The organism is Colidextribacter sp. OB.20 (genome assembly GCF_009911595.1).
Taxonomy (GTDB): Bacteria; Bacillota; Clostridia; order Oscillospirales; family Oscillospiraceae; genus Lawsonibacter.
On sequence record NZ_QWKG01000008.1, the window covers coordinates 1 to 94,673 of the forward strand.

Below are 94,673 nucleotides of genomic sequence, written 5' to 3' on the forward strand. Positions count from 1 at the left end.
GACGACCCGGCGCGCCGTTTGAAACATATTTGGGACTGCGGCGCGCCGAGGTCGTCGCGCCCTACACATAAAATCAATCCTTCCTCGGGGCCGGTATCTGCCGGGAAATGCTCAGGATAACGCCCATCTCCGCCAGATGGATCATCAGGGCGGTGCCGCCGTAGCTGAAGAAGGGCAGGGGGATGCCGGTGTTGGGGATCAGGCCGGTGACCACGCCCACGTTGAAGAATACCTGGGCGGCCAGCAGGGTGATGATGCCCACCACGGTGAGCATCCCGAACTTATCCCGGGCGTGGAGAGCAATCCAGTACCCCCGGAGGATCAGCAGAGCGAAGAGCAGCAGGATCATGAAGGCCCCGATGAGCCCCAGCTCCTCCACCACGATGGAGAAAATCATGTCGTTCTCCGGCTCGGGAACGAAACCGTATTTCTGGTTGCTCTCCCCCAGCCCCCGGCCCAGCAGGCCCCCCGAGGCGATAGAGTAGATGCCCTGGCGAAACTGGTAGCCGCCGTCCTGGGGGTCCACCGACCAGGGGTCCAGCCAGATGGTGATTTTCCGGTTTACATAGCCCACCGTGTGATACAGAACAAACAGCAGGCCGGCGGCCGCGCCGCCCAGTCCGGTGAACCACCACAGGCTGATGCCCGAGACCAGCAGAACCGCCGCGGCTCCCACCGCCACCAGCATGGCGCCCGACACATGGGGCTCAAAGACAATCAGGCCCAGCACCACCACCAGCACCATGCCGTAGGGCACCAGCTCCAAAAAGCCGATCTTCTCCAGCCAGTTCAGTGCCCGCCCTGTGCCGGTGCGCCGGGTGAAGCGCAGCTGCTTCTCCGTGTCCCGCTTGCACAGCCGGGCGGCGAAGAAGAGCACCACCGCCACCTTGGCAATCTCCGAGGGCTGGTAGGTAGGCCCGGCCACCAGCAGAACCTTCAGCCAGCGGCGCACGTCGTTGATGGGGGCGTTCAGGCCGGGGATATAGCAGATCATCAGCAGGACGATGGATACCGCCAGGGCCAGAGGGGCCATCCAGCGGAAGCGCTGGTAGTTGATGCGGGAGACGACATACATCCCCGCCAGTCCGGCCCCGGCGAAGAGGGCCTGGCGGGTAATGTAGAAGTATGGGTTGTTGTTCACCGGGGGCTTGGAGTCCCGGAAGGCGGTATAGTAGGAGGCGGAGAAGAGCATCACCAGCCCGATGCCCAGCAGCAGCAGCACCAGCATCAGAAAGGGCAGGTCCAGCGGTCCCCGGGCCAGCTGCTCCTCCATGGTCAGATCTCGTTTCGCTTTGCGGGCCAAGGGCTTTTCCTCCTTTCTCGTCGTCGCAAAGTCCGCTTCACTCGGAACGCCCTATCGGGCATTCCTCATTTCGCTCCCTTGCTCCTCCTCTCCAAACGCGACCCGCTTTGCTGGGCTCGCGTTTGGGGGGCGGCCTTCGGCCGCCTCTTTTCCCTTACATGGGATACCTGTACATGACCCCCAAAAAGCCCAGGCAGCACAGGGCCAGGGTAACGCCGGAGAAGATGCAGAACAGCTTGGTCTCGCTCCAGCCGCCCATCTCCAGGTGGTGGTGAAGGGGGGCCATGCGGAAAAACCGCTTGCCGTGGGTTTTCTTGAAATAGACCACCTGGATAATATCGGACAGCACCTCGGCCACATAGACCAGGCCGATAATGGGAATCACCAGGGGGACGTCCAGGGCAAAGGCCAGGCCGCACACCATCCCCCCCAAAAATAAGGAGCCGGTGTCGCCCATAAAGACCTTCGCGGGGTGGAAGTTGTAAATCAGAAAGGCGGCCAGACCCCCGGTGAGGGCGGCAGACAGGATAGCCAGGTCGTTCTTGCCGAACCAGGCGGACACCGCCATGTAGAACAGGGCCACCGGGATGGTGACACCGGCGGCCAGGCCGTCGATGCCGTCGGTGAGGTTGACGGCGTTCACTGTGCCCACCATGACGAAGGCGGCGAATACCATATACGCCACCCAGGGGATGCCCACAATCTCAATCCCCAGGAACGGGATGTAGAGGTTGGGGGTCAGGTAGCCCTGCTCCCGCATCAGCACCGTGAAGGCGATGGCCGCCGCCAGCTGAAGCAGAAACTTCTGCGCGGCGGTGAGGCCCTCGTTGGCGTGGTGGCGCAGCTTTTGAAAGTCGTCTATAAAGCCGATCACGCCGAATACCAGGGCGAAGAGAAAGACATACAGATGGTTGTAATTTCCGCTCCGCAGCTCCTCCCAGCCCGCCACCAGACAGGCCGCGCCAATGGCCAGGATAAACATGATGCCGCCCATGGTGGGGGTGCCCTGCTTGGACATGTGCCAGGTCGGGCCGTCCTTTCGGATGGACTGGCCCGCCTTCAGCCGCCGGAGCAGCGGGATGAGCAGCTGTCCCACAATAGCGGCCACCCCAAAGGACACAATGAAGCTGAGGATATATGTCATGTCGAAACCCCTCCTGGTCTTTCTCTTTTGAGCATACCAACCGCATGACTGCGGCCTGTAGGGCACGACGCTCCCGGCGCGCCGCCGATACCAAGCCCGCAGCCCGAACAGCGGGCCGCCGGGGCCGTCGGCCCCTACACGCCCGTTGATTCAATGTGGTCTGTGCACACAGACATAGTATCATACCACATCCGCGGGAACTTTTCCAGTCATTTTTTGCCGGCTGTCCGCCCTGGCAAACCAATCAGCCACAATCTCCCGCTCATCCATGTGGTACTGGACGCCGCCGACCTCCTGATAGGTCTCATGTCCCTTGCCCGCCAGGACAATCACATCCCCCGGCTTTCCCTGGGCCAGGGCCCAGCCGATGGCCGCCCGGCGGTCGGGCTCCACGTGGAGCTCCGCCTCCCCCATGCCCGCAAGAATATCGTCAATGATGGCCTGAGGGTCCTCAGTGCGGGGGTTGTCGGAGGTGACCACCGACAGATCGGCCAGCTCGGCGGCCACGGCCCCCATGACGGGCCGTTTGGTTTTATCCCGGTCGCCGCCGCAGCCAAAGACGCAGACAAGGCGGCCGGCGGTAAAGTCCCGGGCGGTGGTGAGAATATTCTCCAGGGCGTTGGGGCTGTGGGCGTAGTCGATGATGACGGTATAGGCCCGTGGAACGGGGACCACCTCCACCCTGCCCTTCACCCCGTGGACGGCGGGCATGACCCGGGCCATGTCCTCCAGGTCCAGCCCCAGGCACAGCCCGGCGGCCAGAGCGGCCAGGGCGTTGTAGATGGAAAATCCCCCGGGGATCGGCAGGTGGACCCGGGAAATTCTGCCCAGGGTCAGGGCCTCGAACTCCACACAGCCGGGAAACAGCCGGATATTCCGGGCGGTGAGGCCGGCACAGGCCCGGTTTTCCGAGTAGGTAAAGGCGGGGCAGGAGATTTTGTCCAGATACCAGCGGCCCGCCTCGTCGTCCAGGTTGAGCACCGCCCGGCGGCACTGGCCAAAGAGCAGCCCCTTGGCATCCCGGTACTCCTCCATGGTGTGGTGGTAGTCCAGGTGGTCCTGCGTCAGGTTGGTGAACACCCCTGCGTCGAAGGTCAGCCCCGCCGTCCGGTGCTGGACCAGGGCGTGGGAGGAGGCCTCCAGCACCACATGGGTGCAGCCGGCGTCCGCCATCCGGCGCAGCAGAGACTGCAGCTCATAGCTCTCCGGGGTCGTGCGGTGGGCGGGCAGCTCCTCGCCGCCGATCATGTTCCGGTTGGTGCCGATGAGGCCCACCTTGGCCCCCGCCGCCCGCTCCAGCAGCTCCTTGAGCAGGCTGGTGGTGGTGGTCTTGCCGTTGGTGCCGGTGACGGCAACCAGCGTCATGGAATCCCCCGGCCGGCCAAACCAGTTGGCCGAGACCAGGGCCAGGGCCAGCCGGCTGTCCGCCGCCGTCAGCCAGGGGCCGGGGCTCTCCGGGGCGCGCTCACACAGGACGGCGGCGGCCCCCCTGTCCAGGGCGGCCTCGATATACCGATGGCCATCGTTCTTCTCCCCGGACAGGGCTACAAAGAGAGCGCCGGGAGCCAGGGTCCGGGTGTCGTAGGATATGGAAGATATTTCCATATCTAAATCGGCATTCCCCCCCGTGAGGGAGACGCCTTCCAAAATCTTTCGCAGCTTCATGGTGTCACCCCTCACAGGGCGGAGTTTTATTCTATATAAGCTTCGCTATCCCGCATAGCCGTCCTCCACCTGGTTGAAGAAGCGGACGTCGATGACGGTGCCGATGGCAGCGGTGTCGCCGCCGTTGACGCTCTGGCGGTCTGCGGTGGTGGTGTTGCTGTAGTAGGTGGACACTCCCGAGGCCCGCATGAAGAAGCCCGCCTTTTCCAGGGCCTTTTTAGCCTCCTCATAGGTCTTTCCAATCACATCGGGCACCGTACCGCTCTCCTCCGGAACGGCGTCCCCCAAGTATAGGATGACAGTGGAGCCGCCGGGGATCTTGGTGCCGCTGGCGGGGACCTGCCGGGAGACGGTGTCCCCCGAGCCCAGGGTGCGGTATTTCAGATTTTTCTCCTTCAGCGCCTTCTCCGCGTCGGCCAGGGTCATGCCAGTCACCTTGGGCATGGACACGTCGGCCACGGCGGACTCGTCGCTGTTGTACACCCGCTCCACTCCCATATAGTCCAGGATCTGGGCGATGAGGGGGCCGGCCTTTCGGGCGGCCATATTGCCGCCGCTGATGTAGCGGCCGGTGGTGGACTCGTTGCTCCCCGGCGCCTTGGGCTGGGGCTTGTCATAGGCGATGAGGACGATCACCTGGGGGTCGTCGGCGGGGGCGTAGCCCATAAAGGAGACGATGGTCCGGTCCTCCTCTGTCTTTACCTCGGAGGAGCCCGTCTTTCCCCCGATGCGGTAGCCCGCCACATAGGCGTTCTTGCCGGTGCCCTTGGACACCACCTGCTCCAGGATGTCGGCCGCCCGCTGGCTGGTCTGCTTGCTGACCACCTGGCGGACCACCTCCGTCTCGGTGTTCCGGATGACGGTGCCGTCCTGGGTGCTCACCGTCTGGACCACGTAGGGCTTCACCAGGTTGCCCCCGTTGATGACGGCGGAGAAGCCGCAGATCATCTGCAGGGGGGTGACCTCGAAGCGCTGGCCGAAGGAGGCCACCGCCAGGTCCACGTTGGTCATCTTGTCCCGGCTCCACATGCCGCCCACCAGGCTGGCCTCGCCGGGCAGGTCCACGCCGGTGCTTTCCAGCATCCCGAAGGCCTCGAAGTAGTCGTAAAATCTGTCTTTGCCCAGCCGGCTGCCGATCTCCATAAAGGCGGGGTTGCAGGAGTTGCCCACCGCCTCGGCCAGGGTCTGGCTGCCGTGGCCTGTCTTTTTGGAGCAGGTGATGGGCTTGGGGTAGCCCGGAATGGTAACTGAGCCGCTGCAATAGAAGGTGTCGCTCTCGCTGACCAGGCCCTCCTCCAGGGCGGCAGCCAGCACCATGGCCTTGAAGGTGGAACCCGGCTCATACCGGGAGTCGATGGCCCGGCTGCGCCACTGGGTGGTTCGGGCGTCCGCCCTGGCCTGGCTCTCCGCCTTGGCCATCAGCTCGCTGTCGGTGAGGTTGTCGGTGTTGTTCTCCTTCAGCGCGGCGTAGATGGAGGCAGTGTTGGCCTCCAGCTGGTCGTTGAGCAGGTCGTTGGTGATGAGGGAGTAGTTGTTGGGGTCGAAGTCCGGGGAGCTGGCAATGCCCAGCAGGGCCCCGGTCTTGGGGTCCATGGCGATGGCGAAGGCGCCGTTGCGCACGTCGAATTCCTGGATCCCCTCCTCCAGGGCCTTCTCCAGATAGGACTGGATGGTGGTGTCGATGGTGAGGGTCAGGTTGTAGCCGTCCTGGGCGTCCACGTAGTTGGCGTAGCTGTTATACCGCTCGGTGCCGCCGGCGGTGCGGGTGGTGTACACCCGGCCGGCGGTGCCCTCCAGCAGGTCGTTGTACATCGCCTCAATGCCGTAGGCCCCGCCGTTGGCGTTGACAAAGCCCAGGGCCTGGGCGGCCAGCCCGGCATAGGGGTAGTAGCGCTTGGTGCTGGTGATCAGGTAGAGGTAGGAGGCGGTCTTGTGTTCGGTGATGTACTCCTGAAAAACCTGCTTATCCTCCTCCTCGATGTCCACCTTCACCTCCCAGTAGGCGGATTTGGTGTTGTGGACCTGCTTGGTCACCTTTTCCCGGTCCAGGTCAGGGAGCAGGGTCATCAGGTCCTCCACCATCTGGCTCTGGGCGGCGGCCACGTTGGCCTGGTAGACCTCGTCCGGCAGCTTTTTGCCGTCCTCCCCCTTGTTGGAAACGCTCTTTACCAGGTCCCGGGGGGACAAAATCAGCTTGTATACCGTGGCCGACATGGCCATCACGTTGTTGTTCCGGTCGTAGATATTGCCCCGGCTGGCGGAGATGGTGAAGTCCAGGGTCTGCTGGTCGCTGGCCTTCTGCTGATACTCCTCGTGGTGGACAATGGCGATGTCCCAGAGCTTCCAGCACAGGGGAACAAACATCAGCCCCCCGCAGACCACCATTAAAAACAGCGTCCGGTGGAGGATGGCCCGCTTGGAATGGCTGCCCCGGGTGGCGCTGGTGGTCACGCTGCCCCGACCCATGCTCCTCTCGTATTTGTTTGCCTTTCTCATGGAAAACCCTCCCTTGCGGGTGTCACATCTCACAAATAGAGCGCAAGAATTCCTCATTCTTGCGCCCGTAGTCTCTATATACCGGGTGAGTTTGCGCGCTCTGACCCAACCGGCCCTGCCTCACAATCACTATATGGCAGGGTCAGCGGAAATATTCTATAATGCCGCCGAACAGGCCGCCGATTCCCTTCATCAGATCCTCCATTCCGGACAGGGGGGAGCTCCCCTGATAGACGGTGACGGTGTCCGGAGCGGACAGGTCGATGTATACCACCTGGTCGCTGGTGGGCCGGACCATGGTGTCCCCCACCGCCTCCTGGATAGTAGCCAGGTCGAAAACCTTCTCATACTGGGCAGACAGGGTGGTGTTCTCCACCTTCAGGTCGGACAGCTGCCGGCGCAGGGAGACCATCTCGTCATTGGCCACCATCAGCTGGGCGTAGCTGGTAATCAGCATCGCCGCGAAGACAGCCACCGCCAGAAAGCCCACCACCGCGAAGGGGGCCACCGCCCCGGCCTGCCGGACCTCTACTCTGGCCCGCTTGTGGGGTTGGACCGGCTTCTTGGGCTGGGGGGCCGGTCCGCGCTCCTCCTCCCGGCGTGGGACTCGGACCGCGTTTCCGTCGTAGGTGGGCGCATAGGCCACGCTGCCGTAGGTGCTGTATGCGGTTGTATTACGGCGGCGGTTTGTTGCCATGGGGTTCACTCCTGTCATTTGTATTCCGTAGAACAGGGACGGCGCAGAGGCCGCCCCCTACAATTTTTCAGCAATTCTTAATTTGGCGCTGCGGGCCCGGGGGTTCTCCTCAATCTCCCCCTCGCTGGGCAGGATGGGCTTTTTGTTGACCAGCCTGATGTCCGGCGTCTTTCCGCAGACGCATACGGGAAAGTCCGGGGGACAGGTACACCCCCGGGCAAAGCCAGCCAGGCCTGTTTTCACAATGCGGTCCTCCAGTGAGTGGAAGGTGATTACCGCCAGCCGTCCGCCCCTGTTCAGCCGGGGCACCGCCCGCTGGAGCATCCGCTCCACCGAGGCCAGCTCGTCGTTGACGGCGATGCGGATGGCCTGGAAGGTGCGCTTGGCGGGGTGCTGCTTCTCCCGCAGGGCCTTGGAGGGCATGGCGCTCTTAATGACCTCCACCAGCTCCAGGGTGGTGGTGACAGGCCTGTCCTCCCGGCGGCGGACGATGGCCCCGGCAATCTGGGGAGCATAGCGCTCCTCGCCGTACTGTGATATGATTCTCCTCAGCTCCTCCTGGGAGCAGGTGTTGACCACATCGGCGGCGGTGCGCCCCGTCCCCTGATCCATACGCATGTCCAGGGGGGCGTCGTGCATGTAGGAGAAGCCCCGGCTGCCGTCGTCCAGCTGGGGGGAGGAGACGCCCAAATCGAAGAGCATCCCGTCCACGCCGGGCAGAGACAGCCCGTCCAAAATCTCGTCAATCTGATCGAAGTTGCTGTGGACCAGGGTCACCCGGTCCAGCCAGGGGGCCAGCCGCTCCCGGGCGGCGTCCAGGGCCGCCTGGTCCCGGTCCACGCAAATGAGGCGGCCGGAGGTCAGCTGCTTCACAATCTCCCGGCTGTGGCCCGCCCGGCCCAGGGTGCCGTCCAGATAGACCCCCGACCGGCGGATATTCAGCGCCTCAATACACTCCTCCAGCAGGACGGAGCGGTGGGTAAGCTCACCCATATTAGAACCCCAGCTCGGCCATGCAGGCCGCCATCTTCTCCGGAGTCATTTCTTCCTCCTCCTGGGCGTTCCAGGCCTCGGCAGACCAGATCTCCGCCCGGTCGTGGACTCCGATGATAACCGCCTCCTTGTCCAGCCCGGCATACTGCCGCAGCTTCTGGGGGATGACAATCCGCCCCTGGCTGTCAGGCTCGCACTTGGCCGCGTTGGCAAACAGAGGGCGCATAGCCTTGGACTGGCTCATGGGCAGGGAGGCAAATTTCTCGGTGAAGCGGTCCCAGGTGGACTGGGGATAGATGGCCAGGCAGGCGTCCACGCCCATGGCCAGGTAGAAGGCGGTGCCCAGCTCCTCCCGGAGCTTGGCGGGGATGAACAGCCGGCCCTTGGCATCGATATTGTGCTCGTATGTGCCGGTCACGTCCCCTCACCTCTTCCCCCACCAGGGTGTCTATTTGAGGGATTTTCCCCCATTTCGCTCCACTGCGTTTTCCAGTATAATGCCTGTTAACATAAAAATCAAGTGTTTTTTTCTGCCCGTTTTGTATTAAACATCGGGTTTTCGCCCAAAAAATTGCATTTTTATCCGTATAAAACATACGTTTCAGCCTGATGGGATGTCTCTATTATCCCCCCTTTCATACAAGATATGCGGTATGTCCGCCGCACACCGTCCCATATTTAGTGCCCGCACCCTCACCTTTCCACAGGCGCTTCTGTGAGAAATTGGGATAAAAGTGCGAAAATATTTTTTTCGCACCTCTTTCTTGTGAAAAACCATAAAAATCCTTTTCACCGGCTCTCTCCTGTGGTATACTAAAGAGCGCAAAACCGTCGAAATCTGGTATTTTGGGAGGTATCTCTATGCTCTACACAAATTGGGAAGAACTGGAACAGGCCTGCCTATCCTGTCAGAAGTGCGCCCTGGCGGACACCCGGCACAACGTGGTTTTCGGCACCGGGCCTCGGGACGCGGAGGTCATGTGCATTGGCGAGGGTCCCGGCGAAAACGAGGACCTCCAGGGTCTGCCCTTCGTGGGCCGGGGAGGCAAGCTGCTGGACGACATGCTGGAGATGGTGGACCTGAGCCGGGAGAGGAATGTCTACATCGCCAACATGGTCAAGTGCCGCCCGCCCCAGAACCGGGACCCCCTGAACACCGAGCAGGAGGCCTGCATCGACTATCTGCGCAGCCAGACCGCCCTCCTCCGGCCCAAGATCATCATCTGCCTGGGCCGCATCGCCGCCTGCAAGCTGATTAAGGAGGACTTCAAAATCACCAAAGAGCACGGCCAGTGGTTTGAGAAAAACGGCGTGTGGATGACCGCCCTGTTCCACCCCGCCGCCATTCTCCGTGACCCCCGCCGCCGGCCCGAGACCTTCGAGGACCTGAAGGTAATCCAGGCCAAAATCCGGGAAATCTGTAATCATACTTATTAAAAAATGGGGCATACTGTCACTGAGGTGATAGTATGAACGTCAACACAAACGCGGCGGTGACCTTCGGGCAGCTGCTGCAGCACAACCCCAAGGCCTCCGCCTTCTACGACAGCTGCACCCCCAAGCAGCGGGAGGCCATCCTGCTCCAGCTGGGCCAGATGAACAGCCAGTCCCAGCTGAAGGCCTTTGTGGACAACCTGCCCAGCGCATCCCTGTAAACGCGGACCGCCCGCCCCATTCGGGGCGGGCGGCGCTGTTTTCTATCCCCAGCCGCCGGTAAACTCCGGCTGGCAGTCCGTGTCCTGAACCACAAAAATCTCGTAGAGATGGGACAGCATATCCCAGGTGGCGGTGTCCATGCAGCCGGTCTGGGGCAGGCCGGCCGCCCTTTGCAGCCAGCGGATGTTGTCCGCCGAGACGGGACCGTTGCAGCCGTCCGCCTCACAGCGGGTGATCCCCTCGAACTTGCCGGCTAAAATATTGAACATGGTCTGGGGAACAATGAGATACTCCCTGGTCTGCCCCTCCTGGACCTGGACACCCTCGGAGGGAAAGATCCGCGCGGCCCGGGAATAGCCGGTTCTGCCCCGCTGGGCCAGCCAGCAGTTCCGGATGGCCTCCCAGGTGGCCCGGTCCACCGTCCCGGTGACGGGCAGGCCCGCCTCCCGCTGGAAGCTCATCACCGCCTCCAGGGTACGCTCGCCATAGACGCCGTCCACCACCAGCTCGGGCAGAAACTGATAGGTTCTGGACAGCTGCCGCAGCATATACTGCAGGCTCATAACCGGGTTGGACACCATCTCCCGCTCCAGCAGCTCCCGGTCTAAATCGACGTTCATACCTTCACTCCTCCCTGTCTGTCCTTCGGGCCGTCCGCCTGACCCGGCTCCATGGGACGGCCCTGGTACTGGCCCAGCCGGGGGGTGTTGTCCCAGCGGTCCGGCCCCTCCGGCCGGCTGTCCGCCCGGGCCATGACGGGCGCCGCGTTCTCCCGCAGGGATTGGGCCCGCACCGTGTCCCGGCGGAGCTGATAGTCCGCCGTCACAAAGCTGTCATAGATGGAGTTCCAGGTGCGCTCATCCACCACGCCGTCGGGGGTGAGGCCCGCCCACACCTGATAGGTGCGCACCGCCCGGTCGGTGACGGGGCCAAAGTCGCCGTCCATGGCCGGGGCCCTCAGCGCATCGGAGAACTGGGCCAGCATGGAGAGCATATATTGCAGCACCTCCACCTCCGGGCCGGAGTCCCCCTGGACCAGCGTCCCGGGGAACTGGAACTGAAAGGCGTAGAAGGTCTGTCCCTGGCTCACCAGCTCGGCCAGCTGCACCACCCCCACATAGAGATACACCAGCTTATACCAGGTGGCCTTGCCCACAATGCCGTCCGGAGTCAGATTGAAGATGCGCTGAAAGGCCTGCACCGCATCCTCGGTGGCCTCGTCGAAGGCCCCGGTAATGGGCACCTTGGGGATGGCGGGGTAGTTTTGGGAGATGCGGTTGAGCATGGACTGCACCACCGACACATCGGGTCCCGCCGAGCCGCGGCGCAGGGGGGTCCCGGGGTAGGAGGTGATGAGGTCCTGAATGGGGGCGTCCACCACCAGCTCGATGTTGTCCCCATAGTAATGGCGGAGAATCTCCATGGAATTGGCCCCCTCCTGGGCCAGCGCCTGACTCCCCCACTGGGACAGGCCGTCGCACTTGGAGGTGGTGCCGTTGCAGAATTTGGCGGCCAGGGGCTCCACAAAGCCCTGGCGGCGGATATAGTCGTTGAAAATCTCGTCCACAAGCTGGCTGATATTCTCAAAGATATTCCGCCCCCGAATGAACTTCTGGTCGTACTGGGTGGTGGAGGTGATCTGGAAGTCGTAGCCGCGGCTGGGGTAAAACTCGGTATACACCCGGTTCAGGGCAAAAGAGATGATGGCCAGCACATTGGCCCGGATGGCGGAGGGCTCCCAGGTGGGATAAATCTCGCTGGAGGCCACGTTCTTTACATAGTCCGGGAAGCTCACGGTCACGTTCTCCGCCCACTGGTCGGGCAGTCCCATGTGTACCGTGATGGTGCTGGGGACATATGGAATGATGACGGGCATATGTCACCTCACAGACTCTGGACCGGGATGTCCCGCTCATCCCGCTGCTGAAGGCTGCACAGCCCCTGGGGCAGGGGGGTGAGCTCCATGTTCTGTACCGTCTCCACACCGGGGAATATCTGAACATTCTCCAGCTGGAGCATGGCGTAGCCCGGCTGCTCCGCCCACAGGGAGCACAGGGCGCAGGGAGCGCCCTCTCCGGGCAGCCCGTCGGGGGAGGTGCTCTCCCCTAACGCCGGCGTTTCAATCTGAACCGGCTGAATTTTTCCGCTGCTGTCGGTGTTCTGTATGGAGAGCAGCCGCCACTTGCCCCCCTCCCCCGGCTCGGCCACCACCACTGTGGCCCTCTCCAGGGGAATCTGCGCCTGGGAGGTGTACACCCGGACGGATAGTGTTCCTGTTGCTTGCATTGTTATACCTCCTGAAGCGGCGAACAGGCTCCGCCGCTTATCCTATCCTATGCCAGCCAGGGGCGGGGCGTCCCAGAGGGACAGTTGAACCTCCCGGGCGACAGCCCGCAGAAAAACAGGGGTGCTGTAGCCCTCCGGGAAGGTCTCGCAGTACCACTGCGGGTCCTTGCGGTGTATCTGCCGTGCCAGCCCCCCGAGCCGCTGCATCAAAATCCTCTTTTCTACCCCATACCGCTCCGCCACATCACGCAGCAGCTTGGACATGAGCATGTCCTCAAAGTCGGTCAGATATATTTCCACCAGGTCCACCATGCACAGAGGCGCAACGCTCATTTTGACTACCCCGTGCCCCCGCAGAACGGAGATAATTTGTTCCCGCAGCTCCATAAACAGTCCCTCCCAGATCATACATAGTCATTTATATTTCATTATTATGATTATAATTTAATAATTAGTAATTTTCAAGGTCTGCCTAAAACATAAAAAATTAAATACACTATTATGCGGGGGTGAACCTATGAATCCCGCATATCATGAGGTTTATAAAACGCTCGGTCTCAACATTATGTATTACCGCAACCGAGCAGATTTAAGTCAGCGTCAGCTTGGCGACCTGTTGGACAAGGACCAAAGCCATGTCAGCAGAATTGAGCGGGCTGGCGTAGGCGTCAGCTTGGATTTGCTTTGCCGAATTGCCGAGATACTAGAGGTGGAACCCTATCTTCTGCTGAAACCGAAGGACTAAATCCCAACGTCCCGCCGCAGCGAAAAAGGCCCCTTTGGAAAGGGGCTCCGCCCGGAGGGCGGTGGGGATTGCGTTTCGCGAAGCGAAACATACGAAGTAAACCGAAGTTTGCAAAATCTCGTTTATTGCATACATTTCGCCTTCGGCGAAATACAATCCTCCGCCCCAGTGTGCGCACTGGGGCACCTCCTTTCAAAAGGAGGCTTACTCAGCGGAGGGACGGGAGGCTTGCCCTGCGGGGGGCGGGATGGCTTCGATGGGATACTGTATTTTGTGCGGTCATTCTGTTTAAGACCGCACAGAGTTGTGTCTCTTGATTTGCCACCATATGGTAGCATGTCAAGGTGGAAAAAGCAACAAAATAGTAGCATCTTTTTTAGGAGGAGATGCTACCATGCAGTATCAACGGCTGGAAGACTTGAGAATTGACGCTGATAAAAGCCAAGCGGAAATCGCTGAGGTCCTGATGTGCAAGCGGGAGGTATACCGCCGCTATGAAAAGGGGGTTCGGGAAATCCCTGTCTGGGCGCTGGTCAAGCTGGCGGCGTACTATGGAACAAGCACCGATTATATCCTCGGGCTGACAAACAAACAGGAGCCCTATCCAAAAAAGTGATCGGTATAGGCTCTCTTATGCTGTACCTTTCCTGTAATCTGTGGTACAATAGAGAAAAGGAGGGATTGTTATGTCTTTGCCCCAGGAAAAGAAATACTCCTATGCTGACCTGCTGGCCTGGGAGGACGACCCAACACACTATGAGTTATATGATGGCCAGCTGCGGGCACTGTCCTCGCCAACTGATGTTCATCAACTGATTCTCACAGAGCTTCTCACTCAAATCCACACACATCTGCGAGGAACATGCCGCAAAATCTACCCCGCCCCCCTTGACGTCCGCCTGTTTGAAAACAATGGCGACAACCCTAAAAACGTGAAAACAGTAGTACAGCCGGACCTCTCCGTTGCATGTAAGAAAAACGGAAAGGTGGACACCCGTGGAATCCATGGCGCACCTGATTTAATCATTGAAATTCTCTCCCCCTCCACCAAGCAATACGACTGCCTCATAAAATACAAGCTGTACCAGCAGGCGGGGGTCAAGGAGTATTGGATTGTAGACCCGGACAAACAGCTGGTGCTGGTCTACATGCTGGAGGACGGCCAGTACTATGTCCCGGAGGTATACACCGCCAAGGACATCGTGCCTGTGGGGGTGCTTGAGGACTGCTCCGTGGACCTGACCAAGGTATTTCCGGAGGAATAGAGCGGGGGCTTTCGCTCCCGCTTTTTATCTTGCATTGCCGCCCTGTTTATAGTAGAATAACATGATATTGGTAAAAAGGGGGCATATCTGTGAGCATGACGGCCGTGAAATCGGTGGACCGGCCCAGTCCCGCCCACCGGGCGGGGGTCCGGGCCGGGGACACCCTCACCCACATCAACGGCCACCCCATCATTGACGTGCTGGACTACAAGTTCTACAGCTACGACCCCCGGCTGGAGCTGACCCTGAAAAGCCCGGAGGGGACGGTGCGCACCCTGCGGGTCCGCAAGGGCGAGGGGGAGGACCTGGGGCTGGAATTTGAGACCTACCTGATGGACCGGGCCCGGTCCTGCGCCAACCACTGCATCTTCTGCTTTGTGGACCAGATGCCCCCGGGGATGCGTCCCTCCCTCTACTTCAAGGATGACGACGCCCGGCTGTCCTTCCTGCTGGGCAACTACCTCACCCTCACCAACCTCTCCCCCCGGGAGGTGCAGCGGATTATCGACCTGCGCATCTCCCCCATCAACGTTTCCGTCCACACCACCGACCGGGCCCTGCGCACAGAGATGCTGAAAAATCCCCGGGCCGGGGAGGGCATCGACATCATGGAGCGGTTTGCCCAGGAAAACATCACCATGAACTGCCAGATCGTCTCCTGCCCCGGCATCAACGACGGTCCCGCCCTGGACAGGACGCTGCAAGACCTGGCGGCCATGTTCCCGGCGGTGAACAGCGTGTCGGTGGTGCCGGTGGGGGTGACCAAATACCGGGAGGGGCTCTATCCCCTGAAAACCTACACCAAGGACACCGCCGCCGCCCTGGTGGACCAGGTGGAGGCCTTCGCTGCGAAACATCTGAAGGAGAACGGCACAAGGCTGGTGTGGTGCTCCGACGAGTTCTACCTGCTGGCCGGGCGGGAACTGCCCCCCGAGGACTACTTTGAGGACTTCACCCAGCTGGATAACGGGGTGGGGATGCTCACCCTCCTCAGCCGGGAGTTTGGCCGGGCCCTGGACCTGATGGAGCCTGAGGAGCTGGAGGGTGCTGTCCCCTTCTCCATCGCCACCGGGGTGTCCGCCGCCCCGTTTTTGGCAAAATTGGTGGGACAGGCCCGGGAAAAATGTGGTACAATAGAGGGAAGGGTCTACCCCATCGTCAACCGCTTTTTCGGCGAGACCATCACCGTGGCCGGGCTGGTCACCGGGGGCGACCTTATCGAGCAGCTCCGGGGGAAGGAGCTGGGAAAACGCCTGCTCATCCCCGCCAACATGCTCCGGTCCGGGGAGAACGTCTTTCTGGACGACGTGACCACCGCCGACGTGGAGCGGGAGCTGGGGGTACCCGTGGTCCCCGTCCCCCAGGACGGCTACGAGCTGCTGGACGCCATCTGCGGCATCCAGCTCACCCCCGAAACCCAGAAAGCCGCCTGGGAAAATGAGGAATTTTATCGGTATAATCCGTAGGAGCGCAAAAAGCCTCCCTTCGCGAAGGGAGGTGGCATCCGCGAAGCGGATGACGGAGGGTTTTCCCCTATCGAAACGTATCTATCTCTGTCAAGAAGAAAACCCCCACCCGGCTTCGCCGGGAGCCCCCTTTGCGAAGGGGGCCTGGAGAGGAGGAACACTATGAAACCCTTAGTTGCCATTGTGGGCCGGCCCAACGTGGGCAAGTCCATGCTGTTTAACAAGCTGTGCGGACAGCGGCTGTCTATCGTGGAGGACACCCCCGGGGTCACCCGGGACCGGCTGTACGCCCAGTGCGAGTGGCGAAACCGCGTATTCGACATCGTGGACACCGGCGGCATCGAGCCGGGCACCGACGACCAGATTTTGTCCTTCATGCGGGAGCAGGCGGAGATCGCCATCGGCACCGCCACGGTGATTGTCTTTGTCTGCGACATCAAAACCGGCATGACCGCCTCTGACCAGGAGGTAGCCAACATGCTGCTGCGCTCGGGCAAGCCGGTGGTGCTGGCGGTGAACAAGGCCGACCAGACCGGCCGGGAGAACCCGGACATCTATGAGTTCTACAACCTGGGCCTGGGCGACCCCATCGCCGTCTCCGCCGTCCACGGCCACGGCACCGGCGACCTGCTGGACGCCTGCTTCGAGCACTTCCCCCCCGAAGAGGAGGAGGCGGACGAGGACGACGTGGTCAAGGTGGCGGTCATCGGCAAGCCCAACGTGGGAAAATCCTCCCTGGTCAACCGTATCCTGGGGGAGGAGCGGGTCATCGTCTCCAACGTGGCCGGCACCACCCGGGACGCGGTGGACAGCTACTTTGAGAACGAACAGGGGAAATTCCTGTTCATCGACACCGCCGGGATGCGGAAGAAGTCCAAGGTGGACGACCGCATTGAAAAATTCTCCGTCCTCCGGGCGACCATGGCCATTGAGCGCAGCGACGTGTGCCTCATCATGATTGACGCCCAGGAGGGGGTCACCGAGCAGGACACCAAGGTGGCGGGTCTGGCTCACGAAGCGGGTAAGGCCTGCATCATCGTGGTCAACAAGTGGGACGCCATCGAGAAGGACGGCAAGACCATGGACAAAATGCGCCAGGACGTGATGCGGGACCTGAGCTATATGACCTATGCCCCCATTGTCTTTATCTCCGCCCTCACTGGCCAGCGGGTGGACCGGCTCTTCGAGCTCATCAACTACGTGAATAATCAGGCGGCTATGCGCATCACGACAGGAATGCTCAACTCCCTGCTGGCCGACGCCACCGCCCGGGTCCAGCCCCCCACCGACAAGGGCCGCAGGCTCAAGGTCTACTATATGACCCAGGTGGGAGTGAAACCCCCACACTTCGTCTGCTTCTGCAACGACGCAAGGCTCTTCCACTTCTCCTACCAGCGGTATCTGGAGAATCAGATCCGCTCCACCTTCGGCCTGGAGGGCACCCCGGTGCGCCTCACCGTCCGGGAGCGGAGCGAGAAGGAGGGGTAAGGAATGCTTGATTATCTGCCTGCCAATGCCCCCTTTTTCTTTGCTGCCATTGCGCTTTGCGCCTACTTCTGCGGTTGCTTTAACGGGGCGGTCATTGTATCCAAGTATATCCTACGTGACGATATCCGTACTCATGGCAGCGGCAATGCTGGACTGACCAACTTCTACCGCTCCTTTGGCGGCTTTCTGACGTTGGTGGTCATCCTGTGCGACGTGCTGAAAGCGGTTCTTGCCATATGGATCGCCGCTGATATCGTCAATACACCGGCTGAGGCAGTCATTTTGGCGAAATACTGGGCGGGGCTTTGGTGCCTGCTGGGCCACATGTTCCCCTGCATGTTCCACTTCAAGGGGGGCAAGGGTATCCTGTCCGGCGGAACCATCGCCATTATGCTGGACTGGCGCATCGCCCTCGTCGTCTGGGGCGGGTTTATCGTGCTGGTCCTGCTCACCCGGTATGTCTCCCTGGGCTCCTGCTGGGCCGGGGCGTCCTTCCCCTTCGTTACCTGGTTCGTCTATCAGAACGTGATTCTACTGGTTTTGTCCATCGTCATCGGCGGGCTCATTTTGTACATGCACCGGGCCAATATCCACCGGCTGCTCACTGGAACGGAGAACAAGTTCAGCCTGCACCACAAGAAAGCGTAAAAAAGCCTCCCTTCGTGAAGGGAGGTGGCATCCGCGAAGCGGATGACGGAGGGTTTTCCAAAAGAAACCCCCACCCGGCTTTGCCGGGAGCCCCCTTTGCGAAGGGGGCCTTATGAAAACTGGGAGGTATTGCTATGAAAATCACAGTTCTTGGCAGCGGCGCCTGGGGGACGGCCCTGGCGCTCTTACTGCTGGAAAACGGCAACGACGTGACCCTGTGGTCCTACCTGGAGGAGGAGTCCGCCGTCCTCCGGGAGACCCGGGAGAACCCCATGCTCAAGGGGGTCCCCCTGCCTGAGGAGCTGAAGCTCACCACCGACATGGCGGCCGTGAAGGGCTGTGGGCTGGTGGTGGTGGCCACCCCCTCCTTCGCCGTGCGGTCCACCGCGAAGCAGCTCAGGGAGCTGGCCGACCCGGGCACCATCCTGGTCTCCGTGTCCAAGGGCATCGAGAAGGACAGCTCCCTGCGCCTGAGCCAGGTGATTGAGGAGGAGGTCCAGGGCAAATGCCCGGTGGTGGTGCTGTCCGGGCCCTCCCACGCTGAGGAGGTGGGCCGGAAAATCCCCACCGGGGTGGTGGTGGCCTCCGAGGACCTGAAAATCGCCGAACAGGTCCAGGACCTGTTCATGAATCAGCGCTTCCGGGTGTACACCAGCGACGACAAGGTGGGCACTGAGATCTGCGCCGCCCTGAAAAACATCATCGCCCTGTGCGCCGGCTGCTGCGACGGCATGGGCTGCGGCGACAACACCAAGGCCCTGCTCATGACCCGGGGGCTGGCTGAGATGGCCCGGCTGGGCGTGGCCCTGGGGGGCAGGAAGGACACCTTCACCGGCCTGGCCGGCGTCGGCGACCTGATCGTCACCTGCTGCTCCATGCACTCCCGGAACCGCCGGTGCGGCATCCTCATCGGCCAGGGCGTGCCGGTGGACGAGGCCCGGAAGCAGATCGGCGCAGTGGTGGAGGGCTACTACGCCGCCGCCAACGCCCGGGCCCTGGCCCGGAAGGCCGGGGTGGAGATGCCCATCGCCCAGGCTGCCTATGAGGTCCTCTACGAGGGCCGGGATGTCCACGCCGTGGTGGAGGACCTGATGCGGCGGGCCAAACGGTCCGAGCGGGACGAGAGCTATCTCTGATAAACTGTAGGGGGCGACGACCCGGCGCTCCGCGTCTTACGTCCATCATAAGACGGCGGGCCGGGGGCGTCCCGCCCTGAAATATTGATGTAACGGGGCGGCACAGAGGCCGCCCCCTACAAAATGATGGTGATACAATGACCGAAAAATTATTCGAACAGGACGCCTTTCTCATCAAATTTGAGGCCCAGGTCCTCTCCTGCGAAAAGGGGAAGAGGGGCTTCGACATCGTGCTGGACCGCACCGCCTTCTTCCCCGAGGGGGGCGGCCAGCCCTGGGACACCGGGCGGCTGGAGGCCGCCGGGAGGCGGGTCAAGGTGCTGGAAACCCACAACCGTGGGGAGGAAATCGTCCACACCTGCAGCCACCCTCTGGAGCCGGGGGACCCCGTCACCGGGGTCATCGACTGGGACCGGCGGTTCGACCTGATGCAGCAGCACTCGGGGGAGCACATCGTCTCCGGGCTGGCCCACTATCTCTGGGGCTGTGAGAACATGGGCTTCCACCTGGGGGCGGAGGTGGTCACCATCGATCTGTCCCTCCCCCTCACCGAGGAGCAGTTCGCCACGCTGGAGGAGACCGCCAACTGGCACCTCTGGCAGGTCAATGAGCCGGTAAAAATTACATACCCCTCCCCCGCCGAGCTGGAGCACATCCACTACCGGAGCAAGAAGGAGATCGACGGTCAGGTGCGGATTGTGGAGTTTCCCGGGGCGGACTGCTGCGCCTGCTGCGGCACCCACGTAAATTATCCCGCCCAGGTGGGGCTGATTAAGCTGCTGTCCATGCAAAAGTTCCGGGAGGGGGTGCGCATCGAGCTTGTCTGCGGAGGCCGGGCCTTCCGCTATCTCAGCCGCTGCATGGAGCAGAACGCCCGGGTGTCCCATTTCCTGTCCGCCAAGCCCTTTGAAACGGCGGGGGCGGTGGCGAAGCTGCTGGCAAAAAATGAGGAGCTCAAGGCCCGCCTTACCGTGCTGGAGGAGGACCGCTTTGCCCAGCTGGCCGGGCAGTACGCCGGGGCCGGGGACGTGCTCCTCTTCGAGCCCGGCCTGTCTCCCGACTCCCTGCGCCGGCTGTGTGACGCCGTCCTGCACACCTGCGGCGGCCGGTGCGCCTGCTTCTCCGGAGACAATTCCTCCGGGTATAAATATGCCATCGGCCAGGCGGGCGGCGATCTGCGGAGCTTCGTGAAGGAGCTGAACCAGGCCCTCCGTGGCCGAGGGGGCGGCAAGCCCGACTTCGTCCAAGGGGGCGTGCAGGCCGGCCGGACAGAGATAGAGGCCTATTTCAACACCTAAGGCTTGTTTGAAAAATGTCAATACGCCCAAGGGGCGGGTCTTTTTCTGCCATACTGTCCCAATTTTTCTTGAAATACATCCAGTATTCATGCGAAAAATTGTGTTTGTCTGGCAGAAAAATCCCTCACCACTGTGCATATTTCCATTTTTCAAACAGCGCCCAGCAAAACGAAGTTTTGCGAAAAAGTTTCTTTTCGGTTCCTTTTCTTTTCTAAAGAAAAGGAACAAAAGAAGGAGGCAACCCCCATGAACGGTCTGTTTTTCGCCCTGGAGGGCATCGACGGCAGCGGCAAGTCCACCCAGCTGAAGCTGCTGGCCAAGCGGCTGGAGGAGGCCGGCTTCCCCTGTCTGACCACCTGCGAGCCCACAGAGCGGCCCATCGGCAGACTGCTGCGCCAGGTGCTCACCGGACAGGTGAGGTGCGACAGCAGGGTGGTGGCAACCCTCTTCGCCGCCGACCGGCTGGACCATCTGCTCAACGAGGAAAACGGTCTGTGCAGGGCTTTGGCCAGCGGGGTGACGGTGCTCTGTGACCGCTACTATTTCTCCTCCTACGCCTACCAGAGTGTGGATCTGCCCCTGGACTGGGTCATTCAAGCCAACCAGCCCTGCGCCGACCTGCTGCGGCCCACCGCCACCATATTTATCGACGTCGATCCGGAGCTGGCTCTGGAGCGCATCGTCCAAAGCCGGGAGAATACCGAGCTGTTTGAGACGAGAGACCGGCTCATCCGCACCCGGGAGCAGTATTTCAAGGTTTTTGACATGCACCGGGACCTGGAAAAGGTCATCTTCATCCGGGGAGGCCGGGATATTGACACGGTGGCACAGGATATCTGGGAGCGGGTGCGCCCTTTTTTTCAGGGGCTGTAGGCCGAACCTCCGCCCTGTCCGGCGCATAGGATACCACGGACTTCGATCCAACAGGAGGTGACTTTCATGGTGACTATGCTGGCCACTGTCGTCCAGTCCTGGAATACCACCCAGGTTCTGGTCACCGACAACAGCAACGGGCAGGAGGTGCTGGTCAATACCAGCTTCAACACCGGCAATCTGTCCGCTGGCGATCAGGTGCGCATCGTCTATGACGGCATTATGACCGCCAGCATTCCCCCCCAGATCAGCGCCCAATCCATCTGCGTACAGAGGTTGTATTAAACCAAAAAGCGCGTCCAGTACTCCTTATAGTTATCCTGGAGCAGGCGGGGGGTATCCAGGCCGTAGGGGCACTTGGCGGCGCACTGGCCGCAGCGCAGGCAGCTCTCGATAAGCTTCATCTTCTCCTGCCACTCCTCCGACAGCCACCCGGCGGTCGGGGCCCGGCGGAGCATCAGAGACATGCGGGCGCACTGGTTGATCTCGATGCCCACCGGGCAGGGCATACAGTAGCCGCAGCCCCGGCAGAAATCACCGGACAGCTCCGCCCGGTCCCGGTCAATGACCGTCTGGTACTCCGCCGTCAGGGCGGGGGTCTGCTTCACACAGGCCAGGAACTGGTCCAGCTCCCACTCGTGCTGCACCCCCCAGATGGGGACAACCCCCTCCTGACCGGCCATCCAGGCCGCGGCGGCCATGCCGTCCCGGATCAGGCCGCCGGCCATCCCCTTCATGGCTACAAAGCCCATCCCCCTGGCCCGGCACTTGTCCACCAGCTCCTGCTCCTGAGGGCCGGCAAGGTAGCTGTAGGGGAACTGAAGCAGGGCGTACAGCCCGGAGTCGACGGCCTCATGGGCCACCGCCAGCCGGTGGTTGGTGATGGCAATGTGGCGGATCTTGCCCTGCCGTTTGGCCTCCAGGGCGGCATCGTAGAGGCCGTCCTCCCCTCCGGGTCTGGGGCAGAAGGCGGGGTTGTGGAACTGGTAGACATCAATGCAGTCGGTGCCCAGCATTTTCAGGCTGGTCTCCAGGTCCTTCCACATCCCTTCCGCCGTCTGGGCCGTGGTCTTGGTGGCAATGACCACCCTGTCCCGGACGCCGGCAAAGGCATAGCCCAGCTTCTCCTCGCTGTCAGAGTAGGCCCGGGCGGTGTCGAAGTAGTTCATTCCGCCATCCAGCGCCTTACGCAGCAGGTGGGCCGCGTCCTCTTTGGAAATCCGCTGGATGGGCAGGCAGCCAAAGCCGTTTTTCTCGATCTCAATGCCGGTGGAACCTAATTGGACCTTTGTCATGGGGGACCTCCTTTTCCGTAGGGGGCGGCCTCCGCGCCGCCCCGCTGTCTCTTCTCGGGGAAACGAGCCGGGACAGAGCTTGGCCCATTCTTCGCTGTAGGGCGCGACGACCCCGGCGCGCCCTGTTTCTCTTTCGGGGATGGCGGCGGGTCGAATCGTCCCGCTGTTTTGTCGCGGGAAACGGGCCGGGACAGAGCCCGGCCCCTACACAGAATATGGGAGAGGGGACCATCCGTATGTACGGGCGGCTGATAGCCGCCCCTGCAAATTACATCCCCTTCAGCTGCGCCTCCAGCTTGGCTACCAGCTCGGTGAGCTGGACAGAGCGCTCCCTCTCCGCCTCCACCACCTGGGCGGGGGCCTTGTTCACAAAGCCAGGGTTGTTCAGCTTGGTGTTCAGCTTGTCCAGCTCGGCGGACTGCTTCTTCAACTCCTTTTCCACCCGGGCCCTCTCCTTCTCCAGGTCCACCAGCTCGCCCAGAGGGATGGACAGCTGGGCGGCGTGGGTGACGATGGACACCTGGCCGGCCTGGACGGCGGCGTCGTCGGCCTTAGCGTCAGCGAAGGGGACGATCTCCACCTGGCTGGCGTAGGCCAGCTTTTTCAGGAAGGGCACGCCCAGAGTGAAGGTCTCCCTCTCCATGGTCGCCACGGTGAGGTGGGCCTTTTTGGAGGGGGGCACGTTCATCTCGCTGCGGCGGCCGCGGATAGCCCGGATGGCGTCCATAATCAGCTCCATGGCCTTCTCCTCCGCCGGGAAGTCCATGGCGTCAGAGGCCACAGGCCAATTTTGCATCATCAGGAAGTCCCCCTCATGGGGCAGGGCCTGCCAAATTTCCTCCGTGATGAAGGGCATAAAGGGGTGGAGAAGCTTGAGCATCTCCGTCAGCACCCAGCACAGCACCTGCTGCGCCCGGACCTTGCTGTCCTCGTCCTCCCCCTGGAGGCGGGTCTTGGTCAGCTCGATATACCAGTCGCAGTAGTCGTCCCAGATGAAGTCGTAAATCTTCTGGGCGGCAACGCCCAGCTCATAGCGGTCCATGTTCTCGGTGATCTCGGCCACAGCCCGGTTCAGCTTGGACAGAATCCACTTGTCCTCCAGCTCCAGCCGTTCCGGCAGCTCGCACCTGTCGATGGTCAGATTCATCATCAGGAAGCGGCTGGCGTTCCAGATTTTGTTGGCGAAGTTGCGCATAGCCTCACACCGCTCGGTGAAGAAGCGCATATCGTTGCCCGGGGAGTTGCCCGTTACCAGGTTGAAGCGCAGGGCGTCGGCGCCGTATTTGTCGGCGATCTCCAGGGGGTCGATGCCGTTGCCCAGGGACTTGGACATCTTCCGGCCCTTGTCGTCCCGGATCAGGCCGTGGATGAAGACGGTGTGGAAGGGGGGCTTTCCTGTGTGCTCACAGGCGGAGAAGATCATCCGGGCCACCCAGAAGAAGATAATGTCGTAGCCGGTGACCAGCACGTCGGTGGGGTAGAAATACTTGAAATCCTCGCTGTTTTCGTCCGGCCAGCCCAGGGTGGAGAATGGCCACAGGGCGGAGGAGAACCAAGTATCCAGCACGTCGGGGTCCCGCTCAATGTGCTTAGAGCCGCACTTCTCACAGCAGTCGGGATCGGTCTCAGAGACGGTCACATGTCCGCAGTCAGCGCAGTACCAGGCGGGAATCTGATGGCCCCACCACAGCTGGCGGGAGATGCACCAGTCGTGGACGTTCTCCATCCAGTTGGTGTAGGTCTTGGCGAAGCGGTCTGGGACAAACTTCGTCTCCCCCTCGTTGACCACCCGCAGGGCCTCCTTGGCCAGGGGCTCCATGCGGACGAACCACTGGGCGGAGATGAGGGGCTCCACGTCGCTGTGGCAGCGGTAGCAGGTGCCCACATTGTGGGAATAGGGCTCGATCTTCTCCATCAGCCCCAGGGCCTCCAGGTCGGCGACCACCGCCTTCCGGGCCTCGTAGCGGTCCATGCCCTCATATTTGCCGCCGTTGGCGTTGACCACGCCGCTGTCGTCCAGCACCCGGATGGTCTCCAGGTTGTGGCGCAGGCCCACCTCGAAGTCGTTGGGGTCGTGGGCGGGGGTCATCTTTACACAGCCCGTGCCGAAGTCCATCTCCACATACTCGTCGGCCACAATGGGAATCTCCCGGTCCATCAGGGGCAGGATGCAGGTCTTGCCCACCAGGTGCTTGTACCGCTCGTCGTTGGGGTTGACGGCCACGCCGGTATCGCCCATCATGGTCTCGGGCCGGGTGGTGGCCACCACCAGATAGCCGGAGCCGTCGGCCAGGGGGTAGCGCATGTGCCACAGGTAGCCGGGCTTGTCCTGATACTCCACCTCCGCGTCGCTCAGCGCGGTGACGCAGTGGGGGCACCAGTTGATGATCCGGGAGCCCTTGTAGATCAGGTCCTTCTTATAGAGGGAGACGAACACGTGCCGCACCGCCCGGGACAGCCCCTCGTCCATGGTGAAGCGGGAGCGCTCCCAGTCGGCGGAGATGCCCAGCTTCTTCTGCTGGGCCACAATCCGGGCGCCGTATTTGGCCTTCCAGTCCCACACCCGCTCCAGGAACTTCTCCCGGCCCAGGTCGTAGCGGCTCAGGCCCTCATTGTTGCGCAGCTCCTCCTCCACCTTCACCTGGGTGGCGATGCCCGCGTGGTCGGTGCCCGGGAGGTACAGGGCGGCATAGCCCTGCATCCGCTTGTAGCGGATGAGCATGTCCTGGAGGGAGTCGTCCATGGCGTGGCCCATGTGCAGCTGGCCGGTGACGTTGGGGGGCGGCATGACAATGGTGAAGGGCTTCTTTTTGGGGTCCCGGTGGCCCTTGAAGCAGCCCGCCTTCTCCCAGGTATCATAGACGCGGGCCTCAACCTCCTGGGGCTCATAAACCTTTGGCAGTTCTTTTTTCATGAAAATGTCTCCTTTTATTGTAAATGTTCCAGGTTTCTACCCTAACGCCTCCCTTTCGTGAAAGGAGGGGGACCGCCGCCGCAGGCGGTGGTGGAGGGTTTTCCCTACCTGATAAATGCACCATTCCCTTTGGGAAAACCCCCACCCGGCTTCGCCGGGAGCCCCCTTTTGCAAGGGGGCCTTTGGGTGCGGAACTTAGGTCCGCTCCTCTGAGCGGCCCAGCAGATAGTCCGCTGAAACGCTGTAAAAATCCGCTATTTGGACCAGCACAGAGGCGGTTGGCTCCCGCTCGCCGGATTCATACCGACAGTAAGATTTCAAAGAGATTTCCACCGCATTTGCCGCCTCTGTCTGGGTCAGTCCGCGTTCTTTCCGGAGACTGCGGAGCCGTTCTGATAATTTTAACATTTTCTGCGTTCCCCTCTTGACAAGACCGAATGGTCTAATTATAATAGAAACAAATTAGACCGAACGGTCTATTTTAGGAGGTATCACAATGAATGATTTGACAAAGTGCCTATATGACTTTGCGTGCAAAAACCGCATGGGGAGCATCTATGACGACCAGGAGTACGAGGAGACGTCCCACAGTGTGGAATTGCAGACCGAAAAAGTTCAGCGAGGCATGAACGAGGAGCAGCTGCTGGAGCTGCGGCTCCTTTTGGAAAGCATATCCGCTCAGTACAGCATTGAAAACGAGCACCTGTTCCAGGCGGCACTGCGGCTGGCGGGAGAGCTAAACGCTCTGGTTCGGGCGTGACTTCCCCATCCACTCGGCTTTTTTGCCGCTCTTCTCCTCCAGCCAGGCCCGGAGCTGGTCCACGGTGCCGCCCTTCAGGTTCTCCTTGTCCAGAATCAGGCCCTGGCCGTCCTCCATGATGAAATACAGGTTCCCCTCCGTCTCAAACAGGCGCAGGCAGGTGTCATAGCGGTACTGCACCCCGTCCTTGGCGCTGGTGACCAGCAGATAGTTCTTCTCCAAAAAGTAATCGCAGCTGGCCGCCCTGGGGTCCATGGCCCGGATGGTGGCGATGGTGGAAAAGTGGTAGTAAAGGATGCTCCACGTCAGAAAATACAGGGCGATTCCCCCCAGCAGGATGATAAAAATCCAGTGCTTCTCAAACATCGCTACCGCCCCGGCCACCACCAGGGCAAACAGCCCCAGGAGCAGGTTGGCCGTCCGCTGGCGCACCACCCGCTTGCGGGTCAGCGCCCTTCCAATCACTCGCTTGAGCTCCAGCAGGCGGTCATAGTCATACTCCGTATGAGTCCTCATTCGCTGCTGCGCCATAATCTCTTCCTCTCTTTTCTTTTTATGCCTCTTTTATTTCGCTTTTGCTGCCCTTTGGTTGAGAAATTTTATAGTTTAATGACAGGCTTCCCGGATTTCTCGTCCATAAACCGGCGGAAGGCCCCCGGCTCCCCCCGGACAAAGCAGGCCTTGGGAAGAAACAGAAGCTGCCTGCCCTCCATCCGGAGGAAGAAGGCCGCTCTGCCCTCATAGACGTCCTGCACCGCCTGATAGGGGTAATCCGTATAGGCGGAGTCCTTAAACCGGGTGATGTGGTTGGGGTAGAAGCTGCTGGCCTCCTGGTCCCAGCGCCCCTTCAGCAGCCGGACCAGGGCGGTGGGCAGGCGGCAGATCCCGCACCAGCTCATCCCCCACAGCAGAAGCGCCGGGGTCAGGGGGACCATGACCACCATCCCCAGCGCCTCGCGCTCGGTCAGGGGCTCCCCGATGGTGGCAATCATGCCCACCGTGAAAACAACTCCCATAAACAGCACATAAGCGCCCGGGAAAAGCAGGAGCTTCCCCAAAGCTGTTTTTCTCCGGCTCCGGCCCAGCGCCCGGCCATACTCCCAGGCCAGCCCCAGGGAAAGAGGACCCCTCCGCTCCACAGAGAACAGCATCTTCGCGCCTCCCCTCTGTCACTTGACCTTTCGGATTTTCAGCCCGGTTTTGCGCTGGATAAACTCCCGGAACTCCTCGGGGCTTCCCCAGTCGAAGCCCTCCTTGGTGTAAATCTGACCGTGGCCCTTGTCCAGCACAAGGGCAAAATACTCCTTGCTCTCTCCAATGGCCCTGATTTGCCGGTAGTTCCACCAGGTCTCCGCCGCCCGGGTGCGGTGGACATAGTGGTCCTCCTGAAAGGCGGCGTTCACCTCCCGGCTGTCCGGAAGAATCTGCCGCAGGCCCAAAATGCCATTGACTGTGTCCTCCCCCAAAATACAGGCCAGCATGATGGCGGCCATCAGCACATAGGTCAGCCAGCCATCCGCCCCCGCACGGAAAAACAGGACCGCCAGCAGCAGCTCCACCGTCACCGCGAACCAGGCGAACCGGCGCACCGGCCTGCTGCGTCCGCTGTGCGCCACCTTCCGGCTGATCCGTGCCAGGGCAATCATGGATTTTTTGTCTATTGTCGTCTGATTAATCAGCATTCTGTCACCTCATTTCACACAGGCTCTTTCTCTCCGTTGACCCAGTCCACCGGCCTGCCCATCTGTTCCGCCAAAAAGGCGGCAAACCGGGCCGGGTCCCCCTTGGTAAACTGAGATTTGTTCAAAATATGCCAGACCCTCTCGTCCAGGGTGAAGTAAAAATGCCCCTCGTCCTCCCAGACCTGCCTGACCGCGCTGTAGTCATAGCGGTGGTCGCTGGTGCGGTTATGCAGCTCCACCCCCTCCGGCGTGAAGCGATAGGACCAGCGCAGCTCCGGGGCCTGGGCGGACCATTTTTTCCACGCCCTCCTTGCCCAGCGGGGATAAACCGGATCGCCGCCCGGCCGCCACTGGATCAGGGTCACCACCCCCAGCGCAAGGAAGGCCAGGGCCATAAAGACCATGGAGAGGGGGACCGGCTGAAGCTCCAGGGGGTTGAACCAGCACACCGCCAGCAGAGAGGCTCCTCCAAGCAGGAACGCCCAGCCACCCCTCCACATCCCCCGGTCTGAGAGGCGGCGGACATCCTTTTTCCCGGGCTGCTTTTCCCGGAAGCCGTGCCAAAAGGCGGCAAAGTCCTCCACCGTGTAATCGGGCTGAATTTCAAACTCCATGACATCCTCCCCATTGAAAAACGCCCCGAGTCCAACGGACTCAGGGCGATTATACAACCGCGGTACCACCTGAATTCCCCCGGAGGGGGCGCTCTCGCCTCGGTAACGGGAGGGTCCGCCGTCCCCTACTGCCTGGTTCAGGGGCGGAGCGCAGAAGCCACCTTCCCCCGGTCCGGCGTGGGACTCGCACCTGCCGTCCCCTCTCTGAACGCCGTCTCCCGGACTACTCCTCTTCCGCATCGCTGTTTCGGGTCAATTATATGGGAAACCGGCGGCCTTGTCAACCTATTTCTTCCGGTTCTTTTGATAGATGATGTTCAGCCCCTTGAGCAGCAGGTCCCGCTCCAGCCGTATCTCCCGGCGGCACAGGGGGATCACAAACTGGGCCATCCCGCCGGTGGCCACCACGGTGGTCCGGCAGCCCAGCTCCTCCTCCACCCGGTCCAGCATTCCGTCCAGCATGGCGGCGGTGCCGTACATGATGCCGCTGCGCATACAGTCCACCGTGTTCTTGCCGATGACCCGCTTGGGGCAGTCCAGGCTGATGCCGGGCAGCTGGGCAGTGCGGGTGGTGAGGGCCTCCAGGGAGATGCGCATCCCCGGGATGATGCAGCCGCCCAGATAGCTGCCGCCCACCCCTACCACCTCAATGGTGGTGGCAGTGCCCAGGTCCAGCAGGGTCAGCGGGGGCTCATACTCCGCCAGGGCGGCCACGGCGATGACAATCCGGTCGCTGCCCACCTGGGAGGGGGTGTCCATCTGGATGTTCAGCCCGGTTTTCAGCCCGGGCCCCACCACCAGCGGGGATTTTCCAATCACCTTTCGCACCCCGGTGCGCACCGAGTTGAATACCGGCGGCACCACCGAGGAGATGATGCAGTCCTGGATATCCTCGGGCCCGACGTCGAACAGGCCCAGCATACTCTTGATCTCCGCGCCGTACTGGTCGGAGGTCTTGATCCGGTCAGTGGCGATGCGTGCCTCGAAGGCAATGGTGCCGTCCTGGATGCCGCCGATGACAATATTGGTATTGCCGATGTCTATGGCAAGGAGCATAACAGTTCACCTCTAGCCGCCTATTATACAGGACAGGGCTGGGAGATGCAAGATAAACTTTACAGGACGGACGGGAGAAGGTATAATGAGGAAAAGGCTTCCTCCCTCAGGGGGAAGGCTTTAGACGTAAGGAGGAAACCGCCATGTTAAAGGGAAAAACCGTTCTGCTTGGGGTCACCGGGGGGATTGCCGCCTACAAGGCGGCGGCGCTGGCCTCGGCACTGGTCAAGCAGCACGCCAGTGTGGAGGTCATCATGACCGCCCACGCCACAGAGTTTATTGCCCCCCTCACCTTCGAGCAGCTCACAGGGAACCGCTGCATGGTGGACACCTTCGACCGCAATTTCAGCCACCAGGTGGAGCACATCGCCCTGGCCGACCGCACTGACCTGGTTATGGTCGCACCGGCTACCGCCAATGTGTGCGGAAAACTGGCTCACGGCCTGGCCGACGACATGCTCACCACCACCACCCTGGCATGCACCTGCCCCAAGCTCATTGCCCCGGCCATGAACACCAAAATGTTTGAAAACCCCGTCACCCAGGACAACCTGGACCTTCTCCGCCGCTACGGCTGGGAGGTGATCGCCCCCGCCTCCGGCCGGCTGGCCTGCGGGGCCGTGGGGGCGGGCAAGCTGCCTGAGCCGGAGGTCCTCCTCCAGCACATCCTCCGGAAAATCGCCCTGCCCCACGACCTGGAGGGCAGGCGCGTCCTGATCACCGCCGGCCCCACCCAGGAGGCCCTGGACCCGGTGCGATACCTTACAAACCACTCCACCGGCAAGATGGGCTACGCCCTCGCCCGGATGGCCATGCTCCGGGGGGCTGAGGTAGTCCTCATTTCCGGCCCCGCCGCCATAGCCCCGCCCCCCTTTGTGGAGGTGGTGGGCGTCACCTCCGCCCAGGACATGTTTGAGGCGGTGGCCGAGCGGCAGGACTGGGCCGACTTCATCTTCAAGGCCGCCGCCGTTGCCGACTACACCCCTGCCCAGTACGCCGACGACAAGCTGAAAAAGAAGGACGCGGACCTGTCCATCCCCCTGAAGCGCACCCGGGACATTCTAAAGCACCTGGGCGAGCACCGCCGGCCGGGGCAGGTGCTGTGCGGCTTCTCTATGGAGACCCAGAACATGGTGGAAAACAGCCGGGCCAAGCTGGAAAAGAAGAACGTGGATATGATCTGCGCCAACAACCTGAAGGTGGCCGGAGCGGGCTTCGGCACCGACACCAACGTGATGACTGTCATCACCCGGGCGGGCATGGAGGAGCTGCCTCTCATGTCCAAGGAGGAGGCGGCCTCCCGCATCCTTGACATCGCAGCCGGGCTGGCAAAAAAACAGGTTTAAAGCACTTGACAAATGTCCGAAATCAGACTACAATGGTGCAAGTCTGATTTCGGACATATATTATTGGGGGACCATTATGGAGGAGCTTACCTTTCAGCAGTTCAACGAGGACTACAGCCGGCTGTATAAGCTGGAGGATGACCTGTACCGGCGGCTGGCGAAGCACTTCGGCCTGTCCGAGTCCGCCTTTTGGGTGCTGTATGTGCTGGAGATGACCCGGCGGCCCATCACCCAGGCGGAGATCAGCAGCTACCTGTCCCTCAGCAAGCAGACCATCAACTCCGGCCTGAAGCAACTGGAGCAGGGGGGACAGATCACCCTGTCCGGCGGGCCAGGGCGGCGGAAGTACCTCCAGCTCACCGGCCGGGGCCAAAATCTGGCGGAGCGCACCGTCCGAAAGGTGCTGGAGCTGGAGGAGCGGGCCTTCCGCAGCATGTCTCCGGAGGAGCAGGCCCACATACTGGCTCTGATGCGCCTCCATCTGGACCTGATGCTCCAGGGGTCCTCACAAATCTTTGATACTTCCCAGGAGGATTCACTTTCATATGGCGATCAAATTATCTGACCACTTCACATATGGCAAATTACTGCGCTTCACCCTGCCCTCCATCACCATGATGATCTTCACCTCGCTATACAGCATGGTGGACGGGCTCTTCGTCTCCAACCTCATCGGCGAGAACGCCCTGTCGGCGGTGAACATCATGTTCCCGGTGTCCATGATTATCGGGGCGGTGGGCTTCATGCTGGGCTCCGGGGGCAGCGCCATTGTGGCCCGCACCATGGGGGAGGGCCGGCAGGAGCTGGCTAACCGCTACTTCTCCATGATTATCCTGTGCGTGCTGGTGCTGGGCACGGCCCTGTCCGTCCTGGCCCTTCTCTGTGTAGAGCCCATCGCCCGGCTGGTGGGGGCCAGCGAGCTGCTCATGGACGACTGCCTGGCCTACGGGACGGTCATCTTCGGGGGCAGCGTGGTCTTTATGCTTCAAATGTCCTTCCAGACCTTCTTTGTCACAGCGGAGCTGCCCAAAATCGGACTGTTTTTCTCTCTGATCTCCGGAACCGCCAATATCATCCTGGACTACCTGTTCATGGGCCCCATGCATATGGGCATCGCCGGGGCGGCCTGGGGCACCGTGCTGAGCTACGCCGTGGGCGGTATTCTGCCCCTGTTCTTTTTCCTCAGGCCCCCTATGGGCGCCCTGCGGCTCTGCCCCACAAGGCTCTACTGGCACGAGCTGAAAAACGCCTGCGTCAACGGCTCCTCCGAGCTGATGAGCAACCTGTCCGCCTCCCTCATCGGCATCCTGTACAACCTCCAGCTGATGAAGCTCATCGGGGAGCTGGGCGTGGCCGCCTATTCAGTGATGATGTACGTGGACTTTGCCTTTGCTGCCATCTTTCTGGGCTTCTCCATGGGCAGCGGGCCCATTATCAGCTTCCACTACGGGGCGGGCAACACCAGCGAGCTGAAATCCATCTTCCGCAAGAGCGTCACTATCATCGCTATCGCCTCTGTCTCCATGATGGTCCTGGCCCAGCTCCTGGGCCGTCCGCTGGCTATGGCCTATGTGGGCTACAACCCCGAGCTGCTGGAGATGACCGTCCACGGCTTCCGACTCTTCGCTGTCAGCTACCTGTTCTGCGGCATAGGGGTGTATGGCTCCGGGTTTTTCACCGCCCTGTGCAACGGGGCCGTCTCCGCCCTGATCTCCTTCCTGCGGCTGTTCCTCTTCCGGGGCGGCATGGTTCTCCTCCTGCCTCTGTTTCTCAAGCTGGACGGTATCTGGCTGGCCGTCACCGTGGCCGACGGCCTGGGCGCTCTGGTCTCGGCCCTGCTGATCTGGAAATACCGGAAGCGATATCATTATCTTTAAGGCTCCCTCTCTCAGGGAGCCTTTTTGCACCTTACCCCCCGAAAAACGCATCCAAGGGGCACATCCCTTGCTTTTTCCCGCCATTTTTGATACCCTTATGCTGTCCATAAACAGGAGGTGCGCCCATGAAAATCACTGTGGAACACGCCGATGTGGCAGAAAACCAGGTCATCCTGCGCTGTCCCGCCCTGGACGAGGAGATGCTGGGGGTGCTGTCTCTGCTGCGCTCCGGCCTTCAGCGGCTGTGCGTCTGGGACGACCGCCGGCAGACCACCCTCCTCTCCCCCGGCGAGGTGGTCTACTGCGAGACAGTGGACGACCGGGTCTTTGTCTACACCGGGCAGGCCATGTATCAGACCGCCCTGAGCCTGGGAGAGCTGGAGAACCGCTATGGCCCGCTGGGCTTTTTCCGGGCGGGCAAGTCTGCGGTAGTCAACCTCCACCACATCCGGAGCCTGGCCAGCCGGGAGGCCGGGCGCATCCAGGCCACCCTGGAGACCGGAGAAAAGCTGATGGTGTCCCGGCGGTACGCCCCTCTGCTGCGGGAGCGGCTGGGGCTGTGAGAAAGGAGTAGGCATATGGAACGATTCAACCGATTTTACCTCTGGGGAGTCAACACCAAATACCGCATGGGCCTGTATTTTTCCGCCGCCGTCTTTGTGAAAGGGCTGATTAACGCCCTGCTGGGACGCTGGGAGATAGAAACCCTGATCCTGCTGGAAATGCTGCTGTCCTGCTTCGCCTTTGCCTGTATGGAGACCGCTCTCTTCCCCTATGGAAAAAATCTGCTGGCCGAGAAAAAACGGGTGGCCGCCTGGGCGGTGCTGGCAAATGTCATCTTCATCGGCTGCGGCTGGGGGATGAACTGGTTCCCCGGCCTTCCGCTCTGGGGCAGGCCGCTGCTGGTCCTCTTTCTGGAGCTGGCTCTGGCCGCCATGTGGTATGCCCTCTGGCTGAGGGAGAAGCGGGACACCGCCGCCCTGAATCAGGGCCTGCGGCGCTTTCAGAGCAGGAGCTAGAAAATATTTCCCATTCCACATTGACAAGGCGCCCTTCTGTTGATATAATACTCCCGTACCTAATGCGAATAATTCTTATTTATAAGGAGGATTCTATCATGCCTGAACTGAAGGGGAGCAAAACCGAACAGAACCTGTGGACCGCCTTTGCCGGGGAGAGCCAGGCCCGGAACAAATACACCTATTTCGCCTCCAAGGCCAAGAAGGATGGCTATGTCCAGATCGCTCAGCTCTTTGAGGAGACCGCCGCCAACGAGAAGGAGCACGCCAAGATCTGGTTTAAGCTGCTGGGGGGCATCGGCACCACCGCCGAAAACCTGAGGGCCGCCGCCGAGGGCGAGAATTACGAGTGGACCGACATGTACGCTCAGATGGCTAAGGAGGCCCGTGAGGAGGGCTTTGACGACATCGCCGTCCTGTTTGAGGGGGTCGCCAAGATCGAGAAGGAACACGAGGAGCGCTACCGCAGGCTGCTGGCCAACGTGGAGGGCGGCCTGGTGTTCTCCCGGGAGGGGGACATGATCTGGCAGTGCGCCAACTGCGGACACATCCATGTGGGCCCCAAGGCCCCTGAGGTCTGCCCCGTCTGCGCCCATCCTCAGGCCTATTTCCAGATCAAGGCAGAAAATTATTAAGGTAAATAAGACAAAAACGGGCCCCGTCCAATGGATGAGGCCCGTTTTGCTGAAAATAGGGCTTGTCCTCGCCGATACTCCTGTGGTATAGTGTACTCTGCAAGAGGGGAACGGCTTGACCTCCGCAAGGAGGTGACAAGATGTCAGTGTTGGAAGTCTTGGCACTACTTAACCTGCTCGCCGTTGTTATTTTCGGCGTTATCAATACAAAGAAATAACCGGCCCCCCTAGCATAGGAAACCGGCATTTCTCCAGATTATAAATCTTTCGAGGAAGAGCCGTGTGACCTGTGCTACCAGGTCAGCCCCTCTTGCGCTTATTATAACAAAGGAGATTTGGTTTGTCAATGGAGAAACGAGAGACATTTTCCTCCCGCCTGGGCTTTGTGCTCATCTCGGCGGGCTGCGCCATCGGTTTAGGCAACGTTTGGCGGTTCCCCTACATTACGGGGAAATACGGAGGAGCGGCTTTTGTGCTGCTGTATCTGCTGTTCCTGGTGATTCTGGGCCTGCCCGTCATGGTGATGGAGCTTGCGGTGGGCCGGGCCAGCCAGCGGAGCATCGCCCTGTCCTTCCAGCGGCTGGAGCCCAAGGGCACCCGCTGGCACTGGTACAGCTATGTGGGCTTCGCCGGCAACTACCTGCTCATGATGTTCTACACCGTTATTGCCGGCTGGCTGCTGTACTACTTCGTCAAAACCCTCCGGGGGGACTTCGCGGGCCTGGACGCCGATGGGGTATCCGGCCAGTTCGTTGACCTGATGGGCGCACCCGGCACAATGACGCTGTATATGATTATCGTGGTGTGCATCGGCATGATCGTCTGCGCCCAGGGCCTGCGCAACGGCGTGGAGCGGGTCAACAAGCTTATGATGCTCTGCCTGCTGGCCCTGATGCTGGTGCTGGCGGTGAACTCCGTCCTGCTCCCCGGAGCGGGCGAGGGCCTGCGGTTTTATCTCCAGCCCAACTTCAGCAACCTGGTTTACGACGCCGATGGGAACTGGATTCTGGGCGAGGCGGTGTTCGCCGCCATGGGTCAGGCCTTCTTCACCCTCTCCCTGGGCATCGGGGCCATCGCCATCTTCGGCAGCTATATTGGCAAGGAGCACCGCCTGGCCGGAGAGGCCCTGCGCATCGGCGTGCTGGACACCTGTGTGGCCTTTGTGGCGGGTCTGATTATCTTCCCCGCCTGCTCCGCCTTCGGCGTATCCACCGGGGAGGGGCCTGCCCTGGTCTTTATGACCCTGCCCAACATCTTCAACCACATGGCTATGGGCCGGCTGTGGGGCGGGCTGTTTTTCCTGTTCCTGTCCTTCGCCGCCCTGTCCACCGTGATTGCCGTCTTTGAGAACATCATTTCCTTCACCATGGATCGGTGGTGGCTGTCCCGGAAAAAGGCAGTGCTCATCAACTTCGTGGGTGTGCTGCTGCTGTCCATGCCCTGCATTCTGGGGTGTAATCTCTGGTCCGGCTTCACCGTATTCGGGATGGACATCTCCGGCATTGAGGACTTCCTGGTCTCTCAGAACATCCTGCCCCTGGGCTCGCTGGTCTATGTGCTGTTCTGCACCAGCAAAAGGGGCTGGGGCTGGAGCCGCTTCCTGGATGAGGCCAACGCGGGAGAGGGCCTGTCCTTCCCCAAGGGGGTCCGGTTCTACGTCACCTATGTTCTGCCCCTGATTGTACTGTTTATCTTCGGCATGGGCTACTGGAACCAGTTCGGAGAATATATTTTGCAGCTCTTCCAATAAAGAGCGGAGGGAGATTATATGGACAAAAAACACAAAAAGGGACAGTTCAGCAGCAGCTGGGGTTTTGTCCTGTCCGCAGTGGGTTCGGCAGTGGGGATGGCTAACGTCTGGGGCTTCCCGTCCAAGATGGGGAGCAACGGCGGCGGCGCTTTTCTGGTGGCCTATCTGATTTTCGTTGTGCTGTTCAGCACAGTGGGCTTGTCGGCGGAGTACGCCGTGGGCCGCCGGGCCCGCACAGGCACTCTGGGCGCCTATGAGATGGCCTGGGCCAGCCGGAAGAAGCTGGGCCGTGCGGGAGGCCTGCTGGGCTGGCTGCCTCTGGCCGGGTCCATGTGCATCGCCCTGGGCTACGCCGTCATCATCTCCTATGTGCTGAAGGCCTTTTCCAACTCCCTCACCGGCGCTCTGATGACGGCAGACACCGCCGTCTGGTTCGAGTCCTTCTCCCTCACGGACTACTCGGTCGTCCCCTTCCACGCCGTGGTAGTGGTGGGCACCCTGCTGACCCTGCTGCTGGGGGCCAAGAGCATCGAGAAGAGCAACAAGGTGATGATGCCCCTGTTTTTCCTCATCTTTGTAATCCTGGCCGTGCGGGTGGCCTTTCTCCCCGGGGCGGCGGAGGGGTATCGGTATATGTTCTCCTTCCGCTGGCACGAGCTGCTCAACCCCATGGTGTGGATCTGGGCCATGGGACAGGCCTTCTTCTCCCTGTCCATCACCGGAAGCGGCATGATTGTCTACGGCGCCTACCTGGACCGGGAGGAGGACGTGGCCGCCCTGGCCCGACAGACTGCCCTATTCGATACCATCGCAGCCCTGGTGGCCGCCCTGGTCATCATCCCGGCCTGCTTCGCCTACGGGCTGGACGTGGGGGCAGGGCCCTCCCTGCTCTTTGTCACCCTGCCCCGGATTTTACAGGATATCCCCCTGGGACAGCTCTTTGCCATTATCCTCTACACCGCCATGGTCTTTGCCGGGGTGAGCTCCCTGCAAAACATGTTTGAGGCGGTGGGCGAATCCCTCCTCCACCGCTTCCCCAGGCTGGCCCGGAGCGCTATGCTGGTCATCCTGTGCGTGGTGTGTCTGGGCATCGGCGTGCACATGGAGCCCATCTTCAAGTGGGGCCCCTGGATGGACATCGTGTCCATCTATATCATCCCCATCGGGGCCACTCTGGGGGCTGTCTCCTGGTTCTGGGTCATGCGGCGGGAGGACCTGATGGACGAGGTCGCCCGGGGAGCGAAGCAGGCGCCCGGTGCCCTGTGGTACCGTGTGGGCCGCTATGTCTACGTCCCCTGTGCCGTTGTGCTGTGCTGTGTCGCTCTGTTCATGAAGGTGGCCTTCTGAGCGGGCGGAGTGCTCAATCCAAAAAACAGCTGCCCTGTTCTGTACAGGGCAGCTGTTTTTCTGTCAGCGGAAATAGACCAGCGGGTCCTCAGGGGGGGCGGCCTTCTCCACGCTCCGGGCGTAGAGCACCACGCCCTCGTCCTCGTAGACGTCGGCGTGCTCCCATTTGATCTCGGCGGTGACGGTGATCCACTCCCCCTTCTTCAGGGAGCGCGCCTTTTCGTATTTGCACAGGAAGCCGAAAAAGCGGATGTCCTCCACGCAGCAGGTCATGGCGTTGCGCCCAGGGACAAAGGACCCCTTGGGCAGCTTCATCCCCGTCATGGCCTGGGCCTTGTAGGTGATGGTCTTGCCCACATAACGCTCCGGGTGCTCCTGGATGTCCAGATACCAGATGCCGTAGTCGGCGTCCTCCAGAACGATGTGGTCCTCCTCCAGGGAGTAGGGCAGGATGTCCTCCACCTCCAGCTCCTCGCCGTTGATGTCCTCAAAGACCACCTCACACATCCGGTTCACCGCCCGGACGGACCGCTTCCAGCCCGACAGGGGCATGTCGGCGGTACAGCGGTTGAAAAGCACCATGTCCGCTCCGGTGACCAGGTCGATGAACATGGACTGCATGTTGGCCAGATACATCTCAAACGTGGAGCCGTCCACCACGTGGATGGCCTGATACAGGCCCCAGCTCCGGGGCAGCCTCAGCTCCGCCAGCAGCTGGCTGGGCCACATGCCGTTGTACTCCATCAGCACCCGCTCGGGCTGGTAACGGCGGTCGACCTCCTTCAAAAACTCGGTGGTCAGCTGGCTCTGGTCCTCAACGGGAATCAGACGGCAGTTGCGTTTAGAGAGAAACTGGGGGTCATACTCCTCCTCCCCATCCTCGCACAGCAGCAGAACGGTGCGCTGGCCGTCGTTGAAGTAGTCCATGTTCAGGGTGTCAGTGAGCAGGGTGGTCTTGCCGGCATCCAGAAAGCCGGTGATTAAATAGAGGGGAATCCGGGAATCAGGCATTGTTGTTCACCTCACAGGGTTGTTGATTGCTCGGCCCCCTTCGCAAAGGGGGCTGTCAGCGAAGCTGACTGGGGGGTTCTTTCAGGGCGTGACCACTGGGCACGCCGAAAAATGGAGACGGCGCGCCGGGTCGTCGCGCCCTACAGCGGGGCTGGCGAATGTAGGGGCGCACCTAGGATCATACCAGCAAAAACAGCTTCTCCAGCTGGTCCTCCTTCAGCTCGGAGCCGATGACGCACAGCCGGCCGGTGTAGTCGGCGGCGCCCTCCCGAATCTCGAACTCCTCGGGGGTCAGGTCGAAGTGGAGCCAGGCGGTCCCGTCCTCGCAGGGGACCATCCCCTTGGCCCGGAGGATATAGCCGTAGTCCTGGGTCATAGCCAGGGCGGACAGGGTCTCCTGGAGCTCCTCCCGGCTGTACCTCCGGGGTGTCTCCCGGCCCCAGGAGGTGAACACCTCGTCGGCGTCGTGGTCGTGGTGATGGTGGTCGTGGCCGCAGCAGCAGTCACAGGTCTCGCTGTCGTGATGGTGCTCATGGTCGTGGTCATGGTGGTGGTCGTGCTCGTGACCGTGCTCATGCTCATGATGATGTTCATGGTCGTGGTGGTGATGGTGGTGGTCCTCGTGCCCGATCTCCTCCATCAGCTCGTGGGCCAGGTCCCGGCCCCCCTCCATGGCGGAGAGAATCTGCGCCCCGGTGAGCTGGTCCCAGGGGGTGGTGAGGATGGCGGCCTTGGGGTTCTTCTCCCGCAGGAGGGCCACGGCGGTGTCCAGCTTCTTCTGGTCGATTTTCTGGGTGCGGGACAGGATGATGGCGCAGGCGTGCTCCACCTGGTCGTTGAAGAACTCGCCAAAATTCTTCATATAGATCTTGGCCTTGCCGGCGTCCACCACGGTGACAAAGCTGTTCAGGTGCAGGTCGGGGGCCTCGGCCTGGACCCGCTCCACGGCGGCCACCACATCGGACAGCTTGCCTACCCCGGAGGGCTCGATGACAATGCGCCCGGGGGCGTAGTCGGCCAGCACCTGCTTCAGGGCCGCGCCGAAGTCCCCCACCAGGGAGCAGCAGATACAGCCGGAGTTCATCTCGGTAATCTCCACCCCGGCGTCCTTCAAAAAGCCGCCGTCGATGCCGATCTCGCCGAACTCGTTCTCAATGAGGACAATCTTCTCCCCCTTGAAGCTCTCGTCCAGCAGCTTCTTGATGAGGGTGGTCTTGCCGGCCCCTAAAAAGCCGGAGATAATGTCGATCTTGGTCAATTTTGTCCATTCCTTTCCGTCTGTTTGTTCCTTTTTTCTTTGAAAAGAAAAAGGAACCGAAAAAAGAAACTTTTGCGCAAAACTTCGTTTTGCTTCTCACTTTACAAGAGAAGCAGGGGTTTCAGGAAAATCAGAGAAAAAACGCAGTTTTTTCGCAATGTTTTTCCTTTGGTTCTTTCCTTTTTTCAAAAAGGAAAGAACATCAGCCCCAAATCAGGCAGATACGCTCCATCAGCCGGCACAGCATTCCGGCGGCCATCTCCCGGGTGCTGGAGTCGACGGGGTCCGCGTCCTCCAGGAGTACTCCCAGCTTGTCCAGGTTGCGGGCGGAGGTCTGCGCCCAGTCGTCGTAGGCGGCATACTCCTCCAGCTCCTCCTCGGTCACAGCCTGGAGACCGAACTCATAGCCGTCCATGCTGGCCCAGATTGCCGTCCGGGACAGGATGGATATCATCTCCTGGAAGCTGACCGCCTCCTCGGGGCCGAAGAGACCGTCGCTGCCGCCCGAGACAAAGTCCATGTCCGCCATGGCGTTCACCGCCCCGGCGTACCACGCACTGTCAGGCACGTCGGCAAATTTCCCCGGCCTTCCGGCGGGCAGGTCCAGCGCTGAGGCCACCAGGGAGCAGAACTGGGCCCGGGTGATGGTCTCAACCGGGTGGAAGTCCCCATCCTCGCAGCCGTTGATGATCTCATAGACCGCCAGGGTGTCAATCTCCCGGGCATAGGGGCTGTCAACGGCGTCGGAGAAGGTGCGGGGGGTGAAGGGCAGGCCCAGCTCCTCCGCCAGGGCGGCGGGGGATACGGGCTGGCACTCCTCCCAGCTCTGTCCGGTGCTGTACAGCAGCCGGGCGGAGGGGGGCAGGGCCTCCAGCAGCTCGGTGAAGGCGGAGACATTCTCCTCCTCCAGAGCCTCGCCCACGTTGACACAGAATCTCTGCCCCGCCAGCTCCAGCTGGAGGTGGTTCTCCGGGGAGGGGGACCAGGCGCAGGACAGCAGCATGGCCGCCCGCTCGGTGTTCTCCGGGGAGATGAGCAGGGTGGGCAGCACGCCGGTGATATAGTTGGTGGCCCCGTCGGGGGCGAAGAAGCGGTAGGCAGTGACCTTCAGGGCCTCGCCGTTCTCCATATAGGGGCAGTTGGTCCCGTTCAGGACCAGCTGGGCGGTGCCCTTGCCGAAGGTGCGCTGCCCCAGGGAGATGCCCGCCCCGTAGGCCCGGATGTCGCCAGCAAAGAGCTCGGCGCCGCTGGCGGAGTGCTCGCTGGTGAGGATAATCACCGGCATATCCGTCAGGTCGGGGTAGTCGGGCAGGGTATAGGTGTAGTTATACCGGCCGGAGCTGTTCCGGAAATAGAGCATGACTCCCCCGCCGGTGAAGAGGCTGGCGGTGGCGGCGGTGGCGCCGCTGTCCCCTCCGGGGTTGGCCCGCAGGTCTACGATCCACACCTCGGCGCTGTCCTCCATGGCCTTGATGGCCGCTCCAAAGGTCTCCGCAGTGGTCTCGCCGAAGCTGATACAGTTGATGTAGCCGGCGCCGTCCCGCTCCTCATAGGTGACGATGGGGATCACCACCGCCCGGCGGGTGAGGGTAAAGTCCAGCCGCTTCCCCTCCCGGACCACCGTGACGGTGAGGTCGGTGCCCTCCTCTCCCACAATCCAGGCCCGGGGGTCGGTATCGGCGGTGAGCTCCCGGCCGTCCACCGCCACCAGGACGTCACCGGCCCTCAGGCCGGCCTCCAGGGCGGGGGAGTCGGGCAGGACGGACATGACCCGGTAGCCATCCGTGTAGGCGGCCTCCACCGTGGCGCCGATCCCCACCACCATCTGGCCGTTCACCATCTGGTTGAAGGTCTCGTACTGCTCAGGGGTCATGTAGATGGTGTAGGGGTCGCCCAGGGCCTCCAGAATGGCCTCCAGAGAGTCCAGCTCCAGAATCTCCTGGGAAATCTCGTCTACATAGTGGTCCGCCAGCAGCTCCTTCGCCTGCTCCAGGGTCAGAGCGGAGGCAGGCGCAGCCGCCAGGGACAGGGTCAGGCACAGGGCCAGCAGCGAGGATAGCAGTTTTTTCATGGTGTTCTCCTTTTGGTATTGTAGGGGGCGGCCCCTGTGCCGTCCCGCAGAATGGGAGGCGGACACACACGGGGCGGTACAGAGACCGCCCCCTACACAGTCCTTATATCTTCGGGTTCCGGCAGGTCATCTCCTCCCGCTTGGGGCCGGTGGAGACCATGGTGATAGGCGCGCCGATTTGGGCCTCCAGGAAATCCACATAGGCCCGGGCATTGGCGGGCAGGGCGTCATAGTCGGTGCAGCCCCGGACGTCGCACCTCCAGCCGGGGAGGGTCTCAAACACCGGCCTCGCCCGGAGCAGGCCGGGGGTGGTCGGAAAGGCCCTGGTAATCTGCCCGTCAATCTCATAGCCGGTGCACACGGGAATCTCATCCAAATAGCCCAGCACGTCCAGGCAGGTGAGGGCCACCTGGGTGGCCCCCTGGACCATGCAGCCGTATTTGGTGGCTACCGCATCGAACCAGCCCACCCGGCGGGGCCGGCCGGTGGTGGCGCCGAACTCGCCCTTGTCGCCTCCCCGGCGGCGCAGCTCATCCCCTGCCTCCCCGGTAACCTCGCTGACAAAGGGCTCGGTGCTGGAGCCCACGCAGGAGGAATAGGCCTTGGTGACGCAGATCACGTCCTCGATGGCGGTTGGGGGCACCGAGGCCCCCACGCAGCCGTAGCCGGCCAGGGTGTGGGAGGAGGTGGTCATGGGGAAGATCCCCAGGTCCGGGTCCTTCATGGAGCCCAGCTGGCCCTCCAGCAGGACGGTCCTGCCCTGGGCCAGCGCCCGGTGGACAAAGGACACCGTATCCCCCACATAGGGCCGGATGCGCTCCCGCAGCTCCAGCAGCTGGCCCATCAGCTCGTCCACGCTCAGCCCGGGCTGGTGGTACAGGTGCTCAAAGAGGACGTTTTTCACCTCCACCGCAGCGGTGAGCCGCTCCCGCAGCCGCCCCTCGTGGAAGAGGTCGCAGACCTGGATGCCCGTCTTGGCATACTTGTCGGAGTAAAAGGGGGCAATGCCGCTTTTGGTGGAACCGAAGGCCCTGCCCCCCAGCCGGGCCTCCTCATAGGTGTCCTGGAGGATGTGGTAGGGCATGAGCAGCTGGGCCCGGTCGGAGACGATCAGCCTGGGCTCGGGCACCCCCTGGGCCTCCACCTGCGCCAGCTCGCCCACCAGCTTTGCGATGTCCAGGGCCACGCCGTTGCCGATGACGTTGGTGACATGGGGGTAGAACACCCCCGAGGGCAGGGTGTGCAGGGCAAACCGGCCGTAGTTGTTGATGATGGTGTGGCCGGCGTTGGCGCCCCCCTGAAAGCGGATGACCACGTCGGACCGTTCGGCCAGCATGTCGGTAATCTTGCCCTTGCCCTCGTCGCCCCAGTTGGCGCCTACAATCGCTTTTACCATATTTGTTACCTCCGGGGACCGGGATTCGCAGCCGCATAAGGGTTTGCCTTTTCCGCCCCCGTAACGGGAACATTATACCCCTTTTCCGGGGCCCTTGCAATATTTTTCCTCTTACAAAAATTCCCTCTTGACAGGACGTATTTTTGCGGTATAATCATAGTACATTAGTTCTATCGAACATTGTTTTTAGGAGGCGCCCTATGGAGCTGCTGGACAAGCTGAATATCCTGGCCGACGCCGCCAAGTACGACGCCGCCTGCACCTCCAGCGGCCTGGACCGCTCCGCCCGTCCGGGGACCATCGGCAGCACCATGCTGGCCGGCTGCTGCCACTCCTTCTCCGCTGACGGCCGGTGCGTCACCCTGCTGAAGGTGCTCCAGACCAACGTGTGCGTCTACGACTGCCAGTACTGCGTCAACCGAAAATCCAACGACACCCCCCGGGCGGCCTTCACCCCGGAGGAGCTGTGCGAGCTGACCATGGGCTTCTACCGCCGGAACTACATTGAGGGGCTGTTCCTCTCCTCGGCGGTGATCCGGAGCCCGGACTACACCACCGAGCTGATGATCCGCACCCTGCGCATCCTTCGGGAGGAGCACCGCTTCGGGGGCTATATCCACGCCAAGGCCATCCCCGGGGCCGACCCTCTCCTCACCCACCGGCTGGGCCTGCTGGCCGACCGGATGAGTGTGAACATTGAGCTGCCCTCCTCTCCCAGCCTGGCCCTTCTCGCCCCGGACAAGAAAAAGGAGGCCATCCTCACCCCTATGGCCCAGATCCGGGACGGCATCACCGCCTCCAGGCAGGAGCTTGCCGTCTACCGCCACGCCCCCCGGTTCGCCCCGGCGGGCCAGTCCACCCAGATGATCGTGGGGGCCACCCCGGAGAGTGACCGGCAGATCCTCACCCTCACCCAGGCCCTATACGACCGCTACCAGCTCAAGCGGGTGTTCTACTCCGCCTATATGCCCGTCTCCTCCAGTCCCCTTCTGCCGGTGGCGGAGGACTTCAAGCCGCCCCTTCTCCGGGAACACCGGCTGTATCAGGCCGACTGGCTGCTGCGGTACTACCACTTCCGGGCGGAGGAGCTTCTGGACGAGTCCCGGCCCGACCTGGACCCGCGCCTGGACCCTAAGTGCTGCTGGGCCCTGCGGCATTTGGAGTTCTTTCCGGTGGAGGTCAACCGGGCGGACTACGAGGCTCTCCTCCGGGTGCCCGGGCTGGGGGTGCGGTCGGCCAAACGCATCCTCCGAGCCCGGCGGGTGGGTCCACTGAATTTCGAGGGGCTGAAGCGGCTGGGGGTGGTCCTTAAGCGAGCTCAGTATTTTCTCACCTGCTCCGGCCGGATGATGGAGGGCCTGCGGGTCAGCCAGGACGGTCTGCTCCGCCGGCTGGTTGCCCTGGAGGCCCCCGCCCTGGCCGGCCCGGAGCCGGAGCAGCTGTCGCTGTTTGACAGCGCCGTGTAGGGGCGGATATTATCCGCCCGTTCTGCCGGCATACACCGCATCATCCTGCGGGCGGATGATATCCGCCCCTACAGGGTGTCATGTATTCTGATGATTGCTTTCGGTTTAGCAGGCGCTTTGCAGGGCGCGACGACCCGGCGCGCCGTCTTTTAGGTTTAGCAGCCGCTTTAGACGGCGGGCCGAGGTCGTCCCGCCCTACATCCGGTTTTATGGAGGGAGGTGCACCCCATGTCCTGGACCCAGGTCTGTTACCAATACGACGGCAGCTACCCCGGCTTTCTCACCTGCGTGTTCGACAGCTGGACCAGCCGGGAGGAGCCGGTGGAGTTCCGCACCCCGGAGGACATGTGCTGCTCCCTCTACCCCCTGCGGACGGTGGAGACCGACCAGGCCCGCGCCCTGCGGGTATACCGCTCCTTCGCCAAATTCGGGACGGAGGGCCAGCGGCTGGCGGTGCGGACCTTTCTCACCTGCCTGCCGGACAGGGAGCTTTGGCTGTGGCGCTATCTCCGCCTGGCCTACGCTCAGGGGCCCGCAATCGTCCGGAACCTCACCGACCCCACGGTGGACAAGGTGCGCAAGGCGGTGTGGCACCTGGAGCACGAGGCCCACATGTACAAGGGCTTCACCCGGTTCTCCGACCTGGAGGGAGTGCTGGCGGGGGAGATCGAGCCCAAAAACCGGGTCCTCCCCCTGCTCCGGCCCCACTTCTGCGGCCGCTACCCCCAGGAGCGCTTCGTTCTCCACGACCGGACCCACAGGGAGGCGCTCTTTCACCAGCCCGGCCCCCGGGGGAGCGCCATTCTGCCGGTGGAGGACTTCTCCCTGGGCCCCGCCGGAACGGAGGAGCTGGCCTATCGGAAGCTGTGGCGGGCCTTCTACGACACCATCGCCATCCAGGGCCGGTACAACCCCAAATGCCGCATGACCAACATGCCCAAGCGGTACTGGGCCATGATGACCGAGTTTCAGGAGGATTACGGCACCGCCCTGCCAGAGGTAAGGTAGGGGGCGGCCTCCGCGCCGCCCCGCTGGCAATCGTATTTTTTCGGGGCGCCCGGAGGCCGCCCCTGCTTGTACTTCCAGGCGAAACGGGGTATAATTCCCCCATGTAAACCGCCGGTTGACAAAAAACAAGCCCCCGGTTGGTGGCGGACGGGCGGTTTCTGGTGGTATGTTGGAGGCGAAAGGAGGGCGAATATCATGACAATCGGACAACGCATCGCCCAAAAGCGCAAGGAGCTGGGCCTGTCCCAGGAGGGGCTGGGGGAGCAGCTGGGGGTATCCCGGCAGGCCATCTACAAATGGGAGTCTGACGCCTCCCTGCCCGAGATCGACAAGCTCATCACCCTGAGCAGGATTTTCTCTGTCCCGGTGGGCTGGCTGCTGGGGGTGGAAGAGACTACGCCTGAAACGGTCAGCCCGGACCAGGAGAAGCTGGTGGAGGACATCCTGTCCCGCTACCAGGCCGCCCAGCCCGAGCCCCGGAAGTCGGTGTGGGACCAGTGGTCGGTGCGCTTTCTCTTCGCCATGTGCGGCATTATGATCGCTCTGCTTGTCGGCACCAGCAGCAAGATCAGGGAGATGGAGCAGCAGTACAACGGCCTGCACGACTCCATATACAACGTACAGAGCTCTGTGGACCGGCAGATCAGCTCCATCACCGGCCGGGTGGAGAACATCCTGAAAAGCCAGAACAATCTGACGGCGGAGTGGTCCGCCGATCCAGTCTCCACCGACCTCCGGGCCAACACCGTCACCTTTCAGATTCGGGTGGTGCCCCGGACCTATGTGGAGGGGATGACAGCCCTGTTCGTGGCCTGCAGCGGGGAGGACACCGTGGAGCTGCCGGTGGATCCGGGGGCGGACCACGCCTTTACTGGGCAGATCACCTGCCCCCTCTCCGACCAGATCGACTTGTCGGCAGTGCTCATCACCGGAGACAAGCGGGAGACTCAATGGCTGGACGACTTCTATGACCTGTACAGCAGCACCTTACCTGATCTCTTTGTGAGCAGCACACTCTGGCTTGAGGGAAGGGACGGCGTTTTGGCCCACCAGATATCCACGGAAGGCGACGTCAGGCAGGGGCTCAAGGTTCTGGACAATCGCGACCAGTATCGCGGAGCTCTGAGCTGGTATCCCCAGCCCCCCGCCGAGCTTCAGGTGGGTCTGTTTCAGGACCGGAAGCTGCTCCTGTGGTATCAGGGCGGCATAGAGACCACAAGCCGGAACGGAACGCCCACGGAGGAGTATATCTGGCGGCGGCCCCAGGACGTCACCCTGGAGCCCGGTCACCAGTACTGTGAGGCGGCCGTCTATACCGACGAGTATGGCCGGCAGCGGGTTTATCCCGGCGAGGTGCGGGTCTATGACGAAGCGAGCGGGAACTAGCTGCCCTCCACGCCCTGGGTCGACGGTCTGACAGACTGGGAATTTTAAGAAATTCTCCTCTGAAAATTGTCAAAGGGACTTGTACGCGCCCCATATCCTGTGGTATAATGGTATTAGAATTACCCCCGAGCACAACAGGAGGTATGCGCCATGAAATGTCCTTACTGCGGTTATCTGGAGAGCAAGGTGGTGGATTCCCGTCCCGCCGACGAGGGGTCAAGCATCCGCCGCCGCCGGGAGTGCCTGTCCTGCCACAAGCGCTTTACCACCTATGAGACGGTGGAGAGCCTGCCCCTGATGGTGGTCAAAAAGGACGGCAGCCGCCAGAGCTTCGACCGGAACAAGGTGCTGGGCGGCCTGATCCGCGCCTGTGAGAAACGACCGGTGTCCTATCAGACCCTGGAAAATACCGTAATGGAGATTGAGCAGGCCCTGCAGAACCAGATGGACCGGGAGGTCAGCTCCGCCCAGATCGGCGAGCTGGTGATGGAGCGTCTGAAAAAGCTGGACGAGGTGGCCTATGTCCGCTTCGCCTCGGTCTACCGCCAGTTCAAGGACATCAACACCTTCATGACCGAGCTCAACAAGCTCCTGGAGGATAAATGAGCAAAGCGCCCCGCGTCAGCGGGGCGCTTCTATGTTCTCCTTGGGCAGCTTTTCCCAGGAAAAGAGGGGCAGCAGCTCTTGGGGGGTGGCCGCCTCAGGGCGGTCGGTGAGGCGGGCGGCGTGAGCCAGCAGACCCACCAGCTGGGGGGCGGTGTACTCCTCCTGAAGCCGGCCCAGCTCCAGGTCCCGGTCCCGCTTGGCCAGCCGCCGGCCGTCGGGGGCCAGGAGAAGGGGCAGGTGGCCGTATTCCGGGTGAGGCAGGCCCAGCCGGTCCTGGAGCCACAGCTGCCGGGGGGTGGAGGACAGCAGGTCCCTCCCCCGCACCACCTGATTGACCCCCATGATGGCGTCGTCCACCACCACGGCCAGCTGGTAGGCAAACACCCCGTCGGACCGGCGGAGGATGAAGTCCCCGCACTCCCGTTTTAAGTCCTCCCTGTAATTCTTCTGGAGCAAATCACAAAAAGTAATCGTCTTTTCCGGAACCCGGACCCGCCAGGCGGGGCGGCGGGACTTGGACAGCTCCGCCCGCTCCTCCGCCGTCAGCCGGGCGCACCGGCCGTTATAGACAGCCGTCCCGTCGGACTGGTGGGGGGCGGAGGCGGCCAGCCGCTCCGCCCGGGTACAGAAGCAGGGGTAAATGAGCCCCTGCCCCTCCAGCTCCCGGAAGGCCGCCGCATAGCTTGCGGTCCGTTCAGACTGGTATACCGGCTGTCCGTCCCAGTCCAGGCCCAGCCACTCCAGGTCCCGCATAATCTGGTCGCAGTACTCCCGGCGGCACCTGTCTGGGTCCAGGTCCTCCAGCCGGAGGACTATCTCCCCGCCGGCGCTCCGGGCGGCCAGCCAGGCCAGCAGGCAGGACCACAGGTTGCCCAGGTGCATCCGCCCGCTGGGGCTGGGGGCGAAGCGCCCCCGGACAGCCTCCGCCATTTTTACAGAGCCATGCGGTAGATGGCCGCCATGTCTGCCTCATACAGAACCTTGATGGCGCCCTTGCTGCCGCCGGTGGCCTGGGCGCAGGACTTGGCCATCTGGAGAATCTGCTCCTCGGTGGGGGCGATTCCCAGCTCCCGCAGGTTGGTGGGCATGGCGATGCTGCGGTAGAAGTCCTCCATGGCGGCGATGCCCTTCAGGGCGGTCTCCTCGTCGCTGGCCCCGGGGGTCACACCCATGACGTTGACGGCATACTTTACAAACCTGGGCAGATTGTCCTTGTAGACATACCGGGCCCAGCTGGACCAGACAGCCGCCAGACCGGCACCGTGGGTGACGTCAAACATGCCGCCCAGCTCGTGCTCCAGCATGTGGGTAGTCCAGTCGCCCCCCTCGGTGCCGCAGCCGGTCAGGCCGTTGTGCGCCAGGGAGCCGGCCCACATGACCTCCGCCCGGGCCTCGTAGTTCTTCGGGTCCTGGTGGAGAACCTGGGCGTACTTCATCACGGTGCGCATCAGGGCCTCAGCCAGGCCGTCGGTCAGCTCCATGGGATGGTCCACGCCGGTGAAATACCGCTCCATGGTGTGCATGATGATGTCGGCGCAGCCCGACTGAGTCTGGTAATCCGGCAGGGTCATGGTGAGCTCCGGGTCCATGACGGTGAATTTGGGCCGGCTGATGTCGTCGTTGTAGGCCCGCTTCTCCCCGGTATCCTGGTTGGTGATTACGCAGCTGTTGCTCATCTCGCTGCCCGCGGCGGCGATAGTCAGAATGGAGGCAACCGGCAGGCAGGCCCTGGCCTCCCGGACGTGCTGGAACAGCTCCCACACGTCCTTGTCCGGCTCGCCCAGGCCGTAGGCGATGGCCTTGGCGGAGTCGATGACTGAGCCTCCTCCCACTGCCAGGATAAAGTCCACCCCGGCCTCCCTGCACAGGGCGATGCCCTCCCGCACCTTGTCCAGGTGGGGGTTGGGCACCACGCCGCCCAGCTCCACGTGGGCCACGCCGGCCCTGTCCAGGGCGGCCTTGGTCCGGTCAATGAGCCCGGACTTCACCGCGCTCTGGCCGCCGTAATGGATGAGCACCTTGGTGGCTCCTGCCTGCTTGACCAGCTCCCCGGCCTGGTCCGCGCCGCCCCGGCCAAAGACTACCTCTGTGGGGGTGTAGTAGATAAAGTTTTCCATGATTAAAGACTTCCTTTCTCAATATAGAATGATCGGTGAGATCGAATCTCCGCAATTTTGTTCCTTTTTCTTGAAAGAAAAAGGAACCGAAAAAGAACTTTAGCGGAAAACTGCGTTTTGCTTACTCGTCCTCATATTCCGCCAGCGCATCCCGGAGAAACTCCAGGTCCTTGTCGTCCAGAGCGTGGAGCCCGGCGGTTTCCTCCAGGTGGTGGGTGAACTCGTGGGCCACGGTGGCGAAGATTTCGTCCCTCCAGCCCTCCTCGTCCTCATCTCTGAGCAGGGCGGCGAAGGAGCCGTAGTACAGCACAATATAACGGCCCAGATTGCTGTGGACGTACTCCCCCATGATATACATCTCGCCCGGGGGGAAGGCCGGGTCTGGGTTGGCTTTTTCCTCCAGCTGGATGCCCCCGTCCAGGTCCTCGAAAAAGGCCTCCGGAAACTCCTGGGCAATCGCCTCCAGCCAGTCGCCCATTTGGTCGTAGGTGGGGGTCATATCTTCACTCCTCATGTGGGGCCCGCCGCCCTCGGCGGGCCAACAGTCTATTCAGGATGACCCGCCCAGGGGGGCGGGTCCCACGTTGTTTCTTTGTAGGGGCGGACATTGTCCGCCCGCCGTATTCCGGACCTGTTTCATGCGGGCGCACAATGTGCGCCCCTACACCGGCGACAGGTCCGCCTTCCGCCGCAGCAGGGACAGGGGCGGGACCTGCCGGGGCAGCCTCATGCGGAAAACCATCTGGGGGGTGCGGACCTCCTCCAGGGGGAGGCCTTCCCCGTCCCACAGCCCCTCCACGGTAAGGGCCTGGGGCCGGACGTCGGGGCCCACCAGCTCCAGGGCGTCGCCCACCCGGAACTTATTATTCAGGGTCAGGACAGCGTTCCCCTCCCCGTCGCAGGACTGCACCTTGGCCACGATCTGCCAGTCCCGGACATACCGGGCGTTCTCGGTGAACTGCCCCGGCTGGCCGTAGAAGAAGCCGGTGGAGTAGTGCCGGTGGCTGATGTGCTCCACCTCGTCCCGCCATACCGGGTCCAGGGGGACCCCTGCTGCTGCGGCGTCAATGGCGTGGCGGTAGGCCCCGGTGACGACGGCGGCATAGTAGGCCGACTTGGCCCGCCCCTCCAGCTTCACCGAATCCACCCCGGCCTCCGCCAGCTCTCCCATATGGTCAATCATACACATATCCCGGGAGTTCATGATGTAGGTCTCCCCGTTCTCCTCATAAACGGGAAAATACTCCCCCGGCCGCTTCTCCTCCATGAGGGCGTACTGATAGCGGCAGGGCTGGGCGCAGGAGCCCCGGTTGGAGTCCCGGCCGGTCATATAGTTGGACAGCAGGCACCGCCCGGAGTAGCTGACGCACATGGCTCCATGGGCAAAGACCTCCAGCTCCAGCTCAGGGGGCGTCCTGGCCCGGATTTCCCTGATCTCCTCCAGAGACATCTCCCGGGCCAAAATTACCCGGCCGGCCCCCAGCTCGTGCCATGCCCGGGCGGACTGGTAGTTCACTACGCTGGCCTGGGTGGAAATGTGGACCTGGACGTGGGGGGCGTACCGCTTCGTCAGGGCCAGAACGCCCACATCAGCTAAAATGACGGCGTCCACCCCCAGCTCCTCCAGATACTCCAGCCACTCCGGCAGGCGGCAGACTTCGCCGTTCCGGGGCATGGTGTTGCAGGTGACATGGACCCGCACCTCCCGGGCACGACAGAGTGCCACCGCCCGTTTCAGCTCCTCGGGAGAAAAGTTTCCGGCAAAGGCCCGCATTCCAAAGGTGTTCCCCGCCAGATAGACGGCGTCTGCCCCGTAGGCCACCGCCATCTCCAGCCGTTCCATGTCCCCCGCCGGGGCGAGGAGCTCAAGGCTCTTCATGACAAATCTCTCCTTAAAAAAGGCCCCCTTCGCAAAGGGGGCTCCCGCAAAGCGGGCGGGGGTTTTCTCCTAACGAGACAGATGCGTTTCGATAGGGGAAAACCCTCCGTCATTTGCTCCGCAAATGCCACCTCCCTTTTCAAAGGGAGGCTTTTCCTTCCACACTAGCCCTTGTACCGCTCCTGGCTGGCGATGAACTTTTGCAGCTGGTCGTAGGTCTTGAAGAAGTGGTGGGTCTTGTCGTCGCCCAGAGCATAGTAATAATTGTCGCTGTCCGCCGGGTTCATGGCGGCCACAATGGACTCCATGCCCGGGTTCGCGATAGGTCCGGGGGGCAGGCCCTTATACTTGTAGGTGTTGTAAGGGGAGTCGATCTCCCGGTCGGCGGCGGTGGGCTCCTTGCCGCCGTTGATATACACCAGGGTGGCGTCGATCTGAAGGTAGCCCTGGGTGCCGGCGTCGGGGTGCTTCAGCCGGTTGTGGATGACGGCGGAAATCTCCGTGCGGTCCGAGCCGGTGGTCTCCCGCTCGATGAGGGAGGCGATGGTGAGAATCTCCCGAAGGCTGTATTCAGAGGCGGCGATCTTCTCCCGCATGTCGTCGGTGACCTGACTGTCAAAAAAGACCATCAGCTTGTTCAGCGCCAGGACCGGGTCGTGGGGAGTATAGAAGTCGTAGGTCGAGGGCATGAGATAGCCCTCCAGCCGGTGGTAGTCTCCCAGGGGGATATCCTGAAGGAAGGAGAAGGCGTAGTCGTGATTGGCGGCAGTCTCACGCAGCTCCTCCACTGAGGAGGCGGCCCCCTTCTCCACCAGCAGGGCGAAAATCTGGTCGATGTTATAGCCCTCCGGGATGCTCACCCGGACCTGGGAGCGGTTGGCGGAGTTGGCCCGGATACCGGCCAGCAGGGCACGGTAGTCCATGTCGGTGTTCAGGGTGTAGGTCCCCGGGGAAAAGCTGTCCTTTTTGTGGGTGATGGACGCGAAGATGTTGAAGAGCAGCTTATACTCGATCAGCTCCTCCTTCTCCATCCGGTTCACTACATCCTCAAAGTCGTCCTCCGGGGTGATGGTGAAGGTGACCTCCTTAAAGTCCTTCTTCAGCGCCAGCACGTCCTCCGCCATCCGCCAGCCCACGCAGGCCAGCAGAACCGACAGGCCGATGACCGCCGTCACATACAGCAGCACCAGGGCGGCAGTGCGGCCCGCAGAGCGGCGTTTTTTCTTTCTGGGCCGGCGGGAGTGCTCCCCCTGAGGGCGGTCAGAGCGGCCGCTCCCCCCCTGCTCCCCGTGGGAGGAGGGGGCCCGGTGCTCGCCGCGCCGCTGGCCGGACTGGTGGTAATAGTTCTCCTGAGACATTCAGGTCAGCTCCTAACAATTTTCCCCTGAGGGCTGTCACCAGGGACAAACAGGGGCCATAGAATAGTACAGAACGCGGGGACAGCGTCCCGGCGGAATCAAGTGAGGTGAAATGTTATGTTCTGTGGGAACAACGGTTGGGGCGGCAACAGCGCGCTGTGGATCATCATCCTGATTATCATCCTCTTCGGCTGGGGCGGCAACGGCTGCGGCAACAACTGCGGCTGCAACAACGGCTGTGGCTGCAACAACGGCTGCGGCTGCAACAATGACTGTGGCTGCGGCTGCGACAACGACTGCGGCTGCTGACTACACAGCGAAAGGGGCGGGAGCGGGTCTCCCGCTTCTTTCCCTGTCCTCAGAAGGACAGGCTCTCCTCCTCGGTGACCAGCAGGTCTGCCCGGGCATCGTGCGCCTCTACCGGCACCCGGTCCTGGAGGACCACCCCCCGGCACAGGCCGATTTTCACTCCGGAAAAGCCCTCCAGCCAGCGGTCGTAATACCCGCCGCCAAAGCCCAGGCGATACCCCCGCCTGTCATAGCACAGGGCGGGGACCAGCGCAAGGCCGATCTCCTCCCGGGGCAGCAGGGGACAGTCCTCCCCCGGCTCCAGGATGCCGAAGGAGGCCTTCACCAGGGGCCTGTCCGGAGCATAGCGGCGCACCTCCATCCGGCGCTCTGGCAGCATCCGGGGCAGGCCCACCGTCTTGCCCCGGCGGACCAGCTCGCCGATGAGGCGGGCGGTGTCCGGCTCTCTAGCGGGAATCCCCTGGAAGGCAAAGACGGTTTTGGCCTCCTTCACCTGGGGCAGAGCCAGAAAGCGGGTGAAGAGGGCATCGTCGCTGCGGACAAGCTCCTCTGGGGTCAGGGCGGCCAGCCGCTCCCGCACCCGGCGGCGCAGCTCCCCCTTCTCCAGGTCAATAGTAGATGGCACTGCGCACTTGCTGAGCCGCACCCTTGCCCTCCAGAGCCTCGATGAGGGCCAGTCCGAAGTCGAAGGCGGCCCCGGCGGCCCGGCCGGTGATGATCTTGCCGTCTCTTATCTCGCCTGGCGCCGTCTGCACCAGGGCTCCGGTGAGCTGATCCTCCATGCCGGGGTAGCAGATAGCCTTTTTGCCCTCCAGCAGGCCCCAGCGGCCCAGGAGGGTAGGGGCGGCACAGATGGCGGCTACCCAGATGTCCCGCTTGACCGCCTCCCGGACCAGCGCCTCCACCCGGGGGTCCTTCCCCAGGTTCTTATACCCCGGCCCGCCCCCGGGCAGGACCACCATGTCCATTTTGGACAGGTCTACCTCGTCCAGGGTCACGTCGGCGGTGACGGTGATGCCGTGGCTGCCCGGGACGGGCTCTCCGGTGACGGACACCAGCGCCGTCTCGATCCCCGCCCGGCGCAGCAGGTCGGCGGGGGCCAGGGCCTCGATCTCCTCAAAGCCGGGGGCTAACAGAATGTATACCATCCTTTTGTCCTCCTAAAATCAAAATGATATTGGGGCACATCTCTGTAGGGGCGGACACTGTCCGCCCGCTCCAACATGCGCCGGGCAAACGGCGCGCCGGGTCGTCGCGCCCTACGCCTTCTTGAACCGCTCCCCCGCCGCCTTCACCAGCACCAGGGGGAGCTTGGCCATCCGGCCGGCCCGCTGGGGCTCCTTTTTCAGCCGGTAGGCCCACTCCAGGCCCAGCCTCTGCCAGGACTCGGGGGCCCGCTCCACCCTCCCGGCGAAGACGTCCAGCGCCCCCCCCAGGCCGATGGCCAGCCGCGCGCCGGTGTGCCTGCCCCACCGGGCCATCCACTTCTCCTGCTTGGGTGCCCCCAGGCAGACGAAGAGCAGGTCGGGCCGGGCGGCGGCCACCTTCAGCAAGGCGGCCTCCTCATCCTGAAAATAGCCGTCCTGGGTGCCGCACAGGGTGATGTTGGGGTGCCGCTCCAGAATGCGCTGCCCCGCCTCCTCGGCCACGCCGGGCTTGGCCCCCAGGAGATAGAGCCGCCCGCCCGTCCTGTTCAGACAGGCCAGCATGTCCGCGGCGAACTCGATGCCGGGCACCCGGCCTTTCAGAGGGGTGCCCTGGAGCTTGGCGGAGTAGACCACCCCGATGCCGTCGGCCAGGACCAGATCGGCCTCGTTGAGGACCTGGCGGAAGGCGGCGTCCTTCTCCGCCGCCAGGATAAACTCCGGATTGGGAGTGACTACATAGTGAAATTTGTCCTCCGCCAGCAGGGCGGAGCCCGCCTGGGCGGCCTCCTCACGGGTCAGGTCGTCAAAGCGGATGCCTAATACTTCTCTTTTCAAATGAACCTCCACGCGCCTGTCAGCGCCCTCGTCTGTCCCTGTTTTGTCCGACAGTTCAATGCTTCCCAGCCGGACAGCCGCTCAAACAGGGACAGGCATACTTTTCCTTATACGCTCTGCCATTCTATCATGGAAGGCCAAAAAAGTCTATGAAAATTCTATGAAGTTTTTTGTAACTACTCTGTAACTTGACTCTCATCTACTTCAAGTGTAGTATAATAATCAACTACATTTGAAGTGGATGTGATCCTATGAAACGGCTTCCCGACACTGAGCTCGAGGTCATGAAGGCCCTGTGGGCCACCGGGCCGGACACCCCCCGGGCCACCCTGGAGGACCGGCTGGCCCCCTTCGGCTGGGCCGCCAACACCATCAACACCTACCTCTCCCGCCTGGTGGACAAGGGTTTCGCCGCCGTCCGCCGGGAGGGCAAAAGCAATCTGTACACCCCCCTGGTAGACCAGGAGACCTATCAGGCCTTCGACAGCCGGGCGGTGCTGGACCGGCTCTACGGCTCCCCCCGGAACTTCGTGGCCGCCCTGGCCCGGGAGGGCTTCGCTCAGGGCGAGCTGGAGGACCTGCGTGCCCTGCTGGACCAGCTGGGCGGAGGGCGTACGGAATGAATCAGATTTTTCTCACCCTGGGGGCTCTCACGTTGGGGGGCTCCGCCGCTGTAATTCTGCTGGCCCTGGCAGGGAAAACCACCTGGGGCCGCTACGGGGCCAGGTGGCGGTGCTGGGCCTGGCTGCTGCTGTGCCTGCGGCTGGCCGTCCCCCTCCCCCTGCTCCCCCACGTGGAGACCAGGGCCCCCATCCAGGTGGACATCCCCAACCCGCCCCCGGCGGTCCAGCCTATGCCGCCCGCCGCTTCCGGCTCGGGGGAGGCGCTCGCGCCCGGAGCGCCGAAAGAACCGCACCAGCCCGGCCACGCCTGGAGCGGCTCCGGCAATATCAAGCATGAGTCTCCCTCCAGGAACCCCATCGACCCCGCCAAGATCCTGCTGGGCGTGTGGCTGGCCGGGGCGGCGGCCATGCTGCTGTGGAACGTCTGGGCCCATCTGCGGTTTTTGTCCTACCTGCGCCGGTGGTCCGCCCCCGTCACCGACGGGGCCGCTATCGCCGCCTTTAACCAGCTGGGGGACCGGCTGGGCCTCCACAAGCGGCCCCGTCTGCTCATGTGCCAGGGGCTGAAGGTGCCCATGCTGGCTGGAATGCTCCGCCCCGCCATCCTCCTGCCCCAGGAGGGGGTGTCCGGCGAGGCCCTGGGCTTCTCCCTGCTCCACGAGCTCACCCACTACCGCCGCCGGGATATCTGGCTCAAGGGTCTGGCCATGTGGGTCAACGCCCTGCACTGGTTTAACCCGTTGGCGTGGTATATGGTCCGGCTGGTGGAGCGGGATATCGAGCTGGCCTGCGACGAGGACGCCCTGCGCTCCCTCCCAAAATCCGACTTCTCCGCCTACGGCCAGACCATCCTGGACGCGGTGGCGAGATTGCAGAGGAAGGCCGATTAAACGCGCAAAAAGGCCCCCGCAAGGGGGAGGCGATGTGTGTAGGGCGCGACGACCCCGGCGCGCCGTTGGAATCAGGCGGTTGTGTAGGGGAGCACATTGTGCGCCCGCCATTAACAGGCCGGGTCCGAAAAAGCGGGCGGACAATGTCCGCCCCTACAGAGGGCTCAAAGCCCTTGTATGCTGCGCATATTTCGGCTTCGCCGAAATACAATCCTCCGTCTGGCCTGCGGCCAGACACCTCCTTTCAAAAAAGGAGGCTTACTACGAAAGGAGTTCTCCCATGAAAGACAAAATGCCCCACACGCCCTTCTCCACCCCTCTTTCCGGGTCGGCCAAAACCACCCAGCTGCGGATTAAAAATATCCTCTCCGGGCCCAAAAAGCAGCCCCCGGTCCTGTTTCTGGCGCTGGTGTTCTCTGTCTGCCTGCTGTGCGGCAATCTGGTGTCCTGCCAGGTGGCTGAGGCGGAGACCGATCCGCCCGATACCTCCCGGACAGAGGACGTCTCCCAGCCGAAAAACCTCTCTCAACCGGAACCGAAAGAGCCTGAGTACCTGCCCGCCTCAGAGCTGAGCTTCGACCTGAACCACAACGGTATTCCGGAGGAGGTGCGTCTGGTGGTGGAGCACCGGCCCAGCGGTTACATCGACGAGGAGGTACAGTTCTGGGAGGGGGAGACGCTCATCGACCGGGAGCAGCCGGGGGTCTGCGTCTACAGCTACACCGGCGGGCAGGACTATATCCTGCGCTGTTATGATGATAACGACTATCCGGGAGTCTACTTCTACAGCTACCATATCGGCAACCTTTCCGGGGAGTTTGAGGAGGTCATCCAGTCCAACAGCGTCCAATTTGACCTGAACTTCAACGCCCCCTTCCACAACGGCTTCGACCCGGCGGCCATCGCCACCTATGTGGAGGAGCTCAACGGCACCACCGAATGCCCCAGCCTTGGGCTGTTCAGCCACGCCTGGCGGCTGGTGGTGCGGGACGGGGAGTTGGTGGCGGAGGAGCCGGAGCTGCCCCTGCCCTGGCTGGACGCTTACCCGGACATCTTTACTCGAAACCCGGACAAATCTTTGGAGGAGAATCTGCGGGACTTCCAGGCGGCCATGACCGCCGCCTATCCCGCGCCGGAGCCTGTGGGGGCGGTGGATACCCTGCCCTTTGATCAGCCCCTCAGTATGATTTTCCTCAGCGGGGCGGGGGCGTGGTGCACCGGGCTGGACCTGAACCCGGACGGCACCTTTACCGGGGACTACCACGACTCCGACGGCTCCATCCAGTATGTCTGCCAGTTCCACGGAAAGCTGGGAGACTTTGTCCAGCTCACCAAGCACTCCTGGTCCCTCACTTTGGAGGAGCTGGTGCTGGACACCAAATACCCCGTGGGCAAGGAGTGGGACGAAGACGGCTTCCACAAAATCTCCAGCGGTCCCAACGGCTTCACCGACGGAGACGGAAACGCCCTCCGGCCCGGCGCGTGGTTTATCCTCTACTCCCCCGAGGCCAGGGGCAACCAGCCGGGCACCGAGCTGTATGGGGCACAGAGCCTCTGGGAGTGGTGCCTATCCCGGCCCGATATCGCCGACGGCGAGCCCCTGGGCTGCTGGGACCTGTACAACCTGACCAGCGGAATCGGATTCTTCTCCGATGATTGACAGAAAGGAAATGGACATGAAAGAGAAAATGCCCCGCACGCCCTTCTCCACCCCTCTGTCCGGGTCGGCCAGGGTGACCGAGCTGCGCATCAAAAATATTATCTCCGGGCCCAAAAAGCGGCCTCCGGCCCTGTTTCTGGCGCTGATATTCGCCGTGTGCATTTTCTGCGGCAATCTGGTGTCCTGCCAGGTGGCCGAGGCGGAAAAAACCTCCCAGCCGGGGAACGTGTCCATTCCGGAGCACCCGCCCGAACTCCGGCAGTCCGCCCTGGCCGCCGACTACCAGCCCCGGAACGATGTGGAGTACGGGCTGCTCCAGGCCCTGTTCCAGTCCGCCGACACACTGCGGCCCTTCCAGGACCCCACCGCCCGGCTGCTGGACTCCATCTGGGGGGAGGACTACATCCTGGGGGCCGCCCTGGTGGAGGACCACCTGGAGAACACCCTGATCCTGGGGGTGATGGACCGGGAGACCCAGGAGCTGGCCTGGTCCACGTTCCACCGCTCGCTGAAGAACGGCGCGGCTAACGTGGTCACCTTCCAGAACTACGACGGCAAGCCCTGCCTGCTGTACACCTTCAACGGCCAGGAGAACGGCCAGTACACCGGCCAGGCGGGGGTGCTCCGCTTTGACGACAGCGAGTATCTGAACTGGATCTGGCCGGTGGAGGGGGACGCGCGCCTTGTGAATGACCCTCCTGAGGGCCCCCGGGGGGCCTTTGAAGAATATGAGGCCTACTGGGACAGCCGGCTTGCCCTGCTGGCCCCTGGCGGGGTGGATGTCTACACCGTCAACCCGGAGTTTGAATGGGGGAAGGACGAGCCCGCCTCCATGTGGCAGCTGGAGACCGACGAGCTGTTCTACTACGACCGGAGCAGCGCCGCAGAGCTGCCCATGCCAGTCTACTTCCAGGCTCTGCAATGGCTGAACGGATACACCCGCGACTCCGGCGGCTGGCGGGTCACCGGCCTGGTCTCCAGCCCGAACAGGTCCCCGTCGGGGCTGGGGGAGGAGTGCTTCACCCTCTGGGCCCAGACCGACGACGGCTCCCAGACCCTCACGGCCGACCTGTTCTTCCCCTTTGAGCCGGTGGGCAGCTCCGCCCGCAGCTATGACAATCTGAGCCGTGTCCAGGTCTGCACGGAGGAAATTTGGCAGCCCGTCCGGCTGGACATCGGCATCACCCCGGAGTGCCTGCTGGACGAGCCCTTCGAGCTGCTCACTGAGGAGGAGACCTCCGCGATAAAAAACCTGGACCCCAGAGACCTGCCCCGGGAAGCGGTGGAGAACCTGTACAACGTCTCCCGCCAGGACTGCTGGCAGGACCTCCTCCTGCCCCTGGCCTATGATGAAGCCTACGACGTCACCCTCTACGGCGTGGTGGGCAAGACGTCCGACGGGGACGACGCCTGGCTGGGGAGCGGGTATCTTCCCTGTTACGGCATTGTCCTGCGGTATCAGAACAGGGCGGAGTATTTTCCCCTGTTCTGGGGCGGCAACGGCAAATATAGCAAAAGCCCCCTCCTGCTGGTGGACGACTTCGACTCCGACGGCAGGCCCGAAGCGGCGGCGGCCCTGTTCTGGGGCTGGGGCACCGGGGCCTGGAGCGAGGCGCTGTACCTCTTTGACCTGGACACCATGACCTATACCCTCCCCGATTACAGCCAGGTCCCCCTGGAGATCACCGTCAGCCCCGACGGGCGCATCGCCCGCCTTGCCAGCGGGGACCAGGAGTTTCTTATGGACATCACCGAGCTGACCGGCTATTTTGACGGCGAGATGGGGGTGGGCAATGTCATCCGCTTCCGCCAGGAGGAGGGAAAACTCTTCTGTGAGCTGGGGGTGGATTTTACCAACAACACCCTGGGCTATATGGCTGAGGCCAGCTTCCCCGTGGTCTATGAGAACGGGGCCTACCGGCTGGGCCCGGCGGTCGCCCTGACCAACAGCTTCCCCGGCTGAGCTGTACCGGCCTCATCCGTCACCACCTTCCCCTAAAGGGGAAGGCTTACCATGAAAGGAGTCCCCCATGAACAAAAACATCCCCCGCACCCCCTTCTCCACCCCTCTGTCCGGGTCGGCCAGGGTGACCGAGCTGCGGATTAAAAATATCCTCACCGGGCCCAAAAAGCGGCCCCCGACCCTCTTCCTGGCGGCAATGTTCGCCGTGTGCCTCCTCTGCGGCAATCTGGTGTCCTGCCAGGTGAAGGAGGCGGACAGCGCAGAGCCGGAGGGGCCGGGCGTGGAGGAGTGGATCAACTACCTCCACAATCCCGAGGACATACCCTGGGACGACAGCATCGAGACCGAGCTGCCCGAGTACCCCGGCGTGACCTTCCGCTGGATGCCGGGGACCCTCTGCGCCGTCATCACCAGCATTGATGAGGTTTCCCCCTTTCAGCTGTTCACCGGGATGCCCATTATGAGTGTGTTCCTCTGCGACATCACCGGGGACGGCCTGCGGGAGCTGTGCGCCGTGACGGCCTACGGGTCCGGGATGATAGACCAGCGGGTGGTGGCATACGACTACGCTGCCCAGGAGGCATATCTGCTCCGCAACCGTGGGATGTTTGACTATGAGCTGTCCCTGGAGGACGGACAGCTCCAGGTCATCAAATACCGATACCTGGCAGGCCCGGAAATGGGACAGCCGCTGGCGGTGGGGCGTCTGGCCATCCAGGAGGGCGCCATCCTGCTGGAGGGTGAGAGGGAATACAAGGCCCTGCGGGTGGCGGAGGAGGTCCCAATCCTCACCGATCATCCCGATCTGGCCTTTCTGCTCATGCGGGAGCACGAGAGCTACCCCTATGAGGCCGACTCCCGTATGTACGCCTGGCTCCTCCTGACTGAGGAGGGAGAGGGCTGCACCCTGGGGCTGGCCAAGGTGGACGGCGGCCCCCACCCGGCGGGGCTGGGCAATCTGATGCTGGGCCTGTGGGACAGGACGGCCCGGGACTGGCGGGGCCCCGTCTATGAGGTGGGGGGCGACGACGGCCTGTTCTCCTCCTGGACAGGGGCGGACGGCTCCCTCCATATCCTGTGCGCCAACACGGTCACCTACCAGGGGGAGGAGAGCTTCTGCGGCGCGGCCCACTTCCGCTTTGACGGCAAGAGGCTGGAGGAGCTGGAGCGCTGGAAGGCCGACAGCCTGGAGGAAAATATCAAGATGGTCCCCGCCCAGGGCGGGATGGATATCTATGCGGAAAATCCCCAGTTTTTCTTACAGCACTACAACCCGGAGTACAACGGTGTCGAACTGCCCGACCAGTGGGTGTATGACCGCTTCGAGCCCGTAGAAAGCTGATTGGACCGCGCCCAAGGCCCCCTTCGCAAAGGGCCGACTCCCCCTATCAGGGGGAGATGGCCGAAGGCCAGAGGGGGTAGGGATGCTCCCGGCGAAGCCGGGTGGGGGTTTTCCTCAATGAATGTCGGGTAATAAGAGAAAACCCTCCGTCATTTGCTTCGCAAATGCCACCTCCCTTTGCGAAGGGAGGCTTAACACGAAAGGAAGTTAACCAATGAACAACATAATCCCCCGCACCCCCTTCTCCACCCCTCTGTCGGGCTCGGCAAGGGTGACCGAGCTGCGGATTAAAAATATCCTCACCGGGCCCAAGAAGCGGCCTCCGGCCCTGTTTCTGGCGGCAATGTTCGCCGTGTGCCTTTTCTGCGGCAATCTGGTGTCCTGCCAGGCGGCGGAGGCGGAACCGCCCCACCCCGACATCCCGGTGGACTGGGAGAATCTGACCGAGCCCGACCTGACCCTGGCCCCGGTGGACTGGGACAGCCTGCCCACCCCCTTCGAGCCGGACGCCCTCTACACCCTGGAGGAAAACGGAAACGTCCTGATTACCAATCTGGGGGACGCCATTGTGGAGTGGAACCGTTCCTCCACCGGAAACTTCCTCTATTTCGCCCAGGACCCAGCCTTCTGCTGTCCCAGCCTGGCGGGCAGGGCGGTGGAGGGCTCCGCCCTGTGGCAGAGCGGAGCCGTCTCAGTGTCTATCAGCGTCAACGACGACCGGCTGGAGGATGGAACCATTGGCGGCTACCACCTCCAATTTGTGGCAGCCTGCAGTGACTGGACCGTCCTGGAGTCGGAGTTCACCTCCGACGTGGGGGACGGGACCCTGGAGCTGTCCAAAAAAGAGATGGTCTATGCCGCCCAGGTCCTGGCCGACCTGATGCGGGAGGCGGAGTGGACCGCCACCGCCGATGTCACCGTCCTGCCCCAACAGCCCGACCTGAACCGCAACGGCGTCCCGGAGGAGCTGCGGCTGTTTGAGCATGAGGGCGCCCAGCGGCTGGATGTCCTGGAAAACGGGACGTCCATCTACTCCGAGGAGGGGGTATTCGCCCACGCAGGCTATAACGCCGTCTTCCTGTGCGTCCTGGAGGGGGAGGACTACCTCCTGTCCTACTCCCCTATCATATATCAATGGGACTGCGGCTACAGCTACCAGCTGTTCACCCTGGAGAACGGGCTCCGGACGGTGGTGCGGGAAAACGGGCTCTCCTTTGACATCAACTTCCAGTGGCCGTCACACCGGGATTTCGACCCGGAGGCCATCGACGCCTTTATAGTGGAGATCAACGAGCTGCTCTCCCACAGCGTCCAGCTGCTGAACACTGACGACGACCTGACGAGAACCTTTGAGAAGGAGGGCCGGCTGGAGGACACCCTGTGGTGGCTGGACGGCTGGGAGCCCATCTTCGTCCGGGACCCGGACAAGACTCTCCTGGAAAACCTGCGGGACTTCCAGAGGTCCATGGAGCGGGCGGCCGGTCAGCCCTGACAGCTCCTCCAAAAATTTCCCCGCTCCCTCTTGCCTTTCGGGCGAAATTCGGTTATACTGGTAGGCAAGAGAGCGGGGCCGGACCCTCCGGCCAATCCCGCCGGGGAATTCCGGCAATACTAAATTTTAGGAGGAACACCATTATGAAAGTAGCAATTTTCGGCGCCGGCACCATGGGCAGCGGCATTGCCCAGGTCTTTGCGGCCAAGGGCCACACCGCCCTGATGTACGCCAGCAGCGTGGCTTCCGCCCAGCGGCACAAGGACAATCTGGACAAGTCTCTCCAGAAGCGGGTGGACAAGGGCAAGATGGACCAGGCCGCCAAGGACGCCCTGATGGCCAACGTGCTGGTGGAGGAGAAGTCCGCGGCTGCCGACGCCGACCTGATCATCGAGTGCGTGAAGGAGGATATGGCTACCAAGAAGGAGCTTCTGGGTGAGCTGGACGCCATGTGCAAGGAGGGCACCATCTTCGCCTCCAACACCTCCTCCCTGTCCATCACCGAGATGGCCCTGGGCCTGAAGCACCCCGTCATCGGCATGCACTTCTTCAACCCCGTGCCCAACATGAAGCTGGTTGAGGTCATCCGTGGGGCCAATACCGACCAGGAGACCTTCGACTTCATCTTCAACCTGTCCAAGGAGATCGGCAAGGAGCCCGTTGAGGTGGCCGAGGCCCCTGGGTTTGTGGTCAACAAGATCCTGATCCCCATGATTAACGAGGCCGCCGATCTGCTGTACACCGGCGTGGCCTCCGCCGAGGGCATCGACACCGCCATGAAGCTGGGCGCCAACCACCCCATGGGCCCCCTGGCTCTGGGCGACCTGGTGGGTCTGGACGTGTGCCAGGCCATCATGGACACCCTGTACAACGAGACCGGCGATCCCAAGTACCGCTGCTCCCTGCTCATCCGCAAGATGGTCCGGGGCGGCCTGCTGGGCCGCAAGACCGGCAAGGGCTTCTACGACTACAGCAAGTAACCAACAGACGAAACCACGGCAGCCTCTCGGCTGCCGCGGTTTTTTATACGCTCTCTTGCAAGATGACCAGGCTGATGACTCCGAAGCAGAGCAGAACGGTCAGCGCGGCCCCCGCAAGACCCCACTTCATCTCCTTCCGGCTCAGGAGAGGCTCCTCTCCGGTGGTGGTGTCCAGATAGACCTCACCCCTCCGCTGCCAGCAGAAGAAATAGTGCTCCAGCTGTTCGCTGACCTCGTCGCCAAAGCGCCAGGTCCCCGCGAAAAAAATCAAAAGCGCCGTGCGGGTGGCCCCCTTGAAAAAGTCTCCAAACATGCCGTACACCGCCACAATATAGGCCGCCATCAGGAGGGTTATCAGGAGCGTGCGCCGGGCCGCCTGGCCCAGGCTGAGAAAGCGGCCGTCCTCCCCCACCAGCTGAATGCACATCAGCTTTTTCCCCAGGGTGGTCCCGGTGCGGTGGAGCAGCAGCGTCTCGGACAGAAGCATCGGGACCAGGGGGACGACGCTCATCCGATACACAGCACCTGCCGACTGGAAGAGCCCCAGGCGGCCCCCGAACACAACAAACAGGTTCCCCAGCGTGAGCCAGACCAGGTAGTCCAGCATCCGCCCGCCGTACCGCCGGAGGGAGAGCCACCGCTTGGGGTCCTGGTCCTCCTCCAGCGCCGCAGCCCCCTCCCCCTGGCCCAGCCGGTCCAGCCAGCGCCCGGCGTCCAGGGTGGCAAAGTCCGCTCCGTCCTCCCGCAGCGCCCGGCACAGCCGGGCGGCCCGGTCCAGCTCCCGCTGTTCCCGGTCCAGTCCCTCCTCCCGCCGGAGCAAGGCGGCCTCCAGGGTCTGGTCCCCACGCTGGAGCTCCCGGATGTCCTCCAGGGAGAAGCCCAGCTGACGCAGCAGCTTCACCTTCAGCAGGATCTCCACATCCCGCCCGGAGTAGTCCCGGTAGCCGTTCTCCCCCCGGGCGGGGGAGAAGAAGCCCTGGTCCTCATAGTAGCGGATGTTGGCCCGGGCCAGCCCGGTGCGGCCCTCCGCCTCTTTGATGGTCATAGCGATCTCCTTTCTGCAATAGACGCGTCAGACAATGTAGGGGCGGATATCATCCGCCCGAATTTTACCGGACCTGTTACCAGCGGGCGGATAATATCCGCCCCTACACCCTCACCCTACACTATCAAGGGGCTTTACAGTCAAGGAAAATTTTTAAAAGGCGGCCCGATTTCTTCGGGCCGCCTTCCTGACGGTTACAGATTGGCTTTCAGGGCGTCTACCCGGTCTGTTTTCTCCCAGGGCAGGTCCAGGTCGTCCCGGCCGAAGTGGCCGTAGGCGGCCAGCTGGCGGTAGATGGGCCTTCTCAGGTCCAGGTCGCGGATGATGGCGGCGGGGCGCAGGTCAAAGACCTTGTCCACCGCCTCCTCCAGCTTGACGTCGGAGACGGTGCCGGTGCCGAAGGTGTCCACCCGGACGGAGACAGGCCGGGCCACGCCGATGGCGTAGGCCAGCTGCACCTGGCAGCGGGAGGCCAGGCCGGCGGCCACGATGTTCTTAGCCACCCAGCGGGCGGCGTAGGCGGCGGAGCGGTCCACCTTGGTGGGGTCCTTGCCGGAGAAGCAGCCGCCGCCGTGGGGGGCGGAGCCGCCATAGGTGTCCACGATGATCTTCCGTCCGGTGAGGCCGGAGTCCCCCTGGGGTCCGCCAATGACGAACCGGCCGGTGGGATTGACATAGATCTTGGTATCCCCGTCCAGCAGGTCGGCGGGGATGATGGGCTTGATGACCAGCTCGATCATGTCCTTCCGGATCTGCTCCAGCTCCACCTCGGGGCCGTGCTGGGTGGACACCACCACCGCCTCGATCCGCTTGGGCTTGTTGTTCTCGTCGTACTCCACAGTGACCTGACTCTTACCGTCGGGCCGCAGATAGCTCACCTTGCCCTCCTTGCGCACCCGGGTAAGCTGCATGGCCAGCTTCTGGGCCAGGGAGATGGGCAGGGGCATCAGCTCGGGGGTCTCGTCGCAGGCGTAGCCGAACATCATGCCCTGGTCGCCGGCGCCGTTGTCCAGGCCGTCGTCCTGACTGCCCTCCTTGGCCTCCAGGCACTTGTCCACACCCAGGGCGATGTCGGCGGACTGCTCGTCGATGGAGACAGCCACCGCGCAGGTGTTGCCGTCGAAGCCGAACTTGGCCCGGTCATAGCCGATGTCGTTCACCACCTGGCGGGCAAGCTTGGGGATGTCCACATAGCAGGAGGTGGTAATCTCTCCCATGACGTGGATCATGCCGGTGCAGGCCGTGGTCTCGCAGGCCACCCGGGCCTGGGGGTCCTTGGCCAGGATGGCGTCCAGCACCGCGTCGGAGATCTGGTCGCAGATTTTGTCGGGATGTCCCTCCGTAACCGATTCGGATGTAAAGAGCCGCTTTGCCATAGTTTTTTCTCCTTTCTTTTTTCGGGAGCGCAAAAAACGCCCCGCCGGTTCAGGCGGAGCGTTTCTATCTGGTTGCACCCTCATCTTTCGATACACTACCGCCGGATTTAGCACCTTGCGCCTTCCGCGCAGGTTGCCGGGCTTCATCGGGCCGTTCCCTCCACCGCTCTTGATAAGGCTATTCAATTGTCGCAGTCTTAATTATAGCAGGGCCGCGCCGTTTGTCAAGGGGTTTCGCTCTGATTTTTCCCGGCCGGGGCCAGGAGTTATTCTGCCCCCTTCGCCACCGCCTCGGCCACCCGGATGCCGTCCACAGCGGCGGAGACAATGCCCCCGGCATACCCCGCCCCCTCGCCGCAGGGGTAGAGGCCCCGGAGGGGGGACTGGAGGCTGTTGTCCCGGAGGACGCGCACCGGAGAGGAGGACCGGGTCTCCACCCCGGTGAGGACGGCGTCCGGAGCGGCAAAGCCCCGGAGCTTCCGGTCCAGCAGGGGCAGAGCCTGGGCCAGGGTGTCCGTCACATAGCCGGGCAGACAGGGCCGCAGGTCCGTCCAGGTGATGCCGGGGCGGTAGGTGGGCGCAACAGCCCCCGCCCCCTCCGAGGGCCGGTTCCGGAGGAAATCCTCCACCCGCTGGGCCGGGGCTTGAAACCCGCCGCCCCCCAGGCGGAAGGCGGAACGCTCCCACTGCTCCTGAAAGCGGACCCCGGCCAGGGGATCATCCCCCGGAAAGTCCTCCGGGCCCACCCCCACCAGCAGACCTCCGTTGATGTTCTCCCCGTCCCGGGCCCGGCGGCTCATGCCGTTGGTGACCAGGCCTCCCCGCTCCGAGGCCGCCGCCACCACCTGCCCTCCCGGGCAGACGCAGAAGGTGAAGGCCGACCGGCCGTCAGGCAGATGACAGGCCAGCTTGTAGTCGGAGGGGGGCAGCTTCTCCCAGAGGGGGCCGTACTGCTGTAGGCTGATACCCCGCTGCCGGTGCTCCAGGCGGACGCCGACGGCAAATTTTTTCTGCTCCATGGGCACCCCCGCCTCCCGGAGCATGGCGAAGGTGTCCCGGGCGGAGTGGCCGGGGGCCAGAATGAGGGCGTCCGCAGCCAGGGAGTACCGCCCCTGGGGGCCCTCCGCCTCAATCCCGGTGAGCGCGCCCCCGGACACCGTCAGGCCGGTGAGCCTGTGGCCGAAGCGCACGTCGCAGCCCAGGGAAATCAGCTCCTGCCGGATGGTCCTTACTACCTCCCGGAGGACGTCGGTGCCGATATGGGGCCGGTGTGAGTACCTCACGTCGGCGGGAGCCCCCGCCTCCACCAGGGCGTCCAGCACGGCGGAGATGCGCCTGTCGTGGGTGCCGGTGGTGAGCTTGCCATCGGAGAAGGTGCCCGCGCCCCCCTCGCCGAACTGGACGTTGGAGCTCTCATCCAAAGCCCCGGTCTCCCAGAAGCGGCCCACATCCAGGGTGCGCCGGTCCACGTCCTGCCCCCGCTCCAGCACCACGCAGGGCAAACCGTTCCGGGCCAGGAACAGGGCGGCGAACAGCCCCGCCGGGCCCATCCCCACCACCACCGGAGGCAGGGAGGAGCGCCGGGAGACCGCCGGAAAGTCGTAGGGCACCCGCTGGGTCAGGGTAATTCCCCGGCCGGGAGCTCTTTTGACCAGGGCCTCCTCGTTGGGCATGGACAGCTCCACCGTATAGACATAGCGGACGCTGCCCTTATCCCGGGCATCGATGGACTGCCGGACGATCTCCAGCTCCCCCAGCGCCCCGGGACGCACCCCCAGGGCCCGGGCCGCCCGTCCGCGCAGCAGGTCGAAGTCCCCGTCCACAGGCAGGGACAGATTTCCGATGCGTATCATAAAAAGCCGCTCCTCATCGTTTTTTCCTATCTTATCACAAAAGCTGAGACGTGAAAAGGCCGAAAACCTCTCCCCGTTTTCGACCTGATTCATGAAAAATTTCACTGATTCGACAAAATATTCTTGTTAAATTTTGCCACTCACCATATCTTGTAGGTAAGACGGGCCAGGCCCCCAAGACCGGGGGACACGTCTTACCGCAAAAATGCGGCAGAGAAAAGATATGGAGGTAAAAGCTATGGCAAGAAAGACAGTGGAGCGCAACATTTCCTATGATGACATCCGGAAAATCTACTATGTCAGCATGGACCTGGGCAAGGACAAGGAGGGCAAGCGGGTCAAGCGCTATCAGACCTACCGCACCCTATACGCCGCCCGGGCCGGCCTGCGGAACTTCCTGCTCCACCGGGAGCAGGAGCTCAACACCCCCAAGCACAGCCTGACTTTGGCCGACTGGCTGGAGAGCTGGATGGACACCATTGTCCGCCCCACCCGGGCGGAGACCACGGTCTACGGCTATCAGAAGATCATCGACAACCACATTCTTCCCGGCCTGGGCCACATCCCCCTGCTGGCCCTGTCCCCCATGGACATCCAGCAGTACTATATCCAGGTCCAGCAGAGCGCCAACCTGTCCTCCAACACCCTGCGCCGCCACCATGACCTGCTCACCTCTGCCCTCCGGTCGGCGGTGCGGCAGGACAAGCTCCTCCACTCCCCCATGGACCGGGTGGAGCCCCCCCGGGCCAAGCAGAAGGAGGCCTCCTACCTGCGGCCCGAGGAGCTCAAGCAGCTGTATACCCTGCTGGAGGGCCACCCTCTGGAGCTGTGCGCTAAGCTGGCGGGCAGCCTGGGAATGCGCCGGGAGGAAATCTGCGGGCTGAAGTGGGACTGCGTGGACTATGAGCGCAGGGTGCTGTGCATCCGGGAGGCCCGCACCGCCTACGGCGCCACCGTGGTCCAGAAGGAGACCAAAACCCGCTCCTCGGTGCGCACCCTGTACATCCCGGATGACGTGGCCCGGCTGCTACAGGATGAGCAGGAGCGCCAGGCCTGGCGGCTGGAGGAGCCCAGCGAGTTCGTGGTGCTGGACCGGAAAAACCTCCCTTACTCCCCCAACGCCCTGTCCCTGGCCTTCACCCGGTTCGTCCGCCAGCACGACCTGCCCCGGGTCACCCTCCATGGCCTGCGCCACTCCTTCGCCACCGTGGCCTCCTTCCAGGGGGTGCCCCTCTTCGATATCGGCAAGGCCCTGGGCCACGCCACCCCCGCCACCACCGGAAAAATCTATACCCACCTGGTGGACCACACCCATGAGGATACTCTGATGAAGGTGTCCGACGCGCTGAAATAAAAGACCCGTATCTCAGGACAATGCTGTCAAGATAAGGCTTCCTCCCCGCCGCCTGTATCCGTGGGCAGCTTGTTGCGTTCCTGCATCCCGCGACAGGGCGGTAAGGCCGGGCGGCTTTTGATAACCGACAGCATGTGACCTAAGAAAAAACACCCACCACCTTTATCTTGAAAAGGTGGCGGGCTTTTTTAGGTGTGGAAAATCCTTAGTTTATTGATATCAGGCCGGGGATTTTTCATGTCTTTCAGTCGCGCCGGCTGCCCAGAAAACGCAGCAGATACAGAAACAGGTTGATGAAGTCCAGATACAGCTGGAGGGCGGCGTTGATGGAGGCCTTGGCCAGCATATCGGGGGAGGCGGAATAATAGAGGTAATAGCGCTTAATCATCTGGGTATCATAGGCGGTGTAGCCCAGGAAGGTGGCGATGCCGATGAGGCAGACCACCCGGTCAAACATCTGCAAGCCGGGGATCAGCATGGACACCAGCCCAAAGACGATCAGGAAGATCAGCCCGGAGAAGAGGATGGGCCGGATGCCGGACAGGTCCCGCTTGGTGAGGAAGCCGTAGGCGGCCAGGGCGCCGAAGTAGACGGCGGTGAGCAGGAAGATAAAAATGAAGCTGGTCATCCGGAACACGTACATATACACCGACAGGGTGATGCCGAACAGGGCGGAAAACACCATAAACAGGGCAACGGAGGCGCCAACCGACATCTTCTCAATGCGGTGGACCATGGTCATCACGATGAGCAGCGTGGCCGCCAGCAGAATCCACTGAAGCGCCGGGATATCCCGGTACAGCACCCAGGTCAGATCGGTGATATAGCCGAAGAAGGCCACCCCGAAGGTAACCAGCAGGCCCAGCATCATCCACAAAAAGGTCTTGGCGGTGTACTGCCCCAGGGTCTCGCCCTGGCTCGCAGAATAGCTGCGGTCAAACTCATAGGGATCAAAGCTCATATAAGACACTCCTTTCACTCCGAACGGTTTCAGGATACCCGTCTCAGATTAACTTTATGATAGCACTAACTTGTGAACAAATCAACTGTTTCCGAACACCGCGCCATAAAAATTGTTCTCCACAATCATCGCTGTGCTGTTCAGCTTGTAGCTCACCAGCTTTTTCATGGTGGACACATAGCTCTCCTGCTCCTCGGCGGTCATGGTGACCCCAGGATTGGGGGTAAATTCCTTGGTAAAGCGGTTGTAGAAGCCCCGGTCAGTCATCCAGCTGGCGGAGGTGAAAACCACCAGGCCCTCGCTGTCAGAGAGGATGTCGCTGCCCGCCAGCATCCGGGAGTCGTACTCCAGCCCCAGCAGGTTGGAGACGGTGGGCAGAATGTCCACCTGGCAGCAGGGCTTATCCACCACCACCGGCCCCTCCATAGAGGCCGACCAGAGGATCAGGGAATTTTTGTAGACGTCGAAGTCGATGTTGGACTCGTTCAGGCTCTCCATGTCCTTGGAGCTGCCGAACTTTTTGCCGGACAGCTCCTCCAGGGTGTCCACATTGAAGTAGGGGATATGGTCGCCGGTGGCCACAATGAGGGTCTTATCCAGCTTCCCCGCCGCCTCCAGCTTTTGCAGCAGCAGCTCCAGGGCCCGGTCCACCTCCATGCAGGTGGCCACATAGTTCTGGGTGGTCTCGCTGTAGGGCAGGGCCCGGATCACGTCCCGGTAGGGGGCCACCGCCCGGTTGTCCGAGTAGGGCATGTGGCCGCTGATGGTCAGATAGTAGACATGGAAGGGGGTGTCGGAGTTGATATAGTCGTCAACGCTGGCACTGATCATTACCGTATCCTTCTGGGGCCAGAGGAGCTTGCCGGCGTCACTCACGTCCAGACCCTCAAACTCGCTGAGCTTGCCCCGGGAGGAGCTCTTGAGGTCTCCTACCTGGAACTGGTGCCAGTCGTAGCCCAGATTGGAGTGGGACATGGCCCGACCGTACATATCCCCGTTGGGGTGGTAGCCTACCACGTTGTAGCCCGCCCGCTTCAGCTGCTGGGGCAGGGTGAGGTAGGCGTTAAAGCCCACGGTCTGGCCGTTCTCCTTGAATGTCACCTCGCCGGTGCGCTTCATGGTGATAGGACTGCCGTTTTTGGGGTAGAGGCCCAGGAGCGTCTGGCACTCGCCGTTGGAGGTGCTGGTAAAGTGCAGGGCGGTGTAGTAGTTGTTGAAGATGAAGCCCTCGTGGGTCAGCTTATACAGGGTGGGGGTCAGCTCCGGGTCGATGGCGTAGCCCGAGAAGCCCTCCAGCACCAGTTCGATGACGTTGTAGCCCTCAAACATGCCGGTGTACTCGTTCTTTTTGGTGGGGGCCACGCTGTTGAAATACTCCGCCAGCCACTTGATGTCGTCATTTTTCCCGTTTTCCGCCAGGGCGGCCAGGTCCACCTCCATCACGTTGGGGGAGGTATCCACCACCGGCTGGGGGTCTGCCGTCTGGGAGGAGTCCGGCTCCCCGCTGCCGCTGGAGCCGGCGGAGGAGGCGCCCGGAGGCGTCAGGGTGCCGATGCCGGAAAAATCGTTCCCCATTGTATTCTTTACCGGGAATACCATGTGCTTGGCGTCCAGCCGGAGCATGGTCAGCAGACCCAGCTGCTCCACCTGGTCGTCGATGTTGGTGTCCAGCCTGTACAGCATGGCGGGGGTAATGTCCCCCTTCCAGGGCAGGCGGAGAACCCCCAGGCCCAGAACATGGAACACCACGCAGGCCCCCAGCACCAGTCCGGCGAAGCGGATGTCCAGCCGCTCAAAGCCCAGCAGCCGGCTGCCGAAGAGGCACAGCAGGATGGCGGGCAGCAGGAACAGCAGCAGGATGGGGATGGACTTGATTACCGTGGAGACAATCACGCTGGCGTAGTCGGTGAGCTTGTTGTTGGCCGCCGTCTCCAGGGCGCTGGGGCCGTAGTAGGACTGGAGAATGGTCTTGGCGATATACTCCGCCCCGAACAGAACGGACAGCAGCACCGCCAGCACCTTGGCCGTCAAGCTGTTGCCCGCCCTGCGCCAGGGCAGGGCCAGGGCCGACAGGAACAAACCAGCCGCGACGCTGAACACCACATACACCGGGACGTAGGCCAGAGAATTTCCCTTGCTGATGTGGAGCACCAGCTCCAGATAGATCAGCAGCACCGGGAACAGCAGCACCCGGGTCATGGTCTGGATCAGCACCCCGTCGCCATTCCGGCGGTATGCGGTCCGCCCGCCGCTCATCCGTCTGCCATTATACGCCATTGGAATCGACCTCCAAATCAACCCATTTTTACTCCTCTTACTTTACTCACTTGTTCCCCGTCAGTCAAGGGATATTTCTTTAATATTTCATAAATTCTGCGGGCATATGGTTTGCTTTGTAACCATATAGACGGATCAGTCTGTCCTTTATAAAGACGCATAATGCTCAAACATCTCTCGCACATTCTTCGCCTGTTCCAGCCGTTCCTGTGCCAAAGCCTTGGCCTGCGGACTGTCCATCCCCGCCAGCGCCGCCGCTTCCGCCTCCAACCTGAGTTGATAATCCCGGGAACTCTCTATAGTAGTATGGAGAATATGGCCGGGAATCGGAAACAATACCGCTTTTTCTTCCATTATAAAACCTCCTGTTGATTTTCAGCGGGAGGTGTGGCATAATAAGATTTACCAGACCTCCGGGTGTGGTGAATGGACAATCGGGTTGTGCTGGTTGGGCTGGCCCGGTTGTCTTATTTTTTGTCCAACTCCTCTTTTACCTTCTGAATCCCCAAGCGTATTACATCGCTTTTTGTCAGTCCCAGCTTTTGCGAACAAAGCTTTAGATCTTCTATCGTTGGCTGGTCAGCAAGGAATTTCACCTGGATATTCTTCGGGTGCTCCGAAGGTGGACGCCCTGTACGAGGGCTCACTCTATTCCCCCCTTTCATATACTTATAACTATAATATACATGTACATAAAAGTCAAGTATAAATATAACCGCCATCACAAAAGCGTGGCAACAATCATATTTACAAACCCTTCACATCACTTTTGTATCAAGCTTCGACAAAAACAGCAAGAGAAAGACCGGGCGGTTGTCCAACTACGGACAGCCGCCCGGCTGATTTTTATCCAAACATGGAAAACAAATCCATCTGGCTGGTCTCGGGCAGGTCGCCGAAGGCGCCGGCCTCCTTGAGCAGTTGGATATGGGTCTTGGACACCTTGGGGCAGGCGGCGGACACCTCCTCAATGGAAATAAACTGCTTTCCCTGCCGCTGCTCAGCCAGGGAGACGGCAGCCGTCTCCCCCAGCCCGGCCACAGAGACGAAGGGGGGCCGCAGGGTGCCCCGCTCCTCGTCCACGGTGAAGCGGACAGCCTCAGACCTGTACAGATCCATCCGGTCGAACTGGAAGCCTCGGAGATAGAACTCGTAGCACACCTCCAGGGTGGTGAGCATGTCCTGCTCCACGGCGGTGGCCTCCTTGTCCTTGGCCACAATCTCCCGCATTTTTTTCTGGCACACATCCATCCCCCGGCACATGAAGGCCTCGTCAAAGGCCTTAGCCCGGATGGAGAAGTAGGCGGCGTAGAAGGCCAGGGGCCGGTGGACCTTGAACCAGGCGATGCGGAAGGCCATCATCACATAAGCCACGGCGTGGGCCTTGGGGAAGAGGTAGGCGATCTTCTTGCAGGAGCCGATGTACCAGTCGGGCACCCCGGCGGCCTTCATCTCCTCCTCCGCCCCGTCGGGCAGACCCCGGCCCTTTCGGACCGCCTCCATAATCTTAAAGGATCGCTTGGGGGGCATCCCCTTGGAGATCAAAAAGAGCATAATGTCGTCCCGGCAGCCGATGGCCTGGCCGACAGGTATCCCCTGCTGAATAATCAGGTCCCGGGCGTTGCCCAGCCACACGTCGGTGCCGTGGGAGAAGCCGGACAGCCGCACCAGAATGTCGAACTGGTTGGGCTGGGTCTCCTCCAGCATCCCCCGGACGAAGGAGGTGCCGAACTCGGGAATGGCAGTGCCGCCGGTGGGCCCCAGGATTTTGTCGTCCTCATAGCCCAGGGCCCTGGAGGAGGAGAACAGGGACATGGTGTCCGGGTCGTCCAGGGGAATCTCCCGGGCGTTGACGCCGGTGAGGACCTCCAGCATCCGGATCATGGTGGGGTCATCGTGGCCCAGCATGTCCAGCTTGAGGAGGTTGGACTCCATGGAGTGGTATTCAAAGTGGGTGGTGATGATATCGCTGTTGGGGTCGTCGGCGGGGTGCTGGACGGGGCAGAAGTCGTAGATTTCCTTGTCCTGGGGTATCACTACCATGCCGCCGGGGTGCTGGCCGGTGGTCCGCTTCACGCCGGTGCACCCGATAGCCAGCCGATTCTCCTCCGCCTTGGAGGCAACCTTCCCCTTCTCCTCCAGATACTTCTTCACATAGCCGAAGGCGGTCTTTTCCGCCACCGTGCCGATGGTCCCCGCCCGGAATACATGGGTCTGGCCGAAGAGCTCGAAGGTGTACTTGTGGGCGCTGGACTGGTACTCCCCGGAAAAATTCAGGTCGATATCGGGCACCTTGTCCCCCCCGAAGCCCAAAAAGGTCTCGAAGGGGATGTTGAAGCCGTCCTTGACGTACTTCGCCCCGCAGACGGGACAAAAAGCGTCTGGCATGTCCGCCCCGCAGCCGTAGGGATGCTCCGGGTCCTGGGCGTACTCGAAGTCGGTGTGCTTGCACTGGGGACAGCGGTAGTGGGCGGGGAGGGAGTTCACCTCGGTGATGCCCGACATGAAGGCCACCAGGGACGAGCCCACCGACCCCCGGGAGCCCACCAGATAGCCGTGCTCCAGGGAGTTCTGCACCAGCTTCTGGGCGGACATATAGATCACGTCGTACTTGCACCGGATGATGTCCCCCAGCTCGGCCTCAATGCGGTCCACCACGATCTGGGGCGGGTTTTCGCCGTACAGCTCGTGGGCCTTGCCCCAGACCAGCCGCTTCAGCTCTCCGTCGGAGTCCTCCAGCTTGGGGGCGAAGAGGCCCTTGGGCAGGGGCTCGATGGGGTCGCACCAGCTGGCGATCAGGTTGGTGTTGGTGACCACCACCTCGCGGGCCTTCTCCTCCCCCAGATAGGCAAACTCCCTGAGCATCTCGTCGGTGGTCTTGAAGTAGATGGGCAGGTCCTCGTCGGCGTCCTCAAAGCCCTTGGAGGCCAGCAGGATATGCCGGTAAATCTCGTCCTCCGGGTCCAGGAAGTGGACGTCCCCGGTGGCGCACACCGGCTTGCCCAGCTCCTCTCCCAGGCGGACGATGTCCCGGTTGAAGTCCCGCAGCTCCTCCTCCGACCGGACCATCCCCTTGCGGAGCATGAACATGTTGTTGCAGATAGGCTGAATCTCCAGATAGTCATACCAGGCGGCAATGCGCTTCAGCTCCGCCCAGTCCCGGCCGTCGGCCAGAGCCCGGAACAGCTCCCCCGCCTCGCAGGCCGAGCCGATGATGAGCCCCTCCCGGTTGGCGTTGATGAGGGATTTGGGCATGATGGGGTAGCGTCTGAAGTGCTCCAGGTGAGCCAGGGAGACCAGCTTGTAGAGATTGCGCAGGCCGGTCTGGTTTTTGGCCAGCACAATCAGGTGCTTGGGCTGGCGCTTGGCCTTCCCCTTCCCCCGGAGGGTGGTCATATAGGGGTTGATCTCAGCCAGGCCGCGCAGCCCGGCCTCCTCCATCTTCTTAAAGAAGTGGGGCAGCATATAGGCCACCGTGGCCGCGTCGTCGCTGGCCCGGTGGTGGTTGAAGGCGGGCAGATGCAGATGCTCCGCCACAATGTCCAGCTTGTACTTGCCCAGCTCAGGCAGCAGATTCTGGGCCAGAATCAGGCTGTCAATGGAGGGATTTGGAAAGGGAATCCCATACTTTTGGCAGCCGGCGGCCACAAAGCCCATGTCGAAGTCGGCGTTGTGGGCGGCCAGAGGCCGGTCCCCGGCAAAGGCCAGAAAGGCCCGCAGGGCCTCCTCCTGGGAGGGGGCTCCCTCCAGCATCTCGTCGGTGATGCCGGTGAGGCGGATAATCTCCGGAGACAAAATCCGCCCCGGGGAGACGAAGGTGTTGAAGCGGTCGGCAACCTCCCCGTTTTTCAGCACCACCGCCCCGATTTCGATGATGACCTCGTGCTTTTTGTTCAGGCCGGTGGTCTCCAGGTCGAAGCAGACAATCTCCTGGTCAAAGGGGCCCTCCGCCCCCCCGTGGACGGCCACCCGGTCGTCCACGTCGTTGATGAAATAGGCCTCCACCCCGTACAGAATCTTGATTTTTTTCGCCGAGTGCCAGGCGTCTGGGAAGGACTGGGCCACCCCGTGATCGGTGATGGCGATGGCCGGATGGCCCCAGCTCTCCGCCCGCTTGACCACGTTCCTGTCCGGGCCCAGCTTGGGTCCCACACAGGTGAGGGCGTCCATGGTGGACATGGTGGTGTGCAGGTGGAGCTCCACCCGCTTCTCGGGGGCGGTGTCCTGCTTCAGCTTCTTCTCCGCCGTGGTGACAGCCACCGGCTCCAGCACCATGTCGCCGTAGAAGCGGTCCATATTGAGCCGCCCCTGGACCTTGAGGTGCATCCCCTTTTTGATGCCGTCCACCAGGGGCTTTCCCTCCTCGCCGGGAAAGAACTTGTTCACCCGAATAGAGCCGGTGTAGTCGGTCATGTCGAAGGCCACCACCCAGGCCCCCCGTTTTTTCAGCTCCCGGTTGTCGATGGCGAACACGTCCCCCTCCACCACCACCATGCCCATGTCCAGCTCCAGCTCCCCGATGGGGGTGGGGGCCTTGGAGATGGCCTTGCCGAAGATGGCCTTGCCCTGGGGCTTTTTGTCCCCCTTCTGGGGCGCGGCGGCGGGACGGGCGGCGTTTTTCAGAGCGGCCCGGCGCAGGGCCTCGGTGCGGGCAAAGGGGTCGGAATCATCTAATACGGCGGGGGACAGAGCCCCCGCCCTACGGGATTGTTCTCCTGTCTCCTCGCCGTAGGGGGCGGCCTCTGTGCCGCCCCGATCCTCTGCCGGAGCGGCTTTCGTTTCCACAGGGGCGGCCAGCGCCTCAATTTTCACACTGTTCAGCCCGTAGGCCCGGCACAGGGTGTCCTCCGCCTGGGCGATCAGGTTCGGTCCTGCTCCGGCGGCCCCCTCCACCACGATTTTGGCGCTGCGGCTCCGCTTGTCGATAGCGGCGGACACAATAAGCCAGCCCTCCGCCGCTGTGGACAGCTCGGTCCACTGGCGCAGGGCGGCAAACATCTGCAAAAAGGGTATTTTTTGGGACATTCAGTCTTGATTCTCCTCTTTTAAAAGCTCCGGGTGCTCATTTATCATCTCAAAAACCTGCCGCAGCTCCTCCATCTGCTTCCGGCAGACTGGGGCGATGCGCATATCCTCCGGCCCGTTCATCCGCTGGATGACCATGCCCAGGGGCGGCCAGGTCATGACCCCCACCCCCTGCGGGCCCTCCCGCCGCAGCCGGGGCAGCTCCTCCTCGGGGAAGTCCCACTCCCAGGCGGGGTCGGCCCGGCGGACCACCTCGCCCACATAGGCCCCCCAGCTCATCACAACAGCGAGCAGCTTCCGCTGGGCCTCCTCGCCGCTCAGGGTCTCCTGCCTCCTCCGGAACTGCTCCAGACACCAGTCAACCAGCTCCAGGCTGTCCATAGAGTAGTCCAGGCCCTCCAAATGATTGGAACGGGCAAAGCTCTCCGGCCCTTCCAGCCACTCCAGCCACTCCTCTGTCTGCTTCCGGCGGTCATGGTCCATCATAAAATTCCTCCTTATACCTTCGCCTCACAGGGTCTCAATCAGCAGGAACAGCTCGTCCACCAGCCGGTCCTGGGGGACCTTCTTCACGATCTCGCCCCTCTGGAACAGCAGGCCCTCGCCCACACCCCCGGCGATGCCGCAGTCGGCGGCGGTAGCCTCCCCGGGGCCGTTGACGGCGCAGCCCATAACGGCCACGGTGATGGGCTTGTCCACCGTTTTCAGCCGCTCCTCCACCTGGTTGGCAAGGGCGATGAGGTCAATTTTTGTCCGGCCGCAGGTCGGACAGGAGACCAGCTCCGGGCCCTCCCGGCGCACCCCCGCCGCCTTCAGGATCTCCCGGGCGGCGTAGACCTCCTCCACCGGGTCGGCGGACAGGGACACCCGCATGGTGTCGCCGATCCCCAGGGCCAGCAAGCCCCCGATGCCCACAGCGGACTTGAGGGTGCCCATTCTCACGGTGCCCGCCTCGGTGACGCCGATATGTAAGGGGTAGTCGCTGCGGCAGTGCATCAGCTGGTAGGCCCTCATGGCGGTCTGCACGTTTGAGGATTTCAGCGAGACACAGATATCGGTAAAATCGTACCGCTCCAGCATCCGGATGTGCTGAAAGGCGGACTCCACCATAGCCTGGGGCGTGAGCCCGTACCGAGCCCTTACGTTGTGGTCCAGCGAACCGCTGTTTACGCCGATGCGGATGGGGATCCCCCGCTGACGGCAGGCGTCGGCCACCTGCTTCACATAGTACCGGCCGATATTCCCCGGGTTGAGGCGCACCTTGTCCGCCCCGGCGGCGATGGCCTCCAGCGCCAGCTTATAGTCGAAGTGGATGTCCACCACCACGGGGATGGGGCTTTGCTCCTTGATTTTCCCCACCGCCCGGGCGGCCTCCATGTCAGGGACGGCCACCCGGACGATCTCGCACCCGGCGGCGGCCAGCTTTTTGATCTGGTCCACCGTGGCGGCCACGTCCTGGGTGGGGGTGTTGGTCATGGACTGAATGGTAACGGGGGCGCCCCCGCCCATGAGGACGCCGCCCACGTTGATCTGCTTTGTCATAGATGATTCACTTCCCATTCTCCGTAAGTAGGGCGCGACGACCTCAGCACGCCTTTTTCAATGGCATGCCCGGTGGTCACGCCCTACAAGGCGTCAGCGCCCGAACAGCTTGCCCACATCGCTGAGGGTGACCACCAGCATCAGGCACATGAGGGCGGCCAGGCCGGCCAGGTGGACATAGCCCTCATATTTGGCGTCGATTTTCTTCCGGAACAGCCCGTAGAGCAGGCCGTTGAGCGCCAGGAAGAACACCCTTCCCCCGTCCAGGGCGGGCAGGGGCAGCAGGTTCATCACCGCCAGGTTGACGGCAATCAGGGCGGCCAGATAGGCCAGATCCCAGGCGGCGTCGGCCAGGGTGGGGGACTGGCTGCCCACCTCGCCCATCATGTTCACAATACCCACCGGGCCGGACAGATCCCGCAGGCCCACCGCGCCGGTGACAATGTCCCCCAGACTGATCCACACCACCCGCACAAAGTCGATGGCTGTCCACCAGGCGTAGGCCAGCTTGTCGAAGAAGCCGGCCTCCTCCGCTATGGCCCCCATGGTCAGCCCCCGCAGGCGGGTGAAATTCCCCTCCGCGTCGGTGCGCTCCTGATAGGGCAGGTGGACGTCTCTCAGCTCCACCCGCTCCCCGTCCCGCAGGACCACAAAGTCCATGGTGTCCCCCGCCCGGTCCAGGTAGAAGCGGGCGTTGCCGTAGACCAGCACCCGGTGGCCGTCCACCGAGAGGAAGCGGTCTCCGGCCAGCAGGCCGCACCCCTCGGTGCCGTAGCCCTCGATGGGGCCGGCGTAGACCTCCGCCCGGAAGCCGGCAGCCGGGGCGTAGAGCACAGCCATGATGACCACCCCGGTGACAAAGTTCATGAAGGCCCCGGCGCAGAGGATGACCGCCTTTCTCCACCAGGAGGCCCGGCCAAAGGACCGGGGGTCGGCGGAGTCGTCGTCCTCCCCCTCCATGGCGCAGAAGCCGCCGATGGGCAGGGCCCGCAGGGAGTACAGGGTCTCCTCCCCCTGACGCTTGAACAGCGCAGGGCCCATCCCCACCGAGAACTCGTTCACCTTCACCCCCAGCAGCTTGGCGGCAGCGAAGTGGCCCAGCTCGTGGGTGGCTACCAGAATGCCGAAAATCAGAATCGCGACGATGATATAGAGCATAGAGTGCCTCCGTGTAGGGGGCGGCCTCTGCGCCGCCCCGTGCATGTTTTTCCTTAATTGTGGGGCGGCACAGAGGCCGCCCCCTACCACACCCCTGGGAGCTTGGCGCAAGGCAGGACGCCCCCGGGAGTCAGGCGTAGGGGCGGATATCATCCGCCCGTATCCAAATCAGGGCCATTCTCGCGGGCGCACAATGTGCGCCCCTACAATACACCCCGGGAGCCGGACGTAGGGCGGGATGACCCCGGCCCGCCGCACATGAGAGACTACCCTTAAAACGGCGCGCCGGGCTCTGCGGGCGCACAATGTGCGCCCCTACAATACACCCCGGGAGCCGGACGTAGGGCGGGACGACCCCGGCCCGCCGCACATGAGAGACTACCCTTAAAACGGCGCGCCGAGTCGTCGCGCCCTACAAATTACCCAACCGCTTCTCTTGCCGCCTGGTCGGCATCCAGGATATCCTGCATAGAGGGGTTCTGGACGGCCTTGATCTGAGACAGGGCCTTCTCCACCTTGGCGGGGATGTCCAGGAAGCCGATCTTCCCCGCCAGGAACTGGGCCACTGCCCCCTCGTTGGCCCCGTTGAGGATGGCCCCGGCGGTGCCGCCGGTTTTCGCCGCCTCCAGGGCCAGGGCCAGGCAGGGGAAGGCCGTCATATCCGGCGTGCCGAAGGTGAGGGGCCCGCAGTTCCACAGGTCCAGGGGGATGGAGGGTCCGGGCACCCGCTCGGGGTAGGTCAGGGCGTACTGAATGGGCAGCCGCATGTCCGGCGCCCCCAGCTGGGCAATCATGGCATTATCACAGTATTCCACCAGAGAGTGAATGATACTCTCCCGATGGACCACCACAGAAATTTTTTCCGCCGGCATCCGGTACAGGTGCATGGCCTCCATGACCTCCAGCCCCTTGTTCATCAGGGTGGCGGAGTCCACGGTGATCTTGGCCCCCATGGACCAGTTGGGGTGCTTCAGCGCGTCGGCCACGGTAATCCGGGCCAGCTCCTCCCGTTTTTTCCCATAAAAGGGCCCGCCGGAGCAGGTGAGAATCAGCCGCTTCACCTCGCCCCGGTCCCGGTTGGCCTCCAGGCACTGGAACAGGGCGGAGTGCTCCGAGTCCACGGGGTAGATTTTGGCCCCGTAGTCGATGGCCTCCTCCAGCACCAGGGGCCCGGCGCACACCAGAGTCTCCTTGTTGGCCAGACACACCCGCTTGCCCTCCCGGATGGAGGCAAGGGTGGGCCGCAGGCCCGCCATGCCCACCAGAGCGGCGATGACCGTGTCCGCGCGGCCGAAGGTGGCGGCCTCCAGCACCCCCTCCAGGCCGCCCGCAACCCGGACGCTGGTGTCCGCCAGGCGGACCCGCAGGTCGGCGGCAGCCTTCTCGTCCGCCAGGGCAGCCAGGGCCGGCCTGTGCTTCCGGACCTGCTCCTCCATCAGCCTGACGTTGGAGTTGGCCGCCAAAGCCGCCGCCTCCATGCCGCAGGCGGCAATCACCTCCAATGACTGCCGCCCGACAGAGCCGGTGGAACCTAATACGGTGATTTTTCTGCTCATAGTGGTGTTCCTTTCTATGCAAACGCCCCAGGTTCGCACCCTAAAGGCCCCCTTTATAAAGGGGGCTCCCGGCGGAGCTGGGTGGGGGTTTTCTCCTGTCAGATGCTGGAACGTTAAGAGAAAACCCTCCACCACCGCCTTCGGCGGCGGTCCCCCTCCCTTTGAAAAGGGAGGCTTTGCCGCTGCGGCGGGACGGGGTTATGTTCTCTCGTCCTTCCGGCCCATCAGGTAGTCCAGGCTGACGCCGAAGTAGTCGGCCAGAAAGACCAGGCCGGGAACCTCGGGGTAGCCGTCACCGTGTTCGTAATATTGATAGCTGCGCACTTTTATGCCGCATATTTCCGCCATCTCTGTCTGCTTTAATCCACGTTCCGTGCGTAGTTCTCTTATGCGCTCAGCAAAAGTTGCCATATTTCCTCCAAAACACTTGACACGTGGTTAAACCTCTCCTATAATAGACATGTGGTTTAACCACAGGCAAAGGAGTGAATCAATTATGAATGATATTCTACAAACATTATTTTTGGACAACCCCTACATCCCCGAGCAGGTCTCCAGCTTCTGCAGCCAGCTTCCGGAGTTCCGGGAGGCGGAGCGGGCCTATGAGGATTTGGCCAATGCGCTGCGCCAGCGGCTGGGGGGCGAGTATGACGCCTTTGAGGAGGCCCTCAACTGGCATCTTGCCCAGTACGCCCACGCCTATTATCTCTTCGGACTGGGCCTTCGTCAAGAGGTGCTTTCCGCCCTGGGCCCGGCGGGGTAGACGCAGACAGCCGCAGGTCTCCGCCCAAAAGTCCCCCTTTACGAAGGGGGCTCTCGGCGAAGCCGGGTGGGGGGTTTCTCCTGTCGGATGCTGGAATGTTAAGAGAAAACCCTCCACCACTGCCTTCGGCGGCGGGACGGTGGTTAAAACGCCGGCAGGACCTCCACCAGCAGCAGGAGCATGGGGGCGGCGAAGGTGGTGGAGTCGAAGCGGTCCAGCATCCCGCCGTGGCCGGGCAGGAGGGTGCCGTAGTCCTTCACGCCGCACTGGCGCTTGATGAGGGAAAAGGACAGGTCGCCAATCTCCGTGACAGCGCTGCCCAGCAGGCCATAGAGGGCCATCACAGGCAGCCTTACCTCGATCCCGCCAAAATGCTCCACCAGCAGGCCGTACAGCAGCATACACAGGCAGCCGGTGACAATGCCGCCAACATAGCCCTCCAGGGACTTGTTGGGGCTGACCTGGGTGATGCCCCGGTGCTTCCCCAAAAATACGCCGAAAAAGTAGGCTCCGATGTCGGTGGTAAAGGCGCAGATCACCGGGAGGAGCACATAAAACTGTCCGTTGTCAAACTGCTTGAGCCGGACCAGGGCAGACAGGAACAGGGGAATGCCGATGCCCCCGAAGAGACAAACGATGATATGCTCAAAGCGAATTTCGCCCTGGGTTCCGTAGCGCCGCAGGGCAGGGAGAAACAGGGCCGCCATCAGCAGGATAGCCACTGCCCGGGCGGTCCAGCTGCCCAGACCCGCGGCGTGGCCCGCAGGAATGAGCACGGCGGCCAGGACAGAGAAGATGTACATGCCGTTGTGGTGGGCCACCTTGGCGGCCCGCAGCAGCTCAAAGCACGCCATGCCCGCGATAAAGGCGACCACCACCGCCAGCGCGGCGGGGGGAAGGATATACAGCGCCGCCAGAAAGGCCGGGCCCAGGGCCAGACCCACGACGATCCGTGTTGCCAAATCACACACCTCCAAACCGGCGGTCCCGGCTCTGATAGGCGGCGATGGCCCGGTGGAGTTCCTCCCTGGAGAAGTCGGGCCACAGCACATCCGTAATATAGAACTCCGCGTAGGCCGCCTGCCACAGCAGGAAATTAGACAGCCGCAGCTCCCCGCTGGTCCGGATAATCAGGTCCGGGTCGGGGACGTTTCCAGAGTAGAGATAGCCGCTGAACTGCTTCGCCGTCAGGTGGTTGGGGTCGGCTCTGCCCCCGGCGCAGTCCAGGGCAAAAGCCCGGGCCGCCTGGACAATGTCGTCCCGGCCGCCGTAGTTCAGGCAGACGTTCACCTGGCAGCCCTCATAGTGCCGGGAGATCTCCCGGGTGCGCTCACACAGCTCGCGCAGCTCCGGCGTCAGGGGAGACAGGTCGCCGAAGAACTCCATCTTCACCCGGTCCCGCTCCATCCGGGAAATAGCCTCCAGCAGGTACTTCTTCAGCAGTCCCATAATGGCCCCGATCTCCTCCTCCGGCCGCCTCCAGTTCTCTGAGGAGAAGGCGTAAACGGTGAGGTACTCCAGCCCGATATCCTTGCAGTAGGTGGCAATGGTGCGGAAGGTCTCCGCCCCTGCGGCATGGCCCGCCGTCCGGGGCAGACCGCGCTTCTTTGCCCAGCGGCCGTTGCCGTCCATAATGATGGCGATGTGCCGGGGCAGACGGGTGAGGTCCGCCTCCGCCTGGACCGGATTCTGTTTTTTCGGGAAGAGGGCCATTGCGGTCGCTCCTTTGCGTCGTTCTACGGAGAAATGCCCTCCGCAGGAGTTTCGCCGCCCGCAGGCGGCGAAATAAAATCAAATCCGTTTTTGGGACGGCTTTGCCGTTTCAAAAACACTTCTCGGCCCGCAAGTGTGCCCGCAGGGCGCACACAGCCGGGCCGCAGCTCCCTCAATCAAGCGGCAGAGCCGCTTGATTGAACTACACCGCCATAAGCTCCTTCTCCTTCTTGGCGGTCAGGTCGTCAATGTCCCTGCACCGCTTGTCGGTCAGTTCCTGGAGCTCCTTCTCCAGCTTCTTCTGGTCGTCCTCGGTGAGCTCGGACTTCTTGGTCTTCTTCTTGATATCGTCCATGGCCTCCCGGCGGATATTCCGCAGGGCCACCTTGCCCTCCTCGCCGTACTTGCGCACCTGCTTGGTCAGGTCCTTGCGGCGCTCCTCGGTGAGCTGGGGGAAGGCCAGACGGATCACCCGGCCGTCGTTCTGGGGGTTGATGCCCAGGTCGGAGGTCTGGATGGCCTTCTCAATGGCCTTGAGCAGGGACATGTCGTAGGGCTGGACGGTCAGGGTCCGGGGATCGGGAGAACCGATATTGGCCACCTGGTTCAGAGGGGTCTGAGCCCCGTAGTACTCCACCGTGATCCGGTCCAGCACGCCGGCGTTGGCCCGGCCCGCCCGGACGGCGGCAAAGTTGGACTTGACTACCTCGATGGTTTTCAGCATTCTCTCATCATAGCTGGCAATCTCAGGGCTGATACTCATGGCGGTTACTTCCTTTCATAAATTACTTTTCTCTCTCCGGATTAAATTTTTCATTGCCGGTTTCCATCCACAGAATCAACGGGTATTTTCCTGCATGTCTATCTGCTTTTCCAGATCGCGGCACACTTCTATCCCTATCCCACAATCGTCCCGATCGTCTCCCCCATCACCGCCCGGTAGATGTTCTCCGGGTCCTTCAGGGCGAAGAGGAGGACGGGGATCTTGTTGTCCATGGACAGGGAGGTTGCGGTGGTGTCCATCACCTTCAGGTGCTGGGAGAGCACATCATCATAGGAGATAGCGTCGTATTTGGTGGCGGTGGGGTCCAGCTTGGGGTCGGCGGAGTAGACGCCGTCAATATTTTTAGCCAGCAGGATGACATCCGCGTCAATCTCGGCGGCCCGGAGCACGGCAGCGGTGTCGGTGGAGAAGAAGGGACTGCCGGTGCCGCAGCCGAAGATGACCACCCGGCCCTTCTCCAGATGGCGGATGGCCCTTGAGCGGATATAGGGCTCGGCCAGGGCCTGCATGGAGACGGCGGTCTGCACCCGGACCTGGACCCCCTTCTGCTCCAGCACGTCGGCCAGGGCCAGGGCGTTGATGCAGGTGGCCAGCATTCCCATATGGTCGGCCCGGACCCGCTCCATCCTGTCGCCGCCGTCCTTCAGCCCGCGCCAGAAGTTGCCCCCGCCTACTACCACGCCCACCTGGACACCTATGTCCGCACAGCGCTTGACCACATCGCACACCTGTCCGATTACGTTGAAGTCCAGCCCCCGGGAGTCGCCTCCCGCCAGGGCCTCGCCGCTGATTTTCAATAATACACGCTTAAATTTTGGTTGATCCATCCAAACCACTCCTGTCTTTTTTCTTAAGCCTATTTTAATATATTTTTTACCGTTTGCATAGAGGGTAAGTCAAAGTTTTTCAAATTGTCCATAAATTGCCGAATACCACCGTCAGGGCTCCCCTGTAAGGCCCCTTCGGCTCTTTGCAAAAATTAGGACTTGCATTTTTCCCTGGGCTGTTGTATAATGCAAAGCGACAACTGGATACGATGTCTTCAGGGCGGGGTGAAACTCCCCACTGGCGGTAAAGTCCGCGACCGGGCGCCAAAGTATTTGCGATGGCGTCCGCTGACCCGGTGCAACTCCGGGACCAACGGTTACAGTCCGGATGGAAGAAGATGTGTGTAAAACAACACGCGCCGCTTCGGCGTGCGTCAGCGCACCTCCTTGTTTGTTTTGACACCTGGAAGACAGCGATCTTCCAGCGGTCAAATACAAAAAAGGAGTGTTTTTTATGTCCAATCCCGCAGCCATCACCCGAACCAAAAGCGCCATCTCTGCCCGGGCCATCACCGTCACCGCTATGCTCTCGGCGGTGGCCTGCGTCCTCAACATGTTTGACTTCCCCATTCCCTTCCTGATCCCCACCTTCGTGAAGATGGACATCTCCGACCTGCCCGAGCTGCTGGCCGCCTTCTCCCTGGGCCCCTGGTACGGCGTGGCCGTCACCTTCCTGAAGAACCTGCTCAAGGTCATCATCAAGGGCACCTCCACCGCCTACGCCGGGGAACTGTGCAACTTTATTCTGGGGGCCGCCTTCTCCTTCACCGCCGGGGCCATCTACCACCTGAAGAAGTCCCGGAAGAGCGCCCTTATCGGTGCGCTGGCCGGCGCGGCGGTGATGGCTCTGCTCTCCATCCCCTGCAACTACTTCATCTCTTACCCTGTCTACACCAAGTTCATGGCTATCGACAAGATCATCGCCATGTATCAGGCCCTCCGCCCCGGTGTCAACGGCCTGCTGGAGTGCCTGATCGTCTTCAACGCCCCCTTCACCCTGCTCAAGGGCCTGCTGACCGCCGTGCTGTGCTTCCTGATTTACAAGCCCCTCTCCCCCATTCTCCACGGCACCAGCAAGTAATCTCTGAACAGTCCTCCCTTAACCAAAAGCGGGACAGGTTTTTACCTGCCCCGCTTTTTTTCGCGCTTTTTCTGTTGACGCAGGAGATACTTCCGCTCCTCCTCTTCCCGCTGTCTCTGGCGGTTTTGGGATTGGCGTTCCAGTCCCTCCTGCTCCCGCTGACGGCTGAGGGCCTCCTGGGCCCAGGTGCTGACGCCCTGTCTCCGGGTGGCCGCCCGGGCCTCCCGCAGGGCACGCTTGGGGTTTTTCCGCTCCTTGACCTGGCGCTCCCCCTTCGCCGCCGGACTGAAATCCAGCCTGTGCCACTCCCGCAAAAGCCATTCGTAGAGCTGGGCGTCGGTGGGCTCAGCGCCAAAGACCACCCTGGCCGCCGAATAGCCCTCCGCCTCCCACCGCTCCGCCACACCCACCCAGAAGGGGGGCTGGAACAGCACAGTGAAGCTGCAAACATTTCGGTCCATATTCAGTTCCTCCCATAAATTCCGCGTCGGGGAAGGGACGACCCTGGGAGGGAAGGCTACTGACGGGAGCGCGGCCCGCGGGCGGACTACCAACCGCCCTGTGTTTTTATCCCCGCCCCTTCATTGTAGCCGGAGGGGCTGGCACTGTCAAGCTGCCCCGCTTTTTTCGGACATACCCACCCCCCGCCGCGCATAGGATGGAAGCGACACAGGATAAGACAAGGAGTTGTTGCTTCCATGCAGACCAACATCAACCGCATTTTTCTCCGGGGGCGGCTGGCCGCCTCCCCTGCGCTTTCCCACACCAACCACGGGGTGGAGTACCTGACCCTCCCGCTGGCGGTGCGCCGGCTGTCCGGGGCGGAGGACCGGCTGAACGTCTCCGCCAGCCGGGAGCAGCTGGCCCATCTGAGCCTGGAGCCGGGGGACCCCCTGGCCGTCCGGGGGGAGGTGCGCACCTTCAACAACCGCAGCGGCGTGGGCAGCCGGCTGGTGGTTAGCGTCTTTGCCCGGGAGCTGAGCCTGTCGGAGGGGGAGGACGAGAACCGGCTGGAGCTGTCCGGGACTCTGTGCAAACCCCCCGCCCTCCGGTCCACCCCCCTGGGCCGAACCATCTGCGACATGATTCTGGCCGTCAACCGCCGGTACGGCCGGGCGGACTACCTGCCCTGCATCGCCTGGGGCAGCCTGGCCTACCGCTGCGGCGAGATGAGTGTGGGGGATCAGCTCAGCCTGGAGGGCAGGCTCCAGAGCCGGATCTACACCAAGGAGGTGGACGGCGCGCTCCTGGAGCGCACCGCCTTTGAGGTGTCCGTCATGTCGCTGACGGACGGAGATACATACGCCCCCCTGTAGGGGCAGATATCATCCGCCCGGAGCATCACGCAGCGCGCCCTGTTGGAGCAGGCGGGTAATCCCCGCCCTGTTCCAGACCGGAGCCAATCACTGCTCTATAAATATTTCTCCCCGCATAATTTTCTAAAAACGGCAAAACAATAGGGATACATCCAATTTATGAGGAGGTATTCCTATGAAACGCAGCGCTTCCCTTCGCCGGGGGCTGGCTCCCATGCTGATTCTGGCCCTGGCCCTGGCGATGTCCCTCCCCGCCTCCGCCTTTTTCTGGAACAAGAAGGCGGACGACCCCTATGTGGCGGATTTCTCCAAAAACGGCCTGATCGGCTCGGTCATCACCTTTGACCTGGCGGACTTCAACGTCATGCCCGACAGCAAGACCGCGCTGAGCGGCATCACCATCGACACGCTCCCCGCCCCGGGGGCGGGGACCCTGTGCGTGGGGGACCAGGTGGTCCAGCCCGGTGCCTATGTGGACGCCACCGCCCTGTCCGGCCTGCGGTTCCAAAGCACCCAGGCCCCCACCGTGACCACCGCCGCCATGACCTTTACCCCCACCTTCTCCTCCGGAGAGAGTGAGCGGCAGACCACTGTAACCCTCCACCTCCTCACCCGGGAGAACACCCCGCCCGTGGCCCGGAATATGGAGCTGACCACCTATAAAAATGTGGCCGTCACCGGCTACTTTGACGCGGTGGACAGCGAGGGGGACGCCCTCACCTACCAGCTCACCTCCACCCCCGCCCGCGGAGCTGTGACCCTGGAGGAGGGCGGGCAGTTCGTCTACACCCCCTATGAGAACAAGACGGGCAAGGACTCCTTCACCTATGTGGCCGTGGACCCGGCGGGCAACACCTCCCCTGAGGCAAGGGTGTCCCTGCGCATCGACAAGCCCGACACCAAGGTGACCTACGCCGATCTGGAGGGCCACCCCGCCGGAAAGGCCGCCATCCGTCTGGCGGAGCAGGGGGTCTATGTGGGCCGGTACGTGAACGGCCGGTATTTCTTCGACCCGGACCAGTCCGTCACCCGGGCCCAGTTCCTCACCATGGCCATGTCGGTGGCCGGGCTGGAGGACCTGGAGGGGATCAGCCTCACCGGCTTCTCCGACGACGAGGCCATCCCCACCTGGGCCAAGGGTGCCGTCTCCGCCGCCCTGAAGGCCGGGGTGGTCCAAGGCTTCAAGGATGAGAGCGGCGCCCCCGTCTTTGGCGCCGGGGATTCCATCTCCCGGGCGGAGGCCGCAGTGATGCTGGACAACCTCCTGGACATCACCGACGTGCCTGTGGCCGTATTCGCCCCTGACAGCGGCCACTGGGCCGCCCAGGCGGCGGCCAATCTGTCCGCCTCCGGCATCCTCCGGGCGGAGACAGCCGGGGCCGTCCAGCTGGCCGACAGCCTCACCATGGCCGACGCCGCCCAGATGCTGGACGGGGCCATGGATGTGATGAACACCCGCAGCGGCCGCGGCTGGCTGCCCTGGGCGTAAGCAAAGCAGCAAACCGGGAGCGGTCCGCTCCCGGTTTTCCAAATCTAAAACCACATCGCCTGCCCGTCCCGGAATTGGGGGGTATTTCCGTTCTGGTAGGGGTCATAGCGGCTCTCGTTGCAGCCGAACTCCTGCAAAAGGGCTATTTTCCCGTCCCGGGTCCACTTCACCAGCGACACGCCGTCAAAAGCCTCCACCCTGCCGTCGTCCATCCGGTTGCGGAAGTACCACTCCACCACCGTCTGGCCATCCTTGTGGAAAAACTGCTTGATGTCCCATTGCAGGACCGTCCCTCTGGTATTCCACTCCTCGAACCAGATCTTAATCTTCGCCGCGCCCCGGTACTCGGGGCCCCAGCTCTCAATATACACGGCGTCCTCCGCAAAAATGCGCTCCAGGCCCAGGTCCTTCTTTTGCAGCCACATGTCAAACCAAAGCCTGATTGTTTTTTCTCTCTGCTCCATCTTAAAAACCTCTTTCCATGAAAATCCCCCGAAGCCAGAGCTTCGGGGGTTCAGCTTGCTTAGTAGAACTTCTTGCGGTTCTTGCGGGCGGCCTCAGACTTCTTGCGGCGCTTGACGCTGGGGCTCTCGTAGTGCTCACGCTTGCGGACCTCGGCCAGCACTCCGGACTTGGCGCAGCTGCGCTTGAAGCGCTTCAGGGCGCTCTCCAGAGACTCGTTTTCTCTCACTCGGACTTCCGACATTTATATTTCCCTCCCTCCGCGCGCGGCGGGGTGTTCCCGCTCACGTAAGGGCCATTTTTATGGCTTTAACATTGCTATTATATTGCCTTCCATCGCAAATGTCAAGAGTGGATTTGTAAACAGGCTGTGAATCTTAGAACCCTCCATTAAATTCCTTTTGGGTTCTTGCGATAACAATGAAGGCTATTATCATTCCAACCAGCAAAACGCCGATTGAAATCATCACAACAGGCACAGTCTCTCCAAATAAGGCAGCCACTCCACTCAAAATCAGCGAAGCGGCAAGCACAAACAATCCTTTTGAAAATGATCTCCCATAGTCTTTCCGATCCGTTTCTTTCACGTGCTTTTGATGATAAGAATGAATCAAATTTATGTTTCCCCTATATATAGAAACCGCTATTCCAAAGAACAAAGCCGCTATGACAAACATCAGCACCGAGTAAACAATCATAGTGAAGCCTCCCAAAACAGCAGAAGCAACTTGACAAAACATCAAGGCAGTGGTATATTAATGATAAAGGGCACTGTCCACAAGACGGTTCAGCCCGTTTGGTTTTTAGGTTTTAATGAAAACCGTCACCGGTCCTGGGTGGCGGTTTTCAGCGTTTAATACGTATCGTCACGGTTAAACCGAAAATATGGAATGTCACCGTAACCGGCATACGCTCACCCCCTTTCGGGTGGTGTAGCTGAGCCGCCTCGCCTGTATCGGACAGTACACATATAAAAATACCACGTTCGGACTGCAAGGTCAAGAAAAACCGCGTTGATAAAGCGCCAGGACGGTGATATCCACCGCCCTGACGCTTTCATTTTATATCACGCCTGGGGCTTGAAAATCAGGCTGACCAGCTTGCCCTTGACCACAATGGACTTGACCAGGGTCATCCCCCCGGCCAGCTTGGCGATCTTGGGCTCGGCCAGGGCGGCGGCTACCACCTCCTCGTCGGCGGCGCCGGCGTCCACCACAATATTGGCCTTCACCTTGCCACTCACCTGGACGGCCATCCGGACGGTGGCGGAGACGGTCTTGCTCTCGTCATACTCGGGCCACTTCTGCAGGCACACCTGCCCGCCGTAGCCGTTCAGCTCCCACAGCTCCTCGCACAGGTGGGGGGCGAAGGGGGACAGCATGAGCAGCAGCTGCTTATAGTCGCCCCAGGTGGCGCCCTTGGCGTAGAAGTCGTTGACCAGAGACATGAGCGCGGCGATGGCGGTATTGAACTTCATGGCCTCGATGTCATCAGACACCTTTTTAATGGCCTTGTGGATGGCCTGCTCATTCTCCGGGGAGATATCCGCCCCATCCTTGAGCTTCTCGCTCAAATTCCACACCCGGTCCAGGAACTTCTTGCACCCCCGGACCGACTCGTCCGACCAGGTAGCGGTCTTCTCAAAGTCGCCGATGAACATGATATACAGGCGCATGGTGTCCGCGCCGTAGTCCCGGATTACGTCGTCGGGGTTGACCACGTTGCCCAGGGACTTGGACATCTTCACCGAGGGCCGCAGGGCCTGATTGCCGTACTTGTCAATGAGGGCCTGCTTCTCCTCCTCAGACTCCACATTGCCCACATAGTGGGGGTTTTTGCCCAGAATCATGCCGTGGCTGGTGCGCTTGGCGTAGGGCTCGGCGTGGGGGATGACCCCTATGTCGTGGAGGAAGTTGTTCCAGAACCGGGAGTAGAGCAGGTGGAGGGTGGTGTGCTCCATGCCGCCGTTGTACCAGTCCACCTGGCCCCAGTAGTCCAGTGCCTCCTTGGAGGCCAGTGCCTTGTCGTTGTGGGGGTCCATATACCTCAGGAAGTACCAGCTGGACCCGGCCCACTGGGGCATGGTGTCGGTCTCCCGCTTGGCGGGCGCGCCGCAGCAGGGGCAGGTGGTGCTCACCCAGTCGGTCATCTTGGCGATGGGAGACTCGCCGTTGTCGGTGGGCTCGTAGCTCTCCACCTCGGGCAGCAACAGGGGCAGCTGGTCCTCAGGCAGGGGCACCCAGCCGCACTTGTCGCACCACACCATGGGGATGGGCTCGCCCCAGTACCGCTGGCGGGAGAACACCCAGTCCCGGAGCTTGTAGTTTACCTGCTCGTGGCCGATGCCCTTCTCCTCCAGCCATTTCGTGATGACAGGGATGGCGTCCTTCACGGTGAGCCCATTGAGGAAGTCGGAGTTGACCATGATGCCGGTGTCGTCCTTGGCGGTGAAGGCCTCCTTCTGCACGTCCTCACCGCCGGAGACCACCTCAATGATCTCACAGCCGAACTTCTTGGCGAAGGCCCAGTCGCGGGTGTCGTGGGCGGGGACGGCCATGATGGCCCCGGTGCCGTAGGAGGCCAGGACGTAGTCAGAGATGAAGATGGGGATCTCCCGGCCGTTCACCGGGTTGACCGCCGCCACCCCCTGGAGCATGATGCCGGTTTTCTCCTTGTCGGCGGACAGCTCGGTGCGCTCGAAGTCGGACTTCTTGCCCGCAGCCTCCACATAGGCGGCAACCTCGTCCCAGTTGGACAGCCTGTCCTTCCACTCCTTCACGAAGCGGTGCTCCGGGGAGATGACCATATAGGTAGCTCCAAAGAGGGTGTCAGGCCGGGTGGTAAAGACCACGATGTCATCCCCGGTGGTGGCCTTGAAGGTGACCTCCGCGCCGGTGGACCGGCCAATCCAGTTGCGCTGCTGGGTCTTGACCCGGTCGATGAAGTCCACAGTATCCAGCCCGTCAATCAGCTTCTGGGCGTAGGCGGTGATCTTCAGCATCCACTGGGACTTCTCCTTGCGGACCACAGGCGCGCCGCACCGCTCGCAGACCCCCTCGACGACCTCCTCGTTGGCCAGGACGCACTTGCAGGAGGTGCACCAGTTCACCGGCATGGTTGTCTTGTAGGCCAGGCCGTGCTTGTACAGCTGGAGGAAGATCCACTGGGTCCACTTGTAGTAGCTGGGGTCGGTGGTGTCCACCACCCGGTCCCAGTCGAAGGAGTAGCCCAGCATGTGCAGCTGCCGGGTAAAGTTCTCAATGTTCTGCTTGGTAATAACGGCGGGGTGGATGTGGTTCTTGATGGCGAAGTTCTCGGTGGGCAGGCCGAAGGCGTCGTAGCCGATGGGCAGCAGGACGTTATAGCCGTCCATCCGACGCTTGCGGGCAATCACGTCCATGGCGGTATAGGGCCGGGGGTGGCCCACATGCAGCCCCGCCCCGGAGGGGTAGGGGAACTCCACCAGCGCGTAAAGCTTGGGCCTGCTGGTATCACCGTTGACGCAGGCGAAAGTCTTTTCGTCCTTCCACCTGGTCTGCCACTTCTTCTCGATGGCGGTAAAATCGTACTTCAAAGCAAACACTCTCCTGTATCGTTTGGCCCTGCGGACCGAATCGACCGTAATTCCATGCTATTATAGCGGAATGAGAGGCTGATTGCAAGGGTTTTGCCAAAAACCCTTGCAATCAATTTGCCAAGCCCCGGACCGCCCTCCGCTTGCTCTTCCCTCTCAGCTTTGCTATAATATAGCAAACGTTCAGCGAAGGAGTCCAGTGGTATGAAGTCAAGAGGGAAATAAGGAAAAATTCAGAGAAAAAAGAGTGTGGAAGGGGGTGCTTT

The 94,673-nt window shown here is 62.1% G+C and carries 90 protein-coding genes, 2 riboswitches and 1 other annotated feature; of the genes, 38 read left to right on the forward strand and 52 right to left on the reverse strand.

Features of this window, described 5'->3' with window-relative positions; translation table 11 throughout:
• Positions 1-73: 73 nt before the first annotated feature.
• The 7 genes from D1641_RS03045 to mraZ form a co-directional block, all read right to left on the reverse strand.
• Positions 74-1,303 (reverse strand): FtsW/RodA/SpoVE family cell cycle protein, encoded by a 1,230-nt coding sequence (locus D1641_RS03045; protein ID WP_243149244.1) that lies wholly within the window; start codon positions 1,301-1,303, stop codon positions 74-76.
• Between the two features lie 154 nt (positions 1,304-1,457).
• Positions 1,458-2,447 carry a phospho-N-acetylmuramoyl-pentapeptide-transferase gene (gene mraY / locus D1641_RS03050; protein ID WP_160662928.1) on the reverse strand — a complete coding sequence of 330 codons (990 nt, stop codon included), beginning with the start codon at positions 2,445-2,447 and terminating at the stop codon, positions 1,458-1,460.
• Positions 2,448-2,627: 180 nt separating this feature from the next.
• Positions 2,628-4,112, reverse strand: coding sequence for a UDP-N-acetylmuramoyl-L-alanyl-D-glutamate--2,6-diaminopimelate ligase (locus D1641_RS03055; RefSeq protein WP_160662929.1), 1,485 nt, complete (start codon positions 4,110-4,112; stop codon positions 2,628-2,630).
• 45 nt (positions 4,113-4,157) lie between these two features.
• Positions 4,158-6,608, reverse strand: a complete 2,451-nt coding sequence (locus D1641_RS03060; RefSeq protein WP_243149245.1) for a penicillin-binding transpeptidase domain-containing protein — start codon at positions 6,606-6,608, stop codon at positions 4,158-4,160.
• 142 nt (positions 6,609-6,750) lie between these two features.
• Entirely contained in the window at positions 6,751-7,305 is a 555-nt protein-coding gene (locus tag D1641_RS03065) for a hypothetical protein (RefSeq protein WP_160662930.1), read from the reverse strand.
• Between the two features lie 57 nt (positions 7,306-7,362).
• Positions 7,363-8,298, reverse strand: coding sequence for a 16S rRNA (cytosine(1402)-N(4))-methyltransferase RsmH (gene rsmH / locus D1641_RS03070; protein ID WP_160662931.1), 936 nt, complete (start codon positions 8,296-8,298; stop codon positions 7,363-7,365).
• A 1-nt stretch (position 8,299) separates the two neighbouring features.
• A complete protein-coding gene (gene mraZ / locus D1641_RS03075; RefSeq protein WP_160662932.1) occupies positions 8,300-8,716 on the reverse strand; it encodes a division/cell wall cluster transcriptional repressor MraZ in 417 nt (138 codons plus the stop codon).
• A 443-nt stretch (positions 8,717-9,159) separates the two neighbouring features.
• Between mraZ and D1641_RS03080 the strand changes: the two genes are divergently transcribed.
• Together D1641_RS03080 and D1641_RS03085 are read left to right on the forward strand one after the other, a co-directional pair.
• Positions 9,160-9,735, forward strand: coding sequence for a uracil-DNA glycosylase (locus tag D1641_RS03080; RefSeq protein WP_160662933.1), 576 nt, complete (start codon positions 9,160-9,162; stop codon positions 9,733-9,735).
• A gap of 32 nt (positions 9,736-9,767) precedes the next feature.
• Positions 9,768-9,953 carry a hypothetical protein gene (locus tag D1641_RS03085; RefSeq protein WP_160662934.1) on the forward strand — a complete coding sequence of 62 codons (186 nt, stop codon included), beginning with the start codon at positions 9,768-9,770 and terminating at the stop codon, positions 9,951-9,953.
• 42 nt (positions 9,954-9,995) lie between these two features.
• On the opposite strand, the gene D1641_RS03090 is transcribed toward D1641_RS03085, so the two are convergent.
• The 4 genes from D1641_RS03090 to D1641_RS03105 are packed head-to-tail and all read right to left on the reverse strand — an operon-like array spanning position 9,996 to position 12,627.
• Positions 9,996-10,574 (reverse strand): peptidoglycan-binding protein, encoded by a 579-nt coding sequence (locus tag D1641_RS03090; RefSeq protein ID WP_160662935.1) that lies wholly within the window; start codon positions 10,572-10,574, stop codon positions 9,996-9,998.
• Positions 10,571-11,830, reverse strand: a complete 1,260-nt coding sequence (locus tag D1641_RS03095) for a peptidoglycan-binding protein (RefSeq protein ID WP_160662936.1) — start codon at positions 11,828-11,830, stop codon at positions 10,571-10,573. Before D1641_RS03095 ends, D1641_RS03090 begins: the two co-directional genes overlap by 4 nt.
• 8 nt (positions 11,831-11,838) lie before the next feature.
• Positions 11,839-12,240: a spore cortex-lytic protein gene (locus D1641_RS03100; RefSeq protein ID WP_201757219.1), complete on the reverse strand. Its 402-nt coding sequence runs from the start codon at positions 12,238-12,240 to the stop codon at positions 11,839-11,841.
• A gap of 42 nt (positions 12,241-12,282) precedes the next feature.
• Positions 12,283-12,627 carry a hypothetical protein gene (locus D1641_RS03105; protein ID WP_160662937.1) on the reverse strand — a complete coding sequence of 115 codons (345 nt, stop codon included), beginning with the start codon at positions 12,625-12,627 and terminating at the stop codon, positions 12,283-12,285.
• A gap of 130 nt (positions 12,628-12,757) precedes the next feature.
• On the opposite strand from D1641_RS03105, the gene D1641_RS03110 reads away from it, so the two are divergent.
• The 10 genes from D1641_RS03110 to D1641_RS03155 all read left to right on the forward strand — a co-directional run bounded on the left by D1641_RS03110 (position 12,758) and on the right by D1641_RS03155 (position 21,444).
• Positions 12,758-12,985 (forward strand): helix-turn-helix transcriptional regulator, encoded by a 228-nt coding sequence (locus tag D1641_RS03110; RefSeq protein WP_160662938.1) that lies wholly within the window; start codon positions 12,758-12,760, stop codon positions 12,983-12,985.
• Between the two features lie 394 nt (positions 12,986-13,379).
• Complete coding sequence (locus D1641_RS03115; protein ID WP_160662939.1) at positions 13,380-13,601, forward strand: helix-turn-helix transcriptional regulator; 222 nt, start codon at positions 13,380-13,382, stop codon at positions 13,599-13,601.
• A gap of 70 nt (positions 13,602-13,671) precedes the next feature.
• Positions 13,672-14,250, forward strand: coding sequence for a Uma2 family endonuclease (locus D1641_RS03120; RefSeq protein ID WP_160662940.1), 579 nt, complete (start codon positions 13,672-13,674; stop codon positions 14,248-14,250).
• A 95-nt stretch (positions 14,251-14,345) separates the two neighbouring features.
• Positions 14,346-15,716 (forward strand): DUF512 domain-containing protein, encoded by a 1,371-nt coding sequence (locus D1641_RS03125; protein WP_201757221.1) that lies wholly within the window; start codon positions 14,346-14,348, stop codon positions 15,714-15,716.
• 162 nt (positions 15,717-15,878) lie between these two features.
• On the forward strand, positions 15,879-17,204 hold the full coding sequence (gene der / locus D1641_RS03130) for a ribosome biogenesis GTPase Der (RefSeq protein WP_160662942.1): 1,326 nt from the start codon (positions 15,879-15,881) through the stop codon (positions 17,202-17,204).
• 3 nt (positions 17,205-17,207) lie between these two features.
• Entirely contained in the window at positions 17,208-17,852 is a 645-nt protein-coding gene (locus tag D1641_RS03135; protein ID WP_160662943.1) for a glycerol-3-phosphate acyltransferase, read from the forward strand.
• 134 nt (positions 17,853-17,986) lie between these two features.
• Positions 17,987-18,988 carry an NAD(P)H-dependent glycerol-3-phosphate dehydrogenase gene (locus D1641_RS03140; RefSeq protein ID WP_160662944.1) on the forward strand — a complete coding sequence of 334 codons (1,002 nt, stop codon included), beginning with the start codon at positions 17,987-17,989 and terminating at the stop codon, positions 18,986-18,988.
• 137 nt (positions 18,989-19,125) lie between these two features.
• The gene (locus D1641_RS03145) at positions 19,126-20,286 is read left to right on the forward strand and encodes an alanyl-tRNA editing protein (protein WP_160662945.1); all 1,161 of its coding nucleotides are present in this window, start codon (positions 19,126-19,128) and stop codon (positions 20,284-20,286) included.
• A gap of 246 nt (positions 20,287-20,532) precedes the next feature.
• Entirely contained in the window at positions 20,533-21,159 is a 627-nt protein-coding gene (gene tmk, locus D1641_RS03150) for a dTMP kinase (RefSeq protein WP_160662946.1), read from the forward strand.
• Positions 21,160-21,225: 66 nt separating this feature from the next.
• Complete coding sequence (locus D1641_RS03155) at positions 21,226-21,444, forward strand: hypothetical protein (RefSeq protein ID WP_160662947.1); 219 nt, start codon at positions 21,226-21,228, stop codon at positions 21,442-21,444.
• Here the strand turns inward: D1641_RS03155 and D1641_RS03160 are convergent.
• The 3 genes from D1641_RS03160 to D1641_RS03170 form a co-directional block, all read right to left on the reverse strand.
• Positions 21,441-22,454: an aldo/keto reductase gene (locus tag D1641_RS03160; RefSeq protein ID WP_160662948.1), complete on the reverse strand. Its 1,014-nt coding sequence runs from the start codon at positions 22,452-22,454 to the stop codon at positions 21,441-21,443. The two genes, D1641_RS03155 and D1641_RS03160, sit on opposite strands and share 4 nt — an antisense overlap.
• Before the next feature lie 268 nt (positions 22,455-22,722).
• Positions 22,723-25,368 (reverse strand): valine--tRNA ligase, encoded by a 2,646-nt coding sequence (locus D1641_RS03165; protein WP_160662949.1) that lies wholly within the window; start codon positions 25,366-25,368, stop codon positions 22,723-22,725.
• Between the two features lie 195 nt (positions 25,369-25,563).
• The gene (locus D1641_RS03170) at positions 25,564-25,776 is read right to left on the reverse strand and encodes a helix-turn-helix transcriptional regulator (RefSeq protein WP_160662950.1); all 213 of its coding nucleotides are present in this window, start codon (positions 25,774-25,776) and stop codon (positions 25,564-25,566) included.
• A gap of 88 nt (positions 25,777-25,864) precedes the next feature.
• Here D1641_RS03170 and D1641_RS03175 point away from each other — a divergent pair, with 88 nt between their 5' ends.
• Positions 25,865-26,128: a hypothetical protein gene (locus D1641_RS03175; RefSeq protein ID WP_160662951.1), complete on the forward strand. Its 264-nt coding sequence runs from the start codon at positions 25,865-25,867 to the stop codon at positions 26,126-26,128.
• On the opposite strand, the gene D1641_RS03180 is transcribed toward D1641_RS03175, so the two are convergent.
• From D1641_RS03180 to D1641_RS03200, 5 genes are all read right to left on the reverse strand, one after another.
• Positions 26,105-26,659 (reverse strand): YcxB family protein, encoded by a 555-nt coding sequence (locus D1641_RS03180; protein ID WP_160662952.1) that lies wholly within the window; start codon positions 26,657-26,659, stop codon positions 26,105-26,107. The genes D1641_RS03175 and D1641_RS03180 overlap by 24 nt on opposite strands.
• A 68-nt stretch (positions 26,660-26,727) precedes the next feature.
• A complete protein-coding gene (locus D1641_RS03185; protein ID WP_160662953.1) occupies positions 26,728-27,279 on the reverse strand; it encodes a YcxB family protein in 552 nt (183 codons plus the stop codon).
• Between the two features lie 18 nt (positions 27,280-27,297).
• Positions 27,298-27,810: a YcxB family protein gene (locus D1641_RS03190; protein ID WP_160662954.1), complete on the reverse strand. Its 513-nt coding sequence runs from the start codon at positions 27,808-27,810 to the stop codon at positions 27,298-27,300.
• A 14-nt stretch (positions 27,811-27,824) separates the two neighbouring features.
• Entirely contained in the window at positions 27,825-28,424 is a 600-nt protein-coding gene (locus D1641_RS03195) for a YcxB family protein (RefSeq protein ID WP_160662955.1), read from the reverse strand.
• Between the two features lie 38 nt (positions 28,425-28,462).
• Positions 28,463-28,673, reverse strand: a binding site (T-box leader).
• A 36-nt stretch (positions 28,674-28,709) separates the two neighbouring features.
• On the reverse strand, positions 28,710-29,480 hold the full coding sequence (locus tag D1641_RS03200; protein ID WP_160662956.1) for a type III pantothenate kinase: 771 nt from the start codon (positions 29,478-29,480) through the stop codon (positions 28,710-28,712).
• A gap of 143 nt (positions 29,481-29,623) precedes the next feature.
• Here D1641_RS03200 and coaBC point away from each other — a divergent pair, with 143 nt between their 5' ends.
• From coaBC to D1641_RS03240, 8 genes are all read left to right on the forward strand, one after another.
• On the forward strand, positions 29,624-30,826 hold the full coding sequence (gene coaBC, locus D1641_RS03205) for a bifunctional phosphopantothenoylcysteine decarboxylase/phosphopantothenate--cysteine ligase CoaBC (RefSeq protein WP_160662957.1): 1,203 nt from the start codon (positions 29,624-29,626) through the stop codon (positions 30,824-30,826).
• A gap of 76 nt (positions 30,827-30,902) precedes the next feature.
• Positions 30,903-31,391 carry a MarR family transcriptional regulator gene (locus D1641_RS03210; protein ID WP_160662958.1) on the forward strand — a complete coding sequence of 163 codons (489 nt, stop codon included), beginning with the start codon at positions 30,903-30,905 and terminating at the stop codon, positions 31,389-31,391.
• Positions 31,372-32,703, forward strand: a complete 1,332-nt coding sequence (locus tag D1641_RS03215) for an MATE family efflux transporter (RefSeq protein ID WP_160662959.1) — start codon at positions 31,372-31,374, stop codon at positions 32,701-32,703. The genes D1641_RS03210 and D1641_RS03215 overlap by 20 nt, the downstream gene beginning before the upstream one ends.
• 125 nt (positions 32,704-32,828) lie before the next feature.
• Positions 32,829-33,266: a LytTR family DNA-binding domain-containing protein gene (locus D1641_RS03220; protein ID WP_160662960.1), complete on the forward strand. Its 438-nt coding sequence runs from the start codon at positions 32,829-32,831 to the stop codon at positions 33,264-33,266.
• A gap of 15 nt (positions 33,267-33,281) precedes the next feature.
• Positions 33,282-33,722, forward strand: coding sequence for a hypothetical protein (locus D1641_RS03225; RefSeq protein ID WP_160662961.1), 441 nt, complete (start codon positions 33,282-33,284; stop codon positions 33,720-33,722).
• 98 nt (positions 33,723-33,820) lie between these two features.
• The gene (rbr, locus tag D1641_RS03230) at positions 33,821-34,357 is read left to right on the forward strand and encodes a rubrerythrin (RefSeq protein ID WP_160662962.1); all 537 of its coding nucleotides are present in this window, start codon (positions 33,821-33,823) and stop codon (positions 34,355-34,357) included.
• A gap of 346 nt (positions 34,358-34,703) precedes the next feature.
• Positions 34,704-36,107 carry a sodium-dependent transporter gene (locus tag D1641_RS03235; RefSeq protein WP_160662963.1) on the forward strand — a complete coding sequence of 468 codons (1,404 nt, stop codon included), beginning with the start codon at positions 34,704-34,706 and terminating at the stop codon, positions 36,105-36,107.
• 18 nt (positions 36,108-36,125) lie between these two features.
• Positions 36,126-37,454 carry a sodium-dependent transporter gene (locus tag D1641_RS03240; RefSeq protein WP_160662964.1) on the forward strand — a complete coding sequence of 443 codons (1,329 nt, stop codon included), beginning with the start codon at positions 36,126-36,128 and terminating at the stop codon, positions 37,452-37,454.
• Between the two features lie 63 nt (positions 37,455-37,517).
• Here the strand turns inward: D1641_RS03240 and D1641_RS03245 are convergent, their stop codons facing one another.
• The 4 genes from D1641_RS03245 to D1641_RS03260 form a co-directional block, all read right to left on the reverse strand.
• Positions 37,518-38,465 carry a GTP-binding protein gene (locus D1641_RS03245; RefSeq protein WP_160662965.1) on the reverse strand — a complete coding sequence of 316 codons (948 nt, stop codon included), beginning with the start codon at positions 38,463-38,465 and terminating at the stop codon, positions 37,518-37,520.
• 178 nt (positions 38,466-38,643) lie between these two features.
• A complete protein-coding gene (locus tag D1641_RS03250) occupies positions 38,644-39,723 on the reverse strand; it encodes a CobW family GTP-binding protein (RefSeq protein ID WP_160662966.1) in 1,080 nt (359 codons plus the stop codon).
• A gap of 202 nt (positions 39,724-39,925) precedes the next feature.
• Positions 39,926-41,794, reverse strand: a complete 1,869-nt coding sequence (locus tag D1641_RS03255; RefSeq protein ID WP_160662967.1) for a S41 family peptidase — start codon at positions 41,792-41,794, stop codon at positions 39,926-39,928.
• Between the two features lie 103 nt (positions 41,795-41,897).
• On the reverse strand, positions 41,898-43,190 hold the full coding sequence (locus tag D1641_RS03260; protein ID WP_160662968.1) for an adenylosuccinate synthase: 1,293 nt from the start codon (positions 43,188-43,190) through the stop codon (positions 41,898-41,900).
• A gap of 200 nt (positions 43,191-43,390) precedes the next feature.
• Here D1641_RS03260 and D1641_RS03265 point away from each other — a divergent pair, with 200 nt between their 5' ends.
• The 4 genes from D1641_RS03265 to nrdR all read left to right on the forward strand — a co-directional run bounded on the left by D1641_RS03265 (position 43,391) and on the right by nrdR (position 47,656).
• Positions 43,391-44,656: a putative DNA modification/repair radical SAM protein gene (locus D1641_RS03265; RefSeq protein WP_160662969.1), complete on the forward strand. Its 1,266-nt coding sequence runs from the start codon at positions 43,391-43,393 to the stop codon at positions 44,654-44,656.
• A 228-nt stretch (positions 44,657-44,884) separates the two neighbouring features.
• Positions 44,885-45,664: a TIGR03915 family putative DNA repair protein gene (locus D1641_RS03270; protein ID WP_160662970.1), complete on the forward strand. Its 780-nt coding sequence runs from the start codon at positions 44,885-44,887 to the stop codon at positions 45,662-45,664.
• Between the two features lie 195 nt (positions 45,665-45,859).
• Positions 45,860-47,050: a helix-turn-helix transcriptional regulator gene (locus tag D1641_RS03275; protein ID WP_160662971.1), complete on the forward strand. Its 1,191-nt coding sequence runs from the start codon at positions 45,860-45,862 to the stop codon at positions 47,048-47,050.
• 150 nt (positions 47,051-47,200) lie between these two features.
• Positions 47,201-47,656, forward strand: a complete 456-nt coding sequence (nrdR, locus tag D1641_RS03280) for a transcriptional regulator NrdR (RefSeq protein ID WP_160662972.1) — start codon at positions 47,201-47,203, stop codon at positions 47,654-47,656.
• A gap of 15 nt (positions 47,657-47,671) precedes the next feature.
• On the opposite strand, the gene gluQRS is transcribed toward nrdR, so the two are convergent.
• The 5 genes from gluQRS to mltG form a co-directional block, all read right to left on the reverse strand.
• Positions 47,672-48,586 (reverse strand): tRNA glutamyl-Q(34) synthetase GluQRS, encoded by a 915-nt coding sequence (gluQRS, locus tag D1641_RS03285; RefSeq protein WP_160662973.1) that lies wholly within the window; start codon positions 48,584-48,586, stop codon positions 47,672-47,674.
• Between the two features lie 2 nt (positions 48,587-48,588).
• A complete protein-coding gene (locus D1641_RS03290) occupies positions 48,589-49,773 on the reverse strand; it encodes an iron-containing alcohol dehydrogenase (protein WP_160662974.1) in 1,185 nt (394 codons plus the stop codon).
• A 121-nt stretch (positions 49,774-49,894) separates the two neighbouring features.
• On the reverse strand, positions 49,895-50,272 hold the full coding sequence (locus tag D1641_RS03295) for a metallopeptidase family protein (RefSeq protein WP_160662975.1): 378 nt from the start codon (positions 50,270-50,272) through the stop codon (positions 49,895-49,897).
• A 162-nt stretch (positions 50,273-50,434) separates the two neighbouring features.
• Entirely contained in the window at positions 50,435-51,652 is a 1,218-nt protein-coding gene (locus D1641_RS03300; RefSeq protein WP_160662976.1) for a U32 family peptidase, read from the reverse strand.
• A gap of 164 nt (positions 51,653-51,816) precedes the next feature.
• The gene (gene mltG, locus D1641_RS03305; protein ID WP_160662977.1) at positions 51,817-53,010 is read right to left on the reverse strand and encodes an endolytic transglycosylase MltG; all 1,194 of its coding nucleotides are present in this window, start codon (positions 53,008-53,010) and stop codon (positions 51,817-51,819) included.
• Between the two features lie 117 nt (positions 53,011-53,127).
• Here mltG and D1641_RS03310 point away from each other — a divergent pair, with 117 nt between their 5' ends.
• Positions 53,128-53,319, forward strand: coding sequence for a hypothetical protein (locus D1641_RS03310; RefSeq protein ID WP_160662978.1), 192 nt, complete (start codon positions 53,128-53,130; stop codon positions 53,317-53,319).
• Positions 53,320-53,368: 49 nt separating this feature from the next.
• Here D1641_RS03310 and D1641_RS03315 read toward each other — a convergent pair whose 3' ends face one another.
• The 3 genes from D1641_RS03315 to D1641_RS03325 all read right to left on the reverse strand — a co-directional run bounded on the left by D1641_RS03315 (position 53,369) and on the right by D1641_RS03325 (position 55,301).
• Positions 53,369-53,965: a 5-formyltetrahydrofolate cyclo-ligase gene (locus tag D1641_RS03315; protein WP_347707377.1), complete on the reverse strand. Its 597-nt coding sequence runs from the start codon at positions 53,963-53,965 to the stop codon at positions 53,369-53,371.
• On the reverse strand, positions 53,928-54,467 hold the full coding sequence (locus D1641_RS03320) for a DJ-1 family glyoxalase III (protein WP_160662979.1): 540 nt from the start codon (positions 54,465-54,467) through the stop codon (positions 53,928-53,930). Before D1641_RS03320 ends, D1641_RS03315 begins: the two co-directional genes overlap by 38 nt.
• Before the next feature lie 111 nt (positions 54,468-54,578).
• Positions 54,579-55,301, reverse strand: coding sequence for a WecB/TagA/CpsF family glycosyltransferase (locus tag D1641_RS03325; RefSeq protein ID WP_160662980.1), 723 nt, complete (start codon positions 55,299-55,301; stop codon positions 54,579-54,581).
• Between the two features lie 251 nt (positions 55,302-55,552).
• Here D1641_RS03325 and D1641_RS03330 point away from each other — a divergent pair, with 251 nt between their 5' ends.
• The 7 genes from D1641_RS03330 to D1641_RS03360 all read left to right on the forward strand — a co-directional run bounded on the left by D1641_RS03330 (position 55,553) and on the right by D1641_RS03360 (position 64,251).
• The gene (locus D1641_RS03330; RefSeq protein WP_160662981.1) at positions 55,553-55,924 is read left to right on the forward strand and encodes a BlaI/MecI/CopY family transcriptional regulator; all 372 of its coding nucleotides are present in this window, start codon (positions 55,553-55,555) and stop codon (positions 55,922-55,924) included.
• Positions 55,921-56,814, forward strand: coding sequence for a M56 family metallopeptidase (locus D1641_RS03335; RefSeq protein ID WP_160662982.1), 894 nt, complete (start codon positions 55,921-55,923; stop codon positions 56,812-56,814). The genes D1641_RS03330 and D1641_RS03335 overlap by 4 nt, the downstream gene beginning before the upstream one ends.
• A gap of 280 nt (positions 56,815-57,094) precedes the next feature.
• Positions 57,095-58,474: a hypothetical protein gene (locus tag D1641_RS03340; RefSeq protein WP_160662983.1), complete on the forward strand. Its 1,380-nt coding sequence runs from the start codon at positions 57,095-57,097 to the stop codon at positions 58,472-58,474.
• A gap of 16 nt (positions 58,475-58,490) precedes the next feature.
• Complete coding sequence (locus D1641_RS03345; RefSeq protein ID WP_160662984.1) at positions 58,491-60,437, forward strand: hypothetical protein; 1,947 nt, start codon at positions 58,491-58,493, stop codon at positions 60,435-60,437.
• Between the two features lie 67 nt (positions 60,438-60,504).
• Complete coding sequence (locus D1641_RS03350; protein ID WP_160662985.1) at positions 60,505-61,779, forward strand: hypothetical protein; 1,275 nt, start codon at positions 60,505-60,507, stop codon at positions 61,777-61,779.
• 214 nt (positions 61,780-61,993) lie between these two features.
• Positions 61,994-63,271: a hypothetical protein gene (locus D1641_RS03355; RefSeq protein ID WP_160662986.1), complete on the forward strand. Its 1,278-nt coding sequence runs from the start codon at positions 61,994-61,996 to the stop codon at positions 63,269-63,271.
• A 143-nt stretch (positions 63,272-63,414) separates the two neighbouring features.
• Positions 63,415-64,251, forward strand: coding sequence for a 3-hydroxyacyl-CoA dehydrogenase NAD-binding domain-containing protein (locus D1641_RS03360; protein ID WP_160662987.1), 837 nt, complete (start codon positions 63,415-63,417; stop codon positions 64,249-64,251).
• Positions 64,252-64,294: 43 nt separating this feature from the next.
• Here the strand turns inward: D1641_RS03360 and D1641_RS03365 are convergent, their stop codons facing one another.
• From D1641_RS03365 to D1641_RS03375, 3 genes are all read right to left on the reverse strand, one after another.
• On the reverse strand, positions 64,295-65,296 hold the full coding sequence (locus D1641_RS03365; RefSeq protein ID WP_160662988.1) for a MerR family transcriptional regulator: 1,002 nt from the start codon (positions 65,294-65,296) through the stop codon (positions 64,295-64,297).
• Between the two features lie 194 nt (positions 65,297-65,490).
• Positions 65,491-66,672: a methionine adenosyltransferase gene (gene metK, locus D1641_RS03370; protein WP_160662989.1), complete on the reverse strand. Its 1,182-nt coding sequence runs from the start codon at positions 66,670-66,672 to the stop codon at positions 65,491-65,493.
• A gap of 77 nt (positions 66,673-66,749) precedes the next feature.
• A riboswitch (SAM riboswitch) is annotated at positions 66,750-66,851 on the reverse strand.
• Between the two features lie 87 nt (positions 66,852-66,938).
• Complete coding sequence (locus D1641_RS03375; RefSeq protein ID WP_160662990.1) at positions 66,939-68,525, reverse strand: FAD-dependent protein; 1,587 nt, start codon at positions 68,523-68,525, stop codon at positions 66,939-66,941.
• Between the two features lie 238 nt (positions 68,526-68,763).
• Here D1641_RS03375 and D1641_RS03380 point away from each other — a divergent pair, with 238 nt between their 5' ends.
• The gene (locus D1641_RS03380) at positions 68,764-69,879 is read left to right on the forward strand and encodes a site-specific integrase (protein WP_160662991.1); all 1,116 of its coding nucleotides are present in this window, start codon (positions 68,764-68,766) and stop codon (positions 69,877-69,879) included.
• A gap of 244 nt (positions 69,880-70,123) precedes the next feature.
• On the opposite strand, the gene D1641_RS03385 is transcribed toward D1641_RS03380, so the two are convergent.
• From D1641_RS03385 to D1641_RS03425, 9 genes are all read right to left on the reverse strand, one after another.
• On the reverse strand, positions 70,124-70,840 hold the full coding sequence (locus D1641_RS03385; RefSeq protein ID WP_160662992.1) for a Bax inhibitor-1/YccA family protein: 717 nt from the start codon (positions 70,838-70,840) through the stop codon (positions 70,124-70,126).
• A gap of 81 nt (positions 70,841-70,921) precedes the next feature.
• The gene (locus tag D1641_RS03390) at positions 70,922-73,117 is read right to left on the reverse strand and encodes an LTA synthase family protein (RefSeq protein WP_160662993.1); all 2,196 of its coding nucleotides are present in this window, start codon (positions 73,115-73,117) and stop codon (positions 70,922-70,924) included.
• Between the two features lie 147 nt (positions 73,118-73,264).
• A complete protein-coding gene (locus tag D1641_RS03395; RefSeq protein ID WP_160662994.1) occupies positions 73,265-73,471 on the reverse strand; it encodes a hypothetical protein in 207 nt (68 codons plus the stop codon).
• Between the two features lie 492 nt (positions 73,472-73,963).
• Positions 73,964-78,142, reverse strand: a complete 4,179-nt coding sequence (locus tag D1641_RS03400) for a PolC-type DNA polymerase III (protein ID WP_160662995.1) — start codon at positions 78,140-78,142, stop codon at positions 73,964-73,966.
• The gene (locus D1641_RS03405) at positions 78,143-78,628 is read right to left on the reverse strand and encodes a hypothetical protein (RefSeq protein WP_160662996.1); all 486 of its coding nucleotides are present in this window, start codon (positions 78,626-78,628) and stop codon (positions 78,143-78,145) included.
• 24 nt (positions 78,629-78,652) lie between these two features.
• Entirely contained in the window at positions 78,653-79,684 is a 1,032-nt protein-coding gene (gene ispG, locus D1641_RS03410) for a flavodoxin-dependent (E)-4-hydroxy-3-methylbut-2-enyl-diphosphate synthase (RefSeq protein ID WP_160662997.1), read from the reverse strand.
• A gap of 93 nt (positions 79,685-79,777) precedes the next feature.
• Positions 79,778-80,842, reverse strand: coding sequence for a site-2 protease family protein (locus D1641_RS03415; protein WP_160662998.1), 1,065 nt, complete (start codon positions 80,840-80,842; stop codon positions 79,778-79,780).
• Positions 80,843-81,261: 419 nt separating this feature from the next.
• Entirely contained in the window at positions 81,262-82,398 is a 1,137-nt protein-coding gene (locus D1641_RS03420) for a 1-deoxy-D-xylulose-5-phosphate reductoisomerase (RefSeq protein ID WP_160662999.1), read from the reverse strand.
• A gap of 198 nt (positions 82,399-82,596) precedes the next feature.
• Positions 82,597-82,809 carry a helix-turn-helix transcriptional regulator gene (locus tag D1641_RS03425; RefSeq protein ID WP_160663000.1) on the reverse strand — a complete coding sequence of 71 codons (213 nt, stop codon included), beginning with the start codon at positions 82,807-82,809 and terminating at the stop codon, positions 82,597-82,599.
• 85 nt (positions 82,810-82,894) lie between these two features.
• Between D1641_RS03425 and D1641_RS03430 the strand changes: the two genes are divergently transcribed.
• The gene (locus D1641_RS03430) at positions 82,895-83,161 is read left to right on the forward strand and encodes a hypothetical protein (RefSeq protein ID WP_160663001.1); all 267 of its coding nucleotides are present in this window, start codon (positions 82,895-82,897) and stop codon (positions 83,159-83,161) included.
• Positions 83,162-83,304: 143 nt separating this feature from the next.
• On the opposite strand, the gene D1641_RS03435 is transcribed toward D1641_RS03430, so the two are convergent.
• The 4 genes from D1641_RS03435 to pyrH all read right to left on the reverse strand — a co-directional run bounded on the left by D1641_RS03435 (position 83,305) and on the right by pyrH (position 86,485).
• Entirely contained in the window at positions 83,305-84,123 is an 819-nt protein-coding gene (locus tag D1641_RS03435) for a phosphatidate cytidylyltransferase (protein WP_160663002.1), read from the reverse strand.
• Between the two features lies 1 nt (position 84,124).
• Entirely contained in the window at positions 84,125-84,874 is a 750-nt protein-coding gene (locus D1641_RS03440) for an isoprenyl transferase (RefSeq protein ID WP_160663003.1), read from the reverse strand.
• Between the two features lie 202 nt (positions 84,875-85,076).
• On the reverse strand, positions 85,077-85,637 hold the full coding sequence (gene frr, locus D1641_RS03445; protein ID WP_160663004.1) for a ribosome recycling factor: 561 nt from the start codon (positions 85,635-85,637) through the stop codon (positions 85,077-85,079).
• 134 nt (positions 85,638-85,771) lie between these two features.
• Complete coding sequence (pyrH, locus tag D1641_RS03450) at positions 85,772-86,485, reverse strand: UMP kinase (RefSeq protein ID WP_160663005.1); 714 nt, start codon at positions 86,483-86,485, stop codon at positions 85,772-85,774.
• Positions 86,486-86,692: 207 nt separating this feature from the next.
• Positions 86,693-86,829, forward strand: a riboswitch (FMN riboswitch).
• A gap of 110 nt (positions 86,830-86,939) precedes the next feature.
• Here pyrH and D1641_RS03455 point away from each other — a divergent pair.
• Positions 86,940-87,566 (forward strand): ECF transporter S component, encoded by a 627-nt coding sequence (locus tag D1641_RS03455; protein ID WP_160663006.1) that lies wholly within the window; start codon positions 86,940-86,942, stop codon positions 87,564-87,566.
• Positions 87,567-87,607: 41 nt separating this feature from the next.
• Here D1641_RS03455 and D1641_RS03460 read toward each other — a convergent pair whose 3' ends face one another.
• Complete coding sequence (locus D1641_RS03460; RefSeq protein ID WP_160663007.1) at positions 87,608-88,027, reverse strand: YjdF family protein; 420 nt, start codon at positions 88,025-88,027, stop codon at positions 87,608-87,610.
• 237 nt (positions 88,028-88,264) lie between these two features.
• Here D1641_RS03460 and D1641_RS03465 point away from each other — a divergent pair, with 237 nt between their 5' ends.
• Both D1641_RS03465 and D1641_RS03470 read left to right on the forward strand, forming a co-directional pair.
• A complete protein-coding gene (locus D1641_RS03465; protein WP_160663008.1) occupies positions 88,265-88,882 on the forward strand; it encodes a single-stranded DNA-binding protein in 618 nt (205 codons plus the stop codon).
• A 175-nt stretch (positions 88,883-89,057) separates the two neighbouring features.
• The gene (locus D1641_RS03470; RefSeq protein WP_160663009.1) at positions 89,058-90,371 is read left to right on the forward strand and encodes an Ig-like domain-containing protein; all 1,314 of its coding nucleotides are present in this window, start codon (positions 89,058-89,060) and stop codon (positions 90,369-90,371) included.
• Between the two features lie 44 nt (positions 90,372-90,415).
• Here D1641_RS03470 and D1641_RS03475 read toward each other — a convergent pair whose 3' ends face one another.
• From D1641_RS03475 to leuS, 4 genes are all read right to left on the reverse strand, one after another.
• Positions 90,416-90,835, reverse strand: coding sequence for a nuclear transport factor 2 family protein (locus D1641_RS03475; protein ID WP_160663010.1), 420 nt, complete (start codon positions 90,833-90,835; stop codon positions 90,416-90,418).
• 59 nt (positions 90,836-90,894) lie between these two features.
• The gene (rpsU, locus tag D1641_RS03480; protein WP_023348912.1) at positions 90,895-91,077 is read right to left on the reverse strand and encodes a 30S ribosomal protein S21; all 183 of its coding nucleotides are present in this window, start codon (positions 91,075-91,077) and stop codon (positions 90,895-90,897) included.
• A gap of 133 nt (positions 91,078-91,210) precedes the next feature.
• On the reverse strand, positions 91,211-91,531 hold the full coding sequence (locus D1641_RS03485) for a DUF3784 domain-containing protein (RefSeq protein WP_160663011.1): 321 nt from the start codon (positions 91,529-91,531) through the stop codon (positions 91,211-91,213).
• Between the two features lie 368 nt (positions 91,532-91,899).
• Positions 91,900-94,407, reverse strand: a complete 2,508-nt coding sequence (gene leuS, locus D1641_RS03490) for a leucine--tRNA ligase (RefSeq protein ID WP_160663012.1) — start codon at positions 94,405-94,407, stop codon at positions 91,900-91,902.
• Positions 94,408-94,673 lie beyond the last annotated feature (266 nt).

What these genes read in the sequence shown, in the direction of transcription:
- mraY (WP_160662928.1), bottom strand. Translation starts at nt 2,447, where the DNA reads ATGACATATATCCTCAGCTTCATTGTGTCCTTTGGGGTGGCCGCTATT.
- D1641_RS03055 (WP_160662929.1), bottom strand. Translation starts at nt 4,112, where the DNA reads ATGAAGCTGCGAAAGATTTTGGAAGGCGTCTCCCTCACGGGGGGGAAT.
- D1641_RS03060 (WP_243149245.1), bottom strand. Translation starts at nt 6,608, where the DNA reads ATGAGAAAGGCAAACAAATACGAGAGGAGCATGGGTCGGGGCAGCGTG.
- D1641_RS03065 (WP_160662930.1), bottom strand. Translation starts at nt 7,305, where the DNA reads ATGGCAACAAACCGCCGCCGTAATACAACCGCATACAGCACCTACGGC.
- rsmH (WP_160662931.1), bottom strand. Translation starts at nt 8,298, where the DNA reads ATGGGTGAGCTTACCCACCGCTCCGTCCTGCTGGAGGAGTGTATTGAG.
- D1641_RS03080 (WP_160662933.1), top strand. Translation starts at nt 9,160, where the DNA reads ATGCTCTACACAAATTGGGAAGAACTGGAACAGGCCTGCCTATCCTGT.
- D1641_RS03085 (WP_160662934.1), top strand. Translation starts at nt 9,768, where the DNA reads ATGAACGTCAACACAAACGCGGCGGTGACCTTCGGGCAGCTGCTGCAG.
- D1641_RS03090 (WP_160662935.1), bottom strand. Translation starts at nt 10,574, where the DNA reads ATGAACGTCGATTTAGACCGGGAGCTGCTGGAGCGGGAGATGGTGTCC.
- D1641_RS03095 (WP_160662936.1), bottom strand. Translation starts at nt 11,830, where the DNA reads ATGCCCGTCATCATTCCATATGTCCCCAGCACCATCACGGTACACATG.
- D1641_RS03100 (WP_201757219.1), bottom strand. Translation starts at nt 12,240, where the DNA reads ATGCAAGCAACAGGAACACTATCCGTCCGGGTGTACACCTCCCAGGCG.
- D1641_RS03105 (WP_160662937.1), bottom strand. Translation starts at nt 12,627, where the DNA reads ATGGAGCTGCGGGAACAAATTATCTCCGTTCTGCGGGGGCACGGGGTA.
- D1641_RS03110 (WP_160662938.1), top strand. Translation starts at nt 12,758, where the DNA reads ATGAATCCCGCATATCATGAGGTTTATAAAACGCTCGGTCTCAACATT.
- D1641_RS03115 (WP_160662939.1), top strand. Translation starts at nt 13,380, where the DNA reads ATGCAGTATCAACGGCTGGAAGACTTGAGAATTGACGCTGATAAAAGC.
- D1641_RS03120 (WP_160662940.1), top strand. Translation starts at nt 13,672, where the DNA reads ATGTCTTTGCCCCAGGAAAAGAAATACTCCTATGCTGACCTGCTGGCC.
- D1641_RS03125 (WP_201757221.1), top strand. Translation starts at nt 14,346, where the DNA reads ATGACGGCCGTGAAATCGGTGGACCGGCCCAGTCCCGCCCACCGGGCG.
- der (WP_160662942.1), top strand. Translation starts at nt 15,879, where the DNA reads ATGAAACCCTTAGTTGCCATTGTGGGCCGGCCCAACGTGGGCAAGTCC.
- D1641_RS03135 (WP_160662943.1), top strand. Translation starts at nt 17,208, where the DNA reads ATGCTTGATTATCTGCCTGCCAATGCCCCCTTTTTCTTTGCTGCCATT.
- D1641_RS03140 (WP_160662944.1), top strand. Translation starts at nt 17,987, where the DNA reads ATGAAAATCACAGTTCTTGGCAGCGGCGCCTGGGGGACGGCCCTGGCG.
- D1641_RS03145 (WP_160662945.1), top strand. Translation starts at nt 19,126, where the DNA reads ATGACCGAAAAATTATTCGAACAGGACGCCTTTCTCATCAAATTTGAG.
- tmk (WP_160662946.1), top strand. Translation starts at nt 20,533, where the DNA reads ATGAACGGTCTGTTTTTCGCCCTGGAGGGCATCGACGGCAGCGGCAAG.
- D1641_RS03155 (WP_160662947.1), top strand. Translation starts at nt 21,226, where the DNA reads ATGGTGACTATGCTGGCCACTGTCGTCCAGTCCTGGAATACCACCCAG.
- D1641_RS03160 (WP_160662948.1), bottom strand. Translation starts at nt 22,454, where the DNA reads ATGACAAAGGTCCAATTAGGTTCCACCGGCATTGAGATCGAGAAAAAC.
- D1641_RS03165 (WP_160662949.1), bottom strand. Translation starts at nt 25,368, where the DNA reads ATGAAAAAAGAACTGCCAAAGGTTTATGAGCCCCAGGAGGTTGAGGCC.
- D1641_RS03170 (WP_160662950.1), bottom strand. Translation starts at nt 25,776, where the DNA reads ATGTTAAAATTATCAGAACGGCTCCGCAGTCTCCGGAAAGAACGCGGA.
- D1641_RS03175 (WP_160662951.1), top strand. Translation starts at nt 25,865, where the DNA reads ATGAATGATTTGACAAAGTGCCTATATGACTTTGCGTGCAAAAACCGC.
- D1641_RS03180 (WP_160662952.1), bottom strand. Translation starts at nt 26,659, where the DNA reads ATGGCGCAGCAGCGAATGAGGACTCATACGGAGTATGACTATGACCGC.
- D1641_RS03185 (WP_160662953.1), bottom strand. Translation starts at nt 27,279, where the DNA reads ATGCTGTTCTCTGTGGAGCGGAGGGGTCCTCTTTCCCTGGGGCTGGCC.
- D1641_RS03190 (WP_160662954.1), bottom strand. Translation starts at nt 27,810, where the DNA reads ATGCTGATTAATCAGACGACAATAGACAAAAAATCCATGATTGCCCTG.
- D1641_RS03195 (WP_160662955.1), bottom strand. Translation starts at nt 28,424, where the DNA reads ATGGAGTTTGAAATTCAGCCCGATTACACGGTGGAGGACTTTGCCGCC.
- D1641_RS03200 (WP_160662956.1), bottom strand. Translation starts at nt 29,480, where the DNA reads ATGCTCCTTGCCATAGACATCGGCAATACCAATATTGTCATCGGCGGC.
- coaBC (WP_160662957.1), top strand. Translation starts at nt 29,624, where the DNA reads ATGTTAAAGGGAAAAACCGTTCTGCTTGGGGTCACCGGGGGGATTGCC.
- D1641_RS03210 (WP_160662958.1), top strand. Translation starts at nt 30,903, where the DNA reads ATGGAGGAGCTTACCTTTCAGCAGTTCAACGAGGACTACAGCCGGCTG.
- D1641_RS03215 (WP_160662959.1), top strand. Translation starts at nt 31,372, where the DNA reads ATGGCGATCAAATTATCTGACCACTTCACATATGGCAAATTACTGCGC.
- D1641_RS03220 (WP_160662960.1), top strand. Translation starts at nt 32,829, where the DNA reads ATGAAAATCACTGTGGAACACGCCGATGTGGCAGAAAACCAGGTCATC.
- D1641_RS03225 (WP_160662961.1), top strand. Translation starts at nt 33,282, where the DNA reads ATGGAACGATTCAACCGATTTTACCTCTGGGGAGTCAACACCAAATAC.
- rbr (WP_160662962.1), top strand. Translation starts at nt 33,821, where the DNA reads ATGCCTGAACTGAAGGGGAGCAAAACCGAACAGAACCTGTGGACCGCC.
- D1641_RS03235 (WP_160662963.1), top strand. Translation starts at nt 34,704, where the DNA reads ATGGAGAAACGAGAGACATTTTCCTCCCGCCTGGGCTTTGTGCTCATC.
- D1641_RS03240 (WP_160662964.1), top strand. Translation starts at nt 36,126, where the DNA reads ATGGACAAAAAACACAAAAAGGGACAGTTCAGCAGCAGCTGGGGTTTT.
- D1641_RS03245 (WP_160662965.1), bottom strand. Translation starts at nt 38,465, where the DNA reads ATGCCTGATTCCCGGATTCCCCTCTATTTAATCACCGGCTTTCTGGAT.
- D1641_RS03255 (WP_160662967.1), bottom strand. Translation starts at nt 41,794, where the DNA reads ATGAAAAAACTGCTATCCTCGCTGCTGGCCCTGTGCCTGACCCTGTCC.
- D1641_RS03260 (WP_160662968.1), bottom strand. Translation starts at nt 43,190, where the DNA reads ATGGTAAAAGCGATTGTAGGCGCCAACTGGGGCGACGAGGGCAAGGGC.
- D1641_RS03265 (WP_160662969.1), top strand. Translation starts at nt 43,391, where the DNA reads ATGGAGCTGCTGGACAAGCTGAATATCCTGGCCGACGCCGCCAAGTAC.
- D1641_RS03270 (WP_160662970.1), top strand. Translation starts at nt 44,885, where the DNA reads ATGTCCTGGACCCAGGTCTGTTACCAATACGACGGCAGCTACCCCGGC.
- D1641_RS03275 (WP_160662971.1), top strand. Translation starts at nt 45,860, where the DNA reads ATGACAATCGGACAACGCATCGCCCAAAAGCGCAAGGAGCTGGGCCTG.
- nrdR (WP_160662972.1), top strand. Translation starts at nt 47,201, where the DNA reads ATGAAATGTCCTTACTGCGGTTATCTGGAGAGCAAGGTGGTGGATTCC.
- gluQRS (WP_160662973.1), bottom strand. Translation starts at nt 48,586, where the DNA reads ATGGCGGAGGCTGTCCGGGGGCGCTTCGCCCCCAGCCCCAGCGGGCGG.
- D1641_RS03290 (WP_160662974.1), bottom strand. Translation starts at nt 49,773, where the DNA reads ATGGAAAACTTTATCTACTACACCCCCACAGAGGTAGTCTTTGGCCGG.
- D1641_RS03295 (WP_160662975.1), bottom strand. Translation starts at nt 50,272, where the DNA reads ATGACCCCCACCTACGACCAAATGGGCGACTGGCTGGAGGCGATTGCC.
- D1641_RS03300 (WP_160662976.1), bottom strand. Translation starts at nt 51,652, where the DNA reads ATGAAGAGCCTTGAGCTCCTCGCCCCGGCGGGGGACATGGAACGGCTG.
- mltG (WP_160662977.1), bottom strand. Translation starts at nt 53,010, where the DNA reads ATGTCTCAGGAGAACTATTACCACCAGTCCGGCCAGCGGCGCGGCGAG.
- D1641_RS03310 (WP_160662978.1), top strand. Translation starts at nt 53,128, where the DNA reads ATGTTCTGTGGGAACAACGGTTGGGGCGGCAACAGCGCGCTGTGGATC.
- D1641_RS03320 (WP_160662979.1), bottom strand. Translation starts at nt 54,467, where the DNA reads ATGGTATACATTCTGTTAGCCCCCGGCTTTGAGGAGATCGAGGCCCTG.
- D1641_RS03330 (WP_160662981.1), top strand. Translation starts at nt 55,553, where the DNA reads ATGAAACGGCTTCCCGACACTGAGCTCGAGGTCATGAAGGCCCTGTGG.
- D1641_RS03335 (WP_160662982.1), top strand. Translation starts at nt 55,921, where the DNA reads ATGAATCAGATTTTTCTCACCCTGGGGGCTCTCACGTTGGGGGGCTCC.
- D1641_RS03340 (WP_160662983.1), top strand. Translation starts at nt 57,095, where the DNA reads ATGAAAGACAAAATGCCCCACACGCCCTTCTCCACCCCTCTTTCCGGG.
- D1641_RS03345 (WP_160662984.1), top strand. Translation starts at nt 58,491, where the DNA reads ATGAAAGAGAAAATGCCCCGCACGCCCTTCTCCACCCCTCTGTCCGGG.
- D1641_RS03350 (WP_160662985.1), top strand. Translation starts at nt 60,505, where the DNA reads ATGAACAAAAACATCCCCCGCACCCCCTTCTCCACCCCTCTGTCCGGG.
- D1641_RS03355 (WP_160662986.1), top strand. Translation starts at nt 61,994, where the DNA reads ATGAACAACATAATCCCCCGCACCCCCTTCTCCACCCCTCTGTCGGGC.
- D1641_RS03360 (WP_160662987.1), top strand. Translation starts at nt 63,415, where the DNA reads ATGAAAGTAGCAATTTTCGGCGCCGGCACCATGGGCAGCGGCATTGCC.
- D1641_RS03365 (WP_160662988.1), bottom strand. Translation starts at nt 65,296, where the DNA reads ATGACCATCAAAGAGGCGGAGGGCCGCACCGGGCTGGCCCGGGCCAAC.
- metK (WP_160662989.1), bottom strand. Translation starts at nt 66,672, where the DNA reads ATGGCAAAGCGGCTCTTTACATCCGAATCGGTTACGGAGGGACATCCC.
- D1641_RS03375 (WP_160662990.1), bottom strand. Translation starts at nt 68,525, where the DNA reads ATGATACGCATCGGAAATCTGTCCCTGCCTGTGGACGGGGACTTCGAC.
- D1641_RS03380 (WP_160662991.1), top strand. Translation starts at nt 68,764, where the DNA reads ATGGCAAGAAAGACAGTGGAGCGCAACATTTCCTATGATGACATCCGG.
- D1641_RS03385 (WP_160662992.1), bottom strand. Translation starts at nt 70,840, where the DNA reads ATGAGCTTTGATCCCTATGAGTTTGACCGCAGCTATTCTGCGAGCCAG.
- D1641_RS03390 (WP_160662993.1), bottom strand. Translation starts at nt 73,117, where the DNA reads ATGGCGTATAATGGCAGACGGATGAGCGGCGGGCGGACCGCATACCGC.
- D1641_RS03395 (WP_160662994.1), bottom strand. Translation starts at nt 73,471, where the DNA reads ATGGAAGAAAAAGCGGTATTGTTTCCGATTCCCGGCCATATTCTCCAT.
- D1641_RS03400 (WP_160662995.1), bottom strand. Translation starts at nt 78,142, where the DNA reads ATGTCCCAAAAAATACCCTTTTTGCAGATGTTTGCCGCCCTGCGCCAG.
- D1641_RS03405 (WP_160662996.1), bottom strand. Translation starts at nt 78,628, where the DNA reads ATGATGGACCATGACCGCCGGAAGCAGACAGAGGAGTGGCTGGAGTGG.
- ispG (WP_160662997.1), bottom strand. Translation starts at nt 79,684, where the DNA reads ATGACAAAGCAGATCAACGTGGGCGGCGTCCTCATGGGCGGGGGCGCC.
- D1641_RS03415 (WP_160662998.1), bottom strand. Translation starts at nt 80,842, where the DNA reads ATGCTCTATATCATCGTCGCGATTCTGATTTTCGGCATTCTGGTAGCC.
- D1641_RS03420 (WP_160662999.1), bottom strand. Translation starts at nt 82,398, where the DNA reads ATGAGCAGAAAAATCACCGTATTAGGTTCCACCGGCTCTGTCGGGCGG.
- D1641_RS03425 (WP_160663000.1), bottom strand. Translation starts at nt 82,809, where the DNA reads ATGGCAACTTTTGCTGAGCGCATAAGAGAACTACGCACGGAACGTGGA.
- D1641_RS03430 (WP_160663001.1), top strand. Translation starts at nt 82,895, where the DNA reads ATGAATGATATTCTACAAACATTATTTTTGGACAACCCCTACATCCCC.
- D1641_RS03440 (WP_160663003.1), bottom strand. Translation starts at nt 84,874, where the DNA reads ATGGCCCTCTTCCCGAAAAAACAGAATCCGGTCCAGGCGGAGGCGGAC.
- frr (WP_160663004.1), bottom strand. Translation starts at nt 85,637, where the DNA reads ATGAGTATCAGCCCTGAGATTGCCAGCTATGATGAGAGAATGCTGAAA.
- pyrH (WP_160663005.1), bottom strand. Translation starts at nt 86,485, where the DNA reads ATGGATCAACCAAAATTTAAGCGTGTATTATTGAAAATCAGCGGCGAG.
- D1641_RS03455 (WP_160663006.1), top strand. Translation starts at nt 86,940, where the DNA reads ATGTCCAATCCCGCAGCCATCACCCGAACCAAAAGCGCCATCTCTGCC.
- D1641_RS03460 (WP_160663007.1), bottom strand. Translation starts at nt 88,027, where the DNA reads ATGGACCGAAATGTTTGCAGCTTCACTGTGCTGTTCCAGCCCCCCTTC.
- D1641_RS03465 (WP_160663008.1), top strand. Translation starts at nt 88,265, where the DNA reads ATGCAGACCAACATCAACCGCATTTTTCTCCGGGGGCGGCTGGCCGCC.
- D1641_RS03470 (WP_160663009.1), top strand. Translation starts at nt 89,058, where the DNA reads ATGAAACGCAGCGCTTCCCTTCGCCGGGGGCTGGCTCCCATGCTGATT.
- D1641_RS03475 (WP_160663010.1), bottom strand. Translation starts at nt 90,835, where the DNA reads ATGGAGCAGAGAGAAAAAACAATCAGGCTTTGGTTTGACATGTGGCTG.
- rpsU (WP_023348912.1), bottom strand. Translation starts at nt 91,077, where the DNA reads ATGTCGGAAGTCCGAGTGAGAGAAAACGAGTCTCTGGAGAGCGCCCTG.
- D1641_RS03485 (WP_160663011.1), bottom strand. Translation starts at nt 91,531, where the DNA reads ATGATTGTTTACTCGGTGCTGATGTTTGTCATAGCGGCTTTGTTCTTT.